Raw genomic sequence first — 110,587 nt, forward strand, 5'->3', positions numbered from 1 at the left:
GCGGCGGCGTTCCCGCGCGGCGCAGGACCGGCTCGCCGACGCCTCGGCCTATGCGGCGGAGGCGATCGGGGCGATTCGCACCATGCAGGCCTTCGGCATGGGTCGCGCCACGGCGGAGCATTTTGGGCAGGCTTCCGAGAATGCCTATTCGGCCGCCCGTGACTCCGTGAAGGCGCGCGCCCTGCTCACCGGCGTCGCGATCTTCCTCATCTCCGCCAGCGTCGTCGGGGTCATGTGGTACGGCGCCCAAGGGGTGCTGGCCGGCACGATGACGGCGGGCCAGCTCTCGCAATTCGTGCTCTACGCGGTATTCGGCGCCAGCGCCCTGGGGCAGCTTTCAGAGGTCTACGGCGAACTCGCGCAGGCCGCCGGCGCCGCCGAGCGCCTTGGCGAGATTCTGGCCGCCGAGCCCGCGATCCGCGCACCCGCCGAGCCGAAACTCCTGCCGGTGCCGCCGCGCGGCGAGGTGGCCTTCGAATCGGTCCGCCTGACCTATCCGACCCGGCCGGAGCATCCCTCCCTCGACGGGATCAGCTTCCAGGTGGCGCATGGGGAGCGCGTCGCCCTCGTCGGCCCTTCGGGGGCGGGCAAGACCACGGTGCTGCAGGCGCTGCTGCGCTTCTACGATCCGCAATCCGGCATCGTGCGCGTCGATGGAATCGACATCGCCAGCGTCGATCCGGATGCCCTCCGCGAGCGCATGTCCCTCGTGCCGCAGGATCCCACTGTCTTCTCCGGCTCGGTGATCGAGAACATCCGCTACGGTCGCCCACGGGCGAGCGAGGCCGAGGTTCATCGCGCGGCGGAACTCGCCCATGCGGACGGCTTCATCCGCGCCCTGCCGCAGGGCTACGACACACAGGTCGGCGAGCGCGGCGTCACGCTGTCCGGCGGTCAGCGCCAGCGTGTCGCCATTGCCCGCGCCATTCTCAAGGACGCGCCGATCCTGCTCCTCGACGAAGCGACCTCGGCCCTCGATGCCGAGAGCGAGCGCGCGGTGCAGACCGCGCTCGATACGCTCATGCGGGGGCGCACGACCCTGGTCATCGCCCATCGGCTGGCAACGATCCGCGCTGCCGACCGCATCCTCGTCCTCGACGGCGGCAGGATCGTCGAGACCGGAACGCATGAGAGCTTGCTGGCGCAGGGGGCGCTCTACGCGCAGCTGGCCGCCCTGCAATTCACCGACGCCCTCGATGAGACGGCGCGGGGGAAAGAACCGAAGACGAAGCGGTTCACCCTGCCGGCCGAATAGGCGACAATGCGGGGAGGGGGCGTTGCGGGAAAGGCCCTCTCCACAGGCAAATGCGCCGGATGTGGTAATGGTAATGGACCGTGAACCGCGACTCGGGATGGGTTGAGTCATGGCGCGCATCCTCAAAGATCCCGGTTTCGTCCACCTCCATGTCCACTCGTCCTTCTCGCTGCTCGAAGGGGCGCTGAAGGTCGGCGACATCGTCAAGGCGGCCGCCGCCGACCGGCAGCCGGCGCTGGCGCTCACCGACACCAACAACCTGTTCGGGGCGCTGGAATTTTCCGAGAAGGCCGCCGGAACGGGCATCCAGCCCATCGCCGGCATGCAACTCTCGGTGGTTTTCGAGGCGCCGGACCCGATGGCGCGGCTGTCGCAGATCACCACCTCCAACGTCGTCGTGCTGGCGCAGAGCGAGGCCGGCTACGGCAACCTCCTGCGCCTGGCGAGCCGTGCCTATTTCGACGGCCCCCTGGGCGATGCGCCCCGTCTCACCGTAGAGGCACTGGCGGCGAACGCGGAAGGCCTCATCGCCCTGACGGGTGGCACCACCGGCCCCCTCGATACGGCCCTGCGCGGCGGACGTGTCGAGCTCGCCGCCGCCCGCCTCGCCCAGCTGAAACAGGCTTTCGGCGAGGACCGGCTCTACGTGGAGATCCTGCGCCACGGGCTCGATGACGAGCGCATGGTGGAGCGCGAGCTGATCCGGCTCGCCGATTCCAACGGCCTCTCGATCGTGGCCACCAACGAACCGTTCTTCGCCAAGCCTGACGATTACGACGCCCACGACGCGTTGCTCGCCATCGCCGAGGGGCGCCTCGTCTCGGACGAGCGCCGCCGCAAGCTCACTCCGCGCCACGGCTTCAAGACCCGCGCCGAAATGGCCAAGCTCTTCCACGACCTGCCGGATGCCCTGTCCGCCACCGTGGAAATCGCCATGCGCTGCACCTATCGGGTGCGCACCCGCAAGCCGATCCTGCCGAATTTCGGCGTCGTGGCCGCTCTCGACGCGCTGCCGGTGGAGGCGGTCTCGCCGGATGTCGCCGAGGAGATCGCGCTCGACGAGCCGTCCGAACTGCGCCGCCAGGCCGAGGCCGGGCTGGAACTGCGCCTTGCCCAGCACGGCCCCTGCGAGGGCATGACCAGCCAAGTCTATCGCGATCGTCTGGCCTTCGAGCTCGACGTCATCGTGAAGATGAAGTTCCCCGGCTACTTCCTCATCGTGTCGGACTTCATCAAATGGGCCAAGGACCACGACATCCCGGTGGGGCCGGGCCGTGGTTCGGGTGCCGGCTCGCTGGTGGCCTACGCGCTCCTGATCACCGATCTCGACCCCCTGCGCTTCGGCCTGCTGTTCGAGCGCTTCCTCAACCCCGAGCGCGTCTCGATGCCGGATTTCGACATCGATTTCTGCGTCGATGGCCGTGAGCGCGTGATCCAGTACGTGCAGGAACGCTACGGCCACGAGCAGGTCGCGCAGATCATCACCTTCGGTACGCTGCAGGCGCGCGGTGTGCTGCGCGACGTCGGCCGCGTCCTCGAAATGCCCTACGGGCAGGTCGACAAGCTCACGAAGCTGGTGCCGCAGAACCCGGCCAACCCCGTCACCCTGGTCCAGGCCATCGAGGGCGAGCCCAAGCTTCAGGCCGCGATGGAGGAGGAGCCCGTCGTCGCCCGGTTGATGCAGATCGCCAAGAAGCTCGAGGGTCTGCACCGCCACGCTTCGACCCACGCGGCGGGCGTGGTCATCGGCGACCGGCCGCTGGAACAGCTCGTGCCGCTCTACCGCGACCCGAAGACCGGGATGCGGGTGACCCAGTTCAATATGAAATGGGTGGAGGCGGCGGGCCTCGTGAAGTTCGACTTCCTCGGCCTCAAGACCCTGACGATGCTGCGCTGCTGCACCGACCTCCTGGCGCAGCGCGGCATCATCGTCGATCTCGCCTCGCTGCCCCTCGACGACGCGGCGACCTACACGCCGATGAAGCGCGGCGAGACGGTGGGCGTGTTCCAGGTGGAATCCGCCGGCATGCGCAAGGCGCTGGTCGAGATGCAGGCCGACCGGTTCGAGGACATCATCGCCCTCGTGGCGCTCTACCGGCCCGGCCCCATGGCCAACATCCCGGTCTATTGCGAGCGCAAGCTCGGCCGCGATGCCGGCAACGAGGCGAGCTGGTACCCGCACGAGAAGCTGGAGCCGATCCTCAAGGAAACCTTCGGCATCATCGTCTACCAGGAGCAGGTGATGGAGGTGGCCAAGCTTCTGGCCGGCTACTCGCTCGGCGACGCCGACATGCTCCGCCGCGCCATGGGCAAGAAGATCAAGGCCGAGATGGACGCCCAGCGCGACCGTTTCGTGAAGGGCTCGGTGGAGCGCGGCCTCACCGAGGCCAAGGCCAACGAGATCTTCGACCTGCTGGCGAAATTCGCCGATTACGGCTTCAACAAATCGCACGCCGCCGCCTACGCCCTGCTGACCTACCAGACGGCCTATCTCAAGGCGAATTACCCGGTGGAGTTCCTAGCCGCCGCGATGCAGCTCGACATCGACGTCACCGACAAGCTCGCCGAGTTCCGCCAGGACGCCCAGCGCCTCGGCATCCCGGTGGACCCGCCCTCGATCAACACCTCGGGGGTCAATTTCGAGGTCCATGACGGGCGCATCGGTTATGCGCTCGCCGCCATCAAGGGCGTGGGCCGGGCCGCCGTCGAGGCCGTTGTGGAAGCGCGCGGAGACACGCCGTTCAAGGACCTCGCCTGCCTGGCGCGCCGGCTCAACCCGCGCCTCATCAACAAGCGCACCCTGGAGAATCTCGTGGCGGCCGGCGCCATGGATTGCATCGAGGTCGACCGCGCGCGGGCCTGCGCCGCCGTCGAGCCGATGATGAAGCTGGCGCAAGGGGCGGCGGAGGCGGCCAATACGGGCATCGTCGACATGTTCGGCGGCATCGCTTCGGCCGACGTGACCCTGCGGGTGCCCACCTACGAGCCCTGGCCCATGGCCGAGAAGCTGAAGAAGGAATACGAGGCCATCGGCTTCTTCCTCTCGGGCCATCCGCTCGACGAATATGCCGGCCTGCTGGAGAAGCTGCGCGTCCAGAGCTGGGCCGAGTTCTGCCGCTCGGTCCGCGCCGGCACGTCGAGCGTCGGCAAGGTCGCCGCTTCCGTCCTCGACCGGTCGGAGCGCCGCACCAAATCCGGCAACAAGCTCGGCATCGTCACGCTCTCGGACCAGACAGGGCATTTTGAGGCGATCATCTTCCAGGAAGGCCTCGGCCAGTACCGCGAGATCCTGGAGCCCGGCCGCCCGCTTGTGCTCCAGATCCAGGCCAATCTCGAAGGCGAGGATGTGCGCGCGCGCATCGTCACCGCCGAGCCTCTCGACGAGGCGGTGGCACGCCACCAGAAGGGCATGCGCGTCTATCTCCGCGACGAGCGCCCCATCGTCAGCGTGCAGCAGCGCCTGCAGGTACGCGGCGAGGGCGAGGTCTCTCTGATCCTCCTCCTCGACGGCGGCGACCGGGAGGTCGAGGTCAAGCTCCCCGGCCGCTACCAGGCGACGCCGCAGATCGCCGGTGCCCTGCGGGCAGTGCCCGGTGTGGTGCAGGTCGAAGTGAACTGACGGGGTCAGCCTCCCGAGGGGAGGGGCCCGTCGAACGTCTCGCGCGCCGTCTCCACCGCCGCGAGGTTCTGCTCGGCCCAGATCCACACGCCGCAGAAGGCGGCGCCGAGGCTCTGGCCGAGTTCCGTCAGCCGGTACTCGACCTTGGGCGGCACCACCGGATGCACGGTGCGGATCACCAATCCGTCCCGCTCCATATGGCGGAGGGTCTGAGTCAGCATCTTCTGGCTGATCGTGCCGATCGAGCGGCTGAGTTCGGTGAAACGAAGCTCGCCCCTTTCCTCCAGGATTTCGAGGACCAGCATCGTCCATTTGTCGGCGACGCGGCCGATCAGGTCGTGGACCAGCGCCTCGACGCGCGGATCCGCGTCGGCGGGTGGGGGCGGGGCCGCCATGTCACGCTCTCCTTTTGGTAAGTACAAATCTTTTTGGTGCCTTCTACCCATCGGAGAGTAGGAGCGGCATCTGATTGGGACAACCAGGAGGGATGTCCCATGAAGACGAGTGGCAACACCATTCTCATCACCGGCGGCGCATCGGGGATCGGCCGCGAACTGGCGGAGCGTTTCCAGGCCCAGGGCAACACGGTGATCATCGCCGGCCGCCGCCGCGATCGGCTCGATGCGGTCACGGAGGCCAATCCCGGCATGGTCGGCTATGTGCTCGATGTCGAGGACAAGACTGGGATCGACGCTTTCGCCGCGACGGTGATCGCCGCCCATCCCGACCTGAACGTCCTGATCAACAATGCCGGGATCATGCTGTTCGAGGATCTCACCCGGTCCCGTGATCTGGCGGATGCCGAGGCGATGGTGACCACCAACCTGCTGGGGCCGATCCGGCTCACCAACGCGCTGGTCGACCATCTTTCAGCTCAACCGGACGCTGCGGTCGTCAACGTCTCGTCGGGCCTCGCCTTCGTGCCGCTGGTCTCGACCCCGACCTATTCGGCGACGAAGGCGGCGATCCATTCCTACACGGTCAGCCTGCGGGACGCCCTTAAGGGCAGGGTCGAGGTCATCGAGCTCGTGCCGCCCGCCGTGCAGACGGAACTTACGCCCGGCCAGTCGACGCGGGAGGGATACATGCCCCTCGGCGACTTCATGGACGAGGTGATGACGCTCTTCGCGACGCAGCCGACCCCGCCGGAAATCCTCGTGGAACGCGTGGGATTCCTGCGCTTCGCGGAAAGCGAGAAGCGGTTCGACCAGGCCTTGGCTACCGTGAACGACTTCGCCAACAAGGCGCGCGCGGAGCAGCACTGACGCTCCGCAGCGGCCATGCGAGCCGGCTTGCCGGTCGGAAAGACGCGGCGGGAAACATCCGCCGCGTAACCGCGTCTTAATAATACCTTCAGCATGGTCGAGATCAGGCTGGACCCGGTGCTTGCCCAACAAGACCCGGCATGACGCAAGCTGGCGTCGCGGTTCGGTGGCACGCTTCGATGACGAGAACTCTCTTGCGCCTGTCGGTCTTCGTCATCCTCGCGATCCTGGTCTTCGTGACGCTGTCGCCGATCGGGCTCCGGCCGGTCGTCGCCTCGGCGAATGTCGAGCGGATGAGCGCCTACGCCCTGTTCGGCTTCCTCTTGATCCTGGCCTATCCCAAGCGCTGGTATCTCGGGCTCATGACCGGAATGGCGGTGGCCGGCCTCCTCGAATTCGGCCAGGAATTGTCGTCGACCCGCCATGCGCGGTTGAGCGATTTCCTCGTGAAGGCAGTCGCAGCCGCGTTCGGCAGCGTCGTCGCTTACCTCGTCCTGGCCGCCTATGCCCGGTTCGAGCGGCCCTCGGCCTCCCGCTGACACAGGTGCCTGACGTGGATGTCTGCAACGATCCCGGTTTCCATACGCTCCTGACCGGGAGTTTCCGCCGTGCCGTCGGCCGGTCGCTGGTGCCCGAGTCTGGGGGCGACGCGGCCTGGCTCCATGCCGAGGCCCCCTTCGCCGTCCTGGCCCATGATGGGGCAGAGGACCCGCGTTTCATCTATGCGAACCTGACCGCTCTGCGCATCTTCGGCTACGAGAAGGACGAGCTCATCGGGTTGCCCTCTCGCTTCTCTGCCAAGGCCCCGGAACGCGCCGAGCGTCAGCGCCTGCTCGACGCCGTCACCCGTGACGGGTTCGTCGCCAATTATGCCGGCATCCGCATCCGCAAGGACGGAACCCGCTTCCCGATCCGCGACGCCATCGTCTGGCAACTCGTGGATGAGACCGGTCTGCTGCACGGACAGGCCGCGACCTTTTCTGTCTGAGAGGGTTCCCTCGGTTCGACAGGTATCGACGAGCGGAGACCGTGACGTTTTTCTTCCCTTCCACGACCTCGTCCTGAGGCACTGCGATAGCCGCCTCGAAGGAGGGCTCCAGAACCCGCTACGCGAGCTGGGGGGCTCCTTCGAGGCCTTCGCTGCGCTTCGGCACTTCAGGATGAGGTGGTGGGCGGGACCGTGATCGCATCGCTATCCTCGCCGAGGGTCATGAGGGCGGCATTGCCGCCTGCCGCCGCGGTGTTGATGCTGACGCTGCGCTCCCGGAGAAGCCATTCCAACGAGTAATCGTCGGCTCCTTTCTCCAGTTTGTCCGGCGACACGGCGAGGACTGGGATGATGGCGCCCGGCAGCGCGGCGGCTCTCCGCGTCGCCGCGAGGGCCGCATCCGCCCCGCCCTCCGCCCCGCCCTCCGCCAGGATCGCCGCGCAGCCCACGGCGTCCGGCCCATCGGCCACGCCGATCGTGCCCCGAACCGCACGGGGCAGAAGGTCGAGCATCGGTCGCAGGCCGGCAGGCGGGACGAGCCGGACCGTATTGCCGGTGGCGAGGCAGGCCGCGATCTGTGCGAACAGCCCGGTTCCGCTGGTTGGCAGGCACAGGACCGTGCCGCGCGGATGCAGGCTGTAGCGGTTGCTCTCGCCCACCGGGCCGGGCAGGGCGATGTCGAGTCCGAGGAGGCTCCGTTCGGCATAGGCGTCGCAGCGCGCCGCCTCCCTCTCCCTGCCCGCCACCGACAGGGCGTCGCGCAGGGACGCCAGCGCCTCGGGCATCGCGGCGGGCCGCCGGACGAGGCCGGTCTTCGCTGGCGCCGAAGCCAGGAGGCGGCGGAGATAGAGCGGGCCGCCGGCCTTCGGTCCCGTCCCCGACAGGCCTTCGCCGCCAAAGGGCTGAAGGCCGACGACGGCCCCGATGAGGTTGCGGTTGACGTAGATGTTGCCCGCATGGACCCCGTCCACGAGGCGCGAGACGGTAGCGTCGATCCGGCTATGGACGCCGAAGGTCAGGCCGTAGCCGGTCCCGGCGATGGCATCGACGATCCGGCCGAGATCGTCGCGCCTGATACGCAGGACGTAGAGGACGGGGCCGAAGATCTCGCCGGACAGGTCGTCGAGACTGTCGATGGCGATCAGGGTCGGGGAAACGAAATGGCCGGCCGCGCAGGAGGGCGGCAGCGCGACCCGATGCACGGCGTGGCCGCGTTCCCGCATCCGCGCCACATGTTCTTCGATCGCCTCCCGCGCAGCCTCGCTGATCACCGGCCCGATATCGGTGGCGAGCCGGTCGGGATTGCCGATCGTCAGTTCGGCCATGGCGCCTTCGAGCATGGCGAGGATGCGGTCGGCCACCTCCTCCTGAAGGCAGAGCACGCGAAGCGCCGAGCAGCGCTGTCCGGCGGAATTGAAGGCCGACATCACCACATCGGCGACGACCTGCTCCGGCAGGGCGGAGGAATCGACGACCAGGGCGTTCTGGCCACCCGTCTCGGCCACGAACGGAATCGGCCGTCCATCCGGTCCGAGCCGCCTGGCGAGTTCGGCCTGGATCGCCTTGGCGACATCGGTCGAACCGGTAAAGAGCACGCCCTGGACCCGAGGATCGGCCACGAGGCGCGCGCCGATCGCACCGTCTCCCGGCAGGAGACCGAGCACGCCGTCAGGAATTCCCGCCTCGATCAGGATCTCCACGGCGAGCCCGGCCACCAGGGGCGTTTCCTCGGCTGGCTTGGCGAGGACGGCATTGCCGGCGGCGAGCGCGGCTCCGACCTGCCCGATGAAGATGGCGAGGGGGAAGTTCCAGGGGCTGATACAGGCGACGACGCCAAGGGGCGGATGAGTCGCGGGATCGAATCCCGCTGCCTGCGCTCCGTAATAGCGCAGGAAATCCACCGCCTCGCGGATCTCGCCGACGGCATCGGTGAGGGTCTTGCCGGCTTCCCGGATCAGCAACCCGAGGAACGCGTCACGCCGCGCCTCGATCCGGTCCGCCGCTACGTTCAGGATACCGGCCCGCCGCGATGGCGCCGTCGTCGCCCAGGCGCTGGAGGCTGATGTCGCACGCGCGATGGCGGCGTCGACGATCTCCGCCTCTGCCTCGATCACGTGGCCGGCGATGTCGTTCCGGTCGGCGGGGTTGAGCACGGCGCGTTTCGTGCCGTCATACTCATCCGTCGGAACGGGCCGACACAGGCGGGGTGTCCCCGCACCCGCCCGCAGGCTCGCGCCGAGGGACGCGAGCACGTCCTCGTCGGACAGGTCGAGGCCGCGCGCGTTCACGCGGCTCGGGCCGAAGAGATCGCGCGGCAGGGCGATCCCCGGATGGCCCGATCCCGGCGGTACGACCCGGCGGGCCAGCTCCAGCGGGTTGGCGACGAGGTCGCCGGCCGACACGGCGGGATCGGCGATCCGGTTGACGAAGGAGGAGTTTGCTCCGTTCTCCAGCAGGCGCCGGACGAGATAGGCGAGCAACGTGTCGTGCGAGCCCACCGGCGCATAGATCCGGCACGGCCGGTCGAGGATCGCGCCGCCGACCACCTCCTCGTAGAGCGCTTCGCCCATGCCGTGCAGGCACTGGAACTCGTAGTCGCCGGGCTGAAAATCGTCCCCCGCCATGGCGACGATGTCGGCGAGCGTGCGGGCATTGTGGGTCGCGAATTGCGGAAACACTGCGTCTCCGGCCGCCAGAAGCCGGCGCGCGCAGGCGAGGTACGACACGTCGGTATGGAGCTTCCGGGTGAAGACCGGGAAACCGTCGAGCCCATCGACCTGGGCGCGCTTGATCTCCGAATCCCAGTATGCGCCCTTGACGAGGCGGACCATGAGGCGGTGCCCGCTCCGCCGCGCAAGGTCGATGACGACGTCCAGCACGGGGAGCGCGCGCTTCTGATAGGCCTGTACGACGAAGCCAAGCCCGTCCCAGCCGGCAAGACGCTCGTCCATCGCCAGGGCTTCGAGGAGATCGAGGGAGAGGTCGAGCCGGTCGGCCTCCTCGGCATCGATGTTGAACCCGATATCATGGCGGCTGGCCGCGAGAGCGAGGTCAGTCAGCCTCGGCAGCAACTCGTCCATCACCCGCTTGCGTTGGGCACGGGCATAACGCGGGTGCAGCGCTGAGAGCTTGACCGAGATGCCCGGCCCATCGAGAAGCCCGCGCCCGGCCGAGGCCACACCGATCGCCGCGATGGCGCCGGCATAATCCGCCAGATAGCGGGCGGCATCCGCTGCATTCACCGCCGCCTCGCCCAGCATGTCATAGGAATAGCGGAAGCCTTTCTCCTCCTTCTGCCGGCTGTTGCGGAGCGCTTCGGCGATGCTGCGGCCGGTGACGAACTGGCCGCCGAGCATCCGCATCGCCAGATCGACACCCATGCGGATGGCCGGCTGGCCTGCCCGACGCAGGACGCCCGTCAGCGCCGCCGTCAGGCCGGCCTCGTCCTCGACGCCGACCACCCGCCCCGTCAGCGCGAGGCTCCACGCGGCTGCACCGGCGAACAGCGAGGTGGCATGGCCGAGATGCGACCGCCAATCGCCATGTCCGATCTTGTCGCGGATGAGGGCGTCGCGGCTCGCCGTATCCGGAATGCGCAGAAGTGCTTCGGCGAGGCACATCAGGGCGACGCCCTCGGCGCTCGACAGGCTGAACTCGCGCATCAGCTGCTCGACGGGCCCGCGCGCGCCTTTCTCGCGTAAGGCCGCGACGAGGCGCCCCGCCAGATGCGTCGCCGCGGCATCCTCCGACGGACTTTGATGCACTTCCGCCATCAAGGAGGCGACGCATTGGGATTCGGAACGGCGATGGGCGGCGCGGACCCTGGCCCGGAGCGCTCCGAGCGGCGCGGCGGGACCCTCGAATTCAGAGAAAGCCAGCCTGCGATCGGGCGGCAGCTGCGTCGGAGGTGGGCATTTGCTCATGGTATGAGGCTCATGGGTCGAAGCCTTCCCGCTGCTGCCCCCGGGCGATCACCGATATCCGGCATCTCCTCGAAGGAAGATGCACCGGAATTTGCCCGTGCACACCTGTGCGGAGCGACCTTGCCGATGCAGACCAACGAGGCCGCACCTGCGTAGTTTCCGGGCGGGTCGCCGGCCCTCTCTTCCACCTCGAAATCAGCGATGCGGGAAGGAGGGACCCGTTACCGCGTGGCGACGCGCAGCTCCGCTTGCTGTCGATATGCGGCCTCCAGGCGCTCGGCCACGAGATGCTGCAACCGCCAGAGATGGTCGTCGAGAATGCCGGCATCCGCGCAGGCCTGTGCCGTGCGGAACAGATATTCCGCACTCGGGCCGAGATGCCCTGCGCCGGTGGCGATCCGGTCGGCGATCTCCTCCTCCGCGAGGCGCCCGGTGTAGCGGTCGCTGGCGCGGTTGACGACGAAGGTCAGGGCGGTGACCGGCCCGGCCGCGGTTTCGACGACGACCCAGCGTCCCGCATAGCCTCCGCCGCGCATCTCCCGGCGCCAGACCGGCATCAGGGTCTCGACCGGATCCGATCCCCTCAGGCGAAACACGATTCCGCGGCAGATGCCGCCCCGGTCGAGCGCAAGGACGAGGCCCGGCCGTTCGCGGCTCCCGCGAAACCGCCGCTGCAGCAGGCAAAAGCGCCGGTGATAGCCTCTCACCGTGCCGACGCGCCGCTCGGCCACGGCGAATTCCGGCTGCCAGATCAGCGAACCGTAGCCGAACACCCAGAGCCCTTCGTCCTCCGTCGGCCGATGCCGGAGCATCCTGTCGAGGCCGGGCGCGAGGTCGAGATCGCTGATGAGATGCAGGGCGCTCGCATCGTCGGCGACCGGAGTCGGATGGGCACGGGTGATGAGGTCGAGGGTCAGCGAAAGGGGGCGATGCCGCATGGTTGGTATCGGAGCATCACCGGTCTGTCCGGGCAACCCGTCCGGCGCGGGATGGTCGTCAACCGCTCACATTCCCGAGTGCCTCCAGCTCCTTGAACGGCTCCGTCCGGTGGCCCTCGCAGACCTCCTCGACATCCTCGAGGATGCTGAGCTTGCCGGTCTCCTCCCGAATGACGACCTTGGCTTTTTCGCCCTTGAGGAAGCGGCGGCCCATCATCCGGGCGGACACACAGTAGAGCGTGCGTCCGTCATCCTGGAACGGTCCCGCGATGCGGCTATGCTCGAAACGGACCGGGATCACCGAGATCGAACCGAAGCCGCTCTGGCGAAGGGCCAGGGCGGCCACCCGCTCGCGCATGGTGAAGCTGGCAATGGCAGCCGGAGCCGGTTCACGCCGCCCGCATCCAGCGAGCGTGAGGGCGAGGACTGCCATCGCCGCGATGGCGACCCTGGATCGCGGCAGCAACGGGCCGTTTCCGGCGATGCCATGTCGGGAGAGTACCATGGGAGGGGAGCACCTAACGGGGGACCCCGAAGCGTAGCGTTTGACACGCTGTGCGGGAATATATGGATCACCACAATCCAGCGCGTTTCTCGATGCCGCCGGCCCGTTTCCAACGCATTCGCCACGCCTTAATGAGAGGGCCATGCAATGGACCGACGACGGCGTGGTGCTGGGGCTGCGCAAGCAGGGCGAGACGGGAATCGTCCTCGAAGTCATGACCGCGTGCCACGGCCGCCATCTCGGCCTCGTCCATGGGGGGCGTTCGCGGCGGATGCAGCCGGTGCTCCAGACCGGCAACCACGTTCGCCTCACCTGGCGCGCGCGTCTCGACGAGAGCCTCGGCGCCTTCGCGGTGGAGCCCCTCGAATCTTCGGCGGCGCGGCTCATGGGCTCGGGGCTCGCCCTCTACGGAGTGACCCATATGGCGGCGCTTCTCCGTCTGCTGCCCGAGCGCGATTCCCATTCCGCTCTCTACGAGGCGGCCCGCGTGCTCATCGCCCATCTCGACGACCGGGTGATCGCCCCCCTCCTGATGGTACGGTTCGAACTCGCGATCCTGGCCGAGCTCGGCTTCGGCCTCGATCTTACCGCCTGCGCGGCCACGGGCGGCAACGATGCGCTGATCTACGTCTCGCCGAGGACCGGGCGGGCTGTCAGCGCCTCGGCCGGGGAGCCCTTCCGGGACAGGCTGCTGGCTCTGCCGGGCTTCCTTCTCGAGCGGGAGAAGGGTCGGGGCGGCTCCATCCCGCCGGACGAGAGGGATGTAGCCAATGGATTTACCTTGACGGGGTATTTCCTCGACCAGCACATCTGGGGACCCCGCGCCATCGCCCCTCCGGCGGAGCGGGCGCGATTCGTTGCGTTGGGGACGCAGAGCGATTAAGTTCCGTTCTCGTTATGTTCTGATATGGGCCATGTCCGGCCCGGGAGTTCGTCATGGGCCAGCCCTTCGATCCACCGTCGGGATCCGACGGTATCGAGAGCGTCGAACTGAAGTCGGCGCTCGAAGAGCGCTACTTCGCCTATGCGCTCTCCACGATCATGAACCGCGCGTTGCCCGATGCCCGCGACGGCCTCAAGCCGGTGCATCGGCGCATTCTCTACGGTATGCGGCTCCTGCGCCTGGACCCCAACACGGCGTTCAAGAAATGCGCGAAGATCGTCGGCGACGTGATGGGCGATTTCCATCCCCATGGCGACCAGGCGATCTACGATGCGCTGGTGCGCCTCTCACAGGATTTCGCGCAGCGCTATCCGCTGGTGGATGGCCAGGGCAATTTCGGCAATATCGACGGAGATGGCCCCGCCGCCTATCGCTACACCGAGGCGCGGCTGACAGAGGTGGCGCGCCTGCTCCTCGACGGGATCGACGAGGACACGGTCGATTTCCGGCCGTCCTACAATGGCGAGAAGGACGAGCCCATCGTCCTGCCGGCGGCCTTCCCCAACCTGCTCGCCAACGGCTCCCAGGGCATCGCGGTGGGCATGGCCACCTCGATCCCGCCGCACAACGCGGCCGAACTCTGCGACGCGGCGCTCTATCTCATCGGCCATCGCGAGGCGACGTCGGCCCAGCTCCTCACCTTCGTGAAAGGGCCCGATTTTCCCACCGGCGGTATTCTGATCGATAGCGCCGAGTCGATCGCCGAGGCCTATCGCACCGGGCGCGGCGGTTTTCGCGTGCGGGCGCGCTGGGCGAAGGAGGATACGGGGCGCGGCACCTGGAACATCGTCGTCACCGAGATTCCCTACGGCATTCCCAAGGCCCGGCTCATCGAGAAGCTGGCCGAGCTGCTGCAGGAGAAGAAGCTGCCGCTGCTGGCCGACGTGCGCGATGAATCGGCGGAGGACGTCCGTGTCGTGCTGGAGCCGCGCTCGCGCAGCGTCGACCCGGTGATCCTCATGGAATCCGTGTTTCGGCTCACCGAACTCGAAGCCCGCATTCCCCTCAACATGAACGTCCTGGTGGGCGGTCTCGTCCCGCGCGTGATCGGGCTCGCCGAGGCCCTGCGCGAATGGCTCGACCATCGCCGCGTCGTCCTCCAACGCCGCTCGCGCCACCGCCTCGGGCAGATCGAACGCCGCCTCGAAATTCTCGGCGGCCTTCTCATCGTCTATCTCGATCTCGACGAGGTGATCCGCATCATCCGTGAGGAGGACGAGCCGAAACCGTCCCTGATGAAGCGGTTCGAACTCACCGAACTCCAGGCCAACGCCATCCTCGACACGCGCCTGCGCTCGTTGCGCAAGCTGGAGGAGATGGAGCTCAAGCGCGAACTCGATACGCTGACCAAGGAGAAGGACGGGATCGAGGAACTGCTCGGCTCCGAAAAGATGCAATGGTCGGACATCACCAAGCAGATCCGGGCGGTGAAGAAGACCTTCGGGCCCGAGACTAAGATCGGAGCCCGTCGCACCACCCTGGAGAACCCGCCCGACACCGCCGGGATCGATTTCACCTCCGCCATGGTGGAGCGCGAGCCGATCACCGTCATCGTCTCGGCCAAGGGCTGGATCCGCGCCCTCAAGGGGCATGTCGCCGATCTGTCGGGCGTCGCCTTCAAGGGCGATGACGCCCTCAAGATCTCGTTCCTCAGCGAGACTACGGCCAAGATCCTGGTCCTGGCCTCCAACGGCAAGGTGTTCACCCTGGAAGCGGCGAAGCTTCCGGGCGGACGCGGCTTCGGTGACCCGATCCGCTTGATGGTGGATTTCGACGACGGCGCCGAGATCGTCGCCGCCCTGCCGTATCAGCCGGGTGGCAAGCTCCTGATCGCGGGCTCGGATGGGCGCGGTTTCCTCGCCCCCGCCGACGCGCTGGTGGCCAATACCCGCAAGGGCAAGGGCATCATGGGGCTCGACGAGCCGGCCCAGGCCATGCTGCTCGTGCCTGCCAGCAGCGGCGATCATGTCGCCGTCTGCAGCGCCGACCGGTTGCTACTGGTCTTCCCGCTCTCTGAATTGCCGGAACTGTCGCGCGGCAAGGGGGTGCGCCTGCAGCGTTGCCGCCAGAGCACGCTCACCGACGCCCATGTCTTCACCCTGGCCGAGGGCCTGCCCTGGCGCGACAGCGCCGGTCAGGAGCGGCTCGCCAATGCGGCGCTGCTGGAGAAGTGGATGGGCCACCGGGCCGAGGCCGGCACTCTGATGACCCGCAGCTTCCCGAAATTCGAGCGGTTCGGGAGGTAGGCGTCCGGAAGGGCGAGATTCTGTGGGGTCTCGGGTGTTCCGGGACCGCTCAGCGTATCCCCGGGACCAAGACCGCAGGAGCGATCTCGCAAAACGAGACGGCACCTTCGGGGAGATAGCTTCGCCTACGGGTGGCCCGGCATATTCGAAGCAGGGGCCGCCTTTTCGTAAGGCTCAGCGGCGGCGGAACTGGCCGCGGATCGGCGGGCGCGGACCGGAGGAACGCTCGTCCTTGTGACGGAACACGAGGCGACCCTTCTCGAGATCGTAGGGCGACATCTCGACGGTGACACGGTCGCCCGCCAGAGTCTTGATGCGGTTCTTCTTCATCTTGCCGGCCGTGTAGGCCACGATCTCGTGGCCCTGGTCGAGCTGCACGCGGTAGCGTGCGTCCGGCAGGATCTCGATCACGAGACCGTCGAACTGCATCAACTCTTCTTTCGCCATCCACACTCTCCAGCCGGAACGCCAGAACGGGGCATTCCGGGACACCAAAAACATAGCCGTTCGGCAAAACGCTGCGGGCGGCGGGTCCGATCCCATCGGATGCGCAACACCGGCGAGCGTCGGCGAGACATAATGTTCGCGCGTTCCGTAAGCAAGCTTTTACCGCCGTGAACGGTATCCCGTCGACAGAAAAGCACATCCTGTCCTGAGACCGGGAAATCTTCGTTGGTGCTTCAACTGCCCGGTCATCCTCTCGGCTCGTCCCAATCCGAGGCGACAGCTGCCTCATCGGGTTGGCGGCAAGGCGCCACTTTTCGCCCGGATCAGGGCGTCACGACATTGCCGGCGTAGTCGATACGGCCGTCGGGGGTCTTCCTCCAGACCTGCAGCTGGTAGCCGGGCGCTTTGGTCTGGCCTTTATCGTCGAATGCGACCTCGCCAAGGGCGGTCTTCAGAGGCGCACCGCCATGGAGGAACGCCGCGACCTTGCGACCCTCATTCGATTTGGCCTGCTCGACGGCCTGTCTGAGGATCTCGACCGCCGCATAGCCCTGCGCCGCCACCATGTCGGCTTCCGGACTCCTCGGCTTGGCCGCCGCTTGCCTGGCATCCGGCAGCTTTCGCGGTTCGGGGGTAAGGGTCATCACGGTCCCCTCGGCGCCGGGACCGGCTCCGGCGGCGAACTCCTTGTCGAGCAGCCCATCGCTGCCGACGAGGGGAATGGCGAGGCTCGCTTCGCGCAGGGAACGGATCAGCAGCCCCGCTTCCGGCGCAAGGCCGCCGAAATAAACGACCTCGATCCGGGCTCGCTTCAGGCGGGCGACGAGGGCGGAGAGATCCTTGTCGCCGCGGCCGAGGCTTTCGAAAGCGCTCTCCGCCTGTCCATTCGTTTTGAGACTGCGAGCGACGTCGTCGACGAGACCCCGACCGAACGTGCTCCTGTCATGGACGAGGCCGATACGCCGCCCTCTGAAACGCTCGAGAAGATAGCCCGCCGCGATCGGCCCCTGCTCCGCATCGCTGCCACCGAGGCGGAAGACGTTCCAGGCCCCACGCGTGGTCAAGGCGGGCCAGGCGATGCCGACCGTCACGGCGACGATCCCCGCTTCCTCGTAGACCGGCAGCGCCGATGCGGCCACGGCGGCATTCAGCGGCCCGATAACGAGGGGCACGCGATCGGCGGCGAATTTCCGCGCGACGGCCAGCCCCTGCTTGCCGTCGCCGGCATCGTCGGCAACGACGAGAGCAAGTTTCCGGCCCGAGGCTCCCGTCGCGCGGTTGAGATCCGCCACCGCTTGTTCGGCCCCGGCCCGGAGGCCCTGCCCGAAGGCGGCGTCAGGCCCGGTCAGGGGAAGCGAGAGCCCGATCCGGATCGGCGCCTGCGCGGCGTTCTGCGCCCCGGCGCCGGAGGGTGGGAGGACAAGCACAGCGAGGATCGCTACGGCGGCCGAGGGGAGAGAGGGTCTCATGGAACGGGGCCCGGAGGATTGGCGAGTAGAGGGCCCGATCTTCATAGCGCGCGCCAGCGGATTTGGCGCGGCTTGAAGCGCGCGTGCGCCCCGGCGACGAGACGCCTCTTCCGTGCTTGTCCGCACGTTTCGGAGATGGGACGTCGAGCAGGCATGGCATGGGCTTCGCCTCCGCATTGTGCCATCCGCGCCGGAGCTTATCTCCCCGAGGCGGCGTTGCGTGAGTGCCGTCATGCTCGAAGACGCGCAGCGCGCGGAGTGTCCCATGCTCTCCACCGAAACCGATATCCTCAACGCGGCCGAGTCGTGGCGCCGGAGCGGGCGCGGCGTGGCGCTTGCCACCGTCGTCGAGACCTGGGGCTCCGCGCCTCGCCCGGTCGGCAGCCACCTCGTCGTCGACGAGGGCGGAAACTTCCTCGGCTCGGTCTCTGGCGGCTGCGTCGAGGGGGCCGTCATCACCGAGGCACTGGATGCTATCTCCGATGGACGGCCACGGGTGATCGAGTTCGGCGTTGCCGACGAGACCGCCTGGCGGGTGGGATTGTCCTGCGGCGGGCGCATCCGCGTCTTCGTCGAACGCATCGACTGAAGCGGCGCCATGCAACTCGATTCTCTCCGTGCCCTCAATGTCGAGCGCGCCGCGCGCCGCGCCGCGCTGCTCGTCACCGACCTCGATGACGGCAGCCAGCGTGTGGTCCGCGAGGCCGAGATCCCGGCCGATCCCCTCGCCGACATCCTGGCGCGGCGCCTCGCCTCGGGAAAGAGCGGCCTTATCGAGGTGGAGGGGCGGCAGCTCTTCCTCACCGTCCAGGCTCCCAAGGTCCGGCTCGTCCTCATCGGGGCAGTGCATATCAGTCAGGCTTTGTGCCCGATGGCGGCGGCGATCGACCTTTCGGTGAGCGTCATCGACCCGCGAACGGCCTTCGCCACCCCCGAGCGCTTTCCGGAGGTTTCCCTCGTGCCACTATGGCCGGACGAAGCCCTCGCAGGCCCCGTTCCGCCCCTCGACCGCTATTGTGCCGTCGCCGCCCTGACCCACGATCCGAAGATCGATGATCCCGCGCTGATCGCGGCCCTGAAGGCCGAGTGCTTCTATGTGGGCGCCCTCGGCTCGCGGAAGACCCATGCCGCGCGGGTCGAACGCTTGTCGCAGGCGGGGTTCTCGTCGGAACAGATCGGGCGGATCGAGGCGCCGATCGGCCTCGATATCGGTGCCGTGAGCCCGGCCGAGATCGCCGTCTCGATCCTGGCGCAGGTCGTCTCCACCCTGCGCGGCGCCGATCCGCGCGCTACCAAACCCGGAGTTCCCGCGTGAAGTTCGGTTCGGTCGCGATCTCGCGAGCCGCGGGGCTCATCGCGGCCCATACTCTGCGGGCCGACGATGTGATCGTCCGCAAGGGGCGGCCGATCGGGAGTGAGGATGCGCGCCGTCTCGGTGAGGCCGGCCTCGACAGTGTGGTGGCGGTGACCCTTGAGGTGGGCGATGTCGGCGAGGACGAGGCCGCCGCCCGCCTCGCCGGCCGGGTGGCGGGGGCTGGCCTTTCGGCAAGTCCCGCTTTCACGGGACGCTGCAATCTCCACGCGGAGGTGCCGGGCCTTCTGATGATCGACCGCGCCGTCATCGACGCCGTGAACGGGGTGGACGAGGCGATCACGCTGGCGACCCTGCCGCCTTTCCGGCCTGTCATCCCCGGCGAGATGGTGGCGACGGTCAAGATCATCCCCTACGCCGTCTCGGCTTCCGCCCTTGAGCGCGCGTGTGGGATCGCGACGCCCGAGGCACTGACGGTCATCCCCTATCGCCGTCGCCGGGTCGGCGTCGTCTCGACCCTGTTGCCGGGGCTGAAGGAGACCACCATCGCCAAGACCCTGCGCAACCTCGAGCGCCGGCTGGCGCCGACCGGGGCCGGGATCGTCGCGGATATCCGGGTGTCGCACGAGGCTGGCGCCATGGCCGCCGCCCTTCGCCAGACCATCGCCCGCGACGAGGCCGATCTCGTCGTTGTGTTCGGCGCTTCGGCCATCGCCGACCGGCGCGACGTCATCCCCGCCGGTATCGAGGCGGCGGGCGGTGAGGTGGAGCATTTCGGCATGCCCGTCGATCCCGGCAACCTGCTTCTGGTCGGCCGTATCGACGACGTCCCGGTCATCGGTGCGCCGGGATGCGCGCGCTCGCCCGCAGAGAACGGGTTCGACTGGATTCTCCACCGCCTTCTCGCCGGCCTCGTCGTCAGCCGGGCCGATATCGTCGGGCTCGGTGTCGGAGGCCTGCTCATGGAGATCGTGTCCCGTCCGCAGCCTAGATCAGGCGAGGAAAGCGCGCTGGACGAGGGCATGGCGGACGATGTCTGATCGGATCGGCATCCTCCTCCTCGCCGCCGGGCGGGGGACGCGTTTCGGCCAAGCGTCGAAGATGCTCGGCACCCTCGACGGCAAGCCACTCGTGCGCCACGCGGCCGAGTCAGCGGTCGCGGCGAAACTCGGGCCCGTGGCGGTCGTAATTGGCGCGCATGGCGCAGCAATCCGGCAGGCGCTCGCCGGCCTCGACCTGCGGTTCATCGACAACCCGGCCTATGCGGACGGGCTGTCGACCTCCCTGCGGTGCGGGCTCGACGCCCTGCCGGAGCCCGATGGAATCATCGTGATGCTGGGGGACATGCCGCGTGTCCGGCCGTCCCACCTCGCCACCCTGGCCGCCGCCTTCCTGGCTGCCGATCCGGTGCCCGCCGCCATCGTCCCCGTCCATCGCGGCGTGCGCGGAAACCCGGTTCTGTTGAATCGCGCGCTCCTCGCACCCGACCTGGCCTCGCTCACCGGTGACCATGGTGCCGGCCGTCTCCTCGCGGCGCGGACGGACGTCGTCGAATGGGAGATGGATGCCGCCGTCACCTTCGACATCGATACGAAGGCCGCCCTGATCGCTGCCGCCCACGCCTGATCAGGAGGCCTTGCCCGACCGCTTCGCCTCGTTCCGGCACCGGTCGGAACAGTAGCGGACCTCATCCCAGACACGTTCCCATTTCTTGCGCCAAGCGAAGGGCTTGCCGCAGGCGACGCAGACCTTGGTGGGCAGATCCGCCTTCTTGCGCATGCGCGACATGGGAGTTTTGTCCTATCGCCCGAGCTGCCCGACATCCGCGACGGCGACCGGGCTCCAGCGGGTGATCTGGATGAAGCCGTCGCGCGCGGCGATCACCACGTGGCGGCGGTAGCGGTGGACGATCGTTCCCGGCGCATGGCGGTGCGGCTCGCGCCAGCCCTCCGCTGCCGCCACGAAGATGGAGTTGTCGCCCAGCCGCGCAATGGTCTCGATGGTGCCGAAGGCCCGCATCCGCCGCAGGATCGCCTCGACGTCGGTACGGAAATCGAGGGTCCTGTCCGCATCGGTGGCACGGGCCCAGTAGGAGCCTTCGCCCTGGGGCTGGGCCGCCTGCCAGCGCGCCGGCAGGTCACGCGCAATCGGTCCCGAGGCGAGCCGCCGGGCGGCGATCTGGCATCGGGCCAACAGGGTCTCGTGGGTCTCCTGCGGCGCCATCGCGAAGGTCTCCTGCGCGAGGATGTCGCCGGTATCGAACCCCTCCTCGGCCAGCACATGCGCCGTCACGCCCCAGCTGTCGCGTGCATCGGTGATCGCCTTGAACAGGGGATAGGGGCCGCGCCCCACCGGCAGGGGCGAGGGATGGAAGTTCAGGGCGTAGGCGGCCCGGTTGCGCCAGCCCTTGATAAGCCAGGGGTAACCGGCCACCACCAAGGCCCAGTCCGTCCCGTGGGTCTGCGTCAGGGCATCGAGATCCGCGAGCTTGATCCGGGAAAGCTGCATTGGGATGCGATGTCGGCGGCTCTGGGCCACGACCGCCTCGTTGTGATCGTAGAGCCCGTCGCAGGGCCGGGTGAACAGCTTGATCGGAGTCCATCCGGCTTCCACCAGCGCTTCGAAAACGCCTCCGAGGAAATCGATGCCGGCGAAGGCAAACTTCATGAACATCCCCGGGGCGTGGTTGCGAGACGTGCGACTCTACGGATGGGGCCTCACAGGCTCCACGGCAGCATGATCCGCCTTACCTAACCGATCCGGCAGGGAATGGGAGCGGTCATGAACCGGGTTGTGATCTACGGCGGAACCGGCGGCATCGGCATGGCCACGGCGCAGGCCCTGCGTAAGCGCGGTATCCCGCTGCATCTCGCGGCACGGGATCCCCAGCGCCTCGAAGACGCCGCCGCCCGTCTGGGAGACACGACCTTCACGGCCGGCGACGTCACTGACCCCGCCCATTTCACCACGGTGACGCAGGAAGCGGGCGGTTCGCTCGCAGGCCTCGTCTACGCGGTCGGGACGATCAACCTGAAGCCGCTGGCGAAGCTGACCGCCGACGATGCGGTGACGGATTTCAAGCTCAACGCCCTCGGCGCACTTCTCGCTCTCCAGGCCGCGGCGCCGGCGCTGAAAGCTGGTGGAGGCGAGGCAGGGGCGGGCGTCGTCCTGTTCTCCACCGTGGCGGTGGCACAGGGCTTTCCGGCCCATGCCTCGGTCGCCATGGCGAAGGGAGCGGTCGAGGGGCTCGCGCTGTCCCTCGCCGCCGAACTCAGCCCTCAGATCCGGATCAACGTCGTCGCCCCCTCGCTGACGCGCACGCCGCTCGCCGCCGCGATCACCGGCAACGAGACGCTGGCCGCCGGGATCGCATCCATGCACGCCCTCCAGCGCCTGGGCACGCCGGACGATATCGGCGCGCTCGCCGCTTTCCTCGTCTCGGCGGAAGCCGGGTGGATCACCGGCCAGATCATCGGCGCGGATGGCGGCCGCTCGTCCCTGCGTACGAAGGGGTGACCCGCCAACGCACGCTCCGCTTCGTCCTCGGCGATCAGCTTCACCGCCGCGTTTCCTCGCTCACCGATCTCGACCCGCACTCCGACATCGTTCTCATGGTCGAGGTGTGGGAGGAGGCGACCTATGTCCGCCACCACAAGCAGAAGATCGCTTTCCTGTTCTCGGCGATGCGCCATTTCGCGGCCGATCTGGAGGCCGAGGGCATCACCGTCGACTATGTGCGCCTCGATGCGCCGGGCAATACCGGCTCGTTCACCGGAGAACTCCAGCGAGCGGTCGCGCGGCACGAACCCGACAGGATCGTCGCCACCGAGCCCGGCGAGTGGCGCGTCTGGGAGATGATGCAGGGCTGGCGTGATGACCTGCCACTGCCCGTGGAGCTTCGCGAGGACAACCGTTTCCTCTGCCCGCGCTCGGATTTCGCGCGCTGGGCCGAGGGACGGCACGCTTTGCGGATGGAGACGTTCTATCGCGGCATGAGAAAGCGCACCGGCCTCCTGATGAATGACGGCGAGCCGATCGGCGGCCAGTGGAACTTCGACCACGACAACCGGAAGAAATTGCCACGCGGGCACCGCCCCCCGGAACGCCTGGGCTTCGCGCCCGATGCGATCACGTCCGAGGTCATCGCCCTGGTCGCGGACAGGTTCGCCGGGCATTTCGGCGATCTCGATGCCTTCCGCTGGCCCGTCACCCGCGCCGACGCCATCGTCGCTCTGAAGCACTTCCTGGCCGAGTGTCTTCCGCGTTTCGGCGATTACCAGGATGCGATGAAGTCGGGCGCGCCGTTTCTCTACCATGCGCTGATCTCGCCGGCATTGAATGCGGGCCTGCTCACGGCGGGGGAGGTCTGCCGGGAAGCGGCCCGCGCCTATGACGAGGGGGCAGCGCCGCTCAACTGCGTCGAGGGCTTCATCCGCCAGATCCTGGGATGGCGCGAATACATTCGGGGGCTCTACTGGGCCAGGATGCCGGCCTATGCCGAGACCAACACCCTCGGCGCCAAGCGTGATCTGCCCTGGTTCTACTGGTCGGGCGAGACGCGCATGAACTGCCTCGCGCAATGCGTCGCCGATACGCGGGCCCATGCCTACGCCCATCACATCCAGCGGCTGATGGTGACTGGCAATTTCGCCCTGCTGGCCGGAATCGAACCGGCGCAGGTGGAGGAATGGTATCTCGTGGTCTATGCCGATGCCTACGAATGGGTGGAATTGCCCAACGTCCACGGCATGGTCCTGTGGGCGGATGGCGGCGTCATGGGCTCGAAACCGTATGCGGCCTCGGGCGCCTACATCAACCGGATGTCGGATTACTGCCGGGGCTGCACCTACGACGTCGCTGCCAAGTCCGGCGAAAGTGCCTGCCCGTTCAACTACCTCTACTGGAACTTCCTCATCCAGAATGCGGATCGCCTAGCGGGAAACCCGAGGATGGCGATGCCCTACCGTACCCTCGACGGATTGGGCGAGCAGCGACGGGAGGAGATCGCGACTGACGCGGCCCGCTTCCTGGCCGGCCCGGAGATGCGTCCCGCCCCGCCCTGAATCTCACCAGGGCTGCCAGACGGCCAGGGTGATATAGGGGCTTCCCCCGCCATCGGTTTCGGTCTGGTAGCCGAGCGAGGCGCGGAAACTCACGTCGCCGATGCGAAAGTCGGTGGTGTGGACACCGATCCCGAACTTCGAGTAGCCGCTTCCATCCAGATAGAAGGCAGCCTCCGGGCCGAGATAGGTCCCCCATAGGCCATGCCCCCAGGCGAGCCGGCCCCAGGCGCTCTGGCGCGTCGAGCCGAGGATCGCAGTGGCGGTGAGAAGAGTGGTTTGCGTCGGCCGCGCCCAGACCTCCCCGTGCAGCCTGATGCCGTAGCGGTCGGGCAGAACCAGCGTGCCGACGACGTTCCGCTCCACTTCGATGCTTCCCTCCGGACCAGCGAAAGCGGCGACCACGCCCCAATCGCGGAACCATTGGTATCCGGCAAGCACAGCTCCGAGCGCCGTAAGGCGGGTCTGATCCGTGGAAATGCCCCGTATCGTCGGGCCGCGTTCGGCCCTCGCCCCTGCGCCGCCGCTCGCGAGGATAGCGAAGCCGTCCCGATCGCGCCCGTCGAACGTGATCTTCGCGCCCGCCGTGATGAAGGGGGATGCTCCGGCATCGAGGCTGCCGAAGATCAGTGCCGAGATCGAGCCCTCTTCCGCTTGAGCCGGGTTCGAGACAAGGCCACAGCAGAGTGCGGCGCAGCACATGAGCATCGGATGAGCCGAATGCAGTGATCGTCTCGTCGATCTGGCCGGTCGTCCCACGTCCCTTCTCGCTCCGTATTACCGGAGGGCAAATGTACGACATCCTATGAGAAGTTGTACTGGTTGGTGGATATTGGACTGTGGGTCGTGCGCGTAGGCCACCCAAGCCGATTTGCGAACAAGCGCCGTTTTGCTTTTGTTCTATTTGATAAAACTTCAGGATGTATTTTCTTGATTTTAGGTTGCGGGGTGTCCGTGGTCGACCTGCCGGTATGTTCGGTCCGCCTCGGCAATGGTGGACCCGCGATGCCGCATGGAGGTCAAAGCTGATTCGGTTGGCGTCGGGCGGGGACTAGGATAGAGCCCGCGGCAGGACCGTCGCCAAAGGCCGAGTTTCTTGTCACCAGCTGCTCGAACGTCCGAAGTTCTCACGGTGCTCGCGGCACAGGAGACGGATCGCTTGACCATCGGCGACATCGTCGCGGTGCTGAAGGACCGTGCCTTCGCTCTGCTCATCGTCATCCTCGGCCTGCCAAATTGCCTGCCGATGCCGCCTCCGATCCCCCTGGTCTGCGGCCTGCTGCTGTTGCTCGTGGCCGTTCAGATCACGGCGGGGATGTCGTCGCCTTGGCTGCCCCGCGCCCTCCTAAGCCGCTCGATCGCCCGGAGCGACGTTGAGCGGGCCGCCAAGCGCGCGGTGCCGCTGCTCCGGCGCCTGGAACGCTGGTCGCGTCCGCGCATGAGCCTGTTCGAGACCGGCCTCGGCATGCGGACGGTAGGGCTGATCCTCCTCACCCTGTCGCTCGCCCTCGTGGTGGCGGCGCCTCTTGTGGGACAGATCCCCCTCGGTCTGGCCATTTGCCTCGTCGGCCTCGGCCTCGTCGAGCGGGATGGCCTGCTGGTCTTCATGGGTCTCGGCGTCGGTGCCGTCGGCGTGCTTCTGAACGCCGGCTTCGTCTACGCTATCGTCTCGGGCCTCATGAGCCTCTTCAGCGTGTAGACTTTGACCAGGTATCCCTGACCCCGACCCACGGTTGGGATCAGGGAGGTCCGGTGCTAGCCTTCGAGGTGGCGCGGCTTGAACAGGCGCCAGACGAGGCCGCCCCTCGGTCCGAACAGGAGCGAGACGAGGTAGAGACTTCCCGCCGCCAGCACGATCGCAGGCCCTGTGGGCAGGTCGGCGCGATACGAGGCGGTGAGTCCGGCAAAGCTCGACACCATCGCCACCACCATCGCCATGGGGATCAGGCCCGACAGGTCGGCGGCCCAGAACCGCGCGGTGATCGCCGGCAGCAGCATCAGTCCCACCGCGAGCAATGTCCCGAGGGCCTGGAAGCCCCCCACGAGGTTCATCACCACGAGGCCGAGGAAGGCGTAATGCACCGGGCCCCCGGCACGGCTCACGGTGCGCAGGAACAGCGGGTCGACACATTCCATGACGAGGGGGCGGTAGAGCGCAGCGAGGGCGAACAGCGTCACCGTGGCGATCCCGCCCAGAAGCAGCAGCGCCGGGTCGTCGAGGGCCAGCACCGTCCCGAACAGGATGTGCAGGAGATCGATCTGAGAGCCGCGCAGGGAGACGAGCAATACGCCGGCCGCCAGGGAGATCAGGTAGAAGGCGGCGAGACTCGCATCTTCCTTGATCGAGGTCGTCCGGGTGACGATGCCGGCGAGCAGCGCCACGAACAGACCGGCGGCGAGGCCCCCGATGGTCATGGCCGGCAGGGACAGGCCGGCAACGAGGAAGCCCACCGCCGCCCCCGGCAGGATCGCGTGGCTCATGGCGTCGCTCATCAGGCTCATGCGCCGCAGCATGAGGAAGACCCCCACCGGTGGGGCCGACAGAGAGAGGGCGAAGCAGCCGGCCAGCGCCCGGCGCATGAAGCCGAACTCGATGAAGGGACCGAACAGGAGATCGATCACGCGGCGTGTCCGTGGTCGTGACGATGATCGTGCGCGTGACCATGGGGATGATCGTGAGAGTGATCATGCAGGTCCCCGCCTTCGGAAGGGGGTGGTGCGTGGTGATGCCCGTCGCCGCGCCCGCATATGGCGGCGTCCTCGTCCCAGGCCTCGGACAGGGCCTGCGCGCGCGCGAGGTTCTCCCGGGTCAGCACCGTTCCGGTCTCGCCCCAGGCCACCGGCTCGCGGGCCAGTAGCAGCGTCGTCGGAAAATGTGCCTTGACCTGATGCAAGTCGTGCAGGGCCGCGACGATGGTGCGGCCCTCCCCATGCCATCCGCGGATCAGGGCGATTAGATCGGCCGTGGTGCGCCCGTCGATCCCGGTGAACGGCTCGTCGAGGAGGATGATGCGAGCGTCTTGGACGATGAGCCGCGCGAACAGGGCGCGCTGGAACTGACCGCCGGACAGGGTGCCGATCAGCCGGTCCTCGAAGCCGAGGAGGCCCACGGCCGAGAGGGCGCTGACCAGCGTCCGGCGGTCAGGGAGCGCGCTGCGCCAGAAGCCGAGGCGCCGCCAGCGTCCCATCGCCACCAGATCGAGGACGCTCAACGGAAAGCTGCGGTCGATCTCGCCGGCCTGAGGCAGGTAGGCGATGGCATCGGCACCACCGGGCCGGTCGATCCGTCCGTCGAGGCAGCGGATTTCACCGACGATCCCCTTGAGCAGGGTCGATTTTCCCGCGCCGTTGGGACCGACAAGCGCGAGGAGGGCTCCGGCGGGAATGATCCCATCCAGATGATGCACGGCGGGATGGCGATCGTAGCCGAGCGTCAAACCACGCAAGGCGATGGCGCCGGGCGGAGCGGGGGCGTGTGTCATCGTTATCCCATGGCCCAGACGATCGCCCCCCAGACCAGCCCGGACAGGATCGCGGCGAGGACCAGTCGCGAGGCGGCCCCGGCCTGGAACAGGGAACGACGGGGGGAGGGTTTGATCTGGGGAGGACGCGTCACAGCGGTTCGGGTACCAGGAAAGGGCCAGATTTGTCCGAACGGGGGCGGCGAACTATCTCTGGTGCTGATACACTGTAACATCGCATCAGTTCAACGTGCCGGACCATATCGACCGGCGATCAGGGGAGGATGGCGTGCACGACCATAGTGCCGTCCACGAGCATGCCGCCTGCTGCGGCAATGCCACAGACACGCTCGCACGGGCGGAGCGTCTCTGCGCCGAGCGCGACCTGCAATTCACGCGGCTGCGGCGGGACGTCCTCGAGGCGGTGGCGTCCGAGGCGAAGCCGCTCGGCGCCTATGACATCGCGGAGCGTCTCAGCGGGCAGGGGCGCCGGGTCGCCGCGGTCTCGGTGTACCGTGCCCTCGATTTTCTCACCGAGAACGGCCTCGTCCACCGCATCGCCAGCCGCAACGCTTTCGTCTCCTGCGGCCACCAGCACGGGGACGGTGCCGGGCTCGTCTTCCTGATCTGCCGGACCTGCGGCAGCATCGACGAGACGACCTCGCCGGAAGTGGACGACCAGCTCGACAGGACTTTGGCGAAAGCCGGCTTCAAGCCCTCGAGCCGGATTCTCGAAGTCGAGGGCGAATGCGGTTCCTGCTCCGGTCGTGAGCCGAGCCCATAGCGACCCGATGCATGGGGCTCAGCGGGCGTTGCGATAGGCCCTGCGCGAGACGACCGTCTGGATCATGATCTGGATGTCGAGCCAGACCGACCAATTGTCGATGTAATGCAGGTCGTGGTTCACACGCCGCTCCATGTCGAGATCGGTCAGGGTCTCGCCGCGCAGACCGTTCACCTGTGCCCAGCCGGTGATGCCGGGCATCACGTTGTGGCGACGGGCATATTGGGCGATCCGCCGCTCGAAGCTGCGATCGTGGGCGAGGGCGTGAGGACGCGGACCCACCAGGGACATCTCCCCCATCAGGACATTGATGAGCTGGGGCAATTCATCGAGGTTCGTCCGGCGCAGGATGGCGCCGATCCGGGTGATCCGTGAATCGTGGCGGGTCGCCTGTCGGAAGACGGCGTTCTGCTCCGTCTTCATGCTGCGGAACTTGAACACGCCGAACGCCTGCTGGTTGAAGCCGTAACGGCGCTGGCGGAAGAAGACCGGCCCGGGGCTGTCGAGCTTGATCAGCAGGGCAATGGACGCCAGCAGCGGTGCGAGCAGGAGCAGCGCGATGGCGGCGAGGACCATGTCGAGGCCGCGCTTCAAAGCGATCTCGGTGAAGCTGAGCGGCCGGCGCCCGATATTGATGCCCGACAGCCGCCCGACCCGCGCGAGCTTGAGATCAGGGAAACGGTCCATCACCGAGCCGGGACGTAGGTGGAGGGCGGCCGGCACGCGCAGGAACGCCTCGGTGCAACGCTCGATATCCGCCGCATCCGTCCAGGGAACCAGAATGAAGACGTCGTCGGGCCGCAGGAAGCGCACCACCGACACCGCGAGGTCGAGATCCTCCGCCATCTGGCTCTGGCGCACCGAGGCGTCCTCGCGTGGATCGACCCGCCGCAGGTAGCTGGTTCCGACCACGCGCAGGTTCAGGGCTTCTGCGTCGTTATTGGCGTGGAAGCTGGCGATGTCATCTTCGAAGCCGACGAGATGGATGCGATTGATCGACGGTGAGCTCGGGCTCGTGGTCTGCCGGATCAGGCCCACGACGACGAGACGGGACAGGTAGAGGGCCGGCAGACCAGCCAGGAAGAAACCGATGGCCGTGGCGCGCGAGAACTCGGTCGTGGTCTTGGTCGCGAAGCCGACGACGAGAACGATCGCCCAGGCGGCCAGCCAGAGGCTCGCCATGCGGCGGCGATGAGGGCCTTGGGTGAGCTGGGTCTCGATCCTGTACTCGTCACGAACGAGATTGGTCAGAAGTACGAAGACAGCCACCAGGGCCCCCAGCTGGAAGCTCCCGGTCATTCCCGTGGTGATCTGCTGGTCGAACGCGAACTCGTAGTAGATCGCCTCCACCAGATAGGCGGTGACGATGATCGCCGCGAGGTCGGAGGCGGCTAACGCCATGGACAGGCCGAACCGGAGCGTACCTCCCCACCGTCGCGGAAGGACCGCCGCCCAGGCATCACGCCGGGCGCTCTGAGCCGAGGGCAGGCTCTCGTAGATTTCGGGAAGACGTTGCTGGAACATCTGGGACGCCGTGTACCGAAGGGAGACCAGGATCGTGCCAGAACGGGTCAGTATCCCGTCCGGCCAACCTTATCTCTGCCAGGTCCGCAAAGCTCGGACCCGGTGGCGCCGTGCCGGAACTGCCGCCTCGCCCGGAGGGGCGGTCACCTGAGGAATTGTCGTGCGACCAAGGCTCGCTCGGCCTCGATATTTCCCTCGCGCCGATCCGGCACTTGGGTGGTCTCATCGACCTGAACGGCGGCTTCCAAGTAAAAAACTCATCCTGCGAAGCCGGAAGACCGCTTTGTCGACGGCAGGACCAACTCGCGCAGCCCCGAAAGCGGATTGCCGCCGATACAGATGGGCCGGCAGGCGATTGCAGCGCCTGCCGCGCGGTGCAGCTTTACCTTGGCCAAGCGAAGGAGGTGCATGCAAGGTCTGGCGGACCTACCCGTCGCGTGCTGGTGCACCATATACCTCAGACCGCGTGAGCCGGAGGATGCAGCAGCGTGGGAGGGCGATCAGGCGACGGTTTCGGGATATGTCCGGGACGAGGATCCGTCCTCCGTCTTGGCCAAGGTCTGGATGGGCTCGAAGCCCTCGAATTGGGGATGGCCGAGATAGAGAGGTTTCGTCGAGGGTGCCCGGCTATGCGCCTTTCGAAACTGCTCTGACCGGGTCCAGGCTTCAAAAGCCGATTTGGAGGCCCAAACGGTATGGGATGCATAAAGGACATGGTCTTCATAGGCTGGGCCGCGAAGCAGCTGGAACTCTACGAAGCCTTCCATTTCGCCAAGTTGGCTATCACGACCGAGCCAGACCTGTTCGAACTCTTCCGTTGCGTCGGGGACGACCTTGAATCGATTCATAGCGATGAACATCGAGAACCTTCTTCGTCAGGCCAGTCCGAGGGTCGACCGGCCGCCTGGGGTGCTATCCTAGGCCTTAAGAGGGGGATTAAAAAATAATATGAAAACGATTAATTTTCATCTAAATAGTGCTTTTTGCGTCATTCGCATCATGAGTTAGAAGAGCGGATTCATTTCGTTTGCGTCGGGGCTTCACTGGGCGACCGTCGTTTGCATGGGCAAATTTGCGGTCACTCTTGCCATCCTTGCCTCATTTGTGGTCAAGCTGTTTTCGCGCATGCTTGATCCTATCGTACCGATGGTGTTCTTTGGATGTTCCAGGACATTGCCGGCCCTCCCGGGGCGGACCGTGAAGATGATAGTCTCACATTCGTGTGACCCTTAACCCTTCCGAATGAGTCGCGTGGCAGATGGCGACTTGGTTGGGGATCGAAACAGCCGGCCAAGACCGTATTGAGCACTGAAACGAGTGATGATGCCCAAGCAAACCACCGACGTCGACCGCCTAGTTGGGTTGCGAATCACCGCCTTGCGTAAGGCCCGCGGCCTGAGCCAGACCGCGCTCGGAACCGCCGTTGGCGTAACGTTCCAACAGGTCCAGAAGTACGAAAAGGGGCAGAACCGGGTCGGTGCCGGGCGTCTCCGCGAGATTTCCCGCCTTCTGGAGGTTCCGGTCTCGGCGTTCTTCGAGGAAGACGATGCGGGCGGAACGCAATCCGAAGTGTTCGGCTTCCTGAGCGCTCATGGGGCGATCGAGCTTCTTCAAGCCTACGCGTCCATTGAGGACGACCAGCTTCGGCGTGATGTTCTGGCACTCGTCCGGACCGCAGCAAAGATGGGAAAACGTTCAGAGCTCCCCGTCGCTGTTTGAACGTTTTTCCATCATCCAATGAGATGGAAGAAACTTCCGGACACGTGACCGCATCGGTGTCCGGCCATCCCTTGCGAAACGCCCTCCGCGTCGGTCACCTCCGCTAAGGCGATGTCTTCGCCCGGTGGAGGTGTGAGCTCGCTGGCATAGTGAAACTCGTGGCCGACGAGGCGTGAACCCGCCCTTCCGAGGGCGCCGTCGCCGACGAGCGTCGCCACGCGGTAGCCCAGATGCAGTCGCCGCACCTTGTAGGAGGTCGCGACCGGAAGCAGATCCGCCATCGCATGCGTGACGCCGGCCGCGTCTTCCAGGCTGCGTCCGAGGACCATGTAGCCGCCGCACTCGCCATGGACGGGATTGCGTTTGGCAAAGCTCCGGAGGCCGTTCAGGAACCGGCCCGCCGCTGCCAGTTTCCCGGCATGAAGCTCAGGATATCCGCCCGGTAGCCAGCAGGCGTCGCAGCCCTCCGGGGGTGCCTCGTCGGCGAGGGGTGAGAAGGCGACCAGTTCGGCGCCCGCCGCGCGCCAGCCCGCCTCCATATGCGGATAGAGAAACGAGAAGGCCTCATCCAATGCGATGGCGATGCGCTGTCCCGGAGGAGGGGGCAAGGCGGCATCCGACACGTCCGGCAGGCGTCCCGACGCGGCTGCGAAGATGGCGTCGAGATCGAGGCTCGCCTCCGCCAGATCGGCGAGGCGGTCGAGCCGCGCGGCGAGGTCTCCCGTTTCGCGGGCCTGCACAAGGCCGAGATGACGCTCGGGCAGGGCGAGGGTCGCGTCGCGCATGAGCACTCCGAGGACCGGGATGCCGACCCGCGCGAGTCCGGCCTCGACCAGACGCCGATGGCGGTCGCTGGCGACCTTGTTCAGCACGACGCCGGCGATGCGGATGCGGGGATCGTAGCGGGCGCAGCCGAGTGCCACGGCGGCGGCCGATTGGGCGGCCCCCGAGACGTCCACGACGAGGAGCACCGGCCAGCCGTAGCGGGCGGCGATGTCGGCATTGGCTCCGGTTCGGCCTTCGCTGGCGACGATGCCGTCGAACAGGCCCATGGAGCCTTCGGCGATGACGATATCGGCGCCATGGCCCGCCATCGCCGCCACCGAATCGAGCATGGCATCCGGCATGGCGAAGCTGTCGAGATTGACGCTGGGATAGCCCGTGGCGGCCTGGTGAAAGGCCGGGTCGATATAGTCCGGCCCGCATTTGGCGCCGCGCACGGCGAGGCCGCGCCGGGCGAGCGCCCGCATCAATGCCAGCGTCACGGTGGTCTTGCCCGAGCTCGACCGTGGGGCGGCAACGAGAAGGCCGGGCGGATGCGATCGGTCCGTCTTCGTCATGACTCGACTCCGGGGGCCGGCTGCCCCGTGGGACGGAATCGGCGGTCGTAATCTGTGGAGTAGAGCGCGCTCTCGCGGAACTCGCTGGCCGCGAGGGCCGGGCCGACGAGGATCAGCGCCGTCCGCTCGAGACCGGCGGCGCGTACATCCTCCGCGATGGTGGCGAGGGTGCCTGAGATAACGCGCTCGTCCGGCCAGGTGGCGCGGAACACCACGGCAGCGGCGCAATCCGCCCCGTAGAACGGCACGAGCTCGGTCACCACGGTCTCGATCACGTGAATGGAGAGGTGCAGGGCCAGGGTCGCGCCGGTGGCGGCGAAGGCTTGGAGCGTTTCGCGCTCAGGCATGGCGCTGGCCCGGCCGGACGTCCGGGTGAGGACCACCGACTGGGCTAGGCCCGGCACGGTGAGTTCGCGCCGGAGCAGGGCGGCGGCGGCGGCGAAGGAGGGCACGCCCGGCGTCACCGTGTAGGGAATGCCGATCCGGTCGAGGCGGCGGGTCTGTTCGGCCAGGGCGCTCCAGATCGAGAGGTCGCCCGAATGCAGCCGCGCCACATCCTTCCCGGCCTCGTGCGCGGCGGTGATCTCGGCCACGATCGCGTCGAGGTCGAGGGGAGCGGTGTCGACGATGCGGGCGTCGGACGGGCACCAGGACAGGATCTCCGGCGCCACCAGCGAACCGGCATAGAGGCAGACGGGGCAGCGCGCGATGAGATCGCGCCCGCGGATCGTGATGAGGTCGGCCGCACCGGGGCCGGCGCCGATGAAATGTACGGTCATTCCGCCTGAGTGGCGAAATACGCGGGAAGCGCAAGGGCGCATGTCACCGCTGGTGACGCGATGCGCGGAAGAATGAGGGTTCCGCCCTCGCCGGCCACGGCCAGCGCGGCGGCTTCCGCCACCGATCCGACCCCCCGGCTCGCCTCGATCCGGCCCGAGCGGGTCGGTACACGCGCATCGACGGCGATCATCTCGGCGGGTGACCTTCCGACGGGCACGAGGCCGAACACAGCGGCGGCCTCGACGATCGACGGTTCATTCGCGCGGTCTTCAGCGGTGGCGATCGCGCCGAGCCGGTCCGGCTCATGGCCGCTTTCGGCAAGCGCGCGGTGGATCAGGGCGACGATCTCGTCGGGCATGGTCCCGTGCCGGAAGCCGATGCCGGCTACGATGAGACGGGTTGCCGACGTATCTCGAAGGGCCGGATCATCGTCAGACAAGTCGCGGGCCCCTCCTCCCCACAAGGGGGAGGGGAAGCGCGTCAGGCACCGCCCAGCCGCCCGTCACCGCTTCGTCCACACCCATTGCGTCACCGGCATTGCGGCGCGCCAGCCGTGGAGATGGCCGACCGGGTCGGCATGGGCCACCGATAGCCGCTTCAGCTGTCCGCCGAGACGGGCGAAGGCGCCAAGCAGGACCGCCTCGCCCTCGAGGGTGACGACGTTGGCGACCAGTCGGCCCCAAGGCCCGAGGGCGTCGACGGCGTGGTCGAGCACGCCAGGACGCGCGACCCCGCCGCCGATGAAGATCGCGTCCGGCCGCTCGAGGCCTTCCATGGCGGCCGGCGCCTCGCCCTCGACGACGCGCAGATCCGGTACTCCGAGGCGGGCGGCGTTGCGGGCGATCCGCGCCGCACGGGCCGGGTTCGCCTCGATGGCCAGCGAGCGCAGGCTGGAACCGCGCAGCATCCACTCGATGGAGATGGAGCCGGCTCCCGCACCGATGTCCCAGAGGCGTTGGCCGGCGCGGGGGCGTAGGGCGGCGAGGGTCACGGCGCGAATATCGGCCTTGGTGAGCTGGCCGTCATTCTCGAACCAGGCATCGTCGAGGCCGGGGCTCAGGCTGACGACGCGCGCATCGGCATCGGCCACGACCTCCACCGCCAGGGTGTTGAGCGGATCGATCCCGGTGAGGGTGAAGGCGTTGGCCTGCGCTTCCAGCCTGCGCTCGCGCGGGCCGCCCATGGCTTCGAGGACGACGAGGCGCGAGCCACCGAAGCCGCGCTCCGTCAGCAGATCTGCGACGGCCTCCGGCGTCGTCTCGTCCCAGGTCAGGGTGAGGATGCGGGCGCCGGGCTGGAGATGAGGTACGATCCGCTCCAATGCTCGCCCGTGCAGGGTGATGCAGGTGGTCTCGGCGAGCGGCCAGCCGAGGCGCGCCGCCGCGAGGCTGAATGCCGAGGGGTGGGGGAACACGCACATCTCGGCCGCCGGCAACAGCCGCGCGATCTCTGCGCCGATGCCGAAATGGAACGGGTCGCCGGTGGCGAGGATGCAGGTGGGCCGTCCGCGCCGGGCGAGGAGGCCGGGATAAGCGTCGGAGATCGGGCGCGGCCAGACCCGCGTCTCGGCCCTCAACGGTGCCCCGAGGACGAAATGGCGGGCTCCGCCATAAACCACCTCCGCCCCGTCGAGGGCGGCTGCGGCGGCGGGGCTCAGGCCCGCCCGCCCATCCTCGCCGATCCCGATGATGGTGAGCCAGGGTGCGGTACTCGACACGGGGGCGGCGCTCATGGACAAGGTTGCCGGATAGGGAGAGGGCGACGATGCGAGTTCTGATCCTCGGCGGCACCACCGAGGCGAGCGCCCTGGTGAAGGGACTCGATCCGAGGATCGATGCGACCCTGTCGCTCGCCGGCCGTACCAGCGCGCCGAAGCGCGAACCGGTCCCCACCCGCATCGGCGGCTTCGGCGGCCCCGAGGGCCTGGCCGCGTGGATCGCTGAGAACCGGATAGAGGCGGTAATCGACGCCACGCATCCGTTCGCGGCGCGGATCGGCCGCAACGCGGCGCTCGCCTGCGAGCGGACCGGTGTGGCGCTCCTCGCCATCCGCCGCCCGGCCTGGGAGCGCATTCCGGGGGATCGCTGGACCGAGGTCGAGACCATGGCGGAGGCCGCCCTCGCCCTCGGCGAGACGCCCCGACGGGTGTTCCTGACGATCGGCCGCCTCGAAGTCAGTGCCTTCGCGACTGCCCCGCAGCACGATTACGTGGTCCGCGCCATCGAGCCGATCGGCGATGCCCTGCCGGTGCCGCGCCTCACCGAGATCGCCGCGCGCGGTCCCTTCGACGAGGCCGCCGAGATGACGTTCCTCGCCGAGGGTCGGATCGACATTCTGGTCACCAAGAATTCCGGCGGCCCCGCCACCTACGGCAAGATTGCCGCCGCCCGCGCGCTCGACGTGCCAGTGGTGATCGTACGCCCGCCCGATAAGCCGGATGTCGACAGCGTCCCGGATGCCGAGGGCGCGTTGGCGTGGCTGCGGGAGCGCCTGAACCACTGAAGCCCAACCCTGACCCTCATCCTGAGGTGCCCGCGAAGCGGGCCTCGAAGGAGGCCTCCAGTTCTCGCAGTTCTGACTGGAGGGCTCCTTCGAGGCCTTCGCTTCGCTGCGGCACCTCAGGATGAGGTGGATTGGTTGGGGAGTTGGGGGAGCCACGCTGCTGCGTCCCGCCCTCACGCCGGCACGCTGCGCGGGGTGTAGACGAAGGGCGTCGCGTCACCGCGCGGGATCAGCCGGGTGCCGGAAGCGCCGATGATGACCATCGTCGCCATATCCGCCTTCGTCTCCCGCGCCTGCGCCAGGGTGAGGATCCGGATCGCCTCGTCCGGGCGGGAGACCGCGCGGGCGAAGATGACCGGCGTCTCCGGTGCGCGGTGCTCGGCCGCCAGACCGAGCGCGGCCCCGAGCTGCCAGGGTCGGGCCGACGAGATCGGGTTGTAGAGCGAGATCACGAAATCGGCCCGCAGCACCGCCTCGAGCCGCGCGGTGATGACCTCCCAGGGCTTGAGGTTGTCGGACAGCGACATCGCGCAGAAATCTCCGCCGAGGGGCGCGCCGAGGCGGGCGGCGGCCGCCAACATCGCCGTGATGCCTGGCTCGACCGTGATGGCGAGGTGGCGCCAGGCCGGGTCGCCGGTCTCCACCGCTTCGAAGATCGCCGCCGCCATGGCGAAGACCCCCGGATCGCCGCCGGACACCACCGCGACCCGGCGGCCGGAAGCGGCGAGCCGGAGCGCATGGCCGGCCCGGTCGATCTCGACGCGGTTATCGGTGGCGTGTTTCGTCAGCCCCGGACGATCGGGCACGCGGGCGACGTAGGGGATGTAGCCGATGAGGTCCTGCGCCTGCGCCAGGGCCTCGCTCGCCGCCTGGGTGAGGAGACGTGGATCGCCCGGCCCGAGGCCGACGACCGTGACGGAGCCGCTCACGGGCGGCGCCCCTCGCCGGGGACCAGGACCATCGAGAAATAGGGGGCGTCGTCGTCCGGCTTCTCGGCCAGCGCGATCACCTTCTCGCCGGCCATGGTGCCGCGTTCCACGTAGACCGCACGGTCGAGGAGCCCGGTCTCGGCCAGCGCCTTGCGCACCTTCGGCAGGTGGCGGCCGAGCTTCATGATGACGGCGGCGTCGGTGATGCGCAGGCGCTCCACCAGGGCGTCATGGCCCAGCGTCGCCGGCAGAATGGTCAGTACGTCGTCGCCCCAGGTGATCGGGGTTCCGGCCCTGGTCCAACAGCCCGACATGCCGGTGACGCCGGGCACCACCTCCACCGGGAAACGGTCCTTCAGGCGGCGCCACAGATGCATGAACGAGCCGTAGAAGAACGGGTCGCCCTCCGACAGGATCGCGACGTCGCGCCCGGCCCCGAGATGGTCGGCGATCCGCGTCGCCGCATCGTCGTAGAAAGACGCGAGTGCGGAGACGTACTCGCCATGCTCGGGCGGAAGCTCGGTGGTGTAGGGATAGACCAGCGGCATCTCGCGGGCCGGGTCCCGCATCACAGCATCGGCGATGGTGCGGGAATTCCCGCGCCGGCCCTTCTTGCAGAAATGCACCAGCACCGGCGCCTCGGCCAGGAGCTTCATGGCGCGCACGGTGAGATAATCCGGGTCGCCCGGTCCCATCCCGACGCCGTAGAGCGTGCCGGTGGTGACCTGTCGCGGGATCTCGGTAACGTCCGCCGGCTCGGCGGGGGGAAGCCGCTCGCTCGAATCCATCACTCGATCTCGTTGGCGAGAGCGTTGATCGCGGAGGCGGTCATGGCGCTGCCGCCGCGCCTTCCATGAACGACGATGAAGGGCACCCGGCCGTCGCGGGCAAGGGCCTCCTTCGATTCGGCGGCCCCCACGAAGCCGACGGGGATGCCGATGACCGCCGCCGGCGGGGCGACGCCTTCATCGAGCAGTTCGAGCAGCCGGAACAAGGCGGTCGGCGCGTTGCCGACGGCGACGATGCTGCCGGGAAGATGCTCGCGCCACAGTTCCATGGCGGCGGCCGTGCGGGTCGTGTTCATCTCGGCGGCGAGGCCGGGCACGCGCGGGTCGGTCAGGGTGCAGATCACCCGGTTGTCGGCGGGAAGGCGCGAGCGGGTGACACCGTCGGCGACCATGCGCACATCGCACAGGATCGGTGCTCCGGCTTTGAGCGCGGCCTCGCCGCTGGCGGCGAAATCCTCGGAGGCTTCCACGTCCTTGGGCAGGTCGGTCATGCCGCAGGCATGAATCATCCGCACGACGACGCGTTCGGCGGTGCCGGAGAAGCGGGCGAGGTCGGCCTCGGCGCGGATCATGGCGAAGGATCGGGCGTAGATCGCCTGTCCGTCGCGCAGATAGTCGAGGCGCGAACTCATGTCGGTGTCCTGAAAGCGTGGGCTAGGGTGTCGGGATAGGCTGGATCGGCCCTCCTTACGCGCTCCAGCGCCGCGTCGAAAGTGAGGAGGGTCGCCGGCAATGCATCGGGCCGGCCGTCGAGGACGATGCCATAGAGGCCATCGCGCCCGACCAGGGTGAGCGAGGCGGCGGCAGGATGGGCACAGCCCTTGGCGCAGCCGGAGACATGGGCCGACAGGCCTTGCGCCGAGAAGGCCTCGAAGGCGTCGGCCAGCCGTGCCGCGTCGATAAGCGTCGTCGTCGAGCCGGAAGCGCAGGCCGGCGCTCCCGGACAGGCGGCAACCGCCCGTCTCGGATCGTCCGGCTCCGTCAAGAAGCCTGCCGCCGCGAGGATGGGTCGCACCGCCTCCGCCGCCGCCGCGTTGGGGGCAACGAGCAGAAACCCCCTCGTCGGCGAGAGCCGCAGGGGCTCCGTCCCGAGAATTTCGGTCGCATCGGCGAGGGAATCGAGGGCGTCCGCCGTGCAGCGGCCGAAGGGCGCGTCGAGCAGGATGCCGACGGGCGAAGCTTCGCTAGGGCGGGACTCGTGCTGCCCGCGAGCGGTGGGAAGATGTGAGTTCAGGGCAAGTAGGCCAGGACGCGGTAGCGATGCGCCAGGAGGAGGCGTTGCGGAGAGCAAGCCTAAGCCGAGCGCCAGGCCGCTCCTGTCAAAAGAGGATAGATCCCGCATCCGGCGCTGACCGCTCCCGGCGAGCCGGCGCAAGGCGGCGTCGAGGATAGAATGCACGCCGTCGGCCGGGACATGCCACCAAGCCGCGTCGCCTCCGAGTTGCAACGCCAAGCCCTCCGCCGTGGCGACGAGATGGCAATCCGGCTGGGCCCCGCCGAGGCAGGCGCCGCACTCCGCCGCTTCGACGGCGACCAGCGCCTTGGGCGGCAGGCCCGGGATCGCCAACCCGATGGCCTCGATCGCCCCGGCCAGGGTCGGAATGTCGATGGCCGTCGCTTCGAGGCCGGCGAGCGGCGCGGTCAGGGTGAGCCGCTGTGGCCCACCGTCGCTACGTACATCGTCGAGCGCGGCCGCGCCGAGGGCCTCCGCGAGGCCGCAGCGGGTAGCCTCGGTGACGCCCCGGACCTGCAAATTAGCCCGCGCCGTCACGTCGATATGGCCGTTGCCGAAGCGGCGCGCACCTTCCGCCACCGCCCGCGCCTGCGCCGGCGTGAGGATGCCCAGTGGTGGATGCACGCGGGCAAGCAGCCCGTCCCCCGTCGGCATCGGCCGGGCGAGGCTCGGGCACCAGCCCCGGCGCGCGGGCTCCGGAGAGACGCGGCGCGGCGCGCTCATTCGGCCGCCTCCGGCATCAGCTCGTCGGCCGCCATGGCGTTGCGGCGGGTGGTCCAGAGGCCGCGCCGGCGCGCTTCGTCGAACCGTTCGAGGATGGCGCGGGCGGCATCGGGATTGGCCGCGCGCAGGGCATCGAACGTATCGAGATCGGCGATCATCGCGCCGTAGAGCCGGTCGAAATCGGCGTCCGAGATGGCGTCCGTGGCGGCGGCGAGGACGAAGACCGCGTCGATCCCTTGTGCCAGTTCCTGGGCACCGCGATAGCCGTGGCGCAGCTGCGCCGCGATCCAGTGCGGGTTCGCGAGCTTGGCGCGGATGAGGCGCGCCGCATCCTCGCGGGCGGTGCGCGCCTTGGGCTTTTCCGGGTCGGCCACGTCGAGGCTGTAGAGTGCGGGAGCGCGCCCGCCGAGCGCGGCGGCGGCCGAGAACCCTCCCATGGCATCGGCCGCGGCGTCGCCGTCGAGGAGGTCCCGTTCGGCGACATCGAAGGCGTGGACATAGGCGTCGGCCTGCGCGACGCGGGTGGCGAAGCCCGCATCGGCCATGTCCTCGGTCCCGCCATAGGCGTGCGAGGTGGCGTCGAGATAGGCTTGGCCGAGATCGTCGCGGCTCTGCCATTGTCCGTCGAGGGCGAGTTCGCCGGCACCGGCGCCGTAGCGGCCGGGTGCTGCGCCGTAGACCCGGGCGGGAGCCTCGCCCCGGCGGCGCGCGGCGGCGAGCGGGTTCTCGTCGTCTTCCTCGTCGCGCTCGGCGACGGCAGATGCCGCGCGGGCGAGGAGGGAGAGGGTCTCGGGAAAGGTGTCGCGGAACGCGCCCGAGACACGCAGAGTCACGTCGATGCGCGGCCGGTCGAGGAGGGCGAGCGGCATCACCTCGAATCCGGTGACGCGGGTCGAGGCATGGTCCCAGGTCGGGCGCACGCCCATGAGCGCGAGAGCATGCGCCACGTCCTCGCCGCCGGTGCGAAGGGTCGGAGAGGCCCAGAGATCCATGACGATGCGGGCCGGGTAGTCGCCCTCGTCCTGCAGGTAGCGCCGGACCACCGCATCGGCGGCTTTCGAGCCGAGCAGCGTGGCGGCCCGCGTCGGCAGGCTGCGCGGATCCAGCGTGGTGAGGTTGCGCCCCGTGGGCATCACGTCGGTCCGCCCGCGAGAGGGCGAACCGGCGGGGCCTGGGGGAACGAAGCGTCCGTCGAGGGCCGCGAGCAGTCCCTCGCGCTCGGCGGCCGCGCAGGCTTTCACAGGGTCCGGCGCGTCGTCCGGTGCCGATCCGAACACGTGGAGCCCGTCGCGGGTAGTGACCTCACCGAGGTCGCACAGATGCGCGTCGAGGGCGGTGAGCGCGTCGGCCATGGGAGTGTCGGCGTCGATCCCGGCGCCCGAGAGAAGGCCGGCATCGGCCGCATCGTCGAGGATCGCGCGGGCGATGATCTCGGCCCTCCGCGGATCGAGCACACTGGCCGAGGAATATTCCTCCACGAGTTCACGCAGCCGTGCGGCCTCCGGGGTCAGGCCGGCGCATTCGGTCTGGGGCGTGAGGTGGCCAAGGGCGATGCCGCCGAGCCGGCGTTTCACGGGGGCCGCCTCGCCGGGATCGTCGACGATGAAGGGGTAGATCACGGGCAGATGCCCGATCGCCCGCGCCGGCCAGCAGGCCGGCGACAAGGCCACCGCCTTGCCCGGCAACCATTCGGTGGTGCCGTGGGTGCCGAGATGGATCAGGGCATCGAACCCCTCCCGCAATCCGAGATGGAAGGCGAGATAGGCATGGGTCGGCGGCTCGTCGGGGTCGTGATAGCCGGCCTTGCGATCCGCCGCCCGGCCACGATCGGGCTGAAGGAAGACGGTGAGGCGTCCTCTCGTCCAACCAATGACCTCATCCTGAGGTGCCGCATCAGCGGCCTCGAAGGAGGCTTCCAGATCTCTCTGAGGCAGCTGGAAGCCTCCTTCGAGGCCGGCGCTGCGCTCCGGCACCTCAGGATGAGGTCGTGGGGGGGAAGCAGTAGTGGCCACGACCATCGGGAAGCGGAACGCCCCGTCGATGCAGACCGGGTCGGCTTCCGGCTTGCCCCACCGTCGATTGAGCGTGTCCCTCTCGTCCGGTGACAGCGTGGAGAGCCAGTCGCGATAGGCCGCGAACGGCACCGCGAAGGTCGGAGCCTCCTTCGTGAGCGCGCGCATCAGAGCGTCCGGCTCCGGCAGGTCGCCCACCGAATAGCCGACACGCCGCAGCGTTTCCGCGATGATTCCTGCGCTCGCTGGCGTGTCGAGCCCCACGGCGAAGCCGGCCCGGCCGCCTCTGGCAGGGTAGTCGGACAGGACCAGGGCGAGGCGACGCGCTGCACGCGGCCGATGCTTCAGCGCCACCCAGGCGGAGGCGCGGTCGGCCAAGGCCGCGATTCCAGCCGGGAAGGACACGGCGCGGCGCTCGCTGAACCCATCGAGTTCCGGCCCGTCCTCCTTGAACGAAATCGGGAAACCGGAGAGCCGTCCGTCGAATTCGGGAAGCGCCACCTGCATGGCGAGGTCGGCGGCGTTCATCCCCCGTGCCGAGGCTTCCCAGGCCTCCCCTGAGGCCCCGATCGTGTAGGCCTGGAGGATGGGCGTGTCGGCGCCATCGAGGACGAAGCCGGCATCCTCCCGCGCGGAGAAGGCCGTCGCCGCGATGACGATGTCCGGGCTGCGCGCGGCCAGAGCCTCCCGCACGGCATCGAGGGCGAGCGCGTCCTTGAGGCTTGCGACCGCGAGGGTGGCGGCTCCGATGCCGCGCTCACCCAACGCGCTGATGAGTTCGGCCACCGGCCGGGTGTCGCCGCCGAGCACGGCCGAGCGATAGACCAGGATCAGCGCGAGGGGGCGGTTCTGCCCGGCTGCGGCCAGGGCGGTCTCGTGTGCGACCGGTCCGCAACCCGGACACCAGGCGAAGCCGCGCGGCAGGGCGACCGGCGGCAGCGCTTCGACCGCGTTCCCGATCTCGCGGGAGAGGCGCCGGATCATCCGGCGCAGGTTGTCGGACCCGCCCGCGCGGCAATAGCCCTCGAGTGTCTCCACCAGTTCGGGAGCCACCGTCGAGAAGGCGGTGAGGCGGGGATCGGGCTTGTCGCAGCCCGGAATGACGGCGAGCTTCACGCCGTTCGCGCGAGCCGCGGCGGCGGCGCGCTCGACGCCGTAGCGCCAGTAATCGAGGCCACCGAGGCAGCGGATGACCACGAATTTCGACCGCGCGATCACGTTGTCCACGTAGAGATCGACGGACATCGGATGGCGCAGCCGCGCCAGCTTGGCGAGGCGGAGCGTCGGGACGTCGACTGCCGACGGGTCCCGTGCCGCCGCCTCCCGCTCGGCCGCATGCGCGCCGGCCATGCCGGAGAGGTCGGAATCGGTGAAGGACAGGAACACGATGTCGCCGGGCGCCTGGCCCAGATCGATGGCGGCTTCGCCCTCGTCGAGGGAGACCGTGTCGATTCGGATCAGATGCATGGGCGGCGCGCCGTCATGGCTGTGCCCTGGAGGACGTCCGCTCGGTCATGGCGCTTCGGCGGCCGCGCCGACGCCACAGCGCGCGAAGGAGAAGCACGCCGATCAGCACCAGCGGTAACCATGGCAGGCCGGCGACGACGAAGCGCAAGGCCGATCCCGCGCTCATGCCGAAGGTCTGGCCCGCCTGGGCCCAGGCTTCCTCCACGGGGGCGAGGGGCCCGGCACGCGCCTCGTCGGAGCTTAGGGCGATGGAGACGAGCTCGGTGTCCACGCGCTGGTTCAGGCCGCGCTGCTTGGCATCGGCTTCCTCGATCTGCGACTGAACCTGCGCCAATTCCTGCGCGATGCGGATCAGATCCTCCACGCGCGGGTCGGGCCGTGCAGCGATCGCGTCGAGCCGGGCGCGATAGGCGGTGAGTTGGGCCAAGCGCCGGCCGCCATCCTCGATGGCGTCCGTCAGATCGTCGGCACGTGTCGACTGGCTCCGGAGTACGACGTCACCCGCCGCCTCGCCGGGGAGGGGCGCCGTGACGAAGGCCATGAAGGGCGCGACGGACTCATGCGGCAGTCGGACCTGGACCTGCGCCTGCGGACGGCCCGCAGGCCTGCGGCCATCGTCGATGGACGCAGCGACGAGGACACATTTCAGGGCCGCCTCGTTCAGGCAGCGGTCGCGCGCCGCCTCGAAATGCGCGTTCACCCGCTGGGGCGGTAATCCGATGGTCAGGTCGTGGGTATAGGCGAGCTTCGCATCGCTCGTCTGGGCGAGCGGGCGGGCCACCGGAGCGAGGCGTGCCGTCGCCCGGCTGTCCGAGGCCTGAAACTCCGGTTTGGGTGGGCGTGAATCCGAGCAGCCAGCTATCGCCGCGAGAGCCGCCAGGCCGGACGCGGCCACGAGGCCGCGGCACCCGTGAGCCAGGATCCGTCGGGCGGTCAACGCGCTCACCCCGCCAGGGCGGCTGCCACCGCCCCCTGGTCGAAACCCTTCAGCCCGATGACCACGAGCCGGCCGTCGCGGTTCTCGCTCGCCCGCCAGGGGCGGTCGTAATGATGGGCGATACGGGCACCGACGCCCTGGACCACGAGGCGCATCGGCTTGCCGGTGACCTCGGCGAAGCCCTTGATCCGCAGGACGCCGCTGGTCTCGGCGGCGCGGGCGACGCGGGAGGCCAGATCCTCGGCGCTCGCCGTGGCAGGCACCGCAATGGCCACGGAGTCGAAATCGTCGTGATCGTGGTCCTCGCCCTCGCCGTGATGGGAGGGGCGGGCGTCGAGATCGTCCTCGGCGGCGGCGCCGAGACCGAGGATCACGCGCGGATCGAGGCGGCCATGCTCGGCCTCGACCATCTTCACCGCGCGCGGCAGCTGGCGCTCCACCTCGGCGCGGACCTTGGCCTTGCCGGCTTCGTCGAGGAGGTCGGCCTTGTTCATCACCACGAGGTCGGCGCAGAGGAGCTGGTCCTCGAACACCTCTTCCAGCGGGTTGTCGTGATCGACGCTGGCATCGTCGGCGCGCTGGGCGGCGAGGGCCGCCGGATCGTCGGCGAAGAAGCCGGCAGCGACGGCGGGGCCGTCGATGACCGCGATCACCCCGTCCACGGTCACCCGCGAGCGGATGGCCGGCCAGTGGAAAGCCTGGACCAGGGGCTTCGGCAGAGCGAGGCCGGACGTCTCGATGAGGATGTGCTCCGGCGGGTCAGCGCGGTCGAGGAGCTTGTTCAGGGCCGGCACGAAATCGTCCGCCACGGTGCAGCAGATGCAGCCATTGGCGAGTTCCACGATGTCCTCATCCTGGCAACCCTCGATGCCGCAGGCGGCCAGGAACGATCCGTCGAAGCCGATATCGCCGAACTCGTTGACGATGATGGCGAGCCGACGACCGCCGGCATTCTCCACGAGGTGACGGACGAGGGTCGTCTTCCCGGCTCCGAGGAAGCCGGTGACGATGGTGCAGGGGATCTTCTCGACGATGCTCATTCGGCGGCGTCCGGAATTCTGTCCGCGCGGGGCGGAGGAAACGGGGGAATGCGGGCGACGACGCCTTTGCGGAACGCCTCCGGCCGCGCCTTCCAGGGCACGATGCCGTCGGGCGTCTCCGCGTACAGGCCGATGCCCGCGAGGATGGTTCTGGCGGATTCGACCGGGTCGAGATCGCCGTAAACGTAGGTCCAGCGGCCTTCGGAAGCCACGGCGACCGTGCAGGGGCGCTTGCAGACCGACAGGCACTCGACGCTCTCGACCGCGATGCCCTCGATGGCGGCTTCCTTCACCGCATCGCGCAGCGCCGAGACGAGGCGGGCCCCGGCGCGGGGCTCGGATGTGTCGCCGGCCGTGCGGCAGGTGGCGCAGACATAGAGTACGACCGGGCTGCCGGCCTGGATGTCCTCGTCAGGCATGTGACGTCGCCGGGCTCTTGCGCCCGACGCTGTTCCAGGCCCAGCCGAAGGCGAGGCCGATCACCGCCCAGAACACGAAGGCGATGCCGAGCGACCGAGCGGCGAATTGGGCCGCGTAGCCCGGGGGCAGGGCGGAGGCGGTGTGGCTCGTCTCCGGCGCTCCGGCCAGATGCGGCGCGACGAGGAGCACGATCCCTCCAGCGATGGCGATGGAGGAGCGGCGGATCGCGATGAGGTAGAGCCCCATGGCGGTGGCGGCCGCGGTCATGATCCACCAGAACTGGCGTTCGGCGAGCGGAGCCGCCTCCATGCCGGGTAGTTCCGGCGGGAGGCCGAGGGAAGGGGCGAGGGCCACGGCGAGGAACCCCGCGATCGCGAATCGCAGGCCGGTTTCCGGGCTCGGCTCGCGCCCACAGGCAATGAGAGCCGCGCCCAGTAACAGGGCGTAGCCGACGCCGCCGACCAGGGTCGCGAGGGCGGTGAAGACCATCCGGGGCAGGCCGGGGCCGGGCTGCCAGGCCGGAGCGACCTCGCCGCCTTCGACACCGTCCGTCTTGCCACCATGGTCGTGGCCCGAATGGACGGGCACGAGGAGGGAGGCCGGGGAGGCGCCGCGCGGCATCCATAGCGCGGCTGGCGCCGTGGCTTCGCCGCTCTCGTAACGCTCGGCCGCGATGATCAGCGGCGAGGTGAGGGCGAGCTGCAAGCCCGTGGCGACGACAGCCGCCAGGAAGCCGGCGACCAGGGCCGCCGACACGAGTCGGATCATCATGAAATCAGGTCCTGGCTGAGCGCGAGGCGGTCAGTGGCAGGGGAAATTCTGGGCGTGCCGGAAATCGTGGGCCGCGTTGTGCAGCGCCATCGCCGGGGCGAAGCCGGCCATGAAGACGAGCCCGAGGCCGAGGAAAGCGGCCATGAGCACTGCGCCGAGACGCTCGTTGCTGCGGGTGCCGGTGAGGGCGAGGGTGTTCGTGGTCATCGTGTCAGGTCTCCGGCCGCCCCGCCGGCGGCGTTCGAGGATAGAGCGGGAGGACGATTTGGTCCCCTTCGGAAGGCAGGTCTCCTGGCTCGCGGGTCATCCGGTCCTGCCGCCTTCCCGGATCGCTCCGGTGGCCGATGGCAGGCCCGTCTCCGCTCACAGTTGCGGGGGCAGCTGCGGTTTCAGGCGCGAGCCCTCACCGCATTCCCTTTTCACCCCGTCGCCGGGGCACCGTCCGAACTTCGCTTCTACGCGCTCGCGCGACCGCTGACAACGCGCCGCCAAAGCGTTTTACCGGCTTTGACGGGGCAGGGCGGTTTCGCGCTAAAGGGAGCCATGCGGCAGCCTTCTCCAAGAATGACACTGGTTCTCGGCGGCGCGCGCTCGGGCAAGAGCCTGCATGGGGAACGCCTCGTCGAAGCCCACCCGGCGCCTTGGCTCTACCTCGCCACCGCGCAGGCCTGGGACGACGAGATGCGGGAGCGCGTCGCCCTTCACCGGTCGCGCCGCTCGGCGGATTGGATCACCCGGGACGTGCCGATCGACCTGGCCGAGGCCGTCGCTGCGGCGACAGGGCCGGTGCTCGTCGATTGCCTGACCCTGTGGCTGACCAACCTGATCCTGTCCGAGGCCGATATCGAGGCGGCGAGCGCTGCCCTGATCGAGGCCTGCGGCCGCGCGCCGGGGCCGGTGGTGCTCGTCGGCAACGAGGTCGGTCTCGGCATCGTGCCGGACAACGCGCTCGCCCGCCGCTTCCGCGACGCGGCCGGGCGACTGCACCAGCGCCTCGCCGCGCGGGCCGACCATGTGGTGTTCATGGTGGCGGGACTGCCGATGATCGTGAAACCCCAACCCGGAGCGAGCGCATGAACGATCTGGAGATAAATGACGCGGAGGCCGACCGTCACCGCGAGAAGATGGAGAAGCGCAAGGCCGTCCAGGACGCCGAAGTCGCGGGCAAGACGATCGAGAAGGGCCTGCTCATCGTCAATACCGGTCCCGGCAAGGGCAAGACCACGGCCGGGCTCGGCCTCGTCCTGCGGGCGCTCGGCCATGGCTGGCGGGTCGGCGTGGTCCAGTTCATCAAGGGAGCCTGGGATACGGGCGAGAAGCACGCGCTGAAGGCCTTCGGCGACCGGATCGAATGGCATACGCTCGGCGAGGGCTTCACCTGGGAGACGCAAGACAAGGCCCGCGACATCGCCGCCGCCGAGCATGCCTGGGCCAAAGCCGAGGAACTGATGGCCGACCCGACCATCCGTCTCGTCCTCCTCGACGAACTCAACATCGCCCTGCGCTACGATTACCTGACCATCGACGCCGTGGTGGCGGCTTTCCGGGCGCGCCGGCCCGACCTCCACGTCATCGTCACCGGCCGCAACGCCAAGCCGGCCCTCATCCAGGCCGCCGACCTCGTCACCGAGATGGGCAGCGTGAAGCACCATTTCTCGGCCGGCGTGAAGGCGCAGGAGGGGATCGAATTCTGATGCGGACGGCCTTCCTCTCGCTCGGTCTTCTCGCCACCATGTCGGCGGCGGCCTCCGCGGAGTCCATCACATCCTGGCCGGACACCTATCTCGCCCGCGTCGAGGCGCTGGCGGTGATGGAGGGGCTGAACGCGCGGCTCCTGGCGAGCCGCAGCGCCACCGCGACCCTCGAAGGCTGGTGCTCCGAGCACGGCATGGCGACGGACCCGCGGCTCACGGCGACCCTCCTGCGCGATGTGGACAAGCCCGCCTCGGAAGAGACGCGCCGACGGCTCCAGGCCGTGCCGGATACACCTTTGAAGTATCGCCGTGTCCGGCTCGCCTGCGGCGATCACGTCCTGTCGGAAGCGGACAATTGGTATGTGCCGGAGCGGCTGAACCCGGAGATGAACCGCCTGCTGGAGACGACCGACACGCCCTTTGGCAAGGCGGTCCAGGCGCTGGGCACCACCCGCCAGACCATTGGGGCGGACCGTCTCTGGCAGCCTCTGCCGCCCGGTTGGGACCAGGCGGCCCCGCCCCATCCCGCCTGCGCGCCGCTCGCGATTCCGGACCGCCTGTTCAGTCATCGCGCCGTGCTGTTCACGGCCGAGCGGGTGCCGTTCTCGGAGGTCGTCGAGACCTACGCCTCCGCCATCCTCGATTTCCGCCGGGCCGCGCGGCCGCCCGATCCCGTCTGCGTCGCCGGCGCGCCGTCGCGGCCCTGACGCGGCCGTGCTAGGGCACGCCAACGCCCCTCGGCACACCGGACGAGACCCGATCGCATGACTGCCCGCGCCTTCATGATCCAGGGCACCGGCTCGGATGTCGGTAAGTCGCTGATCGTGGCCGGCCTGTGCCGCGCCTTCACGCGGCGCGGCCTCGCCGTGCGACCGTTCAAGCCGCAGAACATGTCCAACAACGCGGCCGTTACCGCCGATGGCGGCGAGATCGGCCGGGCCCAGGCGCTGCAGGCGCGGGCCTGCGGGGTGGCGCCTTCCATCCACATGAACCCGGTCCTGCTGAAGCCCCAGAGCGAGACCGGCTCGCAGGTGGTGGTGCAGGGCCGGATGGTCGGCACCGCGAAGGCGCGAGATTACCAGGCCTGGAAGCCGCGTCTCCTGGCCTCCGTGCTCGAAAGTTTCGATCATCTGAAGGGCCAGGCCGACCTCGTCATCGTCGAGGGGGCCGGCTCGGCCTCCGAGGTCAACCTGCGGCGGGGCGACATCGCCAATATGGGCTTTGCGCGGGCCACCGACACGCCCGTGATCCTGCTCGGCGACATCGACCGGGGTGGCGTCATCGCCAGTCTCGTCGGCACCAAGGCGGTGATCGCGCCCGAGGATGCGGCGATGATCGTGGGCTTCCTCGTCAACCGGTTTCGCGGCGACCCGAGCCTGTTCGCCGACGGCATGGAGATCGTCGCCACGGCGACCGGCTGGCCCGCCCTCGGCCTCGTGCCGCATTTCCCCGAGGCCGCGCGCCTGCCCGCCGAGGATGCGCTCGGCCTCGCCGGTTCCGCCTCATCCGGCCGGACGCGCATCCGCGTCGCCGTGCCGGTCCTGCCGCGCATCGCCAATTTCGACGACCTCGATCCGCTACGGGCGGAGCCGGAGGTGGAGGTCGTGCTGGTCCGGCCCGGCGAGGCGATTCCGGGCGACGTCGCCCTCGTCCTGCTGCCGGGCTCAAAGACCACGATCGACGATCTCGACGCCCTCCGTCGCGAGGGATGGGACATCGACATCCGCGCGCATCTGCGCCGGGGCGGCCACGTGCTCGGGCTCTGCGGCGGCTACCAGATGCTCGGCCGCACCTTGAGCGATCCGCACGGGATCGAGGGCGAGCCGCGCAGCGTCGCCGGGCTCGGCCTGCTGGAGGTCGATACGGTGATGACCCCGTTGAAGCGCCTCGAGGCGGTGAGCGGGCGGAGCCTTGCCGACGACCTGCCGTTCAGCGGCTACGAGATGCATGTGGGCGACACGGCCGGTGCGGACACGGTGACACCGCTGCTACGCTTCGCCGACGGACGGGTGGACGGTGCGGTCTCTGGCGACGGGCGGGTCTGCGGCACCTACGTTCACGGCCTCTTCGCCGACGACCGGCAGCGGGCCGCCTGGCTCGCGCGCCTGGGAGCGGCCTCCGACGGTCATTCCTACGAGGGCGAGGTCGAACGCGTCCTCGATGCCCTCGCGCGACATGTCGAGGCGCATGTCGATTGCGACCAACTGTTCGCCTTGGCGCGCTAGCAGTTCCCCAACATAGGCTCGACCGATCGGGCTCCCGCGCAAGGCACGAGCCATGAGGAAGTAGCCCGAGACGCCGTCGCCGCCGGAGGTCGACGCGCCTCACTCGTGAGACCGGGCTGAGCTCCTGGCTGCCCACCGTGGTGCTGCCTGGGCCCGCGCTCAAACTCGCCTGTGGGGCGAGCTCGATAGTCGCGGTTGTGTCCGCACTGCGCCGGGACGCCGTCCGCCGCAGCGTCGCCGCGCCGGTCGTCGCCCCACGCGCCGCCTGAACGACAGAGGCTGTCAGGGGAGCTTGTATTCGAGTGGTCCGCCATCCTTGACGCTGTCGAACATCACCAGGATTCGTTTGTCGCCCAGCACCGCGACGCCCTCCGCCTTGGCGCCCTTTTCTGCCCCGGTGAGACGGCCGATCGGCTCGAGCTTCGCGTTGGTGGAGGCCCCGGCCGCGAACAGGCTGTAGGGCACGTCGGTCTGCCCCTGAGCCGGCCCGGTGAGGACGAGGAGCCGCCCGTCGGGCAGGATGGCGAGATCGCGGATCCCGGCCCCACGCCCGACTGTGAGGGGGATCACCTGAGGGGCGGCCTTGAGCGGCTCGTGCCCCTGCGCGAAGAGAGCCCCGACATCCGCCTCGACGATGAAGGTCTTGCCGTCATGGGACGGTGCGCGCAGCCCGGCGAACAGGCGTGATCCATCGACGGCGACGCCCTCGATATTGAGGCCGTTGGGCGTCGCGTCGCCGTCATCGGTCTGGAGATCCTGCGTGTAGTAGGCGCTGACGGTCTCTGCCAGGCCGAGGGCGTCACCGAGGCGGTAGGTGGTCTCCACCGCACTCGGTCCCACCGGCTCGCCGGCCGCGTCGACCCTGATGCGCGCCAGCACGAAGGTGGAGAGCTTGAACTTCGCCTTGCCGCGCGAGCAGCCATGCGAACCGACCACGTAGAAATACGGGGCGGCATAGGCGACGCCTTCGCCGTCGAGATCGTCGAACTTGCCCTCGCCGCCCGAGCATCCGTTCTTCGAGGGCGGGGTTCCCAGCGTGTTCGGGCTCGGTCCGCCGCCGACGAGGTCGATATCGGCACCGGGCGTGATCGTGTGCCCGTCGATGGTGATGAATTGCGCGCCGGTATTCTCGTCGTTGACAACGAGGCACCGGCGTTTGCCCTCCCGTGGGGGCATGCAGGCGATGCCGCTGATGTCCTTTGCAGGCTTGCCGTCCTTGCCCTTCAGGCCGGACGTCATCGTGTAGGGCGGATCGACGGGCACGAGGTCGTGCTGGCCACCCCCCGCTGCGAAAGCCGGCGCGGCGGCTCCGTGAAGGAGAAGCATCGCCAGAAGACCAGTCCGTGTCATTGCCGCGTGCCCCTTCGAATGTCGGTGATCGGAATTACGGAAAAATAACTTTGAGTATCGATGCGCCAAGGACGACACATCCGAAAAGCAGCGCGCAGGCGATGCGATACAGGGCCAGCGCTCGCTCCACATCATGAGGGCCCGCCTTCGCCCGTCCGTCGCCCATCCAGGAATCGTCGACGATCTCGGAGCCGTACATGCGCGGCCCCGCCAGCCTCAGGCCGAGCGCGCCCGCCATTGCGGCCTCGGGCCAGCCGGCATTGGGCGAGCGGTGCTTGCCCGCATCGCGCCGGACGGCCCGGTACGCACCCGCCGCGGAGGCGCCGGGATGGAGGAGGGCGGCCGCCGCGATCAGCCCCGCCGAGAGCCGAGAGGCCGGGAGGTTGACGAGGTCGTCGAGGCGGGCCGAGGCCCAGCCAAAGGATTCATGGCGGGGCGTGCGATGGCCGACCATGCTGTCGGCGGTGTTGATCGCCTTGTAGAGCGCGCCTCCCGGCAGGCCCCCGGTCCCGATCCAGAACGCGGGCGCCACGATGCCATCAGAGAAGTTTTCCGATAGGCTCTCGATGGCGGCGCGGCAGATGCCGGCTTCGTCGAGGCTCTCCGGGTTGCGCCCCACGATCATCGCGACTTCGCGCCGCCCGCCGGCCAGCCCCTCGGAGCGGAGCGCCGAAGAGACACGGCCGACATGATCGTGGAGGCTGCGCTGCGCCGGCAGGGACGCGCAGACGAGGCCGAGCAGGATCAGGGCAGGCAGGTGACCGGCCGCGGCGGCCAGAGTCGTCGCCCCGATCGATACCGCCCCGACGACCGCCAGGAGGGCGAGAAGGCCGACTATCCCGGCCGCGCGCCGTCTCGCCTCGCTGCCCGTATTGAGGGACCGGTCGAGCCGGGCGATCACCCAGCCGATCCAGGTGACAGGATGGCCCAGCGCCCTGTAGAGCCGGTCCGGATAGCCGGCCGCCGCCTCGATGGCGAGGGCAAGGCCCAACACCACGAGCGTATCCGGCGGATGGAAGAGAGCGGTCCAGGTCATCGGTTCGCGGAGGGAATCCAGGCTGGTGGGCGGGAGCGCGACGGAGGCCCGATGAGCGGAAGCGAGGAGGCGGGCGAGGGGATTCTGCCCATCGCCCATGGCGGCGATCTCGATGCCGCCGGGGCGCTGTTCCCGCACGCCGAACAACCCTGGATCGACCTCTCCACCGGGATCAATCCGGTCCCGTATCCTTGTCCGCCGTTGGACGCCAGCACGTTCCGGCGGCTTCCTTCCCGTGCCGACCTCCACGCTCTGCTCGCCGCCGCCGCCCGCGCCTATGGCATCGTCGATCCGGACCATCTGGTCGCGGCGCCCGGCACGCAGATCCTCATCGAGACGCTGCCTCGACTGAGGCCCCCTTCGCGCGTGGCCGTCATCGGCCCGACCTATGCCGAGCACGAGGCTGCCTGGCTCCGGGGCGGCCACGCAGTCGCGACGGTGACCGATCCGGCGCAGGCCGAGGAGGCGGACGTCGTCGTCGTGGTCAACCCCAACAATCCCGATGGTCGGACCTGGGAGGCCTCCGCCCTCCTCGATCTTGCGGGACGCCTCGCACGGCGCGGCGGGTGGCTCGTCGTGGACGAGGCCTTCATCGATCTCGAAGAGGTCGAATCCGTTGCGCCCCGTGTGGGGCCGGGGCTGATCGTGCTGCGCTCCTTCGGTAAGACCTATGGCCTCGCCGGCATCCGTCTCGGCTTCGCCCTCACCGAATCTTTGCTCGCCCGGCGGATCGCGCAGGCGCTGGGACCCTGGGCGGTGCCGGGGCCGGCGCTCGCCATCGGCCGCACGGCCTTGGCCGATACGCCCTGGCTGCGCGAGGCCGCCCTTGCCCGCCATGCCGATTCATTGCGTCTCGACCGGCTTCTGGCCTGTCGGGGAGGGCGTGTCGTCGGCGGCACCTGCCTTTTCCGCACGGCCGAGTTCGACGATGCGCCGGGCCTGTTCCGACGTCTCGGCGAGGCGGGCATCTATGTCCGCCGGTTCGAGGCCAACCCGCGATGGCTGCGTTTCGGCCTGCCGGCGGACAAGGGCGAATGGTGCCGCCTGTCCCGCGTGCTCAAACCCGCCTGATCAGGCGGGCTTCGACCGCGACCGGTCGCCGATCGACACGAGAAGGCCCGCCCCCGAGAGGAGGGCGCCCACCGCGCAGACACCGGGCCACCCCGCCATGAGGAAGGCCTGCGAGCCGGCGAAGGCGCCCAGCGCCCCGAACACGAACATCACCGTGAACAGCACGGTGTTGATCCGGCCCCTGGCGCCTGGGACGAGGGCATAGGCCCGGGTCTGGTTGGCAATGAGCGCGCCGTTGATGCCGATATCGATGAGGAGCACGCCGATGGCGACTGCTACCAGCGAAACCTCTCCTCCCAGCCACAGAACCAGGAACGACGCGAGGACGAGCGCACCACCGGTGACGACCACCGGCCGGGCGCCCTTCCGGTCCGTGTAGCGTCCGGAGAGCGGGGCGACGAAGGCGCCGCAGACCCCGATCACCCCGAACAGCCCGGCGCCGGCAGCGGTGAGATCAAAGGGCGGAGCTTCCACCAGCAGGGCCAGGGTCGCCCAGAACGCGTTGAAACTGGCGAACAACAATCCCTGCGAGAGGCTGGCGTTGCGCAGGATCGGCTGCGTCTTCACCAGATGCAGGATCGACAGCATCAGCGCGCGGTAGCGCAGAGGCTTCGTCTGCTTGACCTTCGGGAGGGTCGTCGCCGCCACGAATGCGATGGCCAGGGCAACGACAGCGGCGGCGAAGAACACCGCGCGCCAGCCGAAATGCGCGCCGACGAAGCCGCTCACCGTCCGGGCGAGGAGAATGCCGGTGAGGAGGCCCGTCATCACCTGCCCTACCATCCGGCCGCGACTCTCATCCGGGGCGAGTTCGGCGGCGAAGGGCACCGCCTGCTGTGCTGCCGAGGAGAGGAATCCGATGAGGAGGCAGGCAAGCGTCAGGAAGGCGAGGTTCGTTGCCAGGGCGGCGCCGAGGAGCGCCACGCTCAGGCCGAGCAACTGCGCCACGATCAGAGTCCGCCTCGGCCAGGCATCGCCCAGCGGGACGAGGCCGAGAATGCCGAGGCCGTAGCCCACGAGGCAAGCGGTGGGAACGAGGAGGGCGGCGCGCTCGCCGAACTCGCTCACCAGAACCGCGAGGAGAGGCTGGTTGTAGTAGATGTTGGCGACGGCGCCCCCGGCGATCAGGGTCAGGCCGAAGCGCGCCTTGGCGGTGAAGCCGTGGCCGGAAGCGGTCTCGGGTTGCATGGTCAGGCGTGCACCGGAACGGTGCCGCCCGTCGCGCCAAGTCGATGAAAAAGCGATGGATTGTACGTCATTCGGTGGGCGGGTCCGTGAGCGACGGGAGAGCCGTGCCCTCGGTTAGGGGTGGCGGCGCGCGGGGGCAACCCGCGGCCGCGCGAAATGGTCCCAGCCGCGTCGGACGGCCGACGCGGGCCCCGACCTTCCATCGGATGCACCGATCCCCATATACGAATTGTTACCGGACAATGACTTGGTGCGTCGTTCCGGTGGAGTCCCACTTGGCAGGAGCCAAGTCGTTCTGCCACAGTCTCGACTGTCGAGACGAGTCGGTCCCAAGTCCCGGTGATAAGCATCGCGTGTCGACAACGGAGTTTGGAATGCCGAATTACCGCGTCAGTTTCGCAAAGCAAATCCTCGGCGTGCCGTTCACCATCGGATCGGTCGAGATCTCGCGCGCGCGCGATCCGCGTCGTGCTCAGCGTGCGGCGGAACTTCGTTTCGCGCGCCAGCACGGTGTCGAGGATTGGCGCGAGCGGGCGGATCGTGTCGCCATCGAGGCCGCACAAGCCTGACACACGGAATGTCGTCTTGATCCGTCTTTGCATAGTCTCGAGCAGGACGATGCCACAGCTATGGTCTCGATCACAGGTCGGCCTGCGGCTGCGGCATGGTCCCGCCTTCAAGACCCTGGTCCTCGGTCGCCCCACATCATAGACTGACGGCCATGCACGGCTGCGTTCCGCGGGGCCGGCATCACCCTAGCCGGGTGACAGGGTTTTTGGGGCAGGCGGCGAGCCATGGCGGCGATTTCGTTTTTCGGCGACCTGCTTCAGACCATCAGCGACCGTGGTCGCGATCTCATCGGCATCGGTCGCGGCGACCTCGCCGCGAGGGCCAACGCGCAGGAACTGATCAAGCTCTGCGAAGAACTGATCTCCAGGCGCGGCGAAGCCTCCGGCGTGGCGCTCGCCCGCCTGATCCTGGAGCGCTATTCGAGCTTGGCAAAGCCCGAGCGTCTCGTCTTCCTCCAGGGTGTCGCCACCGTGTTCGGGGCCGACCATGAAGCGGTGGACGATGCCATCGCCGCCTATCGCCGTGACCCGACCCGCGCCGCGCTCGGCGTCCTGCACGTGGCGGCCGAGCCGCGCAGCCAGGAACTCATTCGCCGCCTCAACCTCGCCCGCAACGGCACCCTCGCTCTGGTGCGGATGCGTGAGGACCTGTTCGCCCTGCGCAAGGAGTTGCGGGGCAGCGAGGCGGATCACGACCTCATCGACGCCGTCGACAGTCTCGACAGCGATTTCGAGCATCTCTTCGCCTCATGGTTCAACCGGGGCTTCCTGGTTCTGCGCCATATCGACTGGACTACGCCGGCCCATATCCTGGAGAAGATCATCCGTTACGAGGCGGTGCACGAGATCGCCGGCTGGGACGAGCTGCGCCGGCGCATCGAGCCGTCGGACAGACGCTGCTTCGCTTTCTTCCATCCGGCCCTGCAGGACGAGCCGCTGATCTTCGTCGAAGTGGCGCTTACCGGCGGCATTGCCCCGGCCATCGCGCCGATCCTGGCGCATGAGCGCGAGCTGCTTCCGACGCGTGCCGCCACCACGGCCATCTTCTACTCGATCTCGAACTGTCAAAAGGGGTTGGCTGGAATCACCTTCGGCAATTTCCTGATCAAGCAGGTGGTTGAGGATCTCGCCCGCGAGATCCCGAGCCTCAAGACCTTCGTGACCCTATCGCCGGTGCCTGGCTTCTCCGCCTGGCTCGACCGCGAGCGCCGCTCGGATTCGCCGCAGGGGCTGACGCGCGACGATATCGAGGCGTTGCGGGCCATCGACGAGCCGGGGTGGCACGCCGACAAGGCCAGGGCCGATGCGGTGAAGAAGGCCCTGATCCCCGCCGCCGCCGCCTATTTCCTGCGGGCCAAGAACGAGCGCGGCAAGCCCCTCGACCCGGTGGCGCGCTTCCATCTCGGCAATGGCGCGCGGCTGGAGCGGCTGAACTTCCTCGGCGACGTTTCGCCCAAGGGGCTGAGCCAGTCGCGCGGGCTGATGGTCAATTACCTCTACGATCTCTCGGCCATCGAGAAGAACCACGAAACCTATGCCAATCTCGGCACGGTGGCGGCATCGAGCACCGTGAGCCGCGAACTGAGGTCCAACCTACCGCCGATTCGCGCCGTCGCCCTGGCCGAGGCTTGATTTCGGGGCGTCGTCCGGCCACGGCTGTCGGTTCGATCACGGTTGGACGACGTCATGCGTAACCATCTCTTCGACCTCATCCGGGCGAGCCTGCCCGCCGATCCCGCCTCCCGGACCTTCATCGAGACCGGCGACGGCGCGCGGATCACCTATGCGGACATGCTCGAGCGTTCGGCCGCCTATGCTTCGGCCCTCAAGGCACTCGGGGTGAAGACGGGCGACCGGGTCGCCGTGCAGGTCGAGAAGAGCGCCGAAGTGGTGTTCCTCTATCTCGGCGCGGTTCGGGCGGGCGCCGTCTTCCTGCCGCTCAACACTGCCTACACGGCCCCCGAGATCGCGTATTTCCTGTCGGATGCCGAAGCGTCCCTGTTCGTCTGCGATCCCGCCCGGCTCGCTGCCCTGGAACCCGTCGCCGCCGAGGCGAAGGTCTCAGCGCTGCGTACCCTCGACGGGGCGGGACGCGGTACCATGGCGGAGGCGGCGGACGCGGCCGGCACCGACTTCGCGGATGTGGCGCGCGGCCCCGACGATCTCGTGGCGATCCTCTACACGTCGGGCACGACCGGGCGCTCGAAAGGCGCCATGCTCAGCCACGACAACCTCGCCTCCAACGCCGTCACCCTGGTGGAGGCTTGGCGTTTCACCGCCGACGATGTGCTGATCCACGCCCTGCCGGTGTTCCACACCCACGGCCTGTTCGTAGCCACCAACATCGTGCTGCTGGCTGGGGCCACGGCGATCTTCCTGCCGAAATTCGACCCGAAGCAGGTGCTCGCCTTGATGGGCCGGGCGACCTCGATGATGGGCGTACCGACTTTCTATACGCGCCTCCTCAAGGAGCCGGGTCTGACCCCCGAGGCGGCGGCGACAATCCGCCTGTTCGTCTCCGGCTCGGCCCCGCTTCTCGCCGAGACGCACCGGGACTGGCAGGCCCGCACCGGCCACGCCATCCTCGAACGCTACGGCATGACCGAGACCAACATGAACACCTCGAACCCCTACGAGGGCGAACGCATCGCCGGCACGGTGGGCCTGCCCCTGCCGGGCGTTTCGCTCAGGGTGGTCGATCCCGAGACGGGACGGGCCTTGCCCGCCGATACGGTGGGGATGATCGAGGTGAAGGGCCCGAACGTGTTCCAGGGCTATTGGCGCATGCCCGAGAAGACGGCCTCCGAATTCAAGGCGGACGGGTTCTTCATCACCGGCGATCTCGGCAAGGTCGACGCGCGCGGCTACGTCCACATCGTCGGGCGCGGCAAGGATCTCATCATCACCGGTGGCTACAACGTCTATCCGAAGGAAGTCGAAAACGAGATCGATGCGCTTCCGGGCGTCGTCGAATCCGCCGTGATCGGCCTCGCCCATGCGGATTTCGGCGAGGGAGTGACGGCGATCGTGGTCGCCCGCCCGGACGCGCCGGGGGAGCAGGAGATCCTCCGCATCCTCGAAGGGCGCCTCGCCCGGTTCAAATGCCCCAAGCGTGTGCTCTTCGCCGACGAATTGCCGCGCAATGCCATGGGCAAGGTGCAGAAGAACCTGCTGCGCGAAGCGCATGCGGAACTCTACCGCCGCTGAGGGGCAAGACGGCGGAACGCTTTGGCGGGCCGGCGGTTCTCGTCATCGAACGGCCAAGCTCGCGCCGTCTCCGTACCGGTTGCCGTCATGTCTTCGTCTCAGCCTCACCGTCCCGAGCCTACGGAGCCGGGCTCCACCCATTCGATGGTCTGGACTCTGGCGATGGGAGCGGCGCTCGTCGCCCTGTCGCTGGCACCGCGGTCGCGCGGCGCCAGGCGTGAGGGCGAACCACCCGAGCCGCGCCGCGACGAAGGCGCCCGTTCACATAGCGGGCGCAGCGCCGAATGGGTGGCGGCGACACAGGTCCATCGCGGTCGTGCCGCAGACAGTCCGACCGAGATCACCCGCGCCGGCTGGAAGGACATCGCCGTCCGCGTCTATCTGGAATTCAACAAAGACCGCGTGCTCGCGGTCGCCGCCGGGGTCACGTTCTTCACCCTGCTGTCGCTGTTCCCGGCCATCGCCGCCCTGGTCTCCTGCTACGGCCTCGTGGCCGATGTCGGCGCCATCAACGAGCACCTCTCTAGCATGCAGGGCGTGCTGCCCTCCAGCGCCATCGATATCATCGGCGAGCAGGTGAAGCGGATCGCCGCCAAGGATAACGGCACGCTGGGACTGACGTTCTTCTCCAGCCTCGTCCTGTCGCTCTGGAGCGCGAACGCCGCCATGAAGGCGATGTTCGATGCCTTGAACGTGGTCTACGAGGAAGACGAGAAGCGCTCCTTCGTGATGCTGAACCTGCGCTCCCTGACCTTCACCGTCGGGGCGCTCCTGTTCACTATCCTCGCGCTCACCAGCATCGTCGTGCTGCCGGTGATCTTCAACTTCTTCGGGTTCGGGCAGGGGGCGAGGCTCATCGCCCTGCTGCGCTGGCCCTTCCTGCTCGTCGTCCTCCTCGGCGGCCTCTCGCTGCTATACCGCTATGGCCCGAGCCGCGAGCGGCCGCGTTGGCGATGGGTCGGCACCGGTGGCGCTGTGGCAGGCATCCTCTGGCTCGCCGCCTCCATCCTGTTCTCGTGGTATGTCGGCAGCTTCGGCAATTACAACGAGACTTACGGTTCGCTCGGCGCCGCCATCGGCTTCATGACCTGGATCTGGATCTCGACGACGATCGTGCTCCTGGGTGCCGAGATCAATGCCGAAATGGAGCATCAGACCGCTCGGGACACGACGACGGGCCCGGAAAAGCCCATGGGCGACCGCGAGGCACGGATGGCGGACACGGTCGGCGCGGCTGCGTGACAGGGTGCGTGACGGCCTCGGGAGTCCTATTTCTCCAGCCTATCCCGAGGAACCGGAGGCCATCATGAGCGAGACCCAGTCAGGCACCGTCCAGCGCAGCGAGGCCGAGTGGCGCGAGATCCTGACGCCGGACCAGTACCGTGTCCTGCGCGAGCACGGCACGGAGCGGGCGGGCACGAGCTGCCTCAATGCCGAGAAGCGTCCCGGCACGTTCCACTGCGCCGGCTGTGATGCCCCGTTATTCGAGAACAGCACGAAATTCGAATCCGGCACCGGTTGGCCGAGCTTCTTCGATCCCATCGACGGCGCGGTGGAGACGACGACCGACCGGAGCCACTGGATGGTGAGGACCGAAGTGCACTGCGCCCGCTGCAAAGGTCATCTCGGCCACGTCTTCGATGATGGCCCAGCGCCGACGGGGCTGCGTTATTGCATGAACGGCATTTCACTGCGTTTCGAGCCGAATGCGTGAGCTCATTGGTATAAAAGGATAAAAATCGGGGCCGGGCTTACGAGAGCGGCCTTGATTTAGTCCCAATTTTTCTTAGTCGAAGGGAAGTGGTCTTCCCCTTTGTGTGCCGTCGGCGGTCCGAGGCGGGAAAACGATCGAATTCGGACGGTTCGTGCCGGCCGGTTTCCACAGGCCGGGCATTCCGTCGCTGCCGAAACAGGGTATGGCTTCGAACGGCGCTGACGTTGCGCCCGTGGCGCGGCGCTCCGGAGGAGTGCTTGCCATGATGAGCCGATCCGGGGGGAGAGAATACATGAGTGTCGTTCGTCGGTTTCTGGTCGCGCCTTCGCTTGTCCGCCTGATCCGCAAGGAGCGCGGCGGTTCGAAGATCACCGAGGGCTATTTCGCTCCCCAGGCCGGTCGCACCTCCTATGTCCGTGTCGATGGCCAGAACTGCCATCTCGTCCTCGTCACGACGGCGCCGGACGGAACGTCGAGCGAGGAGCGGACCGACGTTCCCCGCGCCCACGGCGATGCCCTTCTGGATGTCTGCTCCGGCAAGGCGATCTACGACCGCGCCGTGCTCGCGCTCGGTAACGGCCGCGAGGCGCTCGTCGACCGCTACGCGACACCGGGCGCCCTCGACCTGCTCAGCGTCGTGTTCGACGACCCCGCCCAGGCCGCCGCTTTCGTACCCCCGGCCTGGTTCGGCGACGACGTCACCGAGAATTCCGCCTATGACCGCCATTCCGTGGCGATCCAGGGTGTGCCGCAAACCGGCGAGGTTCCCCTGAACAACGCCGCCCTCGAAGCGATCCTCGATCTGCTCGAACCGCGCTTCGGCTTCGGCCGCTTCAATGCCCCGCCGCCGAAGGCCGGTGAGGACGAGGCGACCCTTCGGGCGAACCGCCGCGCTGCAGCCCTGGCTGCCAAGGCGGCCGCTCCTGCGGCCATCCCGGTGGAAGAGGCCGCACCGCAACCCGTCGTTGAGGAACGGAGCGAGGAGCGTCGGGAAGAGCCCGCGGCGGCGGAGGAGACCGCGACGGACACTCCGATCCGCACCGATGCCCGCATCGACGACGTCATCGAAAGCCTGTCGCAGGCTCTGGGCGCGTCTCAACCGTCCCGCGCTCCTGCACGCGACGACGATCCGGCAGCCGAATTCGAGCGCTGGACCGTGCGTCCCCGCCGTACTCCGCAGACCTGAACCGTTGGGACCGGAGGTGGGTCATGCCCATCTCCGGGCTCCTCGCGAGGACCCGGCAGCACCGGGCAGATCCGGCAAAGTGGATGACCAACGATTGTATGCAGTAGCGCGACAGAAGCTCGGCGCGTTACAGAAGCAGCCCATCCTCACGGTTTCGGCGAGAAACAAAGATTATCTCTCATAGCCGCGTTGAGGCGAGGGATTAAACTCGCTAGCGTCTCGCCAAGACAGACGAGCGTGCGCCCAACGAGGCGCCTGTGAGGGAACATGGTTCAGACCACCGTCCATGCCGGAGGCAGCGCGCCGGCAGCACCGACACCTCACGAACCTTGGTACAAGGTCCTCTACATCCAGGTGCTGATCGCCATCGCGCTCGGCATCCTGCTGGGATATCTGCACCCCGAATGGGGCAAGTCCGTCAAGTGGTTGGGCGACGCCTTCATCGCCCTGATCAAGATGATGATCGCGCCGATCATCTTCTGTACCATCGTCCACGGCATCGCCTCCATCGGCGACCTGAAGAAGGTCGGCCGCGTAGGCTTGAAGGCGCTGGTCTATTTCGAGGTGGTCTCGACCATTGCGCTCCTCATCGGCGTGCTTGTGGGTGAGGTGGTAAAGCCCGGCGCCGGTTTCAATGCCGATGTGAGCAAGCTCGACGGTAAATCGGTTGAGAAATACGCCAAGATCGCTGCCGACGATTCCGTCACCGGCCATATCATGGCTCTGATCCCGAAGAGCTTCTTCGACGCTTTCGCCACCGGTGACCTGCTCCAGGTTCTTCTCATCTCGATCCTCACCGGCGTCGTGGTGACCGGCATGGGCAAGCGCGGCGAGGCGATCACGCACGCCATCGACACGGCCGGCCAGATCTTTTTCCGCATCATCGGCCTCGTGGTGAAGCTCGCCCCCATCGGTGCCTTCGGCGCCATGGCCTTCACCATCGGCCAGTACGGCATAGGCAAGGTGATCGATCTCGCCTGGCTCGTCGGTACCTTCTACGTCACCGCCTTCCTGTTCGTGGTTCTGGTTCTGGGCGGCATCGCCCGGGTGGCCGGCTTCTCGATCTTCAAGTTCCTGGCCTACATCAAGGACGAACTCCTCATCGTGCTCGGCACCTCGTCCTCCGAGACGGTGCTGCCGCACATGATGACGAAGATGCGCCGCCTGGGCGCCTCGGATTCCGTCGTGGGCCTGGTGATCCCCACGGGCTATTCGTTCAACCTCGACGGCACCAACATCTACATGACGCTGGCGTCGCTGTTCCTGGCCCAGGCCGTGGGTGCGGACCTGTCGTTCGGCCAGTACGCCACCATCATCCTGGTCGCGATGCTGACCTCGAAGGGAGCCTCCGGCGTCACGGGCGCGGGCTTCATCACTCTTGCGGCCACGCTCAGCGCCATCCCGAACAATCCGGTGCCGGTTGCCGCCATGACCCTGATCCTGGGTGTCGACAAGTTCATGTCGGAGTGCCGGGCCATCACCAACCTGATCGGCAACGGCGTCGCCACGGTGGTGGTCAGCCGCTGGGAGGGTGAACTCGATCAGGAGAAGCTGAACCAAGTGATGGCGCATCCCTTCTCCATCGGCACCGACATTTCCGACCACGCGCCGAACATGGACCAGGAGCCTGCTCCCCGTCCGGCGGTCGCCGCGCAATAGGGCGAGGACATGGACCCGGCGCATCTCCGCATCGGGATCGACCTCGGCGGCACCAAGATCGCCGGCATCGTTCTCGATGCCGGCGGAGCCGTTCGCGCCGAGGGCCGGATCCCGACCCCGAGGGACGATTACGACGCGACCCTCGACGCGATCGTGTCGCTCGTCCTGCGGATGGAGCGCGAGGCAGGCGGCATCGGCAGTGTCGGCATTGGTATGCCTGGCGCGGTCTCGCCACGCAGCGGCCTCGTGAAGAACGCCAACTCGGTCTGGCTGAACGGCAGGCCCTTCGTCATCGATCTCGAGGCGCGGCTCGGTCGGCCGGTCCGAGCGGAGAACGATGCCAATTGCCTCGCGGTCTCCGAGGCGGTGGATGGCGCGGGTGCCGGGGCGCGGGTCGTCTGGGCGATCATCCTAGGGACCGGCGTCGGTTCCGGCATCGCCATCGATGGTGTGGCCCTGTCGGGCGCCAACCGCATCGCGGGCGAATGGGGGCACAATCCACTCCCCGCGCCTCGCGACGACGAACGGCCCGGTCCCGCCTGCTATTGCGGCCGGCAGGGCTGTATCGAGACGTGGCTCTCCGGGCCGGGGTTCGCCGCCGACCATGGCAGGCGGACCGGAGCGGCCGCCCCGATGGGCGAATCCGTCATTGCCGCCGCGCGGGCGGGCGATGCAGCCGCATGCGAAAGCGTCGCTCGCTATCGGGAAAGGCTCGCCCGCGCGATGGCCGGCGTGATCAACGTCCTCGACCCCGATGTGGTGGTTCTCGGTGGTGGGCTGTCGACCGTGCCGGAACTGACCGCCGACCTGACCGGACTGATCCGTCCGCATGTCTTCTCGGGAGAATGCGAGACGCCGATCCGGGTGAGCCGCCACGGCGACGCTTCCGGCGTGCGGGGTGCAGCCTGGTTATGGGGCCTCCACGCCTGAACCTCTCCCCATCGTTCCCCGCAGCCGGTATGGACGGGGCATCGCATAACGACGTGAGCGTATTCCCATGACGAGTCTGGCTTCCCTCGATCCCGCCGCCCGCGACGCACTTCACGCAGAGGCCCGCGACGCCTACGAGGCCTTCAAGGCCCGTGGCCTGAAGCTCGACATGACCCGCGGCAAGCCGTCGCCCGAGCAGCTCGACCTGTCCAGCGCGATGATGTCCCTTCCGGGGAACGGCGACCACTTCGCCGAGGCCGGCGACGATGCGCGCAATTACGGCGGCCTCCAAGGCCTGCCAGAGGCGCGCGCCCTGTTCGCGCCGATGGTGCAGGCGCCGGCCGCCCAGATTGTCATCGGTGACAATTCCAGCCTCGCGCTCATGCACGATTGCATCGCCTGGGCTCTGCTGAAGGGCGTGCCCGGCTCGGAGAAGCCCTGGTCGAAGGAAGAGGAGCCGGTCTTCCTTTGTCCCGTCCCGGGCTATGACCGCCACTTCGCCATCTGCGAGGCCCTGGGCATCCGCATGCTGCCCGTCCCCATGACCGGCGAAGGGCCGGACATGGACGTGGTCGAGAAGCTTGCCGCCGATCCCGCGGTCAAAGGCATGTGGTGCGTGCCGAAATACGCCAATCCGAGCGGCGAGACCTATTCCGACGAAACAGTCCGGCGCCTCGCTTCCATGAAGACCGGCGCTCCCGACTTCCGCCTTTTCTGGGACAACGCGTACACGGTCCATCACCTCACCGCGACGCGCCACCCCCTCGCCGACATCCTCACCCTCTGCGAGGAAGCCGGCCATCCCGACCGGCCCTTCATCTTCGCCTCGACCTCCAAGATCACCCTGGCGGGAGCAGGCATCGCCGTGTTCGCCTCCTCGCCGGAAAACGTGCGCTGGTTCCTCGGCCGCTCGTTCTTCCGCACCATCGGGCCGGACAAGCTCAACCAGCTGCGCCACGTCCGCTTCCTCAAGGACATGGCTGGCATCGAGGGGCATATGGAGAAGCAGCGCGCGCTCATCGCGCCGAAGTTCCAGGCCGTTCTCGACGCGCTGGAGGCCCGGCTCGGCGGAACCGGCGCAGCCACCTGGACGAAGCCCGAAGGCGGCTACTTCATCACCGTCGATACGGTGGACGGCGCGGCGCAGCGGACCGTTGCCCTCGCCAAGGAAGCCGGCATCGCCCTGACGCCCGCCGGCGCGACCTCGCCCTATGGACGCGACCCGCATGACCGCACCCTGCGCCTCGCCCCTACCTTCCCTTCACTGTCGGACGTGAAGGCGGCGGCGGAGGGGATCGCGCTCTGCATCCTCCTCGCCGGACTGGAGACACAGCAGGCGGCCTGACCAGCGTCGGCCGCTATTCGCTCCCCTCGGCGCAGGGCGATCGCATATGACACCACACCGTCATTCCGGGTCGCCACAGGCGAGCCCGGAATCCAGAGCCGCTGACAGTGTAAAGTCCTGCACCACTTGAGTTTCTGGATCCCGGGCTCCGCTGCGCGGACCCGGGATGACGGGGTGGTACCGGCGGGTTTCTGATAAGCAAATCGGCATATGCGATAGCCCTGCCTCGGCGAGAGGGGGGGGGGCGATGGCGGCCGACGATGAGGCACAGGATATGGACGGATCCCTACCGCTCTCTTTGCCCGTGATGGGGAAGGTGGGCGGACCCGGCATCGCTCGATAAGCGACCGGCGCGTGATCGGCTGGCCGGCATGTGAGCGTGAAACGCGATAGGCGAGACCAAGTACGGCGTCGCCCCCGGGGGCGACGGTGATGCGGCCGAACCTAGTCGTTCAGCGGAATCCGCCGACGCGACGATCCCGCTTACGCTCGGCGGCCGGTTGATACGCGATCTGAGCGTGGTGAGTGCAATAGGGCAGGCCGGTGATCGAGCGGTCGCCGCAATAGTGGAAATCCGGCGAGGTCGGATCGCCCAGCGGCCAGCGGCACATGGATTCGCGTAGATCCATGATCGTCACGCGCTTGGACACGGCCAGCGGCGTGGCCTGAGGCATGACCAAGGCGGTTGTCTCGGGAAATGCCAGGCTCGGCGTCGCGACGGGATCGGCCACGGGGGCGAATTCCACGACCGTGTCGGCCTCGGTCTCGGGTGCCCGTGCCGCGGGCTTCTTCCGGCCATTACCCGGCGAATCCGCTGCCTTCACGCGGCCCGAAAGGCCGAGCCTGTGGACTTTGCCGATGACCGCATTGCGGGTGACGCCGCCGAGCTGGGCCGCGATCTGGCTCGCGCTCAGGCCCTCGTCCCAGAGACGCCGCAGTAGCTCGACACGCTCGTCCGTCCAGCCAGCACCGGTATCCGTCATCGCCCCCTCCGACATCCGCTCGATTCCCCCGACCGGCACCGAACGAACCCTGCGAAAACCCGCATGGCCTGACCGTCCAATACCATACAGATGGTGGTCGCCCAGGGCACCCTTACGACGACGATCGGAACCGTACAGGACGCTTCGATGCCGATGCAAGGGCGCCCGAAAGCCGGGACGGACTTTCCACCGGCAAACCGTCGGGGGCGTCTCGGCTGTATTCTGAAGGGGCGGCGGCGATGCGGCTCCGCCATGAGTGCGACGGCATAATCCTCCGCCGTATCCGACAGTATCGCCCGCCGGCTCAGCTTTCCCTTGACCTGACGCGGGATCGGGCGAGAAGCGCGTGTTTCACCAAGAGCCGAGAAGTGAAGGACAGGTCATGGTCGCGCCCGATCCGACCGAGGGACGCCGCTCCGGCGAGGTGCCGCCACGCCTCGAAACACGCGGCCTGCGTGTCGATTTCGGTCGCAAGCTCGCTCTCGACGACGTCTCCCTCGCCGTTCGCGCGGGCGAGATCATCGCCCTTCTGGGTGATTCCGGCTGCGGCAAGAGCACCCTGCTACGTGCGGTGGCGGGGCTCGAACAGCCAAGCGGCGGCCTCGTCCTTCTCGATGGGCAGATCATGGGCCCGAGGGTGCCGCCGGAGGAGCGGGGCGTCGGATTGATGTTCCAGGACTACGCCCTGTTCCCCCACCTCACCGTCATGCAGAACGTTCGCTTCGGCCTTCACCGGCTGCGCGCCGATGAGGCCGATGCCGTGGCGAGGGCGCGGCTGGAACAGGTCGGCCTCGCCGACCGGGCCGCGAGTTATCCCGGCGACCTGTCCGGCGGCGAGAGCCAGCGCGTGGCGCTCGCCCGCGCGTTGGCGCCGGGGCCACGCGTGCTGCTCCTCGACGAGCCCTTCTCCAATCTCGACCGGCGCAACCGCGACCGGGTCCGGGCCGACACGATCTCGGTGCTGCGCGCCACGGGCGCGACGGCGCTCCTGGTGACGCACGACCCGGAGGAGGCCTTGCTGGTGAGTGACCGGATCGTCCTGATGCGGAGCGGACGCATCGTCCAGATCGGCACCGGTGCGGATCTCTACCGGCGTCCCGTCTCGCATTTCGCCGCGAGCTTCTTCGGTGATCTCATCGCTTTCCCCACGCGCTGCATCGACGGCGCGGCAACGACGCCGCTCGGCAAGTTTCCGGCGCCGGGAATCGCCAGCGGCGCAAGGGTGGCCGCCTGCGTCAGGCCCGAGGCGATTCTGCTATCCGGCGCGGAAATTGGTCATCCGGCGCGGGTCATCCGCCGGCGCTTCCTCGGACCCGTCGCGGAATTGACCCTGGCGGCGGAGGGGTTCTCCGACACGTTCCGCCTTACCGTCGCGGAAGAGACATCGGCGGGGGAGGGCGATTGCGTCGGCCTCAGGCTCGCTAACGGCGCGGGGTTGGTTTTTCCGCTCGAGACGGATTAATTCCGCTTGGTTGCTCGTGCTTGGCAATATCCAGAAGTATAGTTTTTAACGATAATAAACTGAAGACATAAGTCTTGCTTTTCTCGTGAAGATGCGGCCCAGAACCGTTCGCCACGGGAAGAGGAATGGACGTCATGGTCGGTTGGGTCTCGAAATGTCTGGTCGGCGGCGCGACGGCTTTCGCCTGGATCTCCGGAGCGACGGCCGCCGAGGTCAATATCTACACCACGCGCGAGCCCGGCCTGATCAAGCCCTTGCTCGATGCCTACACGGCCAAGAGCGGCGTCACCGTCAACACCGTTTTCGTCGAAAAGGGCCTCGCCGAGCGCGTGGCCTCCGAGGGCGAGCGGTCTAAGGCAGACGTGCTCATGACCGTCGATATCGGCAATCTCATCGAACTCGTGGATCGCGGCTTGGCGCAGCCGGTCCGTACGGAGACCTTGGAAGCCGCTGTCCCGGCTCCCCTGCGCGATGCCGGTGGTCTCTGGTACGCCCTCTCCATGCGCGCCCGCGTCGCCTATGCCGACAAGGACCTCGCGGAGAAGGCCCTGACCTACGAGGATCTCGCCGACCCGAAATGGAAGGGCAAGCTCTGCCTGCGCGCGGGCCAGCACCCTTACAACACGGCGCTCATCGCCCATTACATCGTCAAGCACGGGCCGGATAAGGCGAAGGAATGGCTGACCGGCGTCAAGGCCAATCTCGCGCGCAAGCCGGCCGGTGGCGACCGTGACGTAGCCCGCGATATCCTGGCCGGAACCTGCACCGTCGGTCTCGGCAACTCGTACTATGTCGGGCTGATGCGCTCGGGCAAGGGTGGCCCGGACCAGCAGAAATGGGGCGACGGGATCAAGGTCGTACTGCCGGTCTTCACGAGCGGTGGCACCCACGTGAACGTCTCCGGCGCCGTCGTCGCGAAAGGCGCGCCGAACCGCGACGAAGCGGTCAAGCTTCTCGAATACCTCGTCTCGGACGAGGGCCAGGGCCTCTATGCGAAGGCCAATTTCGAGTATCCGGTGAAGGTGGGCGCGCCGATCGACCCCCAGCTCACCGCGCTGGGCCCGCTGACCATCGATACCGTGCCCCTGGCCGAGATCGCCCGTAACCGGAAGGCCGCGAGCCTGCTGGTGGATACGGTCGGCTTCGACAACTGAAGCCCAGGCCGATGCGGGTGGCTGCCGAACTGGCCGGATCGGAGGCCGCGCTCGGCACGGACGTCGTTCCGCGCCCGGCGTCGCGCCTGCGCGCCGGGCCTCTCGCCTGGGCGGCGGGAGCGCTGGCGCTCGCCGCCCTGATCCTGAGCCCGGTCGTATCCCTGTCGCTGACGGCGGCGGGGGGATCGAGCGAGGTCTGGCCGCATCTCCTGGTGCATGTCCTGCCGCAGGCGACGCTCACCACTGCGTTGCTCCTCGGCGGCGTCGGCCTCCTCGTCGTCATGCTCGGGGTCGGCTCCGCCTGGCTCGTCTCAGCCTACGAGTTCCGGGGCCGACGCCTCCTGGAAATCGGGTTGCTGCTGCCCTTGGCGGTGCCGACCTACATCGTCGCCTTCGCCTATCTCGACCTGCTTCATCCGATAGGCCCGGTCCAGACCGCGCTTCGCGATGCTCTCGGCGTCGCGCGGCCGAAGGATCTGCTGCTGCCCGAGATCAGGTCCCTGCCGGGCTGCATCCTGCTTCTCGGCTTCGTGCTCTATCCATACGTCTACCTGCCGACGCGGGCGCTGTTCCTGATGCAGGCAGGCACGCTCATCGAGGCGGCGCGCATTCTCGGACGGTCGCCGATGGCGGTCTTCTTCCACGTCGCCTTGCCGCTGGCGCGCCCCGCCATCGCCCTCGGCACCAGCCTCGCCCTGATGGAGACACTCAACGATATCGGCGCCGCCGAATTTCTTGGCGTAAGGACGCTTACGGTTCAGGTCTACGCCACCTGGATCAACCGCTCCGATCTGCCCGGCGCCGCGCAGATCGCGCTGGTCATGCTGGCGATGGTGCTCCTGCTGCTGGCGGCCGAACGCTGGGGCCGGCGGGGGCGCGGCTATTCCGGCACGGCACAGCGCCAGCGCGGCATGGCCCGCCATCGCCTGTCCGGCGCGTCGGTCCTGGCCGCCTTGTGTCTCGGCACTCTTCCCATCGCCATCGGTTTCCTGATTCCGGCGGCCCATCTCGTCCATTCCGCCATCGCCCGCGTGACCCGGCTGGGATTTCCCCGGGGAGTCATCGCCGAGGCGGGAAACACCCTGCTCTATGCCGGCCTCGCCACCCTGCTGGCGGCGATATGCGGCTTCCTCGTCGCCGCCGGCCCGCGCCTCGTCGCGCGACGTTTCGGGCAGGGGCTGATCCGCATCGCCGCCCTCGGCTACGCGCTTCCCGGCGCGATCCTGGCGATCGGGCTCCTCGGCCCGCTGGCTCTCGCCGATGCTTCCCTGTCCCGTGTCACGACGGCGCTCTTCGGCGTCGCCCCGGCCATCATCGGAGTCGGAGCGGGTGGCGCCCTCGTCGTCGCCTATCTGGTGCGCTTCCTCGCGGTCGGTGTCGGCGCCTGCGAGGCCGGCCTGTCGAAAGTGCCGGCCTCCCTCGGGGAAGCCGGGCGCATGCTCGGCCGGGGGGCTGTCGGCACGCTGATGCGCGTCCACCTGCCGATGACGTGGCCGGCTTTGCTGAGCGGAGCGCTCCTCGTCTTCGTCGACTGCGTCAAGGAACTGCCCGCGACCCTGCTCCTGCGCCCGCTCAACGTCGAGACCCTCGCGACCCATCTCTATGGGGAGGCGGTGCGCGGTACTTACGAGGACGGCGCGGTGGCGGCCCTCCTCATCGTCGTCGTCGGCCTGATCCCGGTGGCTTTGCTCCTCCGCTTCGGCTCGCCGGAGCGGACCCCGAGGGGCGGTTGAGGTTCGGGATCGAGGCCGTTCGCCGGGCTTCCGAACCTTATCGTATGCCGGCTCGGCATAGTCGCTGCCGACCAACGCGACAGAGGCCCTTGACGGGCGCGTGGGCCTCGCCCTAGAAGGCCCTCGGTCCGGGTGCGTAGCTCAGCGGGAGAGCATTCGCTTCACACGCGAAGGGTCACAGGTTCGATCCCTGTCGCGCCCACCATTCCCCTCAAGCCGCAGCGATAGCCGGCACGAGGGTCTCGACCGCATCCACCAAGTCATCGAAATGCTGGATCACCCGCGTGGGGCCGAGTTGCTCCACCGGCAGGTCGGTATAGCCGAACGGCACCGCGATCACCGGAATGCCGGCAGCCTTCGCGGCATCGATATCGGCGCGGGAATCACCCACCATCACCGCGCGCGAGACGTCGCCCTTCGCCTGCTCCACCGTGAGGGTGATATGGGCCGGATTGGGCTTGTAGACCGGGAACGTGTCGCGACCGCAGATGGCGGCGAAGCGGCCGGCAACACCGAGCTCCTCAAGCAGTTGCTTGGCATGGGCCTCGACCTTGTTGGTGCAGACCGCCAGCAGGAAGCCGCGGGCGCTCAGCATCTCGAGCGCCGTCTCGACGCCGGGGAACAGGTAGGAATGCTCGCTGAGATGGCGGCCGTAATGGTCGAGGAAATCGACGAACAGGGTCTGCAGCCTTGTGTCGTCGAGCGTTTCCCCCGCCGCCTCGAAGCCACGCTGGATCAGCGCCTTCGCGCCGGCGCCGATCATGTCGCGGGCTTGATCCAGGGGCAGTGTCGGCAGGCCTTCGCGGGTGAGGATCGCGTTGAGGGTGCCGACGAGGTCACCCGCGGTCTCGGCAAGGGTTCCGTCGAGGTCGAACACGACGATGGGCGGCAGGCTTGGCATGGTGGCTCGCTGGGTTCTGTGGGTCGGTAAAGGGCGCGATGGTGAAGAACCGGTTTGCGCGGCGGTCCCCGCCCGATCAAGCGGCATGGCCCATTGGGAAAAGCCGGTTAGGGGACAAGGACTTACGCGATCGACCCGGATCCGGTATCCGATTCCACCCTCTAGAATCGTGACGTGGTGCGATCAAGGCATTCGCGAGCGGGTCACGGTTGCGCCGCAAGGCCGCTATAGGGGAGCGGCCGTGAGATTCCCTTGTCTTCATCTGGACACGAAGGCGACCATGCGTTCGACCCTGCCGACCGATCCCGCGTTCAAACTCATGGTTCCGGCCGCTTCCGCCCGTTCGCGGGGGCGGCGCTGGAGCAATTTTGGATGCCGGGTAGCGATCACCCTCAGCGTTCTCGCCGGCACTGTCGGCGCCGCGTCCGCCGCCTCCTTCGAGTTCGTGCCCGCGCCGCAGATCGACCTCAACAGGGTCTATCGCGTGGACAAGGTCACCGGCGAGGTCACGTCCTGCCAGTACGGCCTGCGCGAGGGTGCGGTGGGCAGCGTCGGCCTCACCGTGTGCTACGGCTCAGGGGAGGGCGCCAGCGCCCAGGCCCCGTCCGAATATGGCCTCGTCGCCTCCCGCCACACCCGGGAGGCCGGGGTGTTCCGCGTCAACTACCGCACGGGTGAGATGAGCATCTGCTACGTCCAGCTCCAGAAGGAAGCGGTGGTGTGCACGGCCCAGGCGAACCCGGCCACCAGCGGTCCCGAAGAGGCCGTGGCCACGGGGCAGGCGCCCGGCCGAGCGGGGCCGAGTGCCACACCGCCCCAGAACACCCGGCCCTGACGACAATCGCTGCGTGTTCTCGGCAAGTGCCGCGTTCGGCAAGTGCTCCGTTGGACGCCGTTGCCAGCCGTGCTAGGGCCTCGGGACTTTCAGCGGCCCAGCCCGTAGCCCGAGAGCCCATCCATGCATCTGGTCCCCGCCCTCCCGACGAACCGGTCTCCCTCGTGAGCGGACCCGATCTGCGTCGTGCCGCCGCTGCCCGCGCCCTCGACCTCGTCGAGGATGGGATGCGACTCGGCATCGGTACCGGCAGCACCGCCAACGTGTTCGTGGAGCTTCTCGGCGCCAGGGTGCGCGAGGGACTCAAGGTGACGGGTGTACCGACCTCGGAGGCGACGCGAATCGCCGCCGAGCGCGTCGGCATTCCCCTGGCCACCCTAGAAGACCTGCCCGAACTCGACCTCACCATCGATGGCGCTGATGAGATCGATGCCGCGATGCGTCTGGTGAAGGGCGGCGGCGGCGCACTCCTGCGCGAAAAGATCGTGGCTTTCGCGAGCCGCCGTATGGTGGTGATCGCCGACGCGGCGAAATCCGTGACCACCCTCGGCGCGTTTCCGCTGCCGGTGGAGGTCAATTCGTTCGGCCTCGGCGCGACCCGCATCGCCGTGGGAAAGGCCATCGAGAGTGCTGGCTGCGCGGGCGATCTCGTGCTGCGCTCCGGACCCGGCGGCTCGCCCTTCGTGACAGATGGCGGCCATCTCATCCTCGATGCCCATCTGAAGGTCATCGCCGATTCCGATCGCCTGTCCGCCGCGCTCTGGGCGGTGCCCGGCGTGGTCGAGCACGGTCTGTTCATCGGGCTCGCCACGGGCGCAATCCTGGCGGAGGCCCGTGACGGGCAGGCGCATGTCACCTGTCTCGGCGCGGTCTGACGCGCTTCCCCATCCGCTTGATTTCTCGACACGTCTTTCCGGAGCGCTCGCATGTCCCGCCGCCCCCTCTTTTTCGTCCTGACCGCCTCGGTCCTCGCCGGAATCCTCTCCGTCTCGGCTCCGACCGCCGGCCTGGCTCAGGCGCAGAAGCCTGCCGCGCCGGCCAAGCCCGGGGCCAAGCCCGCCGCACCTGCGCCCGCCACGCCCGCGGCCCAGCAGCCGACCTACACGCCGAACCATCTGGCCCTGGCCCGCGAAGTCACCCTCAGCTCCGGCATCGCCCGGTCGTTCGACTCGATTCTTCCGGCCTTTGGCCAGCAGATCAAACAGGCGGCCATCACCCGCCCGGACCTGACCAAGGATCTCGATGAGGTTCTCACCTCCCTGGCGCCCGAGATGGAACTGCAAAAGCAGATGATGATCGAGACGGCGGCCAAGATCTACGCGAGCCGCCTGTCCGAGGCGGAGCTCACCGAGATCGTCGCCTTCTTCCATTCGGCGGCGGGCAAGCGCTACGTCGAGACCCAGCCGCAGGTGCTCGACGAGATCGTCCAGGCCATGCAGAACTGGACCCAGGGCGTGTCCGAATACATGATGGTCCGTGTGCGTGCCGAGATGGGCAAGCGCGGCCACGAACTCCAGTAACCGTCCGGTCCGCCCGTCTCCAATGATCTCTTTCCCGCCCCGATCGGAGACGGTCGCGCGCCTACGTGCCACCGGTGCCATCACACTCGCCATCCTTCCGGTGGCCATGGCGCTGGCCAATCGGTCGAGCCCAACCGTCGTCGGCCTCTCCGCCTCGTTCTTCCTCATCGCCGGGCTGATCGAGGATGCGCGCGGTACGGTGCGGTTCGTGGCGAGGCCGCTCGCCACGCCGATCGGTCTCGCAGTCCTCGGCTTCGTCGTCTGGTCGCTGGCGAGCATCTCCTGGAGCCCGGTGAAGGATCTGTCCTGGCGCAACATGCAGGAATTCCTGCCGACCGTCGTGGGGGCCTATCTCCTCGCGCGCCTCGCGCCCGGAAACATGCCGGCCTTCACGCCCCGGCTCGCCGCCTGGTCCATCGCGATCGCCGGGCTCTACATCGTCGTGGCCCTGGCCAACCACCTTCCCCTCCATCGGGCGATGGGCTCACGGGTGGCGCTGTTCGTCTTCAATCGCCCAGCCCTGACGATCGCGCCCGTAATGGGGCCCCTGGCTTATCTTCTCTACCGGCGCGGGCATGGGATCGCGGCGCTTTTGGTGATCGTGATCAGTACCGGGGCCATCCTGCGATCGATCAGCGGCGCCGCCGCCATGGGTCTCGCAGCCGGTGCCATCACGGCCCTCATCGCCGTCCTGACCCCTCGCCGGGTCGGGCTCACCATCGTGGGCGCTGCCCTGGCTCTCGCCCTCGTCCTCTCGCCGATCGAGGGGGATATTCTTCAGAAAGTCATGCCCGATGCCATCCACGAGCGTCTGGTCCAGAGCAGTTCGCGCGCACGGGTCGCCATCGCTCGCAGCTTCGGCGCGGCCGTAGCCCTCGATCCCTGGCAAGGCGCCGGGTTCGGGACCTCGGCGCGATTCATCGATACGCCCGTTGCCGCACGGATCGAGCCCGGCCTGCGCCCGATGCTGGCGGTGGGCCACCCGCACAACATCTTCCTGCAGATCTGGGCTGAGCTCGGCATCGTCGGCGCAACCCTGGCCGGGGCAATCCTGATGATGATGGTGGCGCTCATCGGACGCCTGCCGCGCGGGGAAAGCGTCATCGCCCTCGGCCTCGTGGGGTCGTGCACGGCCGTCGCCTTCGTGGAGCACGGGGCCTGGCAGGGCTGGTGGATCGCGGCTGTCGGTGCTGCCGTCGCCTGGACGCGCGAGGCTGGCAAGGAGCCGGCATGAAACCCGGCCCGTCCTGGCCGCTTCAGGCGGCCTCGGCCTCGACGCGGTTACGGCCGGAGGATTTGGCGCGGTAGAGCGCGAGGTCCGCCCGCTTCAGCATATCGGCCGGTCCCGAATCGTCGGCATGGCGGCACGCTACCCCGATGGAGACGGTGACGTGGATGTCCCGCGTTTCCCGCTGGATCAGGAACGGCACCGCTTCGATGCGTTCGCGGATGCGCTCGGCGATGTGATGGGCGGCGTCCGGCTCCGCATCGGGCAGGATGATGACCACCTCTTCGCCGCCATAGCGGGCGACGATATCGATCTCGCGGGTATGCAGGCGGATGCGGTTGGCAAAGGAGCGGAGCACCTCGTCACCGGCATCGTGACCATAGGTGTCGTTGATCGTTTTGAACCGGTCGATATCGAGCATCAGCATCGAGACGGCGCGGTGACGCGGGGCGGCATCGGCGAACAGCACCGCGAGATGGCTGTCGAGGTAGCGCCTGTTGTGCAGCCCGGTGAGGCCATCCGTGACGGCCATTTCCATGGATGCCTGCACGGCGCCGCGCAGGGTTTCCGAAAAGCGGCTGCGACGCAGCTGGGTGCGCACGCGGGCGACGAGCTCGTTCCGGTCGACCGGGCGCAGCAGATAATCGTGTACGCCGAATTCGAGGCCGCGGATGACCCGCGCCCTTTCGTTCTCCTCGGCGATCATCATCACCGGCATGTTGCGGATGCGGTCGAGGGACAGGATCTGGCTGCAGAGGCGCAGGCCGTCGAACCCCTGAAGGTCGAGGCTCACGAGAGCCAGCTCGAAATCCCCTTCGATGGCCAGGACCAGGGCGTCGTGCGGATCGGCGACCACGGTGACCCGATGGTGCTGGCTGAGGGCCGCCGATAGCCGCTCGGCCGAGCTCGCCCGATCTTCGACCAGCAGGATCGAGGCATTCTGGCCGTCCTCGGCGGTGGCGAGGGCGAGGGGATCGCCCATGCCGAATTCCCGGGAGGCGAGCGCCCTTTGGCGCAGCTCGTCGGTGACCGCCTTGAGGCGGACGAGGTTGCGTACCCGCGCGAACAGGGCGGTGTCGTCGATGGGCTTCGTCAGGAAGTCGTCTGCCCCCGCATCGAGGCCGCGCAACCTGTCCGCCGGTTGGTCGAGGGCCGTCACCATCACGACCGGAAGGTGGGCGGTGGTCGGACTGCTCTTGAGGCGGCGGCAGACTTCGAACCCGTCCATGCCCGGCATCATCACGTCGAGCAGGACGAGATCGCACAGGCCCTTCTCACAGATCGAGATCGCATCCGGCCCGTTCATGGCCGCCAGAACGTCGAAATACTCGAGCGACAGCTTGGTCTCGAGCAGCTTCACATTCGGAAAGAGATCATCGACGATCAGGATGCGGGCCGACATCGTTCCTCGCTCAAGTTAACGGGCTCGACGGGACGACCCTGTCGACGGTGTGCTCCTCAACGGGCTCCGTCGCCGAGGTAGAGGCGGACGGTGGCAAGAAACTTGGCAACCGAGATCGGCTTCGACAGATAGGCTTCGCAGCCCCCCTCGCGGATGCGCTCCTCATCGCCCTTCATGGCGAAGGCCGTGATGGCGATGACGGGGATATGCTTGAGGTCGTCGTCTTCCTTCAGCCATTTCGTGACTTCGAGGCCGGAAACCTCGGGAAGCTGGATGTCCATCAGAATCAGGTCGGGACGGTGGGCGCGGGCGAGTTCGATCGCCTCGATCCCGTTGGCCGTCTTGAGAGTCGCGTAGCCATGCCCTTCCAACAGATCGTTGAAGAGCTTCATGTTCAGCTCGTTGTCCTCGACGATGAGCACTGTTTTCGGCATGGCTCATTGTTCCCGGCAGGCTGGCGGCGCATTTTGGAAGGACCGGCGTCCCGCTCGATGAGAACCTAAGGGATACATGTTGACGAAACGCAAATCCGACCGCCCCGATCAATCCGCGGAGCAGGTCGCCATCTCGGTGCTCGGATGGATCGCGGAGGACGGCGACAGGCTCTTGCCGTTCATGGCCTCCTCCGGCCTGACACCCGATACGTTGCGGGAGAGTGCTGCCGATCCCGCCTTTCTCTCGGCGGTCCTGGACCATGTCATGGGCGACGAAGCCGTGCTGATCGCCTGTGCCACGGCACTCGATATGAAACCGGAGCGCATTGCCGACGCGTGGCGCCGTCTCGGCCCCCCCGATCCCGATGCCGATTTCGGCTGACGCCCCGGTCCGGCGGCCGGCAACGTAGGGCTGCGCGCCGCCACTCCCGTATGGGGGCGACACGAAACGAGTGGACTTGAGCCTAAACCCGCCCGCCTCGACGAGGCGGCGGGGCGACAGGCGTCATGGCTTGCACTCGGCCTCGGTCTTGGCCTCGGCCTTGTGCAGGTCGAGACGGCTGAGGTCGCCCGCGATGGTGAAATCACCGTAGTTGAGGCTCAGTCCGCCGCTCACACCATTCTCGTAGAGGAGAAAGGAGAGGACGTAGACCGGGGTGCGCTCGCCCTGTCCGGCGGTGAAGTAGCTGAGGGTCACAGGCCAGCGCCGCATCCCCGCCATCTCGCCCTCGCGCAGGGGCTTGTCGCGGTCGGCCGCGCCATTCTTCGCGGGCTCGTCCGTGGTGACCGGCTTGCCGATCACCGCGAGCGTGTCGAAGATCTTGCGCCCGTCGTCCGACCCGTCGAACACCTTGGCCGACATCGTCGTCTCGCCGGCCTGTGCCGCTTCGATCATGCGGCGCATGTGGAAGGTCGGAAACAATACGGGGCCGGTCTCGGTGTATTGATCGCGCTTGGGCTCCTTGAGCTTGACCTTCAACGCCTCGGCACCGCTCTCGGCCGTTCCATCCACCGCCGTGGATGCGCTACCGTTGAGCACCGTGTTGGTCTTGAAGCGGAAATGATGTCCGTCGCCGCCCTCAAAGGTGGTGTTGCGCAAATCGGAAAGACGCTTGCCGGTCTCGCCGCTGTCGAGCTCCGTCACCTGCCGGGTCTGCATCGTGTAGCCCTTGCAGGCATCGCCGCTGAACTCGAGGACGATGCGACCCCGCGCACTCTCCACCGCCCGCGCGCCCCGGCTCTCGGCCAGCGACAGGTCGTAGACTGCGCGGTGGCCGGCCAGTCGCATCGGCGCGGCCTCGGCGATGGCCGTGAAGGCGGCGAGTGCGCCGAACGCGATGGCGAGGGTGGAACTTGGCAACCGCATGAGGTCTCCCGATGGACGCGCCGGTCGAAGGGAACGGCGAGCCGATGCGTCGACACAGATAGGGGGTCGATGCCGGAGCGGCAACGGCGGCGTATTCTCGTGCGGTGGCGCGGGTCTCGAAGGCGGCCGGGCATCGGCCTCACCCGTCGAGAAGTGCCACACGTGATTCCTCGCCGGTTCGGTTCTCGCGGAAGCGTCCTTGCCGGATGAAGCGCAGGGAGGCCGCGATCGCAGCCCGGTTCAGGATCAGCAGGTCATGGGTGGAATGGATCGTCAGATGGTCGGTCATGCCGGCCACGCGGGTTCGCGCCACGCTGACACGGCCGTCATTGGGGCGAGGCAGGATCAGGAAGGATTCGATCAGCCAGATCGAGCGGTCCGCCGCGATGATCCCGAGGGGAAAATCGACCTCGCCGAGGAGCGCGACGAGATCCCGGTCGCGAAAGGTGGTGAGCTGCACCCCCGCCGGGCCGAAGAACAGGCGGTAGGGCAGCATCCGGTGGAGGAAATCGGCGACTTCGCTGCCGCCATTCGGCGTTCCCAGCATCACCACGCGGCCGAGATTGGCCGGGCGATGCCGGTTGATGAGCCCGCGCGCGACGAGGCCGCCCATGGAATGGGTCACGAAATGCACCCGCGCGACCCCGGCGGCGAAACCCGCCACCTGTGGCGCCACCTCGGCGACGATGCTGGCGAGGTCTGCCTTCCGCCCCGGATAATTCAGGTTGAGGGTGAGGAATCCCTCGGCCCTGAAGGCGCGCTCCATCCGCCCGAGGGAGGCCGAGCGGCGCGCGATGCCGTGAAGCAGTACGACGCCTTCCCGGGCGCGGGCTTCCCCTGGCCGATCGTCCGGGCCAAGGAAGGTGAGCGGCAAAGCCGTCATCGGGTGTCTCCCCGCAGCGCATCGCCCGATCATCGGGCTGCCGAAGGGGTAGAGCCCGCCACGGCCATGACGCAAGCGAGGAAACGTCCGATGCCGGCCACACTCGCGTGAGCGCCAGCGCCAGGGATCGCCGAAGCCTGTTCGGCCATCTCGCGCTGTTCACGGCGCTTTATGGCGGGTACGGCGCGCTGTCGCCGTTCCTGCCGCTGTTCCTCGAACAGCGCGGATTGTCGGCGCAAGAGATCGCCTGGCTCCTGGCGATCGCGATGCTGGTACGGATGGGTGCCGGGCCGCTGGCCGGACGGATCGCCGACCGATGGGGGATCGTCGGCCCGGTCTTCACTCTTGCCGCCGCCCTGACGGGGGTGGCGGCCTCGGCCCATCTGGCGGGTGCTGGTTTCGCCGGTCTCTTCATCGTCGCTCTCGCCTATGCGGTCTTCACCGCGCCCCTGGCCCCGTTCGCCGATGCCCTCGCCCTCTCGGCTTCGGAAGGTGGGCGACGCTTCGCCTATGGCTGGGTGAGGGGGGCCGGTTCGGCCGCCTTCATCCTGGCCACCAGCCTCGCCGGCATGGTGGTGGTGACCGTCGGAATCAGAGGCGCGATCCTCCTCGGGGCGGGGCTCTTCATCGCCGCCGGCTTCGCAGCCTGGACGCTGCCGACCCAGCCGATCGCTGAGCCCGCGAGACCGGCCGCAGGGCGAGGCCTGATGATCGTCCTGGCGAACCGGCGGTTCGGGCTCGTCGTCCTCGCCGCTTCCCTGATCCTCGGCGCCCATGCCTTGCACGACGCTTTCGCGATGATCCTGTGGAGCCGCAATGGCATCACGCCGGATGTCGCCGGGTTGCTCTGGGCGGAGGCGGTGGCGTCGGAAATCGTGGTCTTCCTCGTCGCCGGCCCATGGATCCTGGCGCGGCTGGATCCGGGTCGGGCGATCGGGCTCGCCGCCCTCGTCGGGGCGCTGCGATGGGGGATCAGTGCCGAGATTGTGTCGCTGACCGCGCTCATGGCGATCCAGTGCCTGCACGGGCTCACCTTCGCGCTCCTGCATCTCGCCTGCTTGAAGGAGATCGGCCGCTGCGTGCCACAGGACCTCACCGCCACGGCCCTGACCCTCTATGGTCCCCTCGGCCTTGGCCTGTCCTCTGCCCTGTTCACGCTTGCGGCCGGTCCGCTCTTCGCCGCTTACGGGGCGTCGGGGTTCTGGGTCATGAGCGGGGTCAGTCTCGCGGCCCTTCCGGTGGCGGTTCTTCTGGCACGCGGCGAGCGGTCGCGATCGGGCGAGAGAGTACATAGATAGAACATGGTTCCCATGCAGAAGAGCCCATGCCCAGCGTCGCCGATATCCTGATCCCGCTCGCGCTCGACAACGCCTATAGCTACGCCGTGCCCGCCGGGCTGGTCCTGTCGCCGGGCGATGTCGTGCAGGTGCCGCTCGGGCCGCGTGAGACGGTGGGTGTGGTCTGGCAGGTGGCGGAGAGCCCCGGCGGCTCCAACCTGCGGCAGGTAACGGGGCGAATCGAAGCGCCGCCCCTGTCCGACCCGTTGCGCGAACTCGTCGATTGGCTCGCCCGCTACACCCTGGCGCCGAAGGGCTCGGCTCTGGCCATGGCCCTGCGCCTGCCCGACGAGGCGGCGCGCGGCGAGACCTCGCGGATCGGCGTGCGCGGTTCGGGCAAGCCGCCCGCCCGGCCGACCGCGGCGCGGATGAAGGTGCTGGCAGTCACCGCCGATGGGGCGATGCGCGGCAAGAGCGCGCTCGCCAAGGAGGCGGGCGTCTCGCTCAGCGTGGTCGACGGCCTCATCGATGATGGCGCCCTCGAAGCCGTGGCTCTGGCACCGGAGCCGGTGGCGCTCCCGCCCGATCCAGACCACGAGCGCGTCCCCCTGTCGGAGGCGCAAGACCAGGCGGCCCGTGACCTCATCGGCCTGGCCTTTCCCGCGCCGGAGGATGCGAAGGCGCCGACGATCCTCCTCGAAGGCGTCACCGGCTCGGGTAAGACGGAGGTCTATTTCGAGACCGTGGCCGAAGCCGTCCGGCGCGGGCACCAGGCCCTCATCCTGATGCCGGAAATCGCCCTGACGGCGCAGTTCCTCGACCGGTTCGCCGAGCGGTTCGGCGTCCGCCCGGCGACCTGGCATTCCGGCATCGGCTCGAAGCGCCGCGAGCGCCTGCGCGCCGGCGTGGCGGCGGGCGAGGTCTCGGTGGTGGTCGGTGCGCGCTCCGCCCTGTTCCTGCCCTTCACCGATCTCGGCCTCGTCGTCGTCGATGAGGAGCACGAAGCGGCCTACAAGCAGGAAGACGGCGTGCATTACCATGCCCGCGACATGGCGGTGGTGCGTGGCCGGCTGGAAAACTGCCCGGTGGTCCTCGCCTCGGCGACGCCCTCCATCGAGACAAAGGTCAATGCCGAGAAAGGGCGCTACGCCCATATCGTCCTGCCCGAACGCTTCGGCGGGCGGCGGCTGCCGGATATCCACGCCATCGACATGCGACTGGACAAGCCGGAGAAGGGCCGCTTCATCGCCCCGCCCCTGGTCAATGCCGTCCGCGCCACGATCGAGGCCGGCGATCAGGCGCTGCTGTTCCTCAACCGGCGGGGCTATGCGCCGCTCACCCTGTGCCGTGCCTGCGGCCACCGCTACCAGTGCCGCAACTGCTCGACCTGGCTGGTGGAGCACCGCTTCCGCAAGGCCCTGGTCTGCCACCAATGCGGCTATGCCGAGCGCCGGCCCGATGCCTGCACCGAATGCGGCACGTTCGACAACCTCACCCCCTGCGGGCCGGGGGTCGAACGCATCGCCGAGGAGGTGACGGAGCTGTTCCCGGACAAGCGCATCATCGTGCTCTCCTCCGACTTTCCCGGCGGCGCCGAGCGCCTGCGCGCCGAGTTGCAGAGCGTGGCGGACGGGGAATGCGACATCGTCATCGGCACGCAATTGGTCGCCAAGGGCCATAACTTTCCGCACCTGACCCTGGTGGGCGTGCTCGATGCCGATATCGGCCTGACTTCGGGGGATCCGCGCGCGGCGGAGCGGACCTTCCAGTTGCTGCAGCAGGTGACGGGCCGTGCCGGGCGCGGCGAGAAGCCGGGGCGTGCCCTGGTCCAGACCTACCAGCCCGACCATCCGGTCATCGCGGCCCTGCTGTCAGGCGACGCGACGCAGTTCTACGAGGAGGAAATCGCCGCTCGGGAAGCGGCGGGACTGCCGCCCTTCGGGCGTCTCGCCGCCCTCATCGTCTCGGCCAATGAGCGCGAGACCGCCGAGGCGCATGGACAGGCCCTGGCCCGTGCCGCCGATCCGCCCGACGGCGTGATGGTGCTGGGGCCAGCGGAAGCGCCGCTCGCGCTGATCCGGGGGCGCTACCGGTTTCGCCTGCTGGTCAAGACCGAGCGGGCCGTCGATCTGCAGGCGTATCTGCGCGATTGGCTGAAGCGGGGACCGAAGGTTCGCGGCAACGTGAAGGTCGCCATCGACGTAGACCCTCAGAGTTTCCTATAACCCTGGCCTGACGTTCGCTTGGGTAGCGTTCGACCTGAAGACCTAACGCCCTGAAGATCTTCGACCCCACGAGGAGTGCTGCACGTGCTGACCTACACCAAGAACCCGGATTCGACCGTCGCAGAAATCGTCGTGGATGGGCAGATCACCGACCAAGACATGAACACCGTGATCGCCGCCATGCAGGCCGACCTCGACAAGGGCGGCAAGCTCAAGCTTCTTGAGGATGTGCGCGAGTTCAAGGGCATGGAGCCCGCGGCCTTCTTCAAGGACGTCCGCTTCGGTCTCGCCATGATGAAGGGCGTCAGCCACGTCGCGCTCGTCACCGACGCATCCTGGCTGCGGATGATCGCCGATACGTTCGGCAAGGTGTCCCCGGCGCAGATCAAGACCTTCGACCGCGCCCATATCGACGAGGCACGGAGCTGGCTCGCCGCCGCTTAACGCACCCTACTCGGCCTGGGCGGTGCGCGTGGTCTGACGCCGCGCCGTCCAGCGCCCCGAGCAGAGCGGGGAAACCTTCCAGGTGCCGCTGCCCGAACGGGCGTCGAGCCGGCCGGAAGCCGCCCCGCTTGCGCCGCCATTCGAGACATTGAGCCCCACCGTTCCGTCGGTGCCGACGCGGCCGGTCATCGTCGCGCGGTCGGCCGACGAGATGAGCCGAACCTGACCGTCCTGGACCGAGACCGAGTAGCTGTAGCGGCTGTCGCAGATGCCACTCTCGGTCACGAGCTCGACGGACCACGCGCCATTGAAATTGCCGCCCTCGCGGCTGACGGCCGGTTGAAGATGAGCGGATGAGAGTCCGGCTCCGAGCGCCAGCACAGCCACGAGTTTCGACATGTTTCCCCCTGAGTTGAGATAGTTCACAGATTCCCACGGGCAGCCTTTCGGCGCTCTTGAGAGGAATCCTGCGTTCTGTGAGTTGTTGGATTGTATAGATCTAGGATGCTCAGGGCAAATTTATGGCATCGGCCAAGGTAAGCTTCGCCGTTCTCGTATGCAGACGGTGGCGAATGCTCGAGCGAAATGTCGAGCGGGAGCGTGCAAATTGGGCGCGGCGTGACATGGCGTGCAAACTATAGCCAAGTCGGGATCGCTTCGATGTTGGCAATGCTTCGGTGCCGAGCGACGGCACCTCAGATCAACGCTCGTTTCAACGATCGAAATAGGCCTGCAACGCGTCACGGTCCCGAGTGATCGGGAGCGCGAGGAGGGCCAGCACGCGGGCCTTGTCCGGCGACAGGTCGTCGGCGAATACGGCGCCCTCCGCCTTCAAGGTGCTCCCGCCGCCGGGGAAGCCGTAGACGGGCAGGGCGCGGCCGTTCTCCAGCTTGGTGGCGATGACGATGCCGACACCCTGGGCGATGGCGCTCCTGATCGCATCGAGGAGCGCGGCATTGACGTTGCCCATGCCGAGGGCGGCCACCACGATCCCTTCCGCGCCGCTCTCCACCGCATGGCGGATCTGGCTGCCATCGGCACCGGCATACATCGCCACGATGGCGATTCTGGCGAGCCGTTCGGGCAGCGGCAGGGTCTGCCGTCGCAGGGGCGTCCGGCGGATCACCACGCGATCCTCGTCGATGGTGCCGAGATAGCCGGTCTCGCCCGAATGGAAGGTCTCCACATTGTGGGTGTGGGTCTTCCTCACCTCACGCGCGGCGTTGATCGCGTGGTTGAGGGTCACCGTCACGCCAAGGGATGCGGCGGCGGGCGTGAGGATCTGGCGCACCGCATTGAGGAGGTTGCGGGCCCCGTCACTGTCGGGGTCGGAGGCGTTGCGCTGCGCGCCGATGACGACGACCGGCTTGTCGCTGCGCAGCGTCAGATCGAGGAAATAGGCTGTGGTGTCGAGGGTGTCGGTCCCGTGCAGGACCACGACTCCGGCGATCTCGGGATCGGCAAGCAATCCCTCGACGGTCCGTGTCAGCGAGGGCCACAGGTCCGGGCCCATCTCCGCGCTCGGGATGTTGGAGAACTCCGTCACGGTGATCCGCGCGAGCTTCTCCAGGCCCGGCGCGGCGGCGACGAGGTCGGCTCCGGACAAAGCCGGCACCGGTGCATGGGTCACCGGGTCGGTTTTCATCGCGATGGTGCCGCCTGTGGCGACGATGGCGACGGTGGGGAGAACGACGTCCGTCACCTTTTGCCTCAGTCGTTCAGGGGCCGCGCTTCCTCGGGCAGCATGATCGGGATGCCGTCACGGATCGGATAGGCGAGCTTGGCCGAACGGCTGATCAGTTCCTGGCGCGCGGAATCGTACTCGAGCGACTGCTTGGTCAGGGGGCAGACCAGGAGTTCGAGGAGCTTGGGGTCGACGCGCGTGGCTTCCACGGCGTTGGGGATCTCGTCTGCCATCGTGTCCTATCCTCGGGTCAACGGAGTCACTGCAGGGTCGGTTCGGACCCCGATCCGCGCACCAACTCCATCTCGGTCACCGCAATCAAGACCTCGGCGCGGGTCTTGAGGTCGGCCGCCTCCAGCATCGCCTGTTTTTCTCGCGAGCCGAACGGGCTCATCATGCAGAGGGCGTTGACGAGGGCTTCGTTCGGCGCCTCGTCGATCCCGGCCCAATCGACCTTGAGGTCGTTGACCTCGACGAAGTCCCGAAGCGCCTTCAGCACGCCCTCGCGGTCCACTGCCTCTTCGCCGGCCCTCGGTTCGAAATCGCTGAGGAAATCGTCGTAGGAGACCTGGCAGCGGCGGTAGCGGGTGGTGGTGGCGAGCTCGCTCTCCACACGAAACCGGCTGATCCCGGTGAGCGAGATCAGGTAGCGCCCGTCGCCGGTCTCGGCGAACTGGGTGATCCGGCCGAGGCAGCCGACGCGGAACAACTTCGGCGTCATCGGCGACGATCCGCTCTCCACGTCGGGCTGGATCATGCCGATGACCCGATCTGTCCTCAGCGCGTCGTCCACCATGGCGAGGTAGCGCGGTTCGAAGATGTTCAGCGGCATCTGTCCGCGAGGCAGCAGCAAAGCGCCGGGCAGAGGAAAGACGGGGATGACGCCGGGGCAATCGCCCGGTCCTTTATAGCCCGAATGGGTGCTCATCGCCTGTCTCCGCCCTGGCGTTTCTGCGTCACGCGAAGACCAGCGTCGAAAGTCGTCGCCGGCCGCGGATCGAGGCCTTGTCCATCAAGCCCCAGGCCTCGAAGAAGGTCAGCAGCTGCTTGCGCGCCGCGCCATCGTTCCAGGTCTTGTCGCGGCGCTCGATCTCGATCAGTTCGTCCACAGCCTCGTCGCGCTTGCCGAGCCCGTTGAGCCCGAGGGCGAAGTCGAACCGGGCCTGGAAATCGGCCGGGTCGGCGGCGATGCGCTTCTGGAAGACGCCGAGATCGCCGAGGGACGCCGCCTGTTCGGCGAGCTCCACCGCCGCGCGGATGCCGGCGAGGGCCGGGTCACCGGTTTTCTCCGGCGGCGCCATGTCGAGGATCTGACGGGCGTTGGCGATCTCGCCGGCATCGAGCTGGATCTTCGCGAGCGCCGCGAGGGCCACCAGATTTCCCGGCTCCTCACCCAAAACTGCGGCATAGAGCTCGGACGCACCGGCGAAATCGCCTTCGCCGAGCGCGACCTCCGCCTCGGCCATCATCGCCTCCACCGGCGTCGGGCCGGCGGGGCCGGCGAGGCGACCGATGAATTCCTTGATCTCACTCTCCGGCAGCGCGCCGACGAAACCGTCGACGGGACGCCCCTTGTCGATAGCGATGACGGCGGGGATCGATTGCAGCCCGAGCTGCTGGCTGATCTGGCTCCAGATCGCCGGATTCTCGTCGATGTTCACCTTGGCCAGGATGACCCCGCCCTTGGCGGCGGTCACCGCCTTCTCGAGCAGCGGCGTCAGCTGCTTGCACGGGCCGCACCACGTGGCCCAGAAATCCACCAGCACCGGCTGCGTCATCGATGCGGTGATCACCTCTTCGCGGAAGGTCGCGGAGGTGACATCCTTGATGAGGTTCTGGGGGCCGCCGGCGGGGGTCGCCCCGGCGGTGGAAACGTCGTTCAGCATGCCATCCTCAACTCTAGCGGCCCGATCGTCGGCACGAGGCCGGTCTCGCCGATCACATATCACCGAGCCCTAGATGGGCGCGATGTCGCAGCGAGACCAGAGCGCCTTCGCGTCTATCCCGCTTCTCCATGCAAGACCCGGACGGCTCGTCCGGCTCAGGGCTTGGGTGCGGTCGGCGGAGCCTTCGCATCGGTGACGAACCGCGCCTCGTACCGACCCTTGGCGGCATTCGCCTCGCAGGTGATCGCGGTCTTTCCCTCGGATGGCGTGCTGAAGCTGCAGGAGCCGACGGCGACGAGCGGCCCACGGACCACCCCTTCGCTGGTCGTCTCGCTCGGCACGACGAGGTTGATCGGCTGAAGCGCGTCGGTCTCCTCGGTGCGCTCCTGTTGGGCGCCGCTGCCGCTGAAGCTCAGGCCGCGCCCATCCCATGCCGAGAAATCGAAGCTCGCCCGGTTGCGGGACACGGTGTTCATCATCGTGTCCTTGCAGTTCTGGGTGATGTCCAACCCGGCGATGATCAGCTTTTCGCAGGAGCCTTCGAGCTTGATCGCCGTCTGGGCCGATGCTGGACCGGCTACCGCCGACATCGCAAGCGCCAGACAGAGACCGGGTAGGCTCGAGCGGGTCGCGGGCCGAAGAAAGGAGGATCGTGTCGTCATCACGCAGATGTATGTCCCCCATTCGATCTGTCGAGGGCCGATCGCGTCGAACCGCGTCATCTCAGGCTCCGAAGCGCGAGGCGCGATCATTGGGCGCGTCGAGATCGAGTTCGGGGCCTTTCGGCACGATGCCGGTCGGGTTGATGGTCGGATGGCTCTCGTAATAGTGGCGCTTGATGTGGACGAGATCGACGGTCCCGGCGACGCCCGGCAGGGCGTAGAGGTCGCGCAGGTAGTGCGACAGGTTCGGGTAGTCTGCGATCCGGCGCAGGTTGCACTTGAAGTGGCCCACATAGACCGGGTCGAACCGCACCAGGGTCGTGAACAGACGGATATCGGCCTCGGTGAGCGCCGAGCCGCACAGGTAGCGCGCCCGGCCCAGGCGCTCGTCGAGGGAATCGAGTTCCGCGAAGAGGGCGTCGAAGGCTTCCTCGTAGGCCTCCTGCTTCGTCGCGAAGCCGGCCTTGTACACGCCGTTATTCACAGCGTCGTAGACGCGTGCGTTGATCGCATCGATCTCGCCGCGCAGCGCTTCCGGATAGAGATCGGGTCCAGTCCCGCCGAAGGCGTCGTTCAGCATCCGGATGATCTCGGAGGATTCGTTGGACACGATGGTACGGCGCTGCTTGTCCCATAGGATCGGCACCGTGACCCGACCGGTGAAGTCGGGCACAGCCGCGAGGTAGACCTCATAGAGGCGGCTCGCGCCGTTCACCGTATCGGGCGTCGCCCCCGGCGTGTCTCCGAAGACCCAGCCGTCCGGCCCCATCAGCGGATCGACCACCGAAACGGAGATGGCGTCTTCGAGACCTTTCAGTGCGCGGACGATCAGCGTGCGATGGGCCCAAGGGCAGGCGAGCGAGACGTAGAGGTGATAGCGCCCAGCCTCCCCCGGAAAGCCGCCGTCGCCGGACGGGCCCGGCTTGCCGTCGGTTGTGACCCAGTTGCGGAACTTCGCGTCGGTTCGCTTGAAGCGGCCGCCGGTCTCCTTGGTGTCGTACCACTTGTCCTGCCAGACGCCGTCGACCAGAAGTCCCATGCCCGATCCCTCTCCCGTGCTTGGCTCGATTCAGATGGGCCACGCATCTTCGCCGAGTAGGGCCGGACGGCTGGATTGCGCGCCGTTCCGCTCCATCTGGCGGGAATGAGCGAATCCCCCAGCGGCCCTACATCCGATCCCCTTATCCTCACGCTGGAGATGGACAAGGCGGCCTTCGCGCATTTCGACGGGTTGAGGCGGCGGCATTTCCCGGAAAAGCTCAACCATATCCCGGCCCATGCCACCCTGTTCCATCATCTGCCGGGACCCGAGGAGAAGAGCATTTCGAGGACGCTCGCCGAACTGACGGCCGCCGAGCCGTCGGTCGTCGTCGAGGTGACCGGTCTGCGCTTCCTCGGGCGCGGCGTCGCCTTCACGCTTGCCTCCGACGTCCTCGCCTCGGTCAGGGACGGCATCGCCCGGCGCTACGGCGATGCATTGACCGCGCAGGATCGACAGGGCTGGAGGCCCCACGTCACCATCCAGAACAAGGTTTCGCCGGAGGCAGCGCGCGCGCTGCATCGGGCGCTGGAACGGGATTTCGAGCCGTTCCGTTTCACCGCGACGGGGCTTCTGCTCTGGCGTTACCTTGGCGGACCATGGCAACAGCAGGGACGCTTCGCCTTCGGGCGGGCAAGTTCGCCTTCGGGCGTGGAAATCGATCGAAGGACGAACGGATGATGAAGACCGCACCATGAAGGCTCCGCTTCCGACCTATCTCAACCATCCGCTCTTCGACCGGGCCACCGCCCTGTGGCTGCGTCTTCGCCTCAACGAGGTGGGTCCCCTGGTGGCCCTGCTCGGCGTGAGTTGTCTCGGCTACGGCTTCTTCTATCTCGCCGACGAGGTGGGGGAGGGATCCACGGCCGCCCTCGACCGCAAGATCCTCCTGGCCCTGCGCAACCCGGCCGACCTGTCCGACCCGATCGGACCGCGATGGCTGGAGGAGACCATGCGCGACATCACCGGCCTGGGAAGCGTCTTCACCATCACCTTCGTCACGCTGAGCGCGGTGGCCTATCTCGCCACCACCCGGCGGCACCGCATCGCCGTCTTCGTTCTGGGCGCCATCGGCGGGGGGCTCCTCGTCTCCACCGTGCTCAAGATGTTCTATCACCGGCCCCGGCCGGATCTCGTCCCCCACGGCATGGACGTGTTCACCGCGAGCTTCCCCAGCGGCCACGCGATGATGTCGGCGATCGCCTACCTCACCCTGGCGTCGCTTCTCGCCCGCGTCGATCCGAACCGGTCCGTGAAGGTGCTGGTCCTCATCGTCGGCGTCGGGATGACGCTCCTGGTCGGCGCCAGCCGGATCTATCTCGGCGTTCACTGGCCGAGCGATGTGCTCGCCGGCTGGTGCATCGGCGCGGCATGGGCCTCGCTCTGCTGGTTCGTCGCGCTCATCCTCCAGCGGAAGGGAGAGGTCGAGGCCCCCGATCCGCCTCCGGGATGACAGCATTCCGTGCTTTGACGCGTCGAACGACGGCGTGGCGCATTGCGGCCCATCGATCCCCTGACCTATGGTCCCGCGCATGAACCTCTCCACCCCCGACCTCGCGCTCGACCTGCCGTACCGGCCCTGCGTCGGGATCATGCTGATCGCCCCGAAAGGCGGCGTCTTCGTCGGCCGTCGTCGCAAGGAGGCGGGGCCGGAACATGTCGACGGCGACCTCGCCTGGCAGATGCCGCAGGGAGGGATCGACGAGGGGGAGGCCCCACTGGCGGCTGCGCTGCGTGAGCTTCACGAGGAGACCAACGTCTCGCCCGGTTCCGTCACGCTTCTGGGCGAATCGTCGGGCTGGCTCGCCTACGACCTGCCGCCGGCCGTGCTGAAACAGGCCTGGAAGGGCCGTTATCGCGGACAGACGCAGAAGTGGTTCGCCTTCGGTCTCGTTGGGCCGGAGACCGAGATCGACGTGATTTCACCTGGCGGCGGTCTCCACAAATCGGAATTCGATGCCTGGCGCTGGGAGCCCATGGCCGGGCTGCCCGATCTCATCGTGCCGTTCAAACGCCCGGTCTACGAGGCCGTGATCGCGGAATTCGCGGGCCACGCCGGTTGGAGCGAACAGGCACAGAGGGCCGCTCCGTCGCAATGACGCGATTGTGGTGGATCCCGGTTTCCCTGGTTCTGGCGTGGTTCGTCTATACGCTGACGCCGTTCTGGATGCTCTACGACCTCGCCCGGGCCGTGCAGGCGCGGGACGTCGGCTATGTCGAGCGGCACGTCAATTTCCGCACCCTGCGCCAATCCATGATCCGGCAGGTTTCGGCAGCGGCCGCTCAGCCGCGCGGCGAGGCCAGTGCCGAGGTCCCACTCTCCTCGGACAAGCAGCGACTGATCGAGGCCGCTGCGGCCCTCGCCGAACCCTTGACCGAATCCCTGGTCACGGCACAGTCGGTCATCGACCTTCTCGATGACGGCATTCCGCAATCCCTCGATCTCGGCCCCCTCGGTGGGGATGGGGCGTGGTCGAAGGCCGAGCACGCAAGCAGCGCCGCCGGGTTGAAGATCGAGACGATCTTCCGGCTGGTCCCGTACTACTTCGCCTCCGACATGCGGGGGTTTCGTGCCCTGGTCATCGCCGTACCCCCCGAAGCGCCACGGGCGCAGCGATTCCGCCTGCGCCTTCGCTTGCGTGGATGGTCGTGGCGGCTGGTCGAGATCGAACTACCGAGCGAACTGCGGAACCGCATCGCCAGCAAGGTCGCCCGCGCCCGGAACCGGCCCGACCAGGATGCCGCGCCAGCTTCTTCTCCCTAGGGCATCGCTTTCTCCCTGGGGCATCCTTCGATCTTTGATCGGGGCCGGACGGTCCGTCTCTTCTCAATGCACCGTGTCGGGAAGCCGGCGGTTGGTGAAGCGGGCATTGCCGAGGCCGGTGCCGATGGTGAGGACGCCCCACCGTGCGACGTCGGTCATGTCCGACATGGCCGACAGGCCCTGCACCACGGCGTCGTTATGCATGAGCACCATGGTGTCATGATCGCCGATGGTGGGGATCGCCTCGACGAGCCGCTCGGTAAGGTTGAAGCGGCTGCTCTCCCAATTTCCGGGAAGGTTCTGACCGCCGCGTTCGATGGTCCCGTCGGCGGCGATGACGCCGGGGCACCCTACGCCGATGAACGGCGCGAGCTTCAGGCGCGACCGCTCCGCCCGTGAGATCAGGTCGTTCAGCATCGCGATCAGCCGGTCCACCGCCTCGTCACGGCTGGGAGCCGGATCCTCGTCGCGGTGACGCCAGAGCTCCGAGCGCCAGATTTCGGCGCGTGACAGGTCGGAGGCCTTCTTCAGGTTCGTGGAGACGACTCCGGCCCTGATGTTGCTCCCGCCGATATCCACGGCCAGGAGGCTGTCGTAGCCCGAGAAGATCCAGGATGGCGCGAGGTGCACGGCTCCGATCAGCCCCGCCTCGTCGGGATGATGGCGGATCGGTTCGAGCTTCAGGTTGAGGCCGCCGGCCCGGAGGATCACGCTCGCCCGGTCGATTGCCAGACGTCCCGCGAGACTGTCGCTGAAACCTCCACCCACGACGATGCTCTGCGTGTCGCGCCACCCCTTCTGGCGGAGGAAGCGCCGCACCACGGTGGCGAGCTCCTGCGCGAATTCCTCGACCGCGCCGAAGACCACTCCGGCGGCGAGCGGAGGGCCGTCGATCAGCAGATCGTCGAGACGCCGCTTGCTGAAATCTCGGCTCGCTTTCGCCCCCAGCGGATCGGGGCCGAGCTTGCGCAGCTTTTCCCGCCAATCCTCGATGAGATCCCGGAACGCCGCCTTCGACACGCGATCGCCGACGAAACCCTCTCCGTTCTTCAGTTCGATATTGTAATCGTCGAGGACGACCGAGGGCAGATCGTTCGACGCGTGAGAGATGCTCGATCCGCGCGTTGCCGTATCGGTGCCCATGCTCGATCGATCCTTTTCACCAAAGACGAAGGAAACGTGCGGGGGCTCGAGATCGCCCTCGTGGAGACCCGGCCACCGCTGGTCCGCCGCATCGAAGCGGAATGACCAGCGATGCAAGCATTCTTGTCGCAGGTCCGTTCCCTCGCGGGCCCTGGCACAGAGGTTCTACCTGCGGGAACGGCCCTTACGAGGGAAGGCGGTCATTTGGGCTTGGTGTGCGCGGCCTCACCGGCCGGCGCCTTCGGCTGGCGGGCCTCCATCAGGTCCTCCGCCTTCTCCTCGTCTGTATCGCCGCTCTGCTCGATCGCCTTCTCGGGATTGGCGGCCAGCGCCTTGATGATCGTGACGAGACGATCGCATTCGCTCTCGTACTTGTACGTTTCCAGGATGATCGCGGCGTCGCGCAGGGTGCGCAGGTCGCGTACGGCCTGTTTGTTGGCCGTCTCCCGGAGTTCGGTCTTGCCCGCGATGGCCTCTTCCAGCTTCGCTCCCTTCACGTCGCACGCGGCCTTCGCGTTCCCCGTCGTGTAGGCGCTGAGCGTCGTGCCCAAGAGGACGAGGGCGGTGGCGAGAAGGGTGCGCATGGGGAATGGGGCTCCGGATGGTCGGGCGCGGGGGCGCTCAGGCGTAATGGGGGAAACGGCGCAGCAGGCCGTTGGCGAGGGCAATGAGTTGGCTCGGCCGATAGGGTTTCGGCACGAAGATTGATTCCGCTACCGCATCCGCCTGCGACAGGCTTCCGCGACCACCCGAGGTGTAGATGACCGGAAGGTTCGGGCGCAGGCGCCGCGCATGACGGGCCAGGGTGAGGCCGTTTGTGTTGCGGGCCAAATCGATATCGGTGAAGAGCAGGTCGATGCGTTCACGCGCCAGGATGTCCTCGGCCTCTTCGGCATCGGCGGCACTCAGAACGCGATAGCCTTCGTCGATAAGGGCCTCGACGGCCAGTTCGCACACCATGGCTTCATCCTCCACCACGAGGACGGTTTCGGCTCCGCGCACGGAGGCGAAGTTCGGCACCGCAAAGGCAGCGTAAGCGACAGGGATCATGACGCAACTCCAACTCACCCGGCTTGGAATGACCATTCCGACGCCGGATCGTCACACCAACGGGGCTCACGGCTTCGATGTTCGATCCCGTTCATTCGAATTGCGCGGACTTGGTAAGCAATGCCTTAACCCTACCGGACCGGTACCGGTCGTCCCGGGACGGAACGGGGCACCGGGCAGGCGCGCGCTGCCATGAGCCGGTCTCGGAAATGAGCCGGTCCCTGTCATGAGCCGTTCCTGGCATCTCGGCTTCGGCCTCATCCTCACGGCCCTGGCCGGCTACGTGGACGCGCTCGGGTTCATCCGGCTCGGCGGCTTCTACACGTCGTTCATGAGCGGCAACACGACCCAGTTCGCCGTGGCGCTGGGGCGCGACACGCCGTTTCTGGCGATCCTGCCGGGTCTCCTGATCGCCGCCTTCGTCCTCGGCGCCCTGTGCGGCGGCGGTCTCTCGGCGTTGACCCCGGCGCGGTGGAGCACGCCGGTCCTCCTCGGCTTCGAGACCGTCCTCGTGTCCGGCGCCTATCTGACGGCGGTGGAGGATCCCGGTCCCGGCCACGCCTCGCTGCTTCTCGCCCTCGCCATGGGCGCGCAGAATGCGGTTCTCGCCCATGTCCAGGGGTTCCGGGCCGGCACCACCTTCGTCACCGGGGCGCTGTTCAGCACCGGGCAGAAACTCGCCACCGCCCTGGCGGGGCGCGGCCCGCGCTTCGGCTGGGTCGGTGACGGGCTCGTCTGGCTCTCGCTGCTCTGCGGTTCGCTGGCCGGAACGGTCGCCTACGGCCGCTTCGCGTTGTATGCCCTCGCCATTCCCGCCGGTATCGCCGGTTGTCTCGCCCTGGTCGCGACGGTCATGACCGTCGTGAGATCGGCGCCGGACGCCGCATCCGCGACCTGAGAGGTTTTCACCGATGAGCGTGAGCGCTCCGACACTCTTCGATCATGTCGTCCCGCTGGAGGCCGGCGCCCATGTCACGGGAGCGGTCTGGCTGAAGGATGTGCTGGCGCTGGCGCTGGGTGACGGGGCCGTGCTGCTGGTCGGCCCAGAGACGACCCGGCGCGTCGAGGCCCATCCCGAGGCCGGCATTCTCGTGGCGTCCGGCGATGGCCGCCGGATCGTGACGGGCGGTGACGATGGCCGCATCGTGGCCACGGCGGCGGACGGTGACATGACGCAAGTCGCCGTCGCCAAGGGTGGCGCCTGGATCGACGCCCTGGCGCTACATCCCGACGGGGCGATCGCCTACGCGGCCGGTCGCAACGTCGTCGCCCGCGATGCCAAGGGCCGCGAGAAGATCTTCGCGGCGCCGTCCACCGCACGCGGCCTCGCCTTCGCGCCCAAAGGCTACCGCCTCGCCGTGGCGCATTACAACGGCGCGACGCTCTGGTACCCGAACCTCGAAACCACACCCGATTTCGTGGAATGGAAGGGCTCCCATATCGACGTGACCTGGTCGCCCGACGGCCGTTTCGTCGTGACCACGATGCAGGAGAACTCGCTCCACGGCTGGCGTCTCCAGCCCGATCGCGGCCACATGCGGATGTCGGGTTATCCCGGCAAGGTCCGCTCGGTGAGCTGGTCCGGGGACGGCAACTGGCTCGCCACCAGCGGAGCGGAGGCGGCCATCATCTGGCCGTTCGACTCAAAGGAGGGCCCCACCGGCAAGGCGCCGCGCGAATGCGGGATCCGCCCGGCCCGGGTGACGCGGGTCGCGTTCCACCCCAAGGCCCTCGTCCTGGCCATCGGCTACGAGGATGGCTGCGTCATGCTCGTGCGCTTCGCCGATGCCTCCGAACTCCTGGTCCGGCCCGCCACCAAGGGCGGGGCGATCTCGGCTTTGGCCTGGGACGGGCGCGGCGGCCGGCTCGCTTTCGGCTGCGCGGACGGCATGGCCGGCATCCTGACGCTGCCGGGTTGAGGCGATGGCACTTCTCGGCTTCGGCCGTCGGCGTGACCCGCCCGACGATACCGCCCGGCGCAACGTCGAATCGTGGGTCCGCGCCCTCGTCGAGCCGGAGAGCGTGGTGAAGGTGAACGAGATCCTATGCCCGGACCCCTCCTGTCCCGGCCTGGAGACGATCATCCTCGTCATGCGGCCGGGGCGGAAGACCCAGGCCGCGAAGGTGGAGAAGCCCCTGGCCGAGGTGACGCGCGCCGAGGTCGAGACCGCCCTGGCGGGTGTGCTCTGATCGTCCGGGAACCGCCGCGCGGCTCGGCCTTTTGTCTGAACGACGTCATGAGGGATGAATCGTGCTTCGTGTGATCCGGACCCTCGGCCTCGCCCTCGGCCTCCTCGGCGGCATCGTCGCCGCGCAGGGGCCGGAATTCGCCCAGCAATACGCGCAGCGGCTCGGTGGTACCCTCGACGAGTTACGGCGCTCCCTCGCCGCGCTCGACGCCGACGCGGCGGCGAGCGGGACCGACCGGCAGGGCGCCGTCGACCGCCTGCGCGGCAACGGCGACACCCTGGTGGCCCGCCGCGGCGAAGCCGCCCGCGCGGATATCGAGCGCCTCGCGCATCTCGATGCGCAGAAGCGGGCCCTGACGGAGGCAAGCGGGCCCCTGGGACGCTTCGCGGCGCTGCTGCGCGACCCCGACATGTCCCTGGCCCGCGCCACCTACCAGGATTACGTGCCCGCCGTTCCGGCGAGCGCCGACGGGATCATCGCCGGCCTCCTCGGATTCCTGGCGACCTGGGCGGGCTGGCGCGTGCTCACGGATGTCGGACGGCGGCTCAGTCCGGCGCGGCGACAACCCAGGACCGCCTGAATACACGCGGCGGAGGATGCGCGTGTGTTGCATGGCATCTACAGCGAATGTCCGCGCCGTGGACTACGACTCGACCGGTAGCGCACGGATGGACTCGTGGCGCCGTTGAACGGCTGCAATCGCACCATGCCTCCCCGCGCGACCACGTCACGACCCCCGATCGACCCGGCCCTCGACGCCGCGGCCCTGCTGCGGCGGGTCGGCTTCTTCGGCCTGTTCGTGCTGCTTCCGGTGGCCGCGCAGGTGGCCCGCCGCGCCACCGTGATCCTGGCACCCATCGCCATCGCACTCATCGTCATCGCCAGCGCCATCGACGGGAAACAGCGGCCGCTCCGGCTGACGGCGACGCGGATGCTGACATCCCCGACGTTCCTCGCCGGTGGGCTGGTCATCCTGTGGTCGGCCCTGTCCCTCGTCTGGACGCCGTTCCTCGGACCGGCGACGGAGCGCCTGCTCAATGTCATCGCCACCATCCTGATGACCCTGGCCGCCTATCTCGCGCTGCCGGACCGGATGCGCTCGGCCAACCTCTATCTGCTGCCCCTGGGCGTCATCGCCGCATCCATCGTCTCCATCCTGTTCGGCCTGTTCGGGGATACGCTCCTGCGCAACATGCCCGAAGATCAGAGCTCGGTGGATCGCGGCCTCACGCTCCTCGCTCTGCTGGTCTGGCCCTCCGTGGCGTGGCTGCGCTCACGCGGGCGCGACCTCGAAGCCCTCGGCACGGCCATCCTCGTGGCGGTCGCCCTCTCGTTCTCCTCCAATGTCACGCAGATCCTGGCCCTCGCCGTCGGCGCGGTGGCGTTTCTGCTCACCACCTACCGTCCGCTCGTCGGCGTGCGGGCCGTGGCCCTGATCTGCGGTGGCCTGCTGGTGAGCGCGCCTTTCCTGCCGTTCATCGCCCGGCCCATCGGGATCGTTGCCTTCGGTCCGACGGCCCCCGGCGTCCTAACCATTAAGGCGTGGCAGAAGGTCGTGACCACCGAGCCGGTCCGCCTCGTGACCGGGCACGGGTTCGAGACCGCCTCGCGCGGCCGGTTCGTGAACCTGCTTCCGAGCAATGCCCCGACGACGATGCTGTTCGAGTTGTGGTACGAACTCGGGATCGTGGGCGCCTTCGCCGCCGCCTTCGCCCTCCACGCGGCGATCCGGCATAGCGGGCGCTCGGCCACCGCCACCACGCCCGGCGCCATCGCACCGGGTGCGATGGCCATCTTCGCCAGCGCCTTCACCATCGCCTGTATCGGCGTCGGCCTGACGGCGATCTGGTGGATCACGACGCTGACGATCACGGTGCTGGTCTTTATCGCCGTGGAGCGCGGGCAGTTCCGCACGCGTCGTCCCAAGGCCAGCCTGCTCAGGCCGCGCGCCGCGAGCCCGCGCCCCGCCAACGACGATTGACCGGAGCGGGCGGCCGCAGCATTCGAGCCTCAGTCTTCCGCCGCCGCCTCGATGGCGGCCATGTCGTCGTCGGACAGGCCCATATGGTGCCCGATCTCGTGGACGAGGACATGGGTGACGAGGTGACCGAGGGTCTCCTCGTGCTCGGCCCAGTAATCGAGCAGCGGCCTGCGGTAGAGCCAGACCCGGTTGTGCATCTGCCCGGTCACCGTCTCGCCGCTCTGGGCTAGGCCAATTCCCCGGAACAGGCCGAGCAGGTCGAATTCGCTCTCGCACTGCATCTCGCTCAGGGTCTCGTCGTCGGGGAAATCCTCGACATGGACCGTCACGCCCTCGCAAAGGGCGAGGAACGTCGCGGGCAGGCGGGCGAGGGCGTCCCGCGCCAGGATCTCCACATCGTCGAGGGAGGGCGACCTGACCTCTGACCAGTCCTGAACGGCTTCGCTCATCGGATCGCCGGGAGGACCCGCTCGTTCAGGAAGGCGGCGAGATCGTTGGTGATGTGGTCGATATGCGGCTCCTTCACCGCCTCCTGCTCGAACGCCTCGCGGAACGGATCGATGGTGCGGGGAACGACGAGGACCGTCGCCATCCCGAGATCGTGCGGCACGACGAGGTTGCGGGCGATGTCCTCGAACAAAGCCGACCGGTGCGGATCGACCCCGTGCCGGTCGAGGAACCGCTCATAGGTGGAGCGCTCGGGCTTCGGGATGAAATCGGCTGCGGCGATGTCGAACACGTCCTCGAAATGGTCGAGGATGCCGAGCTTCGCCGCCACGTTCTCGGCATGGCGCCGGGAGCCGTTGGTGAGGATCAGCTTGCGGCCCGGCAATTGCTCGATGGCGTCGCCCAAGGCCGCGTCGAGGCGGATCGTCGAATGGTCGATGTCGTGGGCGAAATCGAGGAAATGGTAGGGGTCGACCTTCTCCTCCACCATCAGGGCTTTCAGCGTGGTGCCGTAGCGATGGTAGAAATGCTTCTGCAGCGCCCGCGCAGAGATCCCGTCGAGCCCATAGAGCTGCATGACGTAGAGCGTGATCCGCTCGTCGACCTGCGGCCAGACTCGCGCGTCGCTCGGATAGAGCGTGTTGTCGAGATCGAACACCCAGGTGTCGATGGTCGAGAAGCCGCGGGAGCCCGCGCTGGAGAGATGGCTTTCACCGGGAAGGAACAAGGGGGCTGAACGGGGTTCGAGACGGGGGACGGTGGTGACCGAGGACGATCGTCCCTGGTTACGATGAAATTGTGCCTTGCGAAAGGAAGCGCTGCCATTCGGCCACGTGCGGCAGCGGGATGGCCGAGTTGCATGTCGCGCCTGAACTGGCTGAATAACGAATGCGGAGCGAAGGAAACGGTAGGAATGTTGCAACGTTGATTTGCGTAACATGCCTCTGAAAGCCTCCGTCATGCATGGTCGATCACGGTCACGGGCAGGATGGGTAGCTTCGGATTGCTTCCCGGGATGGCGCGACGTGCAAGATCAGGCACAGGACCGAGGCGATGAAGAAGGCGTGGACGCTGTCGGACCGGATTCCACATCATGGATCGACCGTGACCCCGAGTTTCATCTCGACGCCGTGTGCCGTATTGCGGCCACTCTGTTTCGTGTTCCGATCGTCCTCGTTCCCCTCGCCGATACCGACTTTCTTCCCCTGAAGGCCGGACCGGGGACCGGGGAGGCCGAGCAGGATCGAGACGATGCGGTCACTTCACACCACATCGCCGGCAAGGCCGACAGGCCGGTCGTGATCCGCGATCTCCTCGCCGATCCTCGTTTTGCCGATCATCCCCTAGCGAAGGGGGAGTTCCGGGCCCGATTCTATGCCGGCATGCCTCTGGCGCATCGTCCCGGGCACCGGGCCGGTACGCTCTGCCTGATCGATACCGTGCCGCGTCCGGATCTCACCGAGGAGCAGCTGCTCCAGTTGCGGGACCTCGCCCTCATCGTCACCGGGCATCTGCGTCTCCATGACGCCAATGTGGAGCGCGAGGCCGAGCTGTGCGAGCGCCAGCGCGTGACATCCATCCTCACGCGCCGTGAAGCGCTTCTCCGGGCCGCCTTGGACTCCCAGCGCTTGGCCGAGGAGATCGCAGGGTTCGGACATTGGCGTATCCACATCCCCGAAGGGCGGGTCGAATGGTCCGAGGGAATGGCGCGGATCCACCGTCGCGAGCCCGTCGACCCTGCCTGGATTCCCCTCGACGAGCATCTGGCCTTCTACCATCCGGAGGACAGGGAGCGTGTGCGCTGGCATCTCGACGAAGCCGTGGCGGGGGTGGGCGCCTTCGCCCGCGACGATTACGAGCACCGGTCGCGCATCATCCGCCCGGGCGGGGAATGCAGGGTCGTCACCGAACGGGGAATCGTCGAGCGCGACCCGACCGGAGCCATCCGTGCCATTTCCGGAATCTGCCTCGACGTCACCGAACTGGCCCGTTCCGACCAGCATTTGCGCGAAACGACGAACCTTCTGCGCATCACCCTGGAAAGCATCGACGAGGGCCTCGTCATGGTCGATATGGATGACCGGGTCCGGGTTCATAACGAGCGGCTGAACCTGCTGCTCGACCTGCCGCCGGGAATGCTGCACGACGGCGCGCCGTTCGACGATGTCCGCCACTTCATCGCCGAGCGGGACGGGACGCTTCCCGCAGTTCTGGACAGGGGCGTCCGCGAGGCGAGACGCGAACGCGGCGAAGCGGGCGCCACCGGCGAGCACCAGCAGCGGGACGAGACCCTCCTCGAACTCTGCGGTGTGCCGCTGGCCGACGGCAGCACCGTCTACACATTCGCCGACGTCACCGCCCGCCAGATGGCCGAACGCTCATTGCGCGAGAGCGAGGCGTCCTACCGCCTGCTCGCCGATTTCCTGCCTCAGATGGTCTGGATCACGAACGATCGGGACGACACCACCTACTGCAACCGCCATTGCGACCGTTATTACGGACGGCCCCTCGTTTCGCTGCTGGAGCGGGTCGAATCCTACCACCCCGACGATCGCGATCGCGTCTATGGCGACGTGTGCGACCGTCACAAAGCGTGGCAGGACTACGATTTCGAGATCCGCATCCGCCGCGCCGACGGCGTCTATCGCTGGCACAAGGTCAGCAAGCGTCCGATCCGCCTCCTCGACGGCGCGCCCGGATGGCTCGCCACGGCCCTCGATATCGACGACATCATCACCGCCAGGATCGCGCTGGAGCGGACGGGCGACCTGCTGCGTCTGGCGCAGGACGCGGCGGAGGCAGGGGTCTGGGAGTGGGACTTGGTCACGGGTCGGGTCTGGCAATCCCAGGAAAGCGCGCGGATGCAGGGATTGCCGCTCGACGAGGCCGATCCGGCCGCCGGCCTTTCGATGACCATGGAGGAGTGGGAGCGGAACGTACCGGACGAGGACGTGATCCGGGTTCGGAACGAGGCCCGCCGGGCCATCGCCACGCGCACAAATCACAGGGTGGAGTTCCGCGCCCTCCACCCGTCGACCGGTGAATGCCGCTGGTTCCAGGGGTTCGGCCGCGCCGTCCTCGATCCGCGGACGGGCGAGGTCTGCCGCTTCGTCGGCATGAATCTCGATATTACGGCCCGCAAGGAGACCGAGGAGGCGTTCCGGGCCAGTGATGCCCGCCTGCGCGTGAGCGAGGAACGGCTCGCTCTCGCCCTCGACAGCGGCAGGGACGGGTTGTGGGACGCCGATCTCCAGACCGGCGCGGTCTGGTTCTCCGACCGCTCCCAGAGCATGCTCGGCTACGAGCCCGGTGAATTCGGCAAGTCTTTCAGCTACGTCCAGTCCCTGATCCACCCGGACGACATGGCGGCTTGCCACGTCGCCGCGACCGCTCATTTCGAAGGCCGCCTACCGGCTTTCGAAATCGAGGTCCGGGTTCGCAACAAGGTCGGCGGCCATAGCTGGCTCCTCGCCCGCGGCAAGGTCGTCACCCGCGCCGCCGACGGTGCCCCGATCCGTTTCGTGGGAACCTATATCGACATCACGGCGCGCAAGGAGGCCGACCAGCGGATCGCCCATCTCGCCCGCCACGACGCCTTGACGGGCCTGCCCAACAGATCGGTGTTCCACGATCGTCTGAAACAGGTGCTCGCGACGGTTGGGAAAGGCGGCTGCGCGACGGCGGTACTCTGTCTCGACCTCGACCGGTTCAAGGCCATCAACGACACGCTCGGGCATTTGGCGGGCGATACGCTCCTGAAGGTCGTCGCCGAGCGCCTGACCGACGTGGTGAAGCCCGGCGACATGGTCTCCCGCCTCGGAGGCGACGAATTCGGCATCATTCTGGTCGATCTGGACCGGAGTGACCAACCCACCGAGATCGCCCGCAGGGTGATCGATTCCATTGCCCAGCCGATCAAGCTGGACGGTCAACTCGCCAATATCGGGATCAGCATCGGCATCGCCCACGCGCCAGCCGACGGGCTCGAGGCCGACCCTCTCCTGCGGCATGCCGATCTCGCGCTCTATCGCGCCAAGGCCGGCGGTCGGAACACGTTCCGCGTCTATGAAGCCGGCATGGACGCGGCGATTGAGGAGCGGCTTCAGCTCGAGGTCGATCTTCGCCAGGCCGTGCTGCGCGGCGACCTCATTCTGCATTACCAGCCCGTGGTCGATCTCGAGACGGACACGGTGAGCGGCGTCGAAGCGCTGATGCGCTGGCCGCATCCCACCCGTGGGATGATCCCGCCCGCCACCTTCATTGAGATCGCCGAAGAGACGGGTCTGATCATCGATCTTGGAAACTGGGCCCTGCGCGAGGCCTGCCGGGAAGCCGCCTCATGGGCCCATTCCGCCCGGATCGCGGTCAACGTCTCGGCGATGCAGTTTCGCGAGCCGGGCCTCGAACAATGCGTGATCATGGCCCTCTCGGCCTCGGGCCTTGCGGCGGACAGGCTAGAACTGGAAATCACCGAAAGCGTCCTGATCCAGGATACCGAGGCGGTGATCGGCTGCCTGCACCGCCTGCGCTACCTCGGCGTCCGGATCGCCCTCGATGATTTCGGGACGGGCTATTCGTCCCTCAGCTATCTGCGGCAATTCCCCTTCGACAAGATCAAGATCGACCGTTCCTTCATCCGCGAGATCGCCGATGCGGACACGGCCGCAATCGTGCGCGCCATCGTCGGGCTCGGCGAACGTCGCGGGACCACGATCACGGCGGAAGGCGTGGAGACCCGTGCCCAGCTCGATCTGGTGCGGGCGGAGGGATGCGGCGAGGTCCAGGGCTACTTCTTCAGCAAGCCCGTTCCGGCGCGGGACCTGCCGGGCGTCATCGCGAGGCTGTCCTGCGCCGAGAGGGCCGCCTGACGCCGAGGGATCAGGCGCCGAGACTGGCGAGATAACCCGGCGCGAGCCGAAGGCCGAGGGGCAGGGTGGTGACCGGCGGCGGGGTTCGGATACATTCCTCGAGAAAGATCATCGTGTCCCCGATGACGGCTTCCGAGAACGGCTTGGCGATCACCGCCACCGCACCGGCGAAGTCGTCGTGAAAGCGGCTGGCATTCGCGGTGAGGAAGACCAGGGTCATCGTGGGCTCGTCGGCCAGATTCCTGGCCACGTCGAGACCGGACGAGCCGCCCTTGAGTTGCAGGTCGATGAGGACGATGTCGGGCCGCGTCCGGCGGGCCACCGCGATGGCGTCGCTCGCGGATACCGCCGTGCCCACGACCTCGTGTCCGGCTTCTTCCAGCAGCATTTCGAGCTGCATCACGATCAGGGCTTCGTCTTCGACGACGACGATCCGCAGAGGTTCACTCACGGTGCGTTCCTGTTGCCGGTCCCGTCGCGGGGGAGGCGGATCTCGATCCGCGTCCCGGGCTCGGCCTGATGCCAAGCGATAGCGGCATTCAGCTGGCGCACAAGGCTCTCGATCAGGCGTTTCCCGAAAGTCCGGTCTCGAGCCACGTCCGGCGGCATGCCGATCCCGTCATCGGCGATCGTGATGCGGATCATGTCGCCCTCGGGCTTCACCGAAAGCGACAGCTGGCCTGTGGCATCGCGTGGGAACGCGTGTTTCAGTGCGTTGGTGAGCAGCTCGTTCATGACGAGGGCGACCGGCGGCGCCTGTTCGACGGCGACCTCGACGGGAACGAGGTCGAAATCGAGCTCGATCCCCTGCCGCCCGGAGCCACGCACCAGATCGACGGCGAGTTCGCGCGCGAAGGCGGCGACGTCGAAACGCTGGACGTCGTTGGACTGGTAGAGCCGCTTGTGCACCGTGCCGAGGGCTTCGACGCGGGCCAGCATGGATTTGAGCGACGCCTTCGCATCGGGGTCGGTGATAGTCCGCGTCTGCAGGGTGAGCAGCGAGGCGATCATCTGGAGGTTGTTCTTCACCCGGTGGTCCACCTCGTGGACCAGCATCGTCTTGGCGGCCAGCGCTTCGGTCAGCTCTTTCGTGCGCTTCTGTACCTCGCGCTCGAAATGCAGTCTTTCGTTGCGCGTCTGCATGAGCGTGTCGATCCGGTCCGAGACGTCGAGCTGCGAGGCGAAGAAATACACCGTCTCGCCGTCGTCGTTGATCACCGGGCTGACATACAGCGCGTTCCAGAACTGGGTGCCGTCCTTGCGATAATTGAGGATGTCGACGGCGATGTCGCGTTTGGCCGTGACCGCGTCACGGATCTTGCGCACGGTGCCGGGATCCGTCTGCTCGCCCTGCAGGAAGCGGCAATTCTGGCCCATGATCTCGGGCCGGCTGTAGCCGGTCATCTTGAGAAACGCATCGTTGACGAAGACGATGGGATTGTCATCCTGCCGGGGGTCGGTGATCAGCATCGCCATGCGCGTCGCGCGGATGGCCGCCGCGAAAGGATCGCCCCTGCCGTGCTCGGCCCCCAATCGGTCGGTGAGGTGCCAGGCGTCGTCCGGTTCCATTTTGCCTTCCTGTGCTGACCGGCGCGTCTCGCGGCCAGAGCAAATGTCGTCAGTCACGACAAGGTTGCCTTCAGTATCACGAGGATCCGCATCGATCCGTCATGACGCGCGAAAGTTTGGCGACAAAGCCGTTATGAGCTGAGATCAACGACATAGAGTACGTCTTTCAATCGACAAGCTTCGTCTTTTGGTTCTGTTTCCCCTCTTTTGATGCATTTCTTACGGAGCGTGTGCCTGAACACGGCGGGATAACCGTTGCTGTTCCATCACGTGCTCAACGTTTCGGCACGACCGGGGGAGCGATGATTGCCCGCCGAACCCCGGAACGGTAGAATGGTCAAGCTCGTTATGGTCGAGCTTGACTGCTCCGTTGCCGGTCGAACGCCAGGATCATCCCGTCATGTCGACATCTCGCCGGTTCGGATGGGTCAAGGGCGCGGCCGCGCTCGCGGTGGCCGCGCAATTGGCCGCCTGCGGATCGATCCCGCGCGTGGCCTACACCGCCGATCAAGCCGCCGCCGCGGTTCCTTCCGGCATGGATCTCAGCGTGCGCGCCTATGCCGACGCGTCGGAGAGCACCTTCACCGAAATGGTGGCGCGGCCGGAGCGCTCGAAGCGCGCCTTCGCCTACCTCGCCCTGTCGGGCGGCGGCGGTGACGGAGCCTACGGCGCCGGTATCCTCAACGGCTGGTCGGAATCCGGCAAGCGGCCCGAATTCGCCCTCGTCTCCGGTGTCAGCACCGGCGCGCTGATCGCGCCCTTCGCCTTCCTCGGGCCGGCCTACGATTCCACCCTCACCGACATCTATACGAGCGGCGTCGCCTCGACCCTGGTCCAATCGCCGAGCGTGGCCAACATCGTGTTCGGATCGGGCCTGTTCGGGGATGGCCGCCTGCGCGATCTCGTGCGTCGCTACGTGACGCCCGACCTGCTCGCCGCCATCGCGGAGCAGCACGCCAAGGGCCGCCGCCTCCTCGTGGTGACGACGAACCTCGATTCCCAGCGCGCCGTCATCTGGAACATGGGCGCCATCGCGGCCAATGGCGGTCCCAATGCCGTCTCGCTGTTCACGGATGTGCTCACGGCCTCCGCCAGCATCCCGGCCGTGTTCCCGCCCCAGCTCCTCGACGTGCAGGCCGAGGGCAGGGCCTTCCAGGAGATGCATGTGGACGGGTCGGTGGTGACGCCGGTCTTCACCCTCCCGCAATCGTTCCTACTGCGGGACAACCGCCTGCGGACGGCGGGCAAGACCGACATCTACGTCATCATCAACGGACGCCTCGAGCCGGAATTCGACGTGGCGCAGAACAACACGCTGTCCATCGTCGAGCGCTCCTTCACCACCGCGAGCCGGGCGCGCAGCCGCGCCACCCTGGCGGCCACCTACGCCTTCACCCGCGGCAGCGGCATGGGCTTCAACCTCACCTATATCGACGAGGCTGCGCCGAACACGACCACGGCGCGGGGCTTCGACACCGGCTACATGCGCCAGCTCTACGAGAGAGGGCGCGAGACCGGACGGACCGGAAGCTTCTGGCAGAAGAACGTCCCCACCGCTCCCCTCGTCAAGGCGATCGCCGCCGGCGCCGCGCGGAACTGACCGGCCGGCACCATCCCCCGGTGGGGTGGTGCCCTGCGCCGCCCGCTCTCGCGCTCGTTGCTGCACTGCGATAGGATGATGAACATCCTCCCGTGTGGCCACCGGCCCGCATCTCCCCTGCGTTTGGCCGTTGACCCATGATTCAGATCGAAGACCTCACTTTCAGCGCCTGGGGCCGGCGCTTCTTCGACCGCGCGAGCGTGGCCGTCCCGCCCGGATCGAAGGTCGGGCTCGTCGGCCGCAACGGTGTCGGCAAATCGACCCTGTTCAAGATCATCCTCGGCGAGTTCCAGCCCGATAGCGGCGTGATCCTGCTGCCGAAGAATGCCCGCGTCGCCTCCGTCGACCAGGAGCATCCGGCGACCCCCGTCACCCTCATCGACACCATCCTGGCCGCGGATATCGAGCGCGAGGCCCTGAACCTCGAACTCGAAACCGCCGAGCCCGAGCGCATGGGCGAGATCTACGGCCGGCTGATCGAGATCGACGCCGACCGGGCGCCGGCCCGGGCGGGCGAAATTCTCGCCGGCCTCGGCTTCTCGGTGGAGGACCTGACCCGGCCGATGTCGGAATTCTCCGGCGGCTGGCGCATGCGCGTGGCGCTGGCCGCCGCGCTCTTCGCCGAGCCGGACATGCTGCTCCTCGACGAGCCCACCAACTACCTCGATCTGGAGGGCGCGCTGTGGCTGGAGGCGCGGCTGAAGCGCTATCCGCATTCGGCGCTGATCATCAGCCACGACCGCGAGCTTCTGAACAACTCGGTGGACGCGATCCTTCACGTCGCCAACGGCAAGCTCGAACTCTACACCGGCGGCTATGACGATTTCGAGAAGCGCCGGGCCGAGAAGGCGCGGCTGCAGGCCTCGACCAAGATGAAGCAGGACGCCGAGCGCGCTCATTTGCAGAGCTTCGTCGACCGGTTCAAGGCGTCGGCCTCCAAGGCGGCGCAGGCCCAGTCGCGCATGAAGCGTCTCGCCAAGATGGAGCCGATCTCCACCACCATCGAGGAGCATGTGGCCCCGTTCCACCTGCCTTCGCCGAAGCGTCCGCTGGCGCCGCCGCTGATGCATCTCACCGATGCCACCATCGGCTATGGCAATGACGAGCCGGTGCTGCGCGACCTCAACCTGACCCTCGACGTCGATGACCGGATCGGATTGCTGGGGGTGAACGGTGCCGGCAAGTCGACCTTCGCCAAGATGGCGGCCGGCGCCCTGAAGGTGCGGGACGGGCGCATGGTGCGCGAGGGCCGGGTGCAGGTCGGCTGGTTTCACCAGCACCAGATCGAAGCCCTCGACCCGAAGGACACGCCCCTCGACATCATCCGCCGCGAGCGGCCGGACGACAGCGAATCCGGGCGCCGCGCGAAGCTCGCCAGTTTCGGCCTCGCCTTCGACAAGCAGGAGACCACGGTCGACGCGCTCTCGGGTGGCGAGCGGGCGAGACTCCTGCTCAATCTCGTGGCGATGCAGGCACCCCACCTGCTCATCCTCGACGAGCCGACGAACCATCTCGACATCGACAGCCGCCGGGCCTTGCTCGACGCGCTGAACGATTACGGCGGCGCCGTCATCCTCATCACCCACGACCGTTCGCTGATGGAACTGGTGGCCGACCGCCTCTGGCTCGCGGCAGACCGGACCGTGAAGCCCTTCGCCGGCGACATGGACGATTACGCCCGCTTCGTCCTCGACCGGTCGAAAACCGGCAAGACCGCGCCCGGCCAGGGTCGGGAGAAGAAGAACAAGCGCAAGGCGGCGTGAGGATAGATTCTGTCGCGTGCCGGCTTTTGTCTACATCCTGCGCTGTGCCGACGGTAGCTACTATGTCGGATCGGCGCGCGGCGAATCCCTGGACAAGCGACTTGGTGATCATCACGCCGGCACGTTTCCCGGTTATACCAGCAGCCGTCGCCCCGTTGCTCTGGTGTATGCCGCTCAATTCGAATGGATCACCGATGCCATTGCTTTCGAGCGCAGGCTGAAAGGTTGGAGCCGGGCGAAGAAGGAAGCCCTCATCGCCAGTGACTGGGATGCCTTGCAAAAATTGGCGAAGCGTCCGCGCCATGAAGGGACTTCCGACCCGCCGACCTCATCCTGAGGCGCTTTCGCAACGCGAAAGCCTCGAAGGAGCCCTCCAGTCTGCATTGCGATGACTGGAGGGCTCCTTCGAGGCCGCTCACGCGGCACCTCAGGATGAGGTTCGTGGTGGGACGTGAGGAGCGGTTCTGTGGGAAACTCCTCCGGGATCGCCCCTCACCCCCGGCTGCCGCCCCGCCACAAAGAAGACGGGGGCATTGCTTCCCTCTCCCCGCGTGCGGGGAGAGTGATTGTTCGTCGAGCTTACTTCCGCAGGATCTTCGTCACGAGGCGGCCGATCGGGTTGCTCGAATCGTAGTTGCGGTCGTCGCGGACGACGGGGCGGTTGTCGTTGCCGAGAAGCTTGGTGACGAGGCGTCCGATGAGGCTCATGGCTGTATCCCTTCAAACCGGTTATGCGCCGCATTACGGCGCAGCTTGACGGTCAACACGCCGGACGTCCTCCCGTTCCGGATGAACCCCCAGATGACGTGCGCCCGTCCCGGCATCGCCCTTGCTCCTCTCGGGCCGAAAGAGGGGACACGATGACCGAGCGACTGCTCCATGCCGGCGCGAGCCTGGCGCTGCTCCTCGCGATCGCGATCCTGTTCTCCACCAACCGCCGGGCGATCCGACCCCGCACCGTCATCTCGGCCCTCGCCCTGCAGATCGCGATCGGCGCCGTCGTGCTGTTCGTGCCCGTGGGGCGGCAGGTCCTCTACGCGGCCTCCACCCTCGTCCAGACAATTCTGGCTTATGGCGATCGCGGGGTCCTGTTCCTGTTCGGCGGCCTCGTCGAGCCGCGCATGTTCGAACTCTTCGGCGGCAGTGGCTTCATCCTGGCCCTGCGGGTCCTGCCGCAGATTCTCTACGTCTCTGCGCTGATCGCGATCCTGTATCATCTGAGGGTGATGCAGACCCTGGCCCGCCTCATCGGGGCCGGACTCCAGCGGGTGCTCGGCACCTCGCCCATCGAGACCTTCTCGGCCGTCATCACCATCGTCATCGGCCAGAGCGAGATCGCCGTGGCCCTGCGGCCGTTCCTGATCCTGCTGACCGGGGCCGAGTTGTTCGCCGTCATGTCGAGCGGGGCCGCCTCCACCGCCGGATCGATCCTGGCCGGCTACGCCGCCTTGGGTGTGCCGATGGAGTATCTGCTGGCCGCCGGTGTCATGGCAATTCCCGGCGGGCTTCTCTATGCCAAGATCCTGATGCCCTCGACGGAACCGACGCGGGTGACGACGATGCGGGTGGAATTCGCCGAGACACGGGCGGTGAACCTCATCGAGGCGGCGGCCGACGGCACGCAGAAGGGCCTCGTCATCGCGGTCTCGGTGGGCGCCATGCTGATCGCCTTCACCGGGCTCATCGCCCTTCTCAACGGCATTGCCGGATGGGGCGGCGGACTGGTCGGTTATCCGTCTCTCAGTATCGAGGGAGTACTCGGGCTCGCCTTCGCGCCGCTGGCCTGGCTCATGGGCGTGCCCTGGAGCGAGGCGGGTCTGGTCGGCGGCGCCATCGGGCAGAAGATCGCCTTCAACGAGTTCCTGGCCTATGCGCAACTCTCGCCGGTGCTCAAGGCCGGTACGCTCGATGCCCGGACGACGGCCATCCTGTGCTTCGCCCTGTGCGGCTTCGCCAATCTGGCCTCCATCGCGATCCAGCTCGCGAGTCTGGCGAGCCTCGTCCCCGAGAGGAGGTCCGAGATCGCACGCTATGGAATGCGCGCGATCCTGGCTGGTACGTTGTCGAACCTGACGAGTGCGACCATCGCCGGCCTGTTCATCGGCTGACGGCGGACCCTCACGCGGCGGCGCGCTTGGCCTTGGACGGCTTGGCCGCTGCCGGGGCGGCCTTGGCCGGAGCCGTGACCGGGAGTTCGATGTCGACGCCGAGGGTCGACATGTCCTGGCCCCGTTCCAGGCGGATCTGGACCTTGTCCCGCTCCACCGTCACGTGCTTGGCGATGACGGCGAGGATCTCCTCCCGCAGGAGCATCACCAGGTCGGAACCGCCGGCCCCGGCCCGTTCATGGGCCAGGATCAGCTGGAGACGGTCGCGGGCCGTGGGGGCCGAGGCGCGTTTGCTGAAGAGGTTGCGCAGGCTCATGCCGCCCTCCGGGTGAACAGCTTGTTGAGGAGAGACTTCTTGTCGGACGGCACGGTCATCGGCACGGTATCGCCCTTGAGGCGGCGGACGGCATC

Annotated in this window: 110 protein-coding genes, 1 tRNA gene and 1 riboswitch (2 of these 112 running past the window's edge); of the genes, 57 read left to right on the forward strand and 54 right to left on the reverse strand. The window is 67.8% G+C overall.

Annotation, left to right across the window (positions count from 1 at the left end; all coding sequences use genetic code 11):
• Both IPV08_RS00800 and dnaE read left to right on the forward strand, forming a co-directional pair.
• A protein-coding gene (locus IPV08_RS00800; protein WP_207410094.1) for an ABC transporter transmembrane domain-containing protein crosses the window boundary here: on the forward strand, positions 1 to 1,255 show its 3' portion. Its footprint begins 608 nt before the window's first position; only the last 1,255 of its 1,863 coding nucleotides appear in the window; the start codon falls outside the window, past its left edge; its stop codon occupies positions 1,253 to 1,255.
• A 109-nt stretch (positions 1,256 to 1,364) separates the two neighbouring features.
• A complete protein-coding gene (gene dnaE / locus IPV08_RS00805; protein ID WP_207410096.1) occupies positions 1,365 to 4,874 on the forward strand; it encodes a DNA polymerase III subunit alpha in 3,510 nt (1,169 codons plus the stop codon).
• A 5-nt stretch (positions 4,875 to 4,879) separates the two neighbouring features.
• Here dnaE and IPV08_RS00810 read toward each other — a convergent pair whose 3' ends face one another.
• Positions 4,880 to 5,269: a helix-turn-helix domain-containing protein gene (locus tag IPV08_RS00810; RefSeq protein WP_207410098.1), complete on the reverse strand. Its 390-nt coding sequence runs from the start codon at positions 5,267 to 5,269 to the stop codon at positions 4,880 to 4,882.
• A 99-nt stretch (positions 5,270 to 5,368) separates the two neighbouring features.
• Between IPV08_RS00810 and IPV08_RS00815 the strand changes: the two genes are divergently transcribed.
• From IPV08_RS00815 to IPV08_RS00825, 3 genes are all read left to right on the forward strand, one after another.
• Positions 5,369 to 6,139, forward strand: a complete 771-nt coding sequence (locus tag IPV08_RS00815; protein ID WP_207410100.1) for an SDR family oxidoreductase — start codon at positions 5,369 to 5,371, stop codon at positions 6,137 to 6,139.
• A 179-nt stretch (positions 6,140 to 6,318) separates the two neighbouring features.
• On the forward strand, positions 6,319 to 6,678 hold the full coding sequence (locus IPV08_RS00820; protein ID WP_056431800.1) for a hypothetical protein: 360 nt from the start codon (positions 6,319 to 6,321) through the stop codon (positions 6,676 to 6,678).
• A gap of 14 nt (positions 6,679 to 6,692) precedes the next feature.
• Positions 6,693 to 7,127 carry an MEKHLA domain-containing protein gene (locus tag IPV08_RS00825; protein ID WP_207410102.1) on the forward strand — a complete coding sequence of 145 codons (435 nt, stop codon included), beginning with the start codon at positions 6,693 to 6,695 and terminating at the stop codon, positions 7,125 to 7,127.
• A gap of 167 nt (positions 7,128 to 7,294) precedes the next feature.
• Here the strand turns inward: IPV08_RS00825 and putA are convergent, their stop codons facing one another.
• From putA to IPV08_RS00840, 3 genes are all read right to left on the reverse strand, one after another.
• A complete protein-coding gene (gene putA / locus IPV08_RS00830; protein WP_207410104.1) occupies positions 7,295 to 11,050 on the reverse strand; it encodes a bifunctional proline dehydrogenase/L-glutamate gamma-semialdehyde dehydrogenase PutA in 3,756 nt (1,251 codons plus the stop codon).
• Positions 11,051 to 11,271: 221 nt separating this feature from the next.
• The gene (locus tag IPV08_RS00835; RefSeq protein ID WP_207410116.1) at positions 11,272 to 11,988 is read right to left on the reverse strand and encodes a gamma-glutamylcyclotransferase; all 717 of its coding nucleotides are present in this window, start codon (positions 11,986 to 11,988) and stop codon (positions 11,272 to 11,274) included.
• A gap of 58 nt (positions 11,989 to 12,046) precedes the next feature.
• Positions 12,047 to 12,421 carry a hypothetical protein gene (locus IPV08_RS00840; protein WP_207410396.1) on the reverse strand — a complete coding sequence of 125 codons (375 nt, stop codon included), beginning with the start codon at positions 12,419 to 12,421 and terminating at the stop codon, positions 12,047 to 12,049.
• A 214-nt stretch (positions 12,422 to 12,635) separates the two neighbouring features.
• Between IPV08_RS00840 and recO the strand changes: the two genes are divergently transcribed.
• Both recO and parC read left to right on the forward strand, forming a co-directional pair.
• Positions 12,636 to 13,376 carry a DNA repair protein RecO gene (recO, locus tag IPV08_RS00845; RefSeq protein WP_207410118.1) on the forward strand — a complete coding sequence of 247 codons (741 nt, stop codon included), beginning with the start codon at positions 12,636 to 12,638 and terminating at the stop codon, positions 13,374 to 13,376.
• 53 nt (positions 13,377 to 13,429) lie between these two features.
• Positions 13,430 to 15,682 carry a DNA topoisomerase IV subunit A gene (parC, locus tag IPV08_RS00850; protein WP_056431822.1) on the forward strand — a complete coding sequence of 751 codons (2,253 nt, stop codon included), beginning with the start codon at positions 13,430 to 13,432 and terminating at the stop codon, positions 15,680 to 15,682.
• Between the two features lie 174 nt (positions 15,683 to 15,856).
• Here parC and infA read toward each other — a convergent pair whose 3' ends face one another.
• Both infA and IPV08_RS00860 read right to left on the reverse strand, forming a co-directional pair.
• Positions 15,857 to 16,129: a translation initiation factor IF-1 gene (gene infA, locus IPV08_RS00855; RefSeq protein ID WP_018045296.1), complete on the reverse strand. Its 273-nt coding sequence runs from the start codon at positions 16,127 to 16,129 to the stop codon at positions 15,857 to 15,859.
• Positions 16,130 to 16,452: 323 nt separating this feature from the next.
• Positions 16,453 to 17,598: a branched-chain amino acid ABC transporter substrate-binding protein gene (locus tag IPV08_RS00860; RefSeq protein WP_207410121.1), complete on the reverse strand. Its 1,146-nt coding sequence runs from the start codon at positions 17,596 to 17,598 to the stop codon at positions 16,453 to 16,455.
• Between the two features lie 265 nt (positions 17,599 to 17,863).
• Here IPV08_RS00860 and IPV08_RS00865 point away from each other — a divergent pair, with 265 nt between their 5' ends.
• Genes IPV08_RS00865 through IPV08_RS00880 form a run of 4 tightly spaced genes read left to right on the forward strand, consistent with a single transcriptional unit; the run spans position 17,864 to position 20,536 of the window.
• The gene (locus IPV08_RS00865) at positions 17,864 to 18,187 is read left to right on the forward strand and encodes an XdhC family protein (protein ID WP_056432390.1); all 324 of its coding nucleotides are present in this window, start codon (positions 17,864 to 17,866) and stop codon (positions 18,185 to 18,187) included.
• A 9-nt stretch (positions 18,188 to 18,196) separates the two neighbouring features.
• Entirely contained in the window at positions 18,197 to 18,913 is a 717-nt protein-coding gene (locus IPV08_RS00870; protein ID WP_207410123.1) for an XdhC family protein, read from the forward strand.
• Entirely contained in the window at positions 18,910 to 19,950 is a 1,041-nt protein-coding gene (locus tag IPV08_RS00875; protein WP_207410125.1) for a molybdopterin-binding protein, read from the forward strand. The genes IPV08_RS00870 and IPV08_RS00875 overlap by 4 nt, the downstream gene beginning before the upstream one ends.
• Positions 19,943 to 20,536 carry a nucleotidyltransferase family protein gene (locus IPV08_RS00880; protein ID WP_207410127.1) on the forward strand — a complete coding sequence of 198 codons (594 nt, stop codon included), beginning with the start codon at positions 19,943 to 19,945 and terminating at the stop codon, positions 20,534 to 20,536. Before IPV08_RS00875 ends, IPV08_RS00880 begins: the two co-directional genes overlap by 8 nt.
• Here the strand turns inward: IPV08_RS00880 and IPV08_RS00885 are convergent, their stop codons facing one another.
• Both IPV08_RS00885 and IPV08_RS00890 read right to left on the reverse strand, forming a co-directional pair.
• Positions 20,537 to 20,698 carry a DUF2256 domain-containing protein gene (locus IPV08_RS00885; RefSeq protein ID WP_207410132.1) on the reverse strand — a complete coding sequence of 54 codons (162 nt, stop codon included), beginning with the start codon at positions 20,696 to 20,698 and terminating at the stop codon, positions 20,537 to 20,539. It lies immediately after the preceding gene.
• A gap of 12 nt (positions 20,699 to 20,710) precedes the next feature.
• On the reverse strand, positions 20,711 to 21,577 hold the full coding sequence (locus IPV08_RS00890; RefSeq protein ID WP_056431836.1) for a formyltransferase family protein: 867 nt from the start codon (positions 21,575 to 21,577) through the stop codon (positions 20,711 to 20,713).
• Between the two features lie 114 nt (positions 21,578 to 21,691).
• Here IPV08_RS00890 and IPV08_RS00895 point away from each other — a divergent pair, with 114 nt between their 5' ends.
• Together IPV08_RS00895 and IPV08_RS00900 are read left to right on the forward strand one after the other, a co-directional pair.
• Positions 21,692 to 22,426 (forward strand): SDR family oxidoreductase, encoded by a 735-nt coding sequence (locus IPV08_RS00895; protein WP_207410133.1) that lies wholly within the window; start codon positions 21,692 to 21,694, stop codon positions 22,424 to 22,426.
• Positions 22,423 to 23,973: a cryptochrome/photolyase family protein gene (locus IPV08_RS00900; protein ID WP_207410134.1), complete on the forward strand. Its 1,551-nt coding sequence runs from the start codon at positions 22,423 to 22,425 to the stop codon at positions 23,971 to 23,973. The genes IPV08_RS00895 and IPV08_RS00900 overlap by 4 nt, the downstream gene beginning before the upstream one ends.
• Before the next feature lie 3 nt (positions 23,974 to 23,976).
• Here IPV08_RS00900 and bcsS read toward each other — a convergent pair whose 3' ends face one another.
• Complete coding sequence (bcsS, locus tag IPV08_RS00905) at positions 23,977 to 24,678, reverse strand: cellulose biosynthesis protein BcsS (RefSeq protein WP_246747703.1); 702 nt, start codon at positions 24,676 to 24,678, stop codon at positions 23,977 to 23,979.
• A 388-nt stretch (positions 24,679 to 25,066) separates the two neighbouring features.
• Here bcsS and IPV08_RS00910 point away from each other — a divergent pair, with 388 nt between their 5' ends.
• Complete coding sequence (locus IPV08_RS00910) at positions 25,067 to 25,669, forward strand: exopolysaccharide biosynthesis protein (RefSeq protein WP_210348139.1); 603 nt, start codon at positions 25,067 to 25,069, stop codon at positions 25,667 to 25,669.
• A gap of 56 nt (positions 25,670 to 25,725) precedes the next feature.
• Here IPV08_RS00910 and IPV08_RS00915 read toward each other — a convergent pair whose 3' ends face one another.
• The 3 genes from IPV08_RS00915 to IPV08_RS24875 are packed head-to-tail and all read right to left on the reverse strand — an operon-like array spanning position 25,726 to position 27,586.
• Positions 25,726 to 26,550: a metal ABC transporter permease gene (locus IPV08_RS00915; RefSeq protein ID WP_207410401.1), complete on the reverse strand. Its 825-nt coding sequence runs from the start codon at positions 26,548 to 26,550 to the stop codon at positions 25,726 to 25,728.
• A 38-nt stretch (positions 26,551 to 26,588) separates the two neighbouring features.
• Positions 26,589 to 27,452 carry an ABC transporter ATP-binding protein gene (locus IPV08_RS00920; protein ID WP_207410144.1) on the reverse strand — a complete coding sequence of 288 codons (864 nt, stop codon included), beginning with the start codon at positions 27,450 to 27,452 and terminating at the stop codon, positions 26,589 to 26,591.
• A gap of 2 nt (positions 27,453 to 27,454) precedes the next feature.
• Complete coding sequence (locus IPV08_RS24875) at positions 27,455 to 27,586, reverse strand: hypothetical protein (protein ID WP_280136573.1); 132 nt, start codon at positions 27,584 to 27,586, stop codon at positions 27,455 to 27,457.
• Positions 27,587 to 27,720: 134 nt separating this feature from the next.
• On the opposite strand from IPV08_RS24875, the gene IPV08_RS00925 reads away from it, so the two are divergent.
• On the forward strand, positions 27,721 to 28,215 hold the full coding sequence (locus IPV08_RS00925; protein WP_056431852.1) for a Fur family transcriptional regulator: 495 nt from the start codon (positions 27,721 to 27,723) through the stop codon (positions 28,213 to 28,215).
• 18 nt (positions 28,216 to 28,233) lie between these two features.
• Here IPV08_RS00925 and IPV08_RS00930 read toward each other — a convergent pair whose 3' ends face one another.
• Together IPV08_RS00930 and IPV08_RS00935 are read right to left on the reverse strand one after the other, a co-directional pair.
• On the reverse strand, positions 28,234 to 29,739 hold the full coding sequence (locus IPV08_RS00930; RefSeq protein WP_246747704.1) for an exopolysaccharide biosynthesis polyprenyl glycosylphosphotransferase: 1,506 nt from the start codon (positions 29,737 to 29,739) through the stop codon (positions 28,234 to 28,236).
• 500 nt (positions 29,740 to 30,239) lie between these two features.
• On the reverse strand, positions 30,240 to 30,599 hold the full coding sequence (locus tag IPV08_RS00935; RefSeq protein ID WP_207410146.1) for an antibiotic biosynthesis monooxygenase: 360 nt from the start codon (positions 30,597 to 30,599) through the stop codon (positions 30,240 to 30,242).
• A 460-nt stretch (positions 30,600 to 31,059) separates the two neighbouring features.
• Here IPV08_RS00935 and IPV08_RS00940 point away from each other — a divergent pair, with 460 nt between their 5' ends.
• On the forward strand, positions 31,060 to 31,458 hold the full coding sequence (locus tag IPV08_RS00940; RefSeq protein ID WP_056431861.1) for a helix-turn-helix transcriptional regulator: 399 nt from the start codon (positions 31,060 to 31,062) through the stop codon (positions 31,456 to 31,458).
• Positions 31,459 to 31,469: 11 nt separating this feature from the next.
• On the opposite strand, the gene IPV08_RS00945 is transcribed toward IPV08_RS00940, so the two are convergent.
• The 4 genes from IPV08_RS00945 to cbiE all read right to left on the reverse strand — a co-directional run bounded on the left by IPV08_RS00945 (position 31,470) and on the right by cbiE (position 35,310).
• Entirely contained in the window at positions 31,470 to 32,798 is a 1,329-nt protein-coding gene (locus IPV08_RS00945) for a cobyrinate a,c-diamide synthase (protein WP_207410148.1), read from the reverse strand.
• Positions 32,795 to 33,577, reverse strand: a complete 783-nt coding sequence (gene cobM / locus IPV08_RS00950; RefSeq protein WP_207410150.1) for a precorrin-4 C(11)-methyltransferase — start codon at positions 33,575 to 33,577, stop codon at positions 32,795 to 32,797. The genes IPV08_RS00945 and cobM overlap by 4 nt, the downstream gene beginning before the upstream one ends.
• Positions 33,574 to 34,017 (reverse strand): cobalamin biosynthesis protein, encoded by a 444-nt coding sequence (locus tag IPV08_RS00955; protein ID WP_281435302.1) that lies wholly within the window; start codon positions 34,015 to 34,017, stop codon positions 33,574 to 33,576. The genes cobM and IPV08_RS00955 overlap by 4 nt, the downstream gene beginning before the upstream one ends.
• Positions 34,018 to 34,080: 63 nt before the next feature.
• On the reverse strand, positions 34,081 to 35,310 hold the full coding sequence (gene cbiE, locus IPV08_RS00960; RefSeq protein WP_207410152.1) for a precorrin-6y C5,15-methyltransferase (decarboxylating) subunit CbiE: 1,230 nt from the start codon (positions 35,308 to 35,310) through the stop codon (positions 34,081 to 34,083).
• A 32-nt stretch (positions 35,311 to 35,342) separates the two neighbouring features.
• On the opposite strand from cbiE, the gene IPV08_RS00965 reads away from it, so the two are divergent.
• Positions 35,343 to 36,080, forward strand: a complete 738-nt coding sequence (locus IPV08_RS00965; RefSeq protein WP_207410154.1) for a cobalt-precorrin-6A reductase — start codon at positions 35,343 to 35,345, stop codon at positions 36,078 to 36,080.
• A gap of 173 nt (positions 36,081 to 36,253) precedes the next feature.
• Here the strand turns inward: IPV08_RS00965 and cobJ are convergent, their stop codons facing one another.
• Genes cobJ through IPV08_RS01015 form a run of 10 tightly spaced genes read right to left on the reverse strand, consistent with a single transcriptional unit; the run spans position 36,254 to position 46,608 of the window.
• Positions 36,254 to 37,009 (reverse strand): precorrin-3B C(17)-methyltransferase, encoded by a 756-nt coding sequence (cobJ, locus tag IPV08_RS00970; protein ID WP_207410156.1) that lies wholly within the window; start codon positions 37,007 to 37,009, stop codon positions 36,254 to 36,256.
• Positions 37,006 to 37,797: a precorrin-2 C(20)-methyltransferase gene (locus IPV08_RS00975; protein ID WP_056431880.1), complete on the reverse strand. Its 792-nt coding sequence runs from the start codon at positions 37,795 to 37,797 to the stop codon at positions 37,006 to 37,008. The genes cobJ and IPV08_RS00975 overlap by 4 nt, the downstream gene beginning before the upstream one ends.
• Positions 37,797 to 38,429 (reverse strand): precorrin-8X methylmutase, encoded by a 633-nt coding sequence (locus IPV08_RS00980; RefSeq protein WP_056254407.1) that lies wholly within the window; start codon positions 38,427 to 38,429, stop codon positions 37,797 to 37,799. The genes IPV08_RS00975 and IPV08_RS00980 overlap by 1 nt, the downstream gene beginning before the upstream one ends.
• Complete coding sequence (locus tag IPV08_RS00985) at positions 38,426 to 39,754, reverse strand: hypothetical protein (protein ID WP_207410158.1); 1,329 nt, start codon at positions 39,752 to 39,754, stop codon at positions 38,426 to 38,428. Before IPV08_RS00985 ends, IPV08_RS00980 begins: the two co-directional genes overlap by 4 nt.
• Positions 39,751 to 43,233: a cobaltochelatase subunit CobN gene (gene cobN, locus IPV08_RS00990; protein ID WP_207410160.1), complete on the reverse strand. Its 3,483-nt coding sequence runs from the start codon at positions 43,231 to 43,233 to the stop codon at positions 39,751 to 39,753. The genes IPV08_RS00985 and cobN overlap by 4 nt, the downstream gene beginning before the upstream one ends.
• A gap of 13 nt (positions 43,234 to 43,246) precedes the next feature.
• A complete protein-coding gene (locus IPV08_RS00995; RefSeq protein WP_210348140.1) occupies positions 43,247 to 44,170 on the reverse strand; it encodes a DUF4349 domain-containing protein in 924 nt (307 codons plus the stop codon).
• 5 nt (positions 44,171 to 44,175) lie between these two features.
• A complete protein-coding gene (gene cobW, locus IPV08_RS01000) occupies positions 44,176 to 45,210 on the reverse strand; it encodes a cobalamin biosynthesis protein CobW (RefSeq protein ID WP_207410162.1) in 1,035 nt (344 codons plus the stop codon).
• Entirely contained in the window at positions 45,207 to 45,629 is a 423-nt protein-coding gene (locus IPV08_RS01005; protein ID WP_207410164.1) for a DUF1636 domain-containing protein, read from the reverse strand. The genes cobW and IPV08_RS01005 overlap by 4 nt, the downstream gene beginning before the upstream one ends.
• Positions 45,622 to 46,401: a CbtA family protein gene (locus IPV08_RS01010; protein ID WP_207410166.1), complete on the reverse strand. Its 780-nt coding sequence runs from the start codon at positions 46,399 to 46,401 to the stop codon at positions 45,622 to 45,624. The genes IPV08_RS01005 and IPV08_RS01010 overlap by 8 nt, the downstream gene beginning before the upstream one ends.
• A gap of 30 nt (positions 46,402 to 46,431) precedes the next feature.
• Positions 46,432 to 46,608, reverse strand: a complete 177-nt coding sequence (locus IPV08_RS01015) for a CbtB-domain containing protein (RefSeq protein WP_207410167.1) — start codon at positions 46,606 to 46,608, stop codon at positions 46,432 to 46,434.
• Between the two features lie 56 nt (positions 46,609 to 46,664).
• Positions 46,665 to 46,859, reverse strand: a riboswitch (cobalamin riboswitch).
• A gap of 106 nt (positions 46,860 to 46,965) precedes the next feature.
• Here IPV08_RS01015 and cobU point away from each other — a divergent pair.
• The 4 genes from cobU to IPV08_RS01035 are packed head-to-tail and all read left to right on the forward strand — an operon-like array spanning position 46,966 to position 50,320.
• The gene (gene cobU / locus IPV08_RS01020; protein ID WP_246747705.1) at positions 46,966 to 47,478 is read left to right on the forward strand and encodes a bifunctional adenosylcobinamide kinase/adenosylcobinamide-phosphate guanylyltransferase; all 513 of its coding nucleotides are present in this window, start codon (positions 46,966 to 46,968) and stop codon (positions 47,476 to 47,478) included.
• Positions 47,475 to 48,095, forward strand: coding sequence for a cob(I)yrinic acid a,c-diamide adenosyltransferase (gene cobO, locus IPV08_RS01025; RefSeq protein WP_207410171.1), 621 nt, complete (start codon positions 47,475 to 47,477; stop codon positions 48,093 to 48,095). The genes cobU and cobO overlap by 4 nt, the downstream gene beginning before the upstream one ends.
• On the forward strand, positions 48,095 to 48,802 hold the full coding sequence (locus IPV08_RS01030; RefSeq protein ID WP_207410173.1) for a hypothetical protein: 708 nt from the start codon (positions 48,095 to 48,097) through the stop codon (positions 48,800 to 48,802). Before cobO ends, IPV08_RS01030 begins: the two co-directional genes overlap by 1 nt.
• Positions 48,803 to 48,859: 57 nt before the next feature.
• Positions 48,860 to 50,320: a cobyric acid synthase gene (locus tag IPV08_RS01035; RefSeq protein ID WP_207410175.1), complete on the forward strand. Its 1,461-nt coding sequence runs from the start codon at positions 48,860 to 48,862 to the stop codon at positions 50,318 to 50,320.
• Positions 50,321 to 50,602: 282 nt separating this feature from the next.
• Here the strand turns inward: IPV08_RS01035 and IPV08_RS01040 are convergent, their stop codons facing one another.
• The gene (locus IPV08_RS01040) at positions 50,603 to 51,670 is read right to left on the reverse strand and encodes a DUF3616 domain-containing protein (protein WP_207410177.1); all 1,068 of its coding nucleotides are present in this window, start codon (positions 51,668 to 51,670) and stop codon (positions 50,603 to 50,605) included.
• Between the two features lie 34 nt (positions 51,671 to 51,704).
• Positions 51,705 to 52,706, reverse strand: a complete 1,002-nt coding sequence (cbiB, locus tag IPV08_RS01045; protein ID WP_207410416.1) for an adenosylcobinamide-phosphate synthase CbiB — start codon at positions 52,704 to 52,706, stop codon at positions 51,705 to 51,707.
• Between the two features lie 51 nt (positions 52,707 to 52,757).
• Between cbiB and cobD the strand changes: the two genes are divergently transcribed.
• Positions 52,758 to 53,777 carry a threonine-phosphate decarboxylase CobD gene (gene cobD, locus IPV08_RS01050; RefSeq protein ID WP_207410180.1) on the forward strand — a complete coding sequence of 340 codons (1,020 nt, stop codon included), beginning with the start codon at positions 52,758 to 52,760 and terminating at the stop codon, positions 53,775 to 53,777.
• Here the strand turns inward: cobD and IPV08_RS01055 are convergent, their stop codons facing one another.
• On the reverse strand, positions 53,778 to 54,965 hold the full coding sequence (locus tag IPV08_RS01055; protein WP_207410182.1) for an MFS transporter: 1,188 nt from the start codon (positions 54,963 to 54,965) through the stop codon (positions 53,778 to 53,780).
• 374 nt (positions 54,966 to 55,339) lie between these two features.
• On the opposite strand from IPV08_RS01055, the gene IPV08_RS01060 reads away from it, so the two are divergent.
• The 9 genes from IPV08_RS01060 to IPV08_RS01100 all read left to right on the forward strand — a co-directional run bounded on the left by IPV08_RS01060 (position 55,340) and on the right by IPV08_RS01100 (position 65,575).
• Positions 55,340 to 55,534 (forward strand): hypothetical protein, encoded by a 195-nt coding sequence (locus IPV08_RS01060; RefSeq protein ID WP_056431926.1) that lies wholly within the window; start codon positions 55,340 to 55,342, stop codon positions 55,532 to 55,534.
• A 225-nt stretch (positions 55,535 to 55,759) separates the two neighbouring features.
• Positions 55,760 to 57,166: a malonyl-CoA decarboxylase gene (locus IPV08_RS01065; RefSeq protein ID WP_207410184.1), complete on the forward strand. Its 1,407-nt coding sequence runs from the start codon at positions 55,760 to 55,762 to the stop codon at positions 57,164 to 57,166.
• A 54-nt stretch (positions 57,167 to 57,220) separates the two neighbouring features.
• Entirely contained in the window at positions 57,221 to 58,741 is a 1,521-nt protein-coding gene (locus tag IPV08_RS01070) for a malonyl-CoA synthase (protein WP_207410186.1), read from the forward strand.
• 162 nt (positions 58,742 to 58,903) lie between these two features.
• Complete coding sequence (locus IPV08_RS01075; protein WP_246747727.1) at positions 58,904 to 59,983, forward strand: YihY/virulence factor BrkB family protein; 1,080 nt, start codon at positions 58,904 to 58,906, stop codon at positions 59,981 to 59,983.
• 64 nt (positions 59,984 to 60,047) lie between these two features.
• Positions 60,048 to 60,455 (forward strand): peptide-methionine (R)-S-oxide reductase MsrB, encoded by a 408-nt coding sequence (gene msrB, locus IPV08_RS01080; protein WP_056431934.1) that lies wholly within the window; start codon positions 60,048 to 60,050, stop codon positions 60,453 to 60,455.
• Between the two features lie 292 nt (positions 60,456 to 60,747).
• The gene (locus tag IPV08_RS01085; RefSeq protein WP_207410188.1) at positions 60,748 to 61,641 is read left to right on the forward strand and encodes a hypothetical protein; all 894 of its coding nucleotides are present in this window, start codon (positions 60,748 to 60,750) and stop codon (positions 61,639 to 61,641) included.
• Positions 61,642 to 61,908: 267 nt separating this feature from the next.
• Positions 61,909 to 63,300 (forward strand): dicarboxylate/amino acid:cation symporter, encoded by a 1,392-nt coding sequence (locus IPV08_RS01090; RefSeq protein ID WP_056431940.1) that lies wholly within the window; start codon positions 61,909 to 61,911, stop codon positions 63,298 to 63,300.
• Between the two features lie 9 nt (positions 63,301 to 63,309).
• A complete protein-coding gene (locus IPV08_RS01095; RefSeq protein ID WP_207410190.1) occupies positions 63,310 to 64,230 on the forward strand; it encodes an ROK family protein in 921 nt (306 codons plus the stop codon).
• A 67-nt stretch (positions 64,231 to 64,297) separates the two neighbouring features.
• A complete protein-coding gene (locus tag IPV08_RS01100) occupies positions 64,298 to 65,575 on the forward strand; it encodes a PLP-dependent aminotransferase family protein (protein ID WP_207410192.1) in 1,278 nt (425 codons plus the stop codon).
• 452 nt (positions 65,576 to 66,027) lie between these two features.
• Here the strand turns inward: IPV08_RS01100 and IPV08_RS01105 are convergent, their stop codons facing one another.
• On the reverse strand, positions 66,028 to 66,558 hold the full coding sequence (locus tag IPV08_RS01105) for a GcrA family cell cycle regulator (RefSeq protein ID WP_246747706.1): 531 nt from the start codon (positions 66,556 to 66,558) through the stop codon (positions 66,028 to 66,030).
• Between the two features lie 382 nt (positions 66,559 to 66,940).
• Between IPV08_RS01105 and IPV08_RS01110 the strand changes: the two genes are divergently transcribed.
• The 4 genes from IPV08_RS01110 to IPV08_RS01125 all read left to right on the forward strand — a co-directional run bounded on the left by IPV08_RS01110 (position 66,941) and on the right by IPV08_RS01125 (position 71,112).
• On the forward strand, positions 66,941 to 68,020 hold the full coding sequence (locus IPV08_RS01110) for an ABC transporter ATP-binding protein (RefSeq protein ID WP_207410194.1): 1,080 nt from the start codon (positions 66,941 to 66,943) through the stop codon (positions 68,018 to 68,020).
• A gap of 125 nt (positions 68,021 to 68,145) precedes the next feature.
• The gene (locus IPV08_RS01115) at positions 68,146 to 69,174 is read left to right on the forward strand and encodes an extracellular solute-binding protein (RefSeq protein WP_207410196.1); all 1,029 of its coding nucleotides are present in this window, start codon (positions 68,146 to 68,148) and stop codon (positions 69,172 to 69,174) included.
• 11 nt (positions 69,175 to 69,185) lie between these two features.
• Positions 69,186 to 70,907 (forward strand): iron ABC transporter permease, encoded by a 1,722-nt coding sequence (locus IPV08_RS01120; protein ID WP_246747707.1) that lies wholly within the window; start codon positions 69,186 to 69,188, stop codon positions 70,905 to 70,907.
• A gap of 130 nt (positions 70,908 to 71,037) precedes the next feature.
• Positions 71,038 to 71,112, forward strand: a tRNA-Val gene (locus tag IPV08_RS01125).
• A 6-nt stretch (positions 71,113 to 71,118) separates the two neighbouring features.
• On the opposite strand, the gene gph is transcribed toward IPV08_RS01125, so the two are convergent.
• On the reverse strand, positions 71,119 to 71,808 hold the full coding sequence (gene gph, locus IPV08_RS01130) for a phosphoglycolate phosphatase (protein WP_207410205.1): 690 nt from the start codon (positions 71,806 to 71,808) through the stop codon (positions 71,119 to 71,121).
• Positions 71,809 to 72,088: 280 nt separating this feature from the next.
• On the opposite strand from gph, the gene IPV08_RS01135 reads away from it, so the two are divergent.
• From IPV08_RS01135 to IPV08_RS01150, 4 genes are all read left to right on the forward strand, one after another.
• On the forward strand, positions 72,089 to 72,643 hold the full coding sequence (locus tag IPV08_RS01135; protein ID WP_210348141.1) for a hypothetical protein: 555 nt from the start codon (positions 72,089 to 72,091) through the stop codon (positions 72,641 to 72,643).
• Positions 72,644 to 72,807: 164 nt separating this feature from the next.
• Complete coding sequence (gene rpiA, locus IPV08_RS01140) at positions 72,808 to 73,518, forward strand: ribose-5-phosphate isomerase RpiA (RefSeq protein ID WP_207410207.1); 711 nt, start codon at positions 72,808 to 72,810, stop codon at positions 73,516 to 73,518.
• Positions 73,519 to 73,569: 51 nt separating this feature from the next.
• The gene (locus tag IPV08_RS01145) at positions 73,570 to 74,163 is read left to right on the forward strand and encodes a DUF2059 domain-containing protein (protein WP_207410209.1); all 594 of its coding nucleotides are present in this window, start codon (positions 73,570 to 73,572) and stop codon (positions 74,161 to 74,163) included.
• Positions 74,164 to 74,185: 22 nt separating this feature from the next.
• Complete coding sequence (locus IPV08_RS01150) at positions 74,186 to 75,397, forward strand: O-antigen ligase family protein (protein WP_207410211.1); 1,212 nt, start codon at positions 74,186 to 74,188, stop codon at positions 75,395 to 75,397.
• Between the two features lie 22 nt (positions 75,398 to 75,419).
• Here the strand turns inward: IPV08_RS01150 and IPV08_RS01155 are convergent, their stop codons facing one another.
• Together IPV08_RS01155 and IPV08_RS01160 are read right to left on the reverse strand one after the other, a co-directional pair.
• Positions 75,420 to 76,793: a PleD family two-component system response regulator gene (locus IPV08_RS01155; RefSeq protein WP_207410213.1), complete on the reverse strand. Its 1,374-nt coding sequence runs from the start codon at positions 76,791 to 76,793 to the stop codon at positions 75,420 to 75,422.
• Between the two features lie 56 nt (positions 76,794 to 76,849).
• On the reverse strand, positions 76,850 to 77,227 hold the full coding sequence (locus IPV08_RS01160) for a response regulator (protein ID WP_018045229.1): 378 nt from the start codon (positions 77,225 to 77,227) through the stop codon (positions 76,850 to 76,852).
• A 76-nt stretch (positions 77,228 to 77,303) separates the two neighbouring features.
• Between IPV08_RS01160 and IPV08_RS01165 the strand changes: the two genes are divergently transcribed.
• Positions 77,304 to 77,609 carry a DUF3572 domain-containing protein gene (locus IPV08_RS01165; protein WP_056431966.1) on the forward strand — a complete coding sequence of 102 codons (306 nt, stop codon included), beginning with the start codon at positions 77,304 to 77,306 and terminating at the stop codon, positions 77,607 to 77,609.
• Positions 77,610 to 77,732: 123 nt separating this feature from the next.
• Here the strand turns inward: IPV08_RS01165 and IPV08_RS01170 are convergent, their stop codons facing one another.
• Together IPV08_RS01170 and IPV08_RS01175 are read right to left on the reverse strand one after the other, a co-directional pair.
• The gene (locus IPV08_RS01170) at positions 77,733 to 78,593 is read right to left on the reverse strand and encodes a cell envelope integrity EipB family protein (RefSeq protein WP_056431969.1); all 861 of its coding nucleotides are present in this window, start codon (positions 78,591 to 78,593) and stop codon (positions 77,733 to 77,735) included.
• 139 nt (positions 78,594 to 78,732) lie between these two features.
• Positions 78,733 to 79,476, reverse strand: coding sequence for an alpha/beta fold hydrolase (locus IPV08_RS01175; RefSeq protein ID WP_207410215.1), 744 nt, complete (start codon positions 79,474 to 79,476; stop codon positions 78,733 to 78,735).
• Between the two features lie 107 nt (positions 79,477 to 79,583).
• Here IPV08_RS01175 and IPV08_RS01180 point away from each other — a divergent pair, with 107 nt between their 5' ends.
• From IPV08_RS01180 to IPV08_RS01190, 3 genes are all read left to right on the forward strand, one after another.
• A complete protein-coding gene (locus IPV08_RS01180; RefSeq protein WP_207410217.1) occupies positions 79,584 to 80,774 on the forward strand; it encodes an MFS transporter in 1,191 nt (396 codons plus the stop codon).
• 26 nt (positions 80,775 to 80,800) lie between these two features.
• The gene (locus IPV08_RS01185) at positions 80,801 to 82,978 is read left to right on the forward strand and encodes a primosomal protein N' (protein ID WP_207410219.1); all 2,178 of its coding nucleotides are present in this window, start codon (positions 80,801 to 80,803) and stop codon (positions 82,976 to 82,978) included.
• Positions 82,979 to 83,062: 84 nt separating this feature from the next.
• On the forward strand, positions 83,063 to 83,422 hold the full coding sequence (locus IPV08_RS01190; RefSeq protein WP_056432431.1) for an STAS/SEC14 domain-containing protein: 360 nt from the start codon (positions 83,063 to 83,065) through the stop codon (positions 83,420 to 83,422).
• A gap of 6 nt (positions 83,423 to 83,428) precedes the next feature.
• On the opposite strand, the gene IPV08_RS01195 is transcribed toward IPV08_RS01190, so the two are convergent.
• From IPV08_RS01195 to IPV08_RS01225, 7 genes are all read right to left on the reverse strand, one after another.
• Positions 83,429 to 83,821 (reverse strand): hypothetical protein, encoded by a 393-nt coding sequence (locus IPV08_RS01195; protein WP_056431979.1) that lies wholly within the window; start codon positions 83,819 to 83,821, stop codon positions 83,429 to 83,431.
• A gap of 313 nt (positions 83,822 to 84,134) precedes the next feature.
• Complete coding sequence (locus tag IPV08_RS01200; RefSeq protein WP_207410221.1) at positions 84,135 to 85,124, reverse strand: asparaginase domain-containing protein; 990 nt, start codon at positions 85,122 to 85,124, stop codon at positions 84,135 to 84,137.
• An 8-nt stretch (positions 85,125 to 85,132) separates the two neighbouring features.
• Positions 85,133 to 85,339, reverse strand: coding sequence for a Trm112 family protein (locus tag IPV08_RS01205; protein WP_056431985.1), 207 nt, complete (start codon positions 85,337 to 85,339; stop codon positions 85,133 to 85,135).
• A 26-nt stretch (positions 85,340 to 85,365) separates the two neighbouring features.
• Entirely contained in the window at positions 85,366 to 86,034 is a 669-nt protein-coding gene (locus IPV08_RS01210) for an LON peptidase substrate-binding domain-containing protein (protein WP_056431988.1), read from the reverse strand.
• Positions 86,035 to 86,062: 28 nt separating this feature from the next.
• A complete protein-coding gene (locus tag IPV08_RS01215) occupies positions 86,063 to 86,992 on the reverse strand; it encodes a co-chaperone YbbN (RefSeq protein WP_056431989.1) in 930 nt (309 codons plus the stop codon).
• A gap of 155 nt (positions 86,993 to 87,147) precedes the next feature.
• Positions 87,148 to 87,582: a hypothetical protein gene (locus tag IPV08_RS01220; RefSeq protein ID WP_246747708.1), complete on the reverse strand. Its 435-nt coding sequence runs from the start codon at positions 87,580 to 87,582 to the stop codon at positions 87,148 to 87,150.
• A 133-nt stretch (positions 87,583 to 87,715) separates the two neighbouring features.
• Positions 87,716 to 88,693, reverse strand: coding sequence for a glutathione S-transferase family protein (locus tag IPV08_RS01225; RefSeq protein ID WP_207410225.1), 978 nt, complete (start codon positions 88,691 to 88,693; stop codon positions 87,716 to 87,718).
• A gap of 105 nt (positions 88,694 to 88,798) precedes the next feature.
• Between IPV08_RS01225 and IPV08_RS01230 the strand changes: the two genes are divergently transcribed.
• From IPV08_RS01230 to IPV08_RS01245, 4 genes are all read left to right on the forward strand, one after another.
• Positions 88,799 to 89,374, forward strand: a complete 576-nt coding sequence (locus tag IPV08_RS01230) for a 2'-5' RNA ligase family protein (RefSeq protein ID WP_207410227.1) — start codon at positions 88,799 to 88,801, stop codon at positions 89,372 to 89,374.
• 13 nt (positions 89,375 to 89,387) lie between these two features.
• A complete protein-coding gene (locus tag IPV08_RS01235) occupies positions 89,388 to 90,146 on the forward strand; it encodes a phosphatase PAP2 family protein (RefSeq protein WP_056432001.1) in 759 nt (252 codons plus the stop codon).
• Between the two features lie 79 nt (positions 90,147 to 90,225).
• Positions 90,226 to 90,792 (forward strand): RNA pyrophosphohydrolase, encoded by a 567-nt coding sequence (locus tag IPV08_RS01240; protein ID WP_246747709.1) that lies wholly within the window; start codon positions 90,226 to 90,228, stop codon positions 90,790 to 90,792.
• The gene (locus IPV08_RS01245; protein ID WP_207410231.1) at positions 90,789 to 91,457 is read left to right on the forward strand and encodes a DUF2939 domain-containing protein; all 669 of its coding nucleotides are present in this window, start codon (positions 90,789 to 90,791) and stop codon (positions 91,455 to 91,457) included. Before IPV08_RS01240 ends, IPV08_RS01245 begins: the two co-directional genes overlap by 4 nt.
• Before the next feature lie 63 nt (positions 91,458 to 91,520).
• On the opposite strand, the gene IPV08_RS01250 is transcribed toward IPV08_RS01245, so the two are convergent.
• The 3 genes from IPV08_RS01250 to IPV08_RS01260 form a co-directional block, all read right to left on the reverse strand.
• Positions 91,521 to 92,600, reverse strand: a complete 1,080-nt coding sequence (locus IPV08_RS01250; RefSeq protein ID WP_056432441.1) for an ROK family protein — start codon at positions 92,598 to 92,600, stop codon at positions 91,521 to 91,523.
• A 200-nt stretch (positions 92,601 to 92,800) separates the two neighbouring features.
• The gene (locus tag IPV08_RS01255) at positions 92,801 to 93,184 is read right to left on the reverse strand and encodes a photosystem reaction center subunit H (protein WP_207410233.1); all 384 of its coding nucleotides are present in this window, start codon (positions 93,182 to 93,184) and stop codon (positions 92,801 to 92,803) included.
• Between the two features lie 37 nt (positions 93,185 to 93,221).
• Positions 93,222 to 93,650, reverse strand: coding sequence for a response regulator (locus IPV08_RS01260; RefSeq protein ID WP_056432015.1), 429 nt, complete (start codon positions 93,648 to 93,650; stop codon positions 93,222 to 93,224).
• A gap of 226 nt (positions 93,651 to 93,876) precedes the next feature.
• Between IPV08_RS01260 and IPV08_RS01265 the strand changes: the two genes are divergently transcribed.
• The 5 genes from IPV08_RS01265 to IPV08_RS01285 all read left to right on the forward strand — a co-directional run bounded on the left by IPV08_RS01265 (position 93,877) and on the right by IPV08_RS01285 (position 97,821).
• A complete protein-coding gene (locus tag IPV08_RS01265) occupies positions 93,877 to 94,548 on the forward strand; it encodes a YoaK family protein (protein ID WP_056432017.1) in 672 nt (223 codons plus the stop codon).
• 13 nt (positions 94,549 to 94,561) lie between these two features.
• A complete protein-coding gene (locus tag IPV08_RS01270) occupies positions 94,562 to 95,569 on the forward strand; it encodes a WD40 repeat domain-containing protein (protein WP_207410235.1) in 1,008 nt (335 codons plus the stop codon).
• Positions 95,570 to 95,573: 4 nt separating this feature from the next.
• Entirely contained in the window at positions 95,574 to 95,840 is a 267-nt protein-coding gene (locus IPV08_RS01275; protein ID WP_056432022.1) for a hypothetical protein, read from the forward strand.
• A gap of 61 nt (positions 95,841 to 95,901) precedes the next feature.
• A complete protein-coding gene (locus IPV08_RS01280; protein ID WP_056432025.1) occupies positions 95,902 to 96,420 on the forward strand; it encodes a DUF2937 family protein in 519 nt (172 codons plus the stop codon).
• Positions 96,421 to 96,546: 126 nt separating this feature from the next.
• A complete protein-coding gene (locus tag IPV08_RS01285; RefSeq protein ID WP_207410423.1) occupies positions 96,547 to 97,821 on the forward strand; it encodes a peptide ABC transporter permease in 1,275 nt (424 codons plus the stop codon).
• A 29-nt stretch (positions 97,822 to 97,850) separates the two neighbouring features.
• On the opposite strand, the gene IPV08_RS01290 is transcribed toward IPV08_RS01285, so the two are convergent.
• Together IPV08_RS01290 and IPV08_RS01295 are read right to left on the reverse strand one after the other, a co-directional pair.
• Complete coding sequence (locus IPV08_RS01290) at positions 97,851 to 98,270, reverse strand: metallopeptidase family protein (protein ID WP_207410243.1); 420 nt, start codon at positions 98,268 to 98,270, stop codon at positions 97,851 to 97,853.
• A complete protein-coding gene (locus IPV08_RS01295) occupies positions 98,267 to 98,995 on the reverse strand; it encodes a pyrimidine 5'-nucleotidase (RefSeq protein ID WP_207410245.1) in 729 nt (242 codons plus the stop codon). The genes IPV08_RS01290 and IPV08_RS01295 overlap by 4 nt, the downstream gene beginning before the upstream one ends.
• Before the next feature lie 337 nt (positions 98,996 to 99,332).
• On the opposite strand from IPV08_RS01295, the gene IPV08_RS01300 reads away from it, so the two are divergent.
• Positions 99,333 to 103,136 carry an EAL domain-containing protein gene (locus tag IPV08_RS01300; RefSeq protein WP_207410247.1) on the forward strand — a complete coding sequence of 1,268 codons (3,804 nt, stop codon included), beginning with the start codon at positions 99,333 to 99,335 and terminating at the stop codon, positions 103,134 to 103,136.
• Between the two features lie 10 nt (positions 103,137 to 103,146).
• On the opposite strand, the gene IPV08_RS01305 is transcribed toward IPV08_RS01300, so the two are convergent.
• Together IPV08_RS01305 and IPV08_RS01310 are read right to left on the reverse strand one after the other, a co-directional pair.
• Positions 103,147 to 103,587: a response regulator gene (locus IPV08_RS01305; protein ID WP_056432039.1), complete on the reverse strand. Its 441-nt coding sequence runs from the start codon at positions 103,585 to 103,587 to the stop codon at positions 103,147 to 103,149.
• On the reverse strand, positions 103,584 to 104,705 hold the full coding sequence (locus tag IPV08_RS01310) for a histidine kinase dimerization/phosphoacceptor domain -containing protein (protein WP_207410248.1): 1,122 nt from the start codon (positions 104,703 to 104,705) through the stop codon (positions 103,584 to 103,586). Before IPV08_RS01310 ends, IPV08_RS01305 begins: the two co-directional genes overlap by 4 nt.
• Before the next feature lie 400 nt (positions 104,706 to 105,105).
• On the opposite strand from IPV08_RS01310, the gene IPV08_RS01315 reads away from it, so the two are divergent.
• The 3 genes from IPV08_RS01315 (at position 105,106) to IPV08_RS01325 (ending at position 108,405) form a co-directional block, all read left to right on the forward strand.
• Positions 105,106 to 106,305: a patatin-like phospholipase family protein gene (locus tag IPV08_RS01315; RefSeq protein WP_200919193.1), complete on the forward strand. Its 1,200-nt coding sequence runs from the start codon at positions 105,106 to 105,108 to the stop codon at positions 106,303 to 106,305.
• Positions 106,306 to 106,442: 137 nt separating this feature from the next.
• Entirely contained in the window at positions 106,443 to 108,068 is a 1,626-nt protein-coding gene (locus IPV08_RS01320) for an ABC-F family ATP-binding cassette domain-containing protein (RefSeq protein ID WP_207410250.1), read from the forward strand.
• Positions 108,069 to 108,084: 16 nt separating this feature from the next.
• Positions 108,085 to 108,405, forward strand: coding sequence for a GIY-YIG nuclease family protein (locus IPV08_RS01325; RefSeq protein WP_207410252.1), 321 nt, complete (start codon positions 108,085 to 108,087; stop codon positions 108,403 to 108,405).
• A 242-nt stretch (positions 108,406 to 108,647) separates the two neighbouring features.
• On the opposite strand, the gene IPV08_RS01330 is transcribed toward IPV08_RS01325, so the two are convergent.
• Positions 108,648 to 108,776, reverse strand: a complete 129-nt coding sequence (locus IPV08_RS01330; protein ID WP_018045197.1) for a hypothetical protein — start codon at positions 108,774 to 108,776, stop codon at positions 108,648 to 108,650.
• Between the two features lie 152 nt (positions 108,777 to 108,928).
• On the opposite strand from IPV08_RS01330, the gene IPV08_RS01335 reads away from it, so the two are divergent.
• Positions 108,929 to 110,176 carry a nucleoside transporter C-terminal domain-containing protein gene (locus IPV08_RS01335; RefSeq protein ID WP_207410254.1) on the forward strand — a complete coding sequence of 416 codons (1,248 nt, stop codon included), beginning with the start codon at positions 108,929 to 108,931 and terminating at the stop codon, positions 110,174 to 110,176.
• A 10-nt stretch (positions 110,177 to 110,186) separates the two neighbouring features.
• On the opposite strand, the gene minE is transcribed toward IPV08_RS01335, so the two are convergent.
• Both minE and minD read right to left on the reverse strand, forming a co-directional pair.
• Entirely contained in the window at positions 110,187 to 110,492 is a 306-nt protein-coding gene (gene minE / locus IPV08_RS01340; protein WP_018045195.1) for a cell division topological specificity factor MinE, read from the reverse strand.
• Positions 110,489 to 110,587, reverse strand: the 3' portion of a protein-coding gene (gene minD / locus IPV08_RS01345) for a septum site-determining protein MinD (protein ID WP_018045194.1). It continues 717 nt past the right edge of the window; the window shows 99 of its 816 coding nt (coding positions 718-816); its start codon lies off the right edge, out of view; it ends in the stop codon at positions 110,489 to 110,491. The genes minE and minD overlap by 4 nt, the downstream gene beginning before the upstream one ends.

Source organism: Methylobacterium sp. SD274 (assembly GCF_017355285.1).
Classification (GTDB): Bacteria; Pseudomonadota; Alphaproteobacteria; order Rhizobiales; family Beijerinckiaceae; genus Methylobacterium.

Bases quoted from the DNA above. Each gene is read 5' to 3' on its own strand.
- dnaE (WP_207410096.1), top strand. From the start codon at position 1,365: ATGGCGCGCATCCTCAAAGATCCCGGTTTCGTCCACCTCCATGTCCAC.
- IPV08_RS00810 (WP_207410098.1), bottom strand. From the start codon at position 5,269: ATGGCGGCCCCGCCCCCACCCGCCGACGCGGATCCGCGCGTCGAGGCG.
- IPV08_RS00815 (WP_207410100.1), top strand. From the start codon at position 5,369: ATGAAGACGAGTGGCAACACCATTCTCATCACCGGCGGCGCATCGGGG.
- IPV08_RS00820 (WP_056431800.1), top strand. From the start codon at position 6,319: ATGACGAGAACTCTCTTGCGCCTGTCGGTCTTCGTCATCCTCGCGATC.
- putA (WP_207410104.1), bottom strand. From the start codon at position 11,050: ATGAGCAAATGCCCACCTCCGACGCAGCTGCCGCCCGATCGCAGGCTG.
- IPV08_RS00835 (WP_207410116.1), bottom strand. From the start codon at position 11,988: ATGCGGCATCGCCCCCTTTCGCTGACCCTCGACCTCATCACCCGTGCC.
- IPV08_RS00840 (WP_207410396.1), bottom strand. From the start codon at position 12,421: ATGGCAGTCCTCGCCCTCACGCTCGCTGGATGCGGGCGGCGTGAACCG.
- recO (WP_207410118.1), top strand. From the start codon at position 12,636: ATGCAATGGACCGACGACGGCGTGGTGCTGGGGCTGCGCAAGCAGGGC.
- parC (WP_056431822.1), top strand. From the start codon at position 13,430: ATGGGCCAGCCCTTCGATCCACCGTCGGGATCCGACGGTATCGAGAGC.
- infA (WP_018045296.1), bottom strand. From the start codon at position 16,129: ATGGCGAAAGAAGAGTTGATGCAGTTCGACGGTCTCGTGATCGAGATC.
- IPV08_RS00860 (WP_207410121.1), bottom strand. From the start codon at position 17,598: ATGAGACCCTCTCTCCCCTCGGCCGCCGTAGCGATCCTCGCTGTGCTT.
- IPV08_RS00865 (WP_056432390.1), top strand. From the start codon at position 17,864: ATGCTCTCCACCGAAACCGATATCCTCAACGCGGCCGAGTCGTGGCGC.
- IPV08_RS00870 (WP_207410123.1), top strand. From the start codon at position 18,197: ATGCAACTCGATTCTCTCCGTGCCCTCAATGTCGAGCGCGCCGCGCGC.
- IPV08_RS00880 (WP_207410127.1), top strand. From the start codon at position 19,943: ATGTCTGATCGGATCGGCATCCTCCTCCTCGCCGCCGGGCGGGGGACG.
- IPV08_RS00885 (WP_207410132.1), bottom strand. From the start codon at position 20,698: ATGTCGCGCATGCGCAAGAAGGCGGATCTGCCCACCAAGGTCTGCGTC.
- IPV08_RS00890 (WP_056431836.1), bottom strand. From the start codon at position 21,577: ATGAAGTTTGCCTTCGCCGGCATCGATTTCCTCGGAGGCGTTTTCGAA.
- IPV08_RS00895 (WP_207410133.1), top strand. From the start codon at position 21,692: ATGAACCGGGTTGTGATCTACGGCGGAACCGGCGGCATCGGCATGGCC.
- bcsS (WP_246747703.1), bottom strand. From the start codon at position 24,678: ATGCTCATGTGCTGCGCCGCACTCTGCTGTGGCCTTGTCTCGAACCCG.
- IPV08_RS00915 (WP_207410401.1), bottom strand. From the start codon at position 26,550: ATGCGCCGGGCGCTGGCCGGCTGCTTCGCCCTCTCTCTGTCGGCCCCA.
- IPV08_RS00920 (WP_207410144.1), bottom strand. From the start codon at position 27,452: ATGACACACGCCCCCGCTCCGCCCGGCGCCATCGCCTTGCGTGGTTTG.
- IPV08_RS00930 (WP_246747704.1), bottom strand. From the start codon at position 29,739: ATGTTCCAGCAACGTCTTCCCGAAATCTACGAGAGCCTGCCCTCGGCT.
- IPV08_RS00935 (WP_207410146.1), bottom strand. From the start codon at position 30,599: ATGTTCATCGCTATGAATCGATTCAAGGTCGTCCCCGACGCAACGGAA.
- IPV08_RS00940 (WP_056431861.1), top strand. From the start codon at position 31,060: ATGATGCCCAAGCAAACCACCGACGTCGACCGCCTAGTTGGGTTGCGA.
- IPV08_RS00945 (WP_207410148.1), bottom strand. From the start codon at position 32,798: ATGACGAAGACGGACCGATCGCATCCGCCCGGCCTTCTCGTTGCCGCC.
- cobM (WP_207410150.1), bottom strand. From the start codon at position 33,577: ATGACCGTACATTTCATCGGCGCCGGCCCCGGTGCGGCCGACCTCATC.
- cbiE (WP_207410152.1), bottom strand. From the start codon at position 35,310: ATGAGCGCCGCCCCCGTGTCGAGTACCGCACCCTGGCTCACCATCATC.
- IPV08_RS00965 (WP_207410154.1), top strand. From the start codon at position 35,343: ATGCGAGTTCTGATCCTCGGCGGCACCACCGAGGCGAGCGCCCTGGTG.
- IPV08_RS00975 (WP_056431880.1), bottom strand. From the start codon at position 37,797: ATGGATTCGAGCGAGCGGCTTCCCCCCGCCGAGCCGGCGGACGTTACC.
- IPV08_RS00980 (WP_056254407.1), bottom strand. From the start codon at position 38,429: ATGAGTTCGCGCCTCGACTATCTGCGCGACGGACAGGCGATCTACGCC.
- IPV08_RS00985 (WP_207410158.1), bottom strand. From the start codon at position 39,754: ATGAGCGCGCCGCGCCGCGTCTCTCCGGAGCCCGCGCGCCGGGGCTGG.
- cobN (WP_207410160.1), bottom strand. From the start codon at position 43,233: ATGCATCTGATCCGAATCGACACGGTCTCCCTCGACGAGGGCGAAGCC.
- cobW (WP_207410162.1), bottom strand. From the start codon at position 45,210: ATGAGCATCGTCGAGAAGATCCCCTGCACCATCGTCACCGGCTTCCTC.
- IPV08_RS01005 (WP_207410164.1), bottom strand. From the start codon at position 45,629: ATGCCTGACGAGGACATCCAGGCCGGCAGCCCGGTCGTACTCTATGTC.
- IPV08_RS01010 (WP_207410166.1), bottom strand. From the start codon at position 46,401: ATGATGATCCGACTCGTGTCGGCGGCCCTGGTCGCCGGCTTCCTGGCG.
- IPV08_RS01015 (WP_207410167.1), bottom strand. From the start codon at position 46,608: ATGACCACGAACACCCTCGCCCTCACCGGCACCCGCAGCAACGAGCGT.
- cobU (WP_246747705.1), top strand. From the start codon at position 46,966: ATGACACTGGTTCTCGGCGGCGCGCGCTCGGGCAAGAGCCTGCATGGG.
- cobO (WP_207410171.1), top strand. From the start codon at position 47,475: ATGAACGATCTGGAGATAAATGACGCGGAGGCCGACCGTCACCGCGAG.
- IPV08_RS01030 (WP_207410173.1), top strand. From the start codon at position 48,095: ATGCGGACGGCCTTCCTCTCGCTCGGTCTTCTCGCCACCATGTCGGCG.
- IPV08_RS01035 (WP_207410175.1), top strand. From the start codon at position 48,860: ATGACTGCCCGCGCCTTCATGATCCAGGGCACCGGCTCGGATGTCGGT.
- IPV08_RS01040 (WP_207410177.1), bottom strand. From the start codon at position 51,670: ATGACACGGACTGGTCTTCTGGCGATGCTTCTCCTTCACGGAGCCGCC.
- cbiB (WP_207410416.1), bottom strand. From the start codon at position 52,706: ATGACCTGGACCGCTCTCTTCCATCCGCCGGATACGCTCGTGGTGTTG.
- cobD (WP_207410180.1), top strand. From the start codon at position 52,758: ATGAGCGGAAGCGAGGAGGCGGGCGAGGGGATTCTGCCCATCGCCCAT.
- IPV08_RS01055 (WP_207410182.1), bottom strand. From the start codon at position 54,965: ATGCAACCCGAGACCGCTTCCGGCCACGGCTTCACCGCCAAGGCGCGC.
- IPV08_RS01060 (WP_056431926.1), top strand. From the start codon at position 55,340: ATGCCGAATTACCGCGTCAGTTTCGCAAAGCAAATCCTCGGCGTGCCG.
- IPV08_RS01065 (WP_207410184.1), top strand. From the start codon at position 55,760: ATGGCGGCGATTTCGTTTTTCGGCGACCTGCTTCAGACCATCAGCGAC.
- IPV08_RS01070 (WP_207410186.1), top strand. From the start codon at position 57,221: ATGCGTAACCATCTCTTCGACCTCATCCGGGCGAGCCTGCCCGCCGAT.
- IPV08_RS01075 (WP_246747727.1), top strand. From the start codon at position 58,904: ATGGGAGCGGCGCTCGTCGCCCTGTCGCTGGCACCGCGGTCGCGCGGC.
- msrB (WP_056431934.1), top strand. From the start codon at position 60,048: ATGAGCGAGACCCAGTCAGGCACCGTCCAGCGCAGCGAGGCCGAGTGG.
- IPV08_RS01085 (WP_207410188.1), top strand. From the start codon at position 60,748: ATGAGTGTCGTTCGTCGGTTTCTGGTCGCGCCTTCGCTTGTCCGCCTG.
- IPV08_RS01090 (WP_056431940.1), top strand. From the start codon at position 61,909: ATGGTTCAGACCACCGTCCATGCCGGAGGCAGCGCGCCGGCAGCACCG.
- IPV08_RS01095 (WP_207410190.1), top strand. From the start codon at position 63,310: ATGGACCCGGCGCATCTCCGCATCGGGATCGACCTCGGCGGCACCAAG.
- IPV08_RS01100 (WP_207410192.1), top strand. From the start codon at position 64,298: ATGACGAGTCTGGCTTCCCTCGATCCCGCCGCCCGCGACGCACTTCAC.
- IPV08_RS01105 (WP_246747706.1), bottom strand. From the start codon at position 66,558: ATGACGGATACCGGTGCTGGCTGGACGGACGAGCGTGTCGAGCTACTG.
- IPV08_RS01110 (WP_207410194.1), top strand. From the start codon at position 66,941: ATGGTCGCGCCCGATCCGACCGAGGGACGCCGCTCCGGCGAGGTGCCG.
- IPV08_RS01115 (WP_207410196.1), top strand. From the start codon at position 68,146: ATGGACGTCATGGTCGGTTGGGTCTCGAAATGTCTGGTCGGCGGCGCG.
- IPV08_RS01120 (WP_246747707.1), top strand. From the start codon at position 69,186: ATGCGGGTGGCTGCCGAACTGGCCGGATCGGAGGCCGCGCTCGGCACG.
- gph (WP_207410205.1), bottom strand. From the start codon at position 71,808: ATGCCAAGCCTGCCGCCCATCGTCGTGTTCGACCTCGACGGAACCCTT.
- IPV08_RS01135 (WP_210348141.1), top strand. From the start codon at position 72,089: ATGCGTTCGACCCTGCCGACCGATCCCGCGTTCAAACTCATGGTTCCG.
- IPV08_RS01145 (WP_207410209.1), top strand. From the start codon at position 73,570: ATGTCCCGCCGCCCCCTCTTTTTCGTCCTGACCGCCTCGGTCCTCGCC.
- IPV08_RS01150 (WP_207410211.1), top strand. From the start codon at position 74,186: ATGATCTCTTTCCCGCCCCGATCGGAGACGGTCGCGCGCCTACGTGCC.
- IPV08_RS01155 (WP_207410213.1), bottom strand. From the start codon at position 76,793: ATGTCGGCCCGCATCCTGATCGTCGATGATCTCTTTCCGAATGTGAAG.
- IPV08_RS01160 (WP_018045229.1), bottom strand. From the start codon at position 77,227: ATGCCGAAAACAGTGCTCATCGTCGAGGACAACGAGCTGAACATGAAG.
- IPV08_RS01165 (WP_056431966.1), top strand. From the start codon at position 77,304: ATGTTGACGAAACGCAAATCCGACCGCCCCGATCAATCCGCGGAGCAG.
- IPV08_RS01170 (WP_056431969.1), bottom strand. From the start codon at position 78,593: ATGCGGTTGCCAAGTTCCACCCTCGCCATCGCGTTCGGCGCACTCGCC.
- IPV08_RS01175 (WP_207410215.1), bottom strand. From the start codon at position 79,476: ATGACGGCTTTGCCGCTCACCTTCCTTGGCCCGGACGATCGGCCAGGG.
- IPV08_RS01185 (WP_207410219.1), top strand. From the start codon at position 80,801: ATGCCCAGCGTCGCCGATATCCTGATCCCGCTCGCGCTCGACAACGCC.
- IPV08_RS01195 (WP_056431979.1), bottom strand. From the start codon at position 83,821: ATGTCGAAACTCGTGGCTGTGCTGGCGCTCGGAGCCGGACTCTCATCC.
- IPV08_RS01205 (WP_056431985.1), bottom strand. From the start codon at position 85,339: ATGGCAGACGAGATCCCCAACGCCGTGGAAGCCACGCGCGTCGACCCC.
- IPV08_RS01210 (WP_056431988.1), bottom strand. From the start codon at position 86,034: ATGAGCACCCATTCGGGCTATAAAGGACCGGGCGATTGCCCCGGCGTC.
- IPV08_RS01215 (WP_056431989.1), bottom strand. From the start codon at position 86,992: ATGCTGAACGACGTTTCCACCGCCGGGGCGACCCCCGCCGGCGGCCCC.
- IPV08_RS01220 (WP_246747708.1), bottom strand. From the start codon at position 87,582: ATGTCGGCGGTAGCCGGTCCAGCATCGGCCCAGACGGCGATCAAGCTC.
- IPV08_RS01225 (WP_207410225.1), bottom strand. From the start codon at position 88,693: ATGGGACTTCTGGTCGACGGCGTCTGGCAGGACAAGTGGTACGACACC.
- IPV08_RS01230 (WP_207410227.1), top strand. From the start codon at position 88,799: ATGAGCGAATCCCCCAGCGGCCCTACATCCGATCCCCTTATCCTCACG.
- IPV08_RS01235 (WP_056432001.1), top strand. From the start codon at position 89,388: ATGAAGGCTCCGCTTCCGACCTATCTCAACCATCCGCTCTTCGACCGG.
- IPV08_RS01240 (WP_246747709.1), top strand. From the start codon at position 90,226: ATGAACCTCTCCACCCCCGACCTCGCGCTCGACCTGCCGTACCGGCCC.
- IPV08_RS01245 (WP_207410231.1), top strand. From the start codon at position 90,789: ATGACGCGATTGTGGTGGATCCCGGTTTCCCTGGTTCTGGCGTGGTTC.
- IPV08_RS01250 (WP_056432441.1), bottom strand. From the start codon at position 92,600: ATGGGCACCGATACGGCAACGCGCGGATCGAGCATCTCTCACGCGTCG.
- IPV08_RS01255 (WP_207410233.1), bottom strand. From the start codon at position 93,184: ATGCGCACCCTTCTCGCCACCGCCCTCGTCCTCTTGGGCACGACGCTC.
- IPV08_RS01260 (WP_056432015.1), bottom strand. From the start codon at position 93,650: ATGATCCCTGTCGCTTACGCTGCCTTTGCGGTGCCGAACTTCGCCTCC.
- IPV08_RS01265 (WP_056432017.1), top strand. From the start codon at position 93,877: ATGAGCCGTTCCTGGCATCTCGGCTTCGGCCTCATCCTCACGGCCCTG.
- IPV08_RS01270 (WP_207410235.1), top strand. From the start codon at position 94,562: ATGAGCGTGAGCGCTCCGACACTCTTCGATCATGTCGTCCCGCTGGAG.
- IPV08_RS01275 (WP_056432022.1), top strand. From the start codon at position 95,574: ATGGCACTTCTCGGCTTCGGCCGTCGGCGTGACCCGCCCGACGATACC.
- IPV08_RS01285 (WP_207410423.1), top strand. From the start codon at position 96,547: ATGCCTCCCCGCGCGACCACGTCACGACCCCCGATCGACCCGGCCCTC.
- IPV08_RS01290 (WP_207410243.1), bottom strand. From the start codon at position 98,270: ATGAGCGAAGCCGTTCAGGACTGGTCAGAGGTCAGGTCGCCCTCCCTC.
- IPV08_RS01310 (WP_207410248.1), bottom strand. From the start codon at position 104,705: ATGGAACCGGACGACGCCTGGCACCTCACCGACCGATTGGGGGCCGAG.
- IPV08_RS01315 (WP_200919193.1), top strand. From the start codon at position 105,106: ATGTCGACATCTCGCCGGTTCGGATGGGTCAAGGGCGCGGCCGCGCTC.
- IPV08_RS01320 (WP_207410250.1), top strand. From the start codon at position 106,443: ATGATTCAGATCGAAGACCTCACTTTCAGCGCCTGGGGCCGGCGCTTC.
- IPV08_RS01330 (WP_018045197.1), bottom strand. From the start codon at position 108,776: ATGAGCCTCATCGGACGCCTCGTCACCAAGCTTCTCGGCAACGACAAC.
- IPV08_RS01335 (WP_207410254.1), top strand. From the start codon at position 108,929: ATGACCGAGCGACTGCTCCATGCCGGCGCGAGCCTGGCGCTGCTCCTC.
- minE (WP_018045195.1), bottom strand. From the start codon at position 110,492: ATGAGCCTGCGCAACCTCTTCAGCAAACGCGCCTCGGCCCCCACGGCC.